The sequence below is a fragment of the Pseudomonas sp. Leaf59 genome (assembly GCF_920984685.1).
In the GTDB taxonomy this organism is placed as follows: Bacteria; Pseudomonadota; Gammaproteobacteria; order Pseudomonadales; family Pseudomonadaceae; genus Aquipseudomonas.
Map to the genome: position 1 here is coordinate 111136 of NZ_CAKLBR010000004.1, position 114411 is coordinate 225546.

Sequence of the window (114411 nt, forward strand, 5' to 3'; positions counted from 1 at the left end):
GAAGGTGCTGCGCTTTTCCGTCGGCTTCGGTATGCCGCTGGTGCGTTGGCACGACCGCCAGGGCACCGAATTCGTGATCGCAGCCATCCCGCTGGGTGGTTACGTCAAGATGCTCGATGAGCGCGAAGGCGAAGTGCCGGCTGATCAGTTGGACCAGTCCTTCAATCGCAAGACCGTTCGTCAGCGTATCGCCATTGTTGCCGCAGGCCCGATCGCCAACTTCCTGCTGGCCATGGTGTTCTTCTGGGTATTGGCCATGCTGGGCAGCCAGCAGGTGCGTCCGGTCATTGGCGCGGTCGAGGCGCAGAGCATCGCAGCCAAGGCCGGTCTGACGGCGGGGCAAGAGATAGTTTCCATTGATGGCGAGCCGACCACGGGTTGGGGCGCGGTCAATTTGCAGCTGGTGCGCCGCCTGGGTGAGAGCGGCACCGTCAATGTGGTGGTGCGCGAGCAGGATTCCAGCGCCGAAACCCCGCGTGCATTGGCGCTGGACCATTGGCTCAGGGGCGCTGACGAGCCTGATCCGATCAAATCCCTGGGTATCCGGCCGTGGCGTCCATCGTTGCCTCCGGTGCTCGCCGAGCTGGATCCGAAAGGCCCGGCCCAGGCCGCAGGTCTGAAAACCGGCGACCGCCTGCTGGCGCTCGATGGCCAGCCGCTGAATGACTGGCAGCAAGTGGTCGATCTGGTGCGTGTACGTCCTGACAGCAAAATTGTGCTGAAAGTCGAGCGTGATGCCGCGCAAATCGACGTCCCCGTGACCTTGTCGGTTCGTGGCGAAGCCAAGGCGGCCGGGGGTTACCTGGGTGCCGGAGTGAAAAGCCCGGAGTGGCCGCCGTCGATGGTGCGCGAGGTCAGCTTCGGGCCGTTGGATGCGATTGGCGAGGGCGCGAAACGCACCTGGACCATGAGTGTGCTGACCCTGGAGTCCCTCAAGAAAATGTTGTTCGGCGAGCTCTCGGTAAAAAACTTGAGTGGACCGATAACCATTGCTAAAGTGGCGGGCGCTTCTGCCCAGTCGGGTGTCGCGGATTTCCTGAATTTCCTGGCTTATCTGAGTATCAGCCTTGGAGTTCTGAATTTGTTGCCCATCCCTGTACTGGATGGGGGGCATCTGTTGTTTTATCTGGTCGAGTGGGTGCGTGGTCGCCCCTTGTCGGATCGGGTGCAGGGTTGGGGGATACAGATCGGTATCAGTTTGGTGGTCGGGGTGATGTTGTTAGCCCTGGTCAACGATCTGGGTCGTCTGTAACGCTTCGCTGAATTGCGAATCTGCCGCATTTTGCGGCAGTTTGTTTATTGCCAGTTGGAATAAGAAAGGACTTCATGAAACGTCTGCTGCTAACTGCGGTTCTCACCGTATTGATGATCGCCGAAGTTCACGCCGAGTCCTTCACTATCTCCGATATTCGCGTCAACGGCCTCCAGCGGGTTTCCGCAGGTAGCGTCTTTGGTGCCTTGCCGTTGAACGTCGGGGAACAGGCGGATGATCGTCGCCTGGTGGAATCCACTCGTGCGCTGTTCAAAACCGGTTTCTTTCAAGACATCCAACTGGGTCGCGAAGGTAACGTCCTGGTCATCACCGTCGTCGAGCGACCTTCCGTCGCCAGTATCGAGATCGAAGGCAACAAGGCGATCTCCACTGAAGACCTGATGAAGGGCCTCAAGCAATCGGGCCTGGCCGAGGGCGAGATCTTCCAGCGTGCCACGCTCGAAGGTGTGCGTAACGAACTGCAACGCCAGTACGTTGCCCAGGGTCGTTACTCGGCCACGGTCGAGACCGAAGTGGTGCCGCAGCCGCGTAACCGTGTGGGCCTCAAGGTCAACATCAACGAAGGCACCGTGGCCGCCATTCAGCACATCAACGTGGTGGGCAACACCAAGTTCGATGATGACGAACTGGTCGGCCTGTTCGAGCTCAAGACCACCAACTGGCTGTCGTTCTTCAAGAACGATGACAAGTACGCCCGTGAAAAACTCTCCGGTGACCTGGAACGCCTGCGTTCCTTCTACCTGGATCGTGGCTATATCAACATGGATATCGCTTCGACCCAGGTGTCCATCACCCCGGACAAGAAACATGTGTACATCACCGTCAACGTCAATGAAGGTGAGAAGTACAAGGTTCGTGACGTCAAGCTGAGCGGCGACCTGAAAGTCCCTGAAGACCAGGTCAAGTCCCTCTTGCTGGTGCAGAAAGACCAGGTGTTCTCGCGCAAGCTGATGACCACCACGTCCGAGCTGATCACTCGTCGTCTGGGCAACGAAGGCTACACCTTCGCCAACGTCAACGGTGTGCCGACTCCCCATGACGAAGACCACACCGTGGACATCACCTTCGTGGTCGATCCCGGCAAGCGTGCCTACGTCAACCGCATCAACTTCCGTGGCAACACCAAGTCCGCCGACGAAGTGCTGCGCCGCGAAATGCGCCAGATGGAAGGTGGCTGGGCGTCGACTTACCTCATCGACCAGTCCAAGACCCGTCTTGAGCGCCTGGGCTTCTTCAAGGAGGTCAACGTCGAGACCCCGGCCGTACCGGGTGTGGACGACCAGGTTGACGTGAACTACGCCGTTGAGGAGCAAGCGTCGGGTTCGATCACCGCCAGCGTCGGCTTTGCACAGAGTGCCGGCCTGATCCTCGGTGGCTCGATCACTCAGAACAACTTCCTCGGTACCGGTAACCGTGTGTCCATCGGCCTGACCCGAAGCGAATACCAGAGCCGCTATAACTTCGGTTATACCGACCCCTACTGGACGGCTGACGGTGTGAGCCTGGGCTACAACGCCTTCTACCGCACCACCGACTACAAAGACCTCGATGTCGACGTGGCAAGCTACGCGATCGACAGCCTGGGTGCTGGCGTCAACATCGGTTATCCGATCAGTGAGACCTCGCGTCTGACCTTCGGCCTCACCGCGCAGCAGGATGAGATCAAGACCGGTGTTTACACCGTGGATGAGATCTTTGACTTCACCCGTCGTGAAGGCGACAAGTTCCTGAACTTCAAGGCGTCTGCCGGCTGGTCCGAATCGACCCTGAACAAAGGTGTACTGGCGACCCGTGGCCATTCCCAAAGCCTGACTGCCGAAGTCACCACGCCGGGCAGCGACCTGTCGTTCTTCAAGCTCGATTACCGCGGCCAGTTGTTCCAGCCGTTGACCGATAACTACACCCTGCGCCTGCATACTGAGCTGGGCTATGGCGACGGTTACGGTTCAACCAATGGCCTGCCGTTCTATGAGAACTACTACGCAGGTGGTTTCAACTCGGTACGTGGCTTCAAGGACAGTACGTTGGGTCCTCGTGGTACGCCAAGCCGTGGTTTTGACAGGACCGGTAACGTAGGAACTCAACTGGACACTGACAACGACCCACTGCCGTTCGGTGGTAACGTGCTGATCCAGGGTGGCGCGGAAGTCCTGTTCCCACTGCCGTTCGTGAAAGACCAGCGGTCTCTGCGTACTTCGGTCTTCTGGGACGTGGGTAACGTGTTCGATTCCAAGTGTGACCAGATCACCAACCCGAGCGGCGTGAAGTCCAATACCCAGTGTAACGACGTGAGCCTCAGCAATCTGGCGAGCTCCGTGGGTGTGGGTGTGACCTGGGTGACCGCGCTGGGTCCGTTGAGCTTTGCTCTGGCCATGCCGATCAAGAAACCGGATAACGCTGAAACCCAGATTTTCCAATTCTCCCTCGGCCAGACGTTCTAAGCGTCTGACCCAAGATAACGACAACGGATTCTGTAGGAGTACATCGTGCGTAAGTTGACTCAATTGGTCCTGCTGGCCACCGTGCTGGTAACCACCCCGGCCTTCGCCGAAATGAAAATCGCCGTGCTGAACTATCAGATGGCTTTGCTCGAATCCGACGCGGCCAAGCGTTACGCCGTGGATGCCGAGAAGAAATTCGGTCCGCAACTGACCAAGCTCAAGACCCTGGAAAGCAGCGCCAAGGGCATTCAGGATCGTCTGGTCGCCGGTGGCGACAAGATGCAGCAGGGCGAGCGCGAGCGCCTGGAGCTTGAGTTCAAGCAAAAGGCCCGTGACTACCAGTTCCAGTCCAAGGAACTGAACGAAGCCAAGGCTGTTGCCGACCGCGAAATGCTCAAGCAGCTCAAGCCGAAACTGGACAGCGCTGTGGAAGAAGTCATCAAGAAAGGTGCCTTTGACCTGGTGTTCGAGCGCGGCGCCGTGATTGACGTCAAACCTCAATACGACATCACCCGTCAGGTGATCGAGCGCATGAACCAGCTGAAGTAAGCCATGACCGCGACTATCAGGCTCGGCGAGTTGGCCGAGTTCCTGGGCGCCACCTTGTGTGGCTCCCCGGAGAAAGAAATCACTGGGCTAGCCACCTTGCAGGAGGCTGGCCCAGCTCAGTTGAGCTTCCTCGCAAATCCCCAATACCGTAAATACCTGGTCGACTGTCAGGCCGCAGCCGTGTTGCTGAAGGCCGCAGATGCCGAGGGTTACGTCGGGGATGCGCTGGTGGTAGCCGACCCGTACCTGTCGTACGCCAAAGCCTCGCACCTGTTCGATCCAAAACCCAGGGCTGCCGGTGGCATTCACCCATCGGCCGTGATCGCCGAGGATGCCCAGGTTGATCCTGCCGCCAGCATCGGCGCCTTCGCCGTGATCGAGAGCGGTGCGCGTATTGCCGCGGGCGTTACCGTCGGCGCGCATTGCTTTATCGGTGCGCGCTGTGAAATAGGTGTCGATGGCTGGCTGGCGCCCCGTGTGACCCTGTACCACGATGTGCGTATCGGACAGCGCGTGGTGATCCAGTCGGGCGCGGTGATCGGTGGCGAAGGCTTCGGTTTTGCCAATGCCAAGGGTGTCTGGCACAAGATCGCCCAGGTCGGCGGCGTATTGATCGGCGACGACGTGGAGATCGGTGTCAACACCGCTGTGGATCGCGGCGCCCTGGCCGACACCGTGATCGGTAACGGCGTGAAGCTCGACAATCAGATTCAGATTGCCCACAACGTGCAGATTGGCGATCACACCGCCATGGCGGCATGCGTGGGCATTTCCGGCAGTACCAGAATCGGCAAGCATTGCATGCTCGCCGGTGGTGTTGGGCTGGTGGGGCATATCGATATCTGTGACAACGTGTTCATTACCGGCATGACCATGGTGACCCACTCGATTACCGAGCCGGGTGCCTATTCTTCCGGTACCGCTATGCAGCCCGCAGCTGAATGGCGCAAAAGTGCAGCACGCTTGCGGCAGCTCGACGACATGGCTCGACGTCTCAAACAGCTGGAAAAGCGTGTTGGGGACGTGACCCCTGACGGTAATGCTTCATCACAAGGCTGATACCATTTCCATATCAAGTGTGCACAGCCGCTAGACTGCCTCCTTGATTTGCCAGCGGGGCGTGCCTTTAGTCCGCCCGCCCCCAATTTTATTACAGGCTTCCCCACGAAATGATGGACATCAACGAGATTCGCGAATACCTGCCTCACCGTTACCCGTTCCTGCTGGTGGACCGCGTAGTGGACCTGAACATTGAGGAAAAGCGCATTCGTGCCTACAAGAATGTCAGCATCAACGAGCCGTTCTTCAACGGTCACTTTCCTGCGCATCCCATCATGCCAGGCGTGTTGATCATCGAAGCGATGGCCCAGGCTGCCGGTATCCTTGGTTTCAAAATGCTCGACCTCAAGCCTGCCGACGGCACGCTTTACTATTTCGTGGGTTCCGACAAGCTGCGTTTTCGCAACCCGGTCACCCCGGGTGACCAGTTGATCCTGGAAGCCAGGTTCATCAGCTGCAAGCGCCAGATCTGGAAGTTCGAGTGCCAGGCTTCGGTGGATGGCAAGGCGGTGTGCTCCGCCGAAATCATCTGTGCGGAACGCAAACTATGAGTTTGATTGACCCTCGCGCAATCATCGATCCGTCGGCCGTTCTGGCCGCAGGCGTAGAGGTTGGCCCCTGGTCGATCGTCGGCGCAGGTGTGGAAATCGGCGAGGGTACTGTCATCGGGCCGCACGTGATCCTCAAGGGGCCGACCCGTATTGGCAAACACAATCGCATCTACCAGTTTTCGTCGGTAGGTGAAGACACCCCGGACATGAAGTACAAGGGTGAGGAAACACGCCTGGTAATCGGTGATCACAACATCATTCGTGAAGGCGTGACCATTCACCGTGGCACCGTACAGGATCGTGCCGAAACCACGCTGGGTGATCACAACCTGGTGATGGCGTACGCGCATATCGGACACGACAGTGTCATCGGCAACCATTGCATCCTGGTCAACAACACCGCGTTGGCCGGCCATGTGCACGTTGACGATTGGGCGATCCTGTCGGGTTTCACGCTGGTGCATCAGTATTGCCATATTGGCGCCCACAGCTTTTCCGGCATGGGCACCGCCATCGGCAAGGATGTACCGGCATTTGTCACGGTCTTCGGCAACCCGGCCGAAGCCCGCAGCATGAATTTCGAAGGCATGCGCCGCCGTGGTTTCAGCGATGACGCCATCCACGCCTTGCGCCGCGCCTACAAGACGGTCTACCGCCAGGGCCTCACGGTTGAACAGGCGCTGACTGAATTGACCGAGCCGGCAACGCTGTTCCCGGAAGTCGCGGTGTTCCGTGACTCGATCCAGGCGTCGACTCGCGGCATCACCCGCTGATCATGGCCACTGTGCGTATCGCGCTGGTGGCCGGAGAAGCTTCCGGCGATATTCTTGGCGCAGGCCTGATGCGGGCGCTGAAGGCCCGCCACCCGGCAGTCGAATTCATCGGCGTCGGTGGGCCTCTCATGCAGGCCGAGGGCCTCACGTCCTACTTCCCCATGGAACGCTTGTCGGTCATGGGACTGGTTGAGGTACTGGGCCGTCTGCGTGAACTGCTGGCACGGCGCAAGCTGCTGATTCAGACCCTGATCGAAGAAAAGCCCGACGTCTTTATCGGCATCGACGCGCCGGATTTCACCCTTAATATCGAGCTCAAGCTGCGTCAGGCCGGGATCAAGACCGTGCATTACGTCAGCCCGTCCGTATGGGCGTGGCGGCAGAAGCGCGTGCTGAAAATCCGCGAAGGCTGCGACCTGATGCTCACCCTGCTGCCCTTCGAGGCCAGGTTTTACCAAGAGCAGGGCGTGCCGGTACGGTTTGTCGGCCATACGCTGGCCGATGCGATTCCCTTGCAGGCTGACCGCGCTGCGGCGCGTGCCGAGCTGGGATTGCCTGATGGCCCGTTGGTTGCGCTGATGCCGGGCAGCCGGGGTGGCGAAGTCGGGCGCTTGGGCGCATTGTTTTTTGACGCCGCCGAGCGCCTGCTGGCCATGAAGCCGGGTATTCGCTTCGTGCTGCCCTGCGCCAGCCCGCAACGGCGTGCGCAGATCGAGACGCTGCTCGACGGGCGCAACCTGCCGCTGACCTTGCTCGATGGCCAGTCGCACCTGGCCCTGGCTGCCTGCGACGCGGTGCTCATCGCCTCGGGCACCGCGACTCTGGAGGCCTTGCTGTACAAGCGCCCGATGGTCGTGGCCTATCGCCTGGCGCCGCTGACGTTCTGGATTCTCAAGCGCATGGTCAAGAGCCCCTACATCTCCCTGCCCAACCTGCTGGCCCAACGCCTGCTGGTGCCGGAGCTGTTGCAGGACGACGCAACGCCTGCCGCCCTCGCGCAAACCCTACTACCCTTGATCGACGGCGGCGAAGAGCAGACCCGTGGTTTCGACGACATCCACCGCACCCTGCGCCGGGATGCCTCGAACCAGGCGGCCGATGCCGTGTTGAACTTGATCGGTCATACACAGGAGGCCTTATGAGCAAGCAAATGGGCCTGGATTTCAGCCTGGTTGCGCACGCCGACGAGCTGGTGGCCGGTGTCGACGAAGTAGGGCGCGGCCCGCTGTGTGGCGCAGTCGTGACGGCCGCCGTGATTCTCGACCCGAACCGGCCGATCCTGGGCCTGAGTGACTCGAAAAAACTCACCGAAGCACGCCGTGAAAAGCTCTACGACGAGATCTGTGAAAAGGCGCTGAGCTGGCATATTGCCCGCGCCGAGGTCGAAGAAATCGACAGGTTGAACATTCTGCACGCCACCATGCTCGCCATGCAGCGCGCGGTGGAAGGCCTGCATATCACGCCGAAAATGGCGATGATCGACGGCAACCGTTGCCCCAGACTGGCGATGCCGTCCGAAGCGGTGGTCAAGGGCGACAGCAAGGTACCGGCGATTGCGGCGGCCTCGATCCTGGCCAAGGTCAGCCGTGATCGCGAGATGGCTGCGTTCGAGTTGATCTATCCCGGCTATGGCATGGGGGGGCATAAGGGCTACCCGACGCCCGTTCATCTGGAAGCGCTGGCCCGGCTGGGGCCCACCCCGATCCATCGACGCTCGTTCGCCCCGGTGCGCCAGGCCTATGAGCTGCGCGCGAGCCTGATCGAGGTTTAGTCCCAAAGCTGATGTTTTTGCCAAGGCCCGGTACAATCCCGGGCCTTGTTGTTTCCATGTTTGGACAGGATCACTATGCCGGCTTCATTCGTTCACCTGCGCCTGCACACTGAATACTCGCTGGTCGACGGCCTGGTACGCATCAAGCCGTTGGTCAAGACGCTGGTGGGCATGAACATGCCCGCAGTAGCGGTTACCGATCAGAACAACATGTGTTCCCTGGTCAAGTTCTACAAAAACGCCATGGGCGCCGGGATCAAGCCGATCTGCGGCGTCGACCTGTGGCTTTCCAACAAGGACCCGGATAACCCGCTGAGCCGCATCAGCCTGCTGGCGATGAACGGCGTGGGTTATCGCAACCTCACCGAACTGATTTCCCGTGGTTTTATCGACGGGCAGCGCAACGGTTCGATCATCATCGAGCGCGAATGGGTGGCGCAGGCCAGCGAGGGCGTGATCATGCTCTCGGCGGCTAAAGAGGGTGAGATTGGCATCGCGCTGCTGGGCGGCAATCCCCAGGAAGCCGAAGTGCTGGCGCGCGAATGGATGCAGGTTTTTCCTGATCGCTTCTACCTGGAAGTGCAGCGCACCAACCGCCCCAACGATGAAGAACACCTGCACGCCGCCGTGGCCCTCGCCGACAAGCTGGGCGCGCCGCTGGTGGCGACCAACGATGTACGCTTTATCAAGAAGGAAGATTTCGAAGCCCACGAAACCCGCGTGTGCATCGGTGAAGGCCGCGCGCTTGACGACCCGCGCCGCTCGAAAAACTACAGCGAAGAGCAATACCTCAAAAGCGCCGATGAGATGGCCGAGCTGTTCAGCGACCTCCCCGAGGCCCTGGAAAACTCCGTCGAGATCGCCAAGCGCTGCAATATCGAAGTGAAGCTGGGCAAGCACTTCCTGCCCAACTTCCCGATTCCCGATGGCATGACCATCGATGAGTATTTCCGCAAGGTGTCGTTCGATGGCCTGGAAGAGCGCCTTAGCGTGCTGCTGCCCAGGGACACCACCGAGGACTACGAGGCCAAGCGTCAGGTCTATGTGGATCGGCTGAATTTCGAGCTGGATATCATCATCCAGATGGGTTTCCCCGGTTACTTTCTGATCGTAATGGACTTTATCCAGTGGGCCAAAAGCAACGGCGTGCCGGTAGGCCCAGGCCGGGGGTCGGGTGCCGGTTCGCTGGTGGCTTATGTGCAGAAGATCACCGACCTCGACCCGCTGGAATATGACCTGCTGTTCGAACGCTTCCTGAACCCGGAACGGGTCTCCATGCCCGACTTCGACGTCGACTTCTGCATGGACGGTCGCGACCGCGTAATCGAATACGTGGCCGAAAAGTACGGCCGCAACGCGGTCAGCCAGATCATCACCTTTGGTTCCATGGCGGCGAAAGCGGTCATCCGTGACGTGGCGCGAGTGCAGGGAAAATCCTACGGCCTGGCCGATCGTCTGTCGAAGATGATCCCGTTCGAAGTCGGCATGACCCTGGAAAAAGCCTACGAGCAGGAAGAAATCCTGCGCGACTTCATCAAGGTCGATGAAGAAGCCGCCGAAATCTGGGACATGGCACGCAAGCTGGAAGGCGTGGTGCGTAACGTCGGTAAGCACGCCGGCGGTGTGGTGATCGCGCCTACGAAGCTCACTGACTTTTCGCCTATTTATTGCGACGAAGAAGGCGACGGCCTGGTAACCCAGTTCGACAAGGATGACGTAGAGGCGGCCGGCCTGGTGAAGTTCGACTTCCTCGGCCTGCGGACCCTGACGATCATCGACTGGGCGCTCAAGACCATCAACCGCGAGCGCGCCAAGGTCGACGAAGCACCGCTTGATATCGCGTTTATTCCGCTGGACGACAAGCCGACTTACCAGTTGCTGCAAAAAGCGGAAACCACCGCCGTGTTCCAGCTCGAGTCGCGCGGCATGAAGGAGCTGATCAAAAAGCTCAAGCCCGACTGCCTGGAAGACCTGATCGCACTGGTGGCCCTGTTCCGTCCGGGCCCGCTGCAATCGGGCATGGTTGATGACTTTATCAACCGCAAGCACGGCCGCGCCGAGCTGGCCTACCCGCACTCCGACTACCAGTACGAAGGCCTCAAGCCAGTATTGGCACCGACCTACGGCATCATCCTGTATCAGGAACAGGTGATGCAGATTGCCCAGGTCATGGCCGGCTACACCCTTGGCGGCGCGGACATGCTGCGTCGCGCCATGGGTAAAAAGAAACCCGAGGAAATGGCCAAGCAGCGCGGCGGTTTCATTGAGGGTTGCGCGACCAACAATATCGACGCAGACCTGGCCGGTAACATCTTCGACCTGGTGGAAAAATTCGCCGGTTACGGCTTCAACAAATCCCACTCCGCCGCCTACGGGCTGGTGTCGTACCAGACCGCCTGGCTCAAGGCTCACTACCCGGCGCCGTTCATGGCCGCCGTACTCTCGGCGGACATGCACAACACCGACAAGGTCGTGACCTTGATCGAGGAGGTGCGCACCATGAAGCTGCGCCTCGACGCGCCGGACGTGAACGCCTCGGAGTTCAAGTTCACGGTGAACGACGAAGGCCGCATCATCTATGGCCTGGGCGCGATCAAAGGGGTGGGCGAAGGCCCGGTTGAGGCGATCACCGAAGCACGCCAGGATGGGCCGTTCACCGACCTGTTCGATTTCTGCGCGCGTGTCGACCTCAAGCGCATCAACAAGCGCACCCTGGACGGCCTGATCCGCAGCGGCGCCCTCGACCGCCTGGGCCCTTACTTCCATGATGAGCCCAAGGCGTATCAGGCCAATATCGACCGTAACCGTGCGGTGCTGCTGACCGCCATGGAAGAGGCGATCAAGGCCGCCGAGCAGACCGCCCGCACCCATGACAGCGGCCACGCCGACCTGTTTGGCGGGCTGTTCGTCGAAGAAGATGCGGATGTATACGCCAACCACCGCAAGGCCAAGGATCTGACCCTCAAGGAACGCCTCAAGGGTGAAAAAGACACCCTGGGCCTGTACCTCACCGGTCACCCGATCGACGAATACGAAGGCGAGATCCGTCGTTTCGCCCGCCAGCGCATCATCGACCTGAAGCCGGCGCGCGACACCCAGACCGTGGCCGGCATGATCATCGCGCTGCGCGTGATGAAAAACAAAAAGGGCGACAAGATGGGCTTCATCACCCTCGACGACCGCTCGGGCCGGATCGAAGCGTCGCTGTTTGCCGACGCGTTCCACTCCGCCCAGTCGCTGTTGCAGACCGACGCCATGGTGGTGGTGGAAGGGGAGGTCAGCAACGACGACTTCTCCGGCGGCCTGCGCCTGCGCATCAAGCGGGTGATGAGCATGGAGGACGCGCGCACCAACCTGGCTGAAAGCCTGCGTTTGAAGGTGAAAACCGAAGCGCTCAAGGGCGACCAGCTACGCTGGCTGGGGGATCTGCTCAAACGCCACCGTGGCGCCTGTCCGGTGACCATGGAGTACACCGGCAATGACGCCAAGGCCATGCTGCAATTCGGCGAGACCTGGCGAATTGACCCTGCCGATGGCTTGATTCAAGCATTGCGTGACCAGTTCGGCCGTGACAACGTCTTCCTCCAATACCGTTGACGGCCAGGCAGTTTTCTTTTTCATCAAGAGAAACGCCTGAACTCGACGAAACATTTAATCTCGACCTGGACGCGCCTCTCCCTTAAGGTAGGGCGCGAACAGACAACCGGCTGGCCAGGCATGCCCTGGCCGTCGACCCAAGACGGACGCTTATGAACCCGAATTTTCTTGATTTCGAACAGCCGATCGCTGACCTGCAAGCCAAGATCGAAGAACTGCGCCTGGTCGGCAATGACAATTCGCTGAACATCGGCGATGAAATCGCTCGCCTGCAAGACAAGAGCAGCACGCTCACCGAAGACATCTTCGGCAAGCTGACCAGCTGGCAGATCGCGCGCCTGGCTCGCCACCCGCGACGTCCGTACACCCTGGATTACATCCAGCACATCTTCACCGAGTTCGACGAACTGCATGGCGACCGTCACTTCTCCGACGACGCCGCTATCGTGGGCGGCATTGCGCGCCTGGACGACCAGCCGGTGATGGTGATCGGTCACCAGAAAGGCCGTGAAGTGCGCGAGAAAGTGCGCCGCAACTTCGGCATGCCGCGTCCGGAAGGCTACCGCAAGGCCTGCCGCCTGATGGAAATGGCCGAACGCTTCAAAATGCCGATCCTGACCTTCATCGACACGCCGGGCGCTTACCCTGGCATCGACGCTGAAGAGCGCAACCAGAGCGAAGCGATTGCCTGGAACCTGCGCGTCATGTCCCGCCTGAAAACCCCGATCATCGCCACGGTGATTGGTGAAGGTGGCTCCGGCGGTGCACTGGCGATTGGCGTGTGCGACCAACTGAACATGCTGCAATATTCGACCTACGCGGTGATCTCGCCGGAAGGTTGCGCCTCGATCCTGTGGAAAACCGCCGAAAAGGCGCCGGACGCCGCGGAAGCCATGGGCATTACTGCCGATCGCCTCAAGGGCCTGGGTATCGTCGACAAGGTCATCGCCGAGCCATTGGGTGGCGCGCACCGCGACCCGGCTGCGGCCGCCGCGACCATCCGTGCTGAATTGGGTTCGCAACTGGCGATGCTCAAGAAGCTGGATAACGAAGCGCTGCTGGCTCGTCGTTATGAGCGTTTGATGAGCTACGGTCTCTGATCAAGCACTGATCCGGCAGACAATGCAGTACTAATGTGGGAGCGGGCTTGCTCGCGAACGCGGTATATCAGTCGACATGTTCATTGACTGACACACCGCCTTCGCGAGCAAGCCCGCTCCCACATTTGCTTTGTGTATGCTTGGCTACCGTACTCCAGTTCTGCGCCGGTATTTTTGATGAAGCCAACGCTACCCGCCAAGCTCCTGCAAACCCTGGCCCCCTGGCGCAACGCGCCGGTCTGGCATGTCGCTTTTTCCGGCGGGCTTGATTCCACCGTCCTGCTGCATCTCCTGGCCACTCTGGCAAACACTCCTCCCCTGCGTGCTGTGCATGTCCACCACGGCCTGCAAACGGCTGCCGACGCCTGGCCCGAGCATTGTCAGGCAGTGTGTGACGGCCTGGGCGTACCGTTGCGGGTGATGCGCGTGCAGGTCCTGCCAGGCGCAAGCCTTGAGCGCGCCGCCCGTGATGCGCGTTATCAAGCGTTTGCCGAGCTGGTCGGGGCAGGGGAGGTGATCCTGACAGGCCAGCATCGCGATGATCAGGCCGAAACCCTGTTGTTCCGCCTGCTGCGTGGGGCCGGGGTGCGCGGGTTGGCGGCAATGCCCGCCCGTCGCGCGTTGGCGAGTGGGCACTTGGTGCGGCCGTTGCTGGATGCTGCGCGTGTTGAATTGGAAGCCTACGCCCATGAGCACCAATTGAAGTGGATCGAAGACCCCTCGAACGCCGATCCTCGGTTCTCGCGCAATTACCTGCGCCATCGTGTGCTCCCGGCGTTGACTGAACGGTGGCCCCAGGCCGTAACAAGCCTGGCCCGCACCGCCGAGCACTTGAGCGAAGCCCAGGGCCTGCTCGACGAATTGGCCGTCTCGGACCTGCACGCCTGCGAACAGCCTTCGGCGTTTCCGTGGCTGCCGCTACCGTCATTGGCCATTGCGCCATTGCGCGAGCTTCCCGACGCCCGACAACGCAACGCTCTGCGCCACTGGCTGAACCCACTGACCCGTTTACCCGACAGCGACCACTGGGCCAGTTGGTATTCCCTGCGCGATGCCAAGGCCGACGCTCAGCCCATATGGCGCCTGGCGGACGGCGAATTGCACCGTTGCGGCGAGCGCATCTGGTGGTTGCCCGCCACGTGGTCGGAATTTTCCGATGCGTCGGTGAGCTGGCCCGATCCGCAAAACCCACTAGAGTTACCCGGCAATGGTCAGCTGAAATTTATCGGCAAAGCCCCTGACGGTCCGCTGGTGATCGGTTATCGCCAAGGCGGCGAAATCATCGAAGTGCCAGGTCGCGGGCGGCGCGACTTGAAGCGTCTGCTTAATGAAAGTGGGTTGCCGGGCTTCGTCCGTGGCAGATTGCCGCTGCTGTATCAGGGCGAGCGATTGTTGGCTGCCCCATGCCTTGCAGGGTTATGGGCCATGCCGCCGGGTGGCTGGCAATTGCATTGGGTGCCACAGAGCTGCGATCAAGGTTTGAGCTGATAGAGCCTTTCCGGTAGACTACGCTCCCTTCTTGATACAACTTCTGTGGATTCGCCTGAATCGCAGCAGTTGCCGATTACCAAGCAGTCTTTGCTGGGCGATTCCAAAAAATGTGTAGCGATCAACGTACCGGTGTTCCATTGCTGGTCTGTCACCACGCGGCGGTTTTTTTGAAAGGTGCACTGTGATTAATGCAGGTGATCGGGGGCTTCGGCCTTCCTTCGCTTTCCCCGGCGGCTCGGACCGCTTTAACGCAGACTTCTAGGGTTTTTCATGACGCGCTACATATTCGTCACGGGCGGTGTTGTTTCTTCATTGGGGAAAGGCATTGCCTCCGCTTCATTGGCGGCCATCCTGGAGGCGCGGGGACTTAAGGTCACCATGCTCAAGCTGGACCCGTACATCAACGTCGACCCGGGCACCATGAGCCCGTTCCAGCACGGTGAGGTGTTCGTCACTCACGACGGCGCCGAAACCGACCTGGACCTGGGCCACTACGAGCGGTTCATCCGCACGACCATGACCCAGAACAACAACTTCACCACCGGCCGCGTTTACGAGCACGTGCTGCGCAAAGAGCGCCGTGGTGATTACCTGGGTGCAACCATTCAGGTCATCCCGCACATCACCGACGAAATCAAGCGCCGCATCATCAAGGGTGCAGGCGATGCCGACGTGGCAATGGTCGAGATTGGTGGCACCGTAGGTGACATCGAATCCCAACCGTTCCTCGAAGCCATCCGTCAGCTGCGTTTCGAAATCGGCGCCAAGCGCGCGATGCTGATGCACCTTACCCTGGTGCCTTACATCGCCACCGCCGGCGAGACCAAAACCAAGCCGACCCAGCATTCCGTCAAGGAACTGCGTTCCATCGGCCTGCAGCCGGACGTACTGATCTGCCGCTCCGATCACCCGATCGACATCTCCTCGCGTCGCAAGATCGCGCAATTCACCAACGTTGAAGAACGTGCGGTGATTGGCCTGGAAGACGCCGACACCATCTACAAGATCCCGGGCATCCTGCATGCGCAAGGCCTGGATGATTTTGTCGTCGAGCGCTTCGGCCTGCAGTGCGGCAGCGCCGACCTCTCCGAATGGGAAGCGGTAGTCGACGCCAAGCTCAACCCTGAGCACGAAGTCACCATCGCCATGGTCGGCAAGTACATGGAACTGCTGGACGCGTACAAGTCGCTGATCGAAGCGATGAGCCACGCCGGTATCAGCAACCGTACCAAGGTCAACCTGCGCTACATCGACTCCGAAGACATCGAGAACCAGGGCACCGCGTTGCTCGAAGGTGTTGACGCGATCCTCGTACCCGGTGGTTTCGGCCTGCGTGGCGTGGAAGGCAAGATCACTGCCGTTCAATACGCCCGTGAAAACAAAGTGCCGTACCTGGGTATCTGCCTGGGCATGCAAGTGGCCGTTATCGAGTTCGCCCGTAACGTGCTGGGCTGGAAAGACGCCAACTCCACCGAGTTCGATCACACCAGCGGCCACCCGGTCGTAGGCTTGATCACCGAGTGGGAAGACGCCACCGGCGCCGTTGAAACCCGTACCGAAACCTCCGACCTGGGCGGCACCATGCGCCTTGGCGCACAGGACTGCCTGCTGGAGCCGGGTTCGCTGGTTCACGACTGCTACGGCAAGGACGTGATCGTCGAACGTCACCGTCACCGCTACGAAGTGAACAACAACCTGCTGCCGCAGATCAAAGAGGCCGGCCTGAAAATCTCCGGTCGTTCCGGTGACGGCAAGCTGGTCGAAGTGGTCGAGGCGCCGGATCATCCATGGTTCGTGGCATGCCAGTTCCACCCCGAGTTCACCTCGACACCGCGCGATGGTCATCCATTGTTCAGCGGTTTCGTCAAAGCCGCACTGACGCAACATCAGAAGAAGGCGTAACCCTGATGGCCCAGAAGATCATTCGCGTAGGCGATATCGAAATTGCCAACGACAAGCCCATGGTGCTGTTCGGCGGCATGAACGTGCTGGAAAGCCGCGACATGGCGATGCAGGTCTGTGAAGAGTACGTCAAGGTTACCCAGAAACTGGGTATCCCTTACGTGTTCAAGGCCAGCTTCGACAAGGCCAACCGCTCGTCCGTGACCTCCTATCGCGGCCCGGGCCTTGAAGAAGGCATGCGGATCTTCCAGGACATCAAGCAAGCCTTCGGCGTGCCGATCATCACCGACGTCCACGAGCCTGAACAGGCCGCCGTGGTCGCCGAGGTGTGCGACATCATCCAGTTGCCGGCTTTCCTGTCGCGCCAGACCGACCTGGTGGTGGCGATGGCCAGGACCGGCGCCGTGATCAATATCAAGAAAGCCCAGTTCCTCGCGCCCCAGGAAATGAAACACATCCTGAACAAATGCGTCGAAGCAGGTAACGACCAGTTGATTCTCTGCGAGCGCGGTTCGAGCTTCGGCTACAACAACCTCGTGGTGGACATGCTCGGTTTCGGCATCATGAAACAGTTCGAATACCCGGTGTTCTTCGACGTGACCCACGCGCTGCAAATGCCCGGCGGTCGCGCCGATTCCGCCGGTGGGCGCCGTGCCCAGGTGCTGGACCTGGCGAAGGCGGGCATCAGCCAGTCGCTGGCGGGCCTGTTTCTGGAAGCCCATCCGGACCCTGACAACGCCAAGTGCGACGGCCCCTGCGCCCTGCGCCTGGACAAGCTGGAGCCGTTCCTGGCTCAGCTCAAGCAACTGGACGAACTGGTCAAGGGATTTGCGACGGTAGAAACCGCGTAAGCGGCATTTCTCCGGTAGACTTTCCCACGCTTTATGCTCAGGCATGCGTGCTTGAGCCTTGTCGTCTGCAAGCCTGCCCTGTTGTTCCACCCTTGCGGTCGGTCAAAAGATTTCCTTCAGCTGCGTCGTTTTCGTCAACTTTGGAGTGTTCACAACAATGGCAAAAATCGTCGACATCAAAGGTCGTGAAGTTCTCGACTCCCGTGGCAACCCCACCGTCGAAGCCGACGTGCTTCTCGATAACGGCATCATCGGCAGCGCCTGTGCGCCGTCCGGTGCTTCTACCGGTTCGCGCGAAGCGCTGGAACTGCGTGATGGCGACAAGAGCCGTTACCTGGGCAAGGGTGTACTCAAGGCGGTAGCCAACATCAATGGCCCGATCCGTGACCTGCTGCTGGGCAAGGACCCGCTGGACCAGAAAGCCCTGGACCACGCGATGATCCAGCTCGACGGCACCGAGAACAAAGGCAGCCTGGGCGCCAACGCCATCCTCGCTGTATCCCTGGCCGCTGCCAAGGCTGCTGCCCAGGACCAGGACCTGCCGTTGTACGCCCACATCGCCAACCTGAACGGCACGCCGGGTGTGTACTCCATGCCGGTGCCGATGATGAACATCATCAACGGTGGCGAGCACGCCGATAACAACGTCGACATCCAGGAATTCATGGTGCAGCCGGTTGGCGCCAAGACCTTCTCTGAAGGCCTGCGCATGGGCACCGAAATTTTTCACCACCTCAAGGCTGTGCTCAAAGCCCGTGGCCTGAGCACCGCAGTGGGTGACGAAGGTGGTTTCGCGCCGAACCTGGCGTCCAACGAAGATGCACTCAAAGTGATCTCCGAAGCCGTGGCCAACGCCGGCTACACCCTGGGCACCGACGTGACCCTGGCCCTGGACTGCGCCGCCAGCGAATTCTATGAAGACGGCAAGTACAACCTGTCCGGTGAAGGCCAGGTGTTCAACTCCGAAGGTTTTGCTGAATACCTCAAGGGCCTGACCCAGCGCTACCCGATCATCTCGATCGAAGACGGCCTGGACGAGTCCGACTGGGACGGCTGGAAGATCCTCACCGACAAGATCGGCGAGAAAGTCCAACTGGTGGGCGACGATTTGTTCGTGACCAACACCAAGATCCTGAAAGAGGGCATCGACAAGAAGATCGCCAACTCGATCCTGATCAAGTTCAACCAGATCGGCACCCTGACCGAAACCCTGGAAGCCATCCAGATGGCCAAGGCTGCGGGCTACACCGCCGTGATCTCCCATCGCTCCGGCGAAACCGAAGATTCGACCATTGCCGACCTGGCAGTGGGCACCTCGGCAGGCCAGATCAAGACCGGCTCCCTGTGCCGTTCCGACCGTGTTTCCAAGTACAACCAATTGCTGCGTATCGAAGAGCAACTGGCGGGTAAAGCCAAGTACAACGGTCGTGGCGAGTTTCGCGGCTGACCGTTAACCGGTTAAAAATGTAAAAAAGTCGACGGACTGCGTCGGAAAACTCACGACAAAGTGAATTTCGACGTTAATCTGTTGGCCATCTAGCACAAGCCTGGTTTTTCCAGGCTTCGTGCTGTCAGTTGCTGCAAAAGTTTTGCATGGCGGTCTTTTTTCACTGGATACCCGATATTCGATGCGCAGTCCCAATTGGTTGTTCCTCGTCTTGCTCTTGTTGCTGGCTGGCCTGCAGTACCGCCTATGGGTGGGTAATGGCAGCTTTGCGCAGGTAAAAGACCTGACTGAGCAAATTGCTGCACAGCACGCCGAAAACGAAATCCTGCTGGAGCGCAATCGCGTCCTCGATGCCGAAGTGCTTGAGTTGAAAAAAGGCACGGAGACCGTTGAAGAACGGGCTCGTCATGAATTGGGCATGGTCAAGGAGGGCGAGACCCTCTACCAGTTGGCCCAATGACTCAGCGTTTGCCGGCCTTCTGGGCCGTGATTCCCGCCGCGGGCGTTGGTGCCCGTATGGCTGCGGACCGTCCCAAGCAATACTTGCAACTGGGCGGACGCACTATTCTCGAACACAGCCTCGGCTGTTTTCTCGATCACCCGATGCTCAAGGGCCTGGTGGTCAGTCTTGCTCCTGATGATCCTTACTGGCCTGGCCTGGCCTGTGCTGCCGACCCGCGTATTCAACGTGCGGACGGCGGCTCGGAGCGCTCGGGCTCGGTGCTCAACGCGTTGCTGCAGCTCAATGCCCTGGGGGCCGGCGATGAGGATTGGGTGCTGGTGCACGATGCGGCAAGGCCGAATTTGAGCCGCGACGACCTCGACACGCTATTGGCCGAACTGGCGGACGACCCGGTGGGCGGCCTGCTGGCGGTGCCGGCGCGCGACACGCTCAAGCGTGCAGACAAGCGCGGCCGTGTGGTTGAAACCGTTGATCGCAGCCTGATCTGGCAGGCGTACACACCGCAGATGTTCCGCCTGGGCGCTTTGCATCGTGCCCTGGCTGACAGTCTGGTGGCGGATGCGGTGATTACCGATGAAGCCTCGGCCATGGAATGGTCAGGGCAGGCGCCGCGATTGATTGAGGGGCGTTCGGACAATATCAAGGTGACTCGGCCCGAAGATCTGGAGTGGCTCAGGTTGCGGTGGGCCAATCGTAGATAGTCAGTTAAACCGAGGCGCCTTCATCGCAGGCAAGCCAGCTTCCACACTTGATCGCAGTCATTGCAGACACCTCGGTCAACTGTGGGAGGCTCCGCCACGTCTTCGACTTAGCGCTGTCGCGCAGCAACCTGGGGCCTCTGTGGCAAGCCCCAATGCCGTTCAGTTAAGCGCAGATTCCCTGTGGCGAGCAGGCTTGTCCTGCGTTGGGCTGCGCAGCAGCCCCAAAACCAGGCGCTGAGCCGTATCAGGTACACCGCGTTTTGCTTGATTGGGGGCGCTTCGCACCCCAACGCGGGGCAAGCCCGCTCGCCACAGGCGTGTGGCTGCCTGAAACTTCAGCTTTAAAATCAATACGTTATTTTGTGTTTGATAAGCGCTGGCTTGCCTGCGATGAGGCCGGTGTAGTCAACGCAGACTCACTGGCTGTACTCCGGCCTCCCCGCCAACCCCTCCTTCAAAAAATCCACCAGCTTGCGCACCTTGGGCGACAAATGCCGCTGCTGCGGATACAGCCCCCACACCGCCGTATTCGGCGGCTGATGCGCCTCAAGCAGCGACACCAGCGCGCCACTGTGCAAGTGCTCCAGCACGTAGTAATCCGGCAACTGGCACAACCCAACGCCCTGCAACGCTGCGTCCAGCACCGCCTGCCCACTGTTGCAGCGCCAGTTTCCCTGGACCCGTTGGGAAAATTCGCGCCCGTCCTGGGCCAGTTGCCAGATATCCGAACTGCCGATCAGGCAGTTATGCCGACTCAACTCCGACAAGCTGTGTGGCCGACCATACCGCGCGAGGTAGGACGGCGACGCGCACACATACATACGCCGTGGCGCCAGGCGGCTGGCGACCATCCGCGAGTCCTGCAAGCGGCCAAGGCGGATCGCCAGGTCCAGGCCTTCATGTACCAGGTCCAACTGCCGGTTGCTCAGTTCGATATCCACGCGTAACTGCGGATACAGCGCCATGAAGCGCGTCACCAGCGGCACGATAAACCGCTCGCCGTAGGCCACGGCGCAGGTCATGCGCAGCATGCCCTTGGGTTCGCTGGCCAGATCGCCGACCGCGCGCAGGGCTTCCTCGCGGCCGTCCTGCAGGCGCTGGCAATGCTGCAGGAAGGTCTGGCCGGCTTCAGTCAGCGTCACCTTGCGCGTACTGCGGTACAGCAACCGCGTTTGCAGGCGCTCTTCCAGGCGCGCCACTTGCCGGCTGATATGGGACGAGGACACCCCCAGCCGCTCGGCCGCCGCCGTGAACTGGCTGCACTCGGCCACCGCCACGAACTCATCGATGCCTTCCCAGCGGTTCTCCAGCATTTGATTATCCCTGTACAGCAATAAAGTTTTGCTTTTGTCCGGATTATTAATCAAAGGGCGCTGATTTACACTCACCGTCTCAGTTTTAAATTCCCTGGAGAAACCCGGATGATCAAGTCCCGCGCCGCCGTAGCCTTCGAAGCCAACAAGCCCCTGGAGATCGTTGAAGTGGATGTAGCCATGCCCAAGGCGGGTGAAGTGCTGTTGCGGGTGGTCGCCTCCGGCGTGTGCCACACCGACGCCTACACCTTGTCGGGCGCCGACCCGGAAGGCATCTTCCCGTCGATCCTCGGCCATGAAGGCGGTGCGGTGGTTGAAGCAATCGGCGAAGGCGTGACGTCGGTGGCCGTGGGCGATCACGTGATCCCGCTGTACACACCGGAATGCGGCCAGTGCAAATTCTGCAAGTCGGGCAAGACCAACCTGTGCCAGGCCATCCGCTCCACTCAGGGCAAAGGCCTGATGCCCGACGGCACCACACGTTTTTCCTACAAGGGTCAGCAGATTTTCCACTACATGGGCACGTCGACTTTTTCCGAGTACACCGTGCTGCCGGAAATCTCCGTCGCGAAAATTCCTAAAGAAGCGCCGCTGGAAAAAGTCTGCCTGCTGGGCTGCGGCGTCACCACCGGCATCGGTGCCGTGCTCAACACCGCCAAGGTCAAGCCAGGCGATACCGTGGCCATTTTCGGCCTGGGCGGCATTGGCTTGTCGGCAGTCATTGGCGCGGCCAAGGCCAAGGCCGGGCGCATCATTGCCATTGACATCAACCCGGCCAAGTTCGAAATCGCCAAGCAACTGGGTGCCACCGAGTGCGTCAATCCGAAGGACTATGATCGCCCGATCCAGGACGTGATTGTCGACTTGACCGATGGCGGCGTGGACTTCTCTTTCGAGTGCATCGGCAACGTACAGCTGATGCGCGCTGCCCTCGAGTGCTGCCACAAAGGCTGGGGCGAGTCGGTGATCATCGGTGTAGCGGGTGCGGGCCAGGAAATCGCCACGCGCCCCTTCCAACTGGTGACCGGTCGCGTCTGGCGCGGTTCGGCGTTCGGCGGCGTGCGCGGGCGCAGCGAATTGCCAAGCTATGTGGAAATGGCCCAGACCGGCGAAATCCCGCTGGACACCTTCATCACCCATACCATGGGCCTGGAAGACATCAACAAAGCGTTTGACCTGATGCATGAAGGCAAGAGCATTCGTACCGTCATTCATTTTTGAAGCAGCGGCAAGCTACAAGCTACAAGCTGCAAGTGGGTGTACGCCTGCTTGCCGCTTGAGACTTGCGGCTTGCAGTTGGGAGAACGCCCATGAGTCTGGAAAACCTGTCCTGCCAGAAAAGCTTCGGCGGCTGGCATAAACGCTACAAGCATCATTCGGCTGTGCTCGATTGCGACATGACTTTCGCCGTCTACCTGCCGCCACAGGCGGAGCAGGGTGGCAAGCTGCCGGTGCTGTACTGGCTGTCCGGCCTGACCTGCACCGACGAGAACTTCATGCAGAAGGCCGGCGCCCAGCGCATGGCTGCCGAGCTGGGCTTGATCATCGTGGCGCCCGACACCAGCCCGCGTGGGCCGGGTGTGCCGGACGACCCGGAGAATGCCTGGGATTTCGGCCTGGGCGCCGGTTTCTACCTGAATGCCACCCAGCAACCCTGGGCCACGCATTACCGGATGCATGACTACGTGGTGCAGGAGTTGCCGGCGTTGGTTGAAGCGCATTTCCCGGCTTCGGACAAACGCGGCATCAGCGGCCACTCCATGGGCGGCCACGGGGCGTTGGTGTGTGCACTGCGCAATCCCGGTCGCTACCTGTCGGTGTCGGCGTTTTCGCCGATCAACAACCCGATGGATTGCCCCTGGGGCCAGAAAGCCTTCTCCCGTTACCTGGGCGAAGAGCGCGCCAAGTGGCGCGAGTGGGATGCTTGCGTGCTGATCAGCGAGGCCTCGGAAAAGCTGCCGTTGTTGGTGGACCAGGGTGATCGCGACGATTTCCTCGCCGAGCAGCTCAAGCCCGAAGCCCTGCAGCAGGCGGCCAGGGCGGCCAACCATCCGCTGCAACTGCGCCTGCAACCGGGTTACGACCACAGCTACTTCTTTATTGCCAGTTTCATCGAAGATCATTTGCGCCATCACGGACGCGCTTTGCTCGGTTAATCTGCGGCAAAAGTAGGTAGAATCACGCCCTGAATTAAATCGGGGCGTTTTTTTATGCGTATTGGCCACGGCTACGATGTGCACCGTTTCGCCGAAGGCGAGTTCATCACCCTGGGCGGCGTGCGCATTGCACATCACCACGGGTTGCTGGCCCATTCCGACGGCGATGTTGTATTGCATGCCTTGAGCGATGCCTTGCTCGGCGCGGCGGCACTGGGCGATATCGGCAAGCACTTTCCGGATACCGACCCGACGTTCAAGGGCGCGGACAGTCGTGTGTTGCTGCGCCATGTGGTCGGACTCATCCACGCCAGGGGCTGGAAGGTCGGCAACGTCGATAACACTATCGTGGCCCAGGCACCGAAAATGGCGCCCTATATCGAATCGATGCGCGCGCTGATCGCCGCCGACCTGCAAATAGAACTGGATCAAGTGAACGTGAAAGCCACCACCACCGAAAAGCTCGGGTTTACCGGTCGTGAAGAGGGCATTGCGGTGCACTCTGTCGCCTTGTTGCTGCGCGCATGAATGAACTGCAATTGCTGGGCCCGCGGGCTTATGGCGAGGCGCTGGGCAGCGCGGTCCTGAAGGCGACCGCCGAGGACTTCCAGGTCGATGAGGTGCTGGACATTCCGCTGAGTGGCGACGGCGAACACCTGTGGTTGTGGGTGGAAAAACGCGGCCTTAATACCGAAGAGGCGGCCCGGCGCATCGCCAAGGCGGCGGGTGTGCCGCTGCGCACGGTCAGTTACGCCGGGCTCAAGGATCGCCAGGCATTGACCCGCCAATGGTTCAGCGTGCAGCTGCCCGGCAAGGCCGACCCGGACATGAGCGGTGCGCAAGACGACACCCTCAAAATCCTGGAAATGAAACGCCACAAGCGCAAATTGCAGCGCGGTGCTCATTCGGCCAATGGCTTTACCCTGCGCCTGACGCAACTGGCCGGTGATACCGCCGCCATCGACGCGCGCCTGCAGTTGATCGCCCGGCACGGTATTCCCAATTATTTCGGCACGCAGCGCTTTGGTCATAACGGCGGCAACGTCGTGGATGCCCGCGAATGGGCTGCGCGCAAAGCCTTGCCGGAGCAGCGCGCGGTGCGTTCGCGGTTGCTCTCCACTGCGCGCAGTTTCCTCTTCAATAAAGTGCTGGCCGCCCGCGTGGCGGACGGTTCCTGGCAGCGTGCACAGGTCGGCGACCTGCTGGCATTTACCGACAGCCGCAGTTTTTTCCCGGCGGGGGAGGCTGAATGCAACGACCCGCGCCTGGCGATCCTGGACCTGCACCCCACCGGCCCACAATGGGGCGAGGGCGACTCTCCGGCGAAAGGTCTTACCTTTGCGCTGGAGCAATCTGTCGCCGCCGGCGAAGCTGAGCTGCGTGATTGGCTGGTGAATGCCGGAATGAGCCAGGAACGTCGCATTCTGCGGCTGCCCATTGGCGGGTTGACGTGGCATTATCCCCGGCCTGACATTCTGCAATTGGAATTCGTCCTGCCGGCCGGATGCTTCGCCACTGTCTTGGTGCGCGAGCTTGTTGATCTGGTGCCGGTGGGGCAGACGGACAGCCCATGCGTATTCTGATATCAAACGATGACGGTGCCACCGCACCCGGCCTCGCCGCGCTTCATGCTGCGCTGGCGGATTACGCCGAGTGCGTGGTGGTTGCCCCCGACCAGGACAAAAGTGGTGCCAGCTGTTCGCTGACACTTGACCGTCCGCTGCACCCGCACGTCCTCGCCAATGGTTTCATCAGCGTGAACGGTACGCCCACCGATTGCGTGCACCTGGCGATCAACAGCCTGCTGCAGCCGCAGCCGGACCTGATCGTGTCGGGCATCAACCTCGGCGCGAACCTGGGTGACGACGTGCTGTATTCCGGCACTGTCGGCGCGGCGCTTGAAGGGCGTTTCCTCGGGCGAACCTCGTTCGCGTTCTCTCTGGCGTCGCGCCAGCTGGACAACCTGCCCACGGCCGCCCATTTCGCGCGCAAGCTGGTCGAGGCGCATGCTTCCCTCGATTTGCCGCCGCGCACAGTGCTCAACGTCAATATTCCCAACTTGCCCCTCGACCATATCCGCGGTATCCGGCTCACGCGTCTGGGCCATCGGGCCCGCGCAGCGGCACCGCTGAAGGTGGTTGATCCGCGTGGCAAGGAAGGCTACTGGATTGCCGCAGCCGGCGATGCCGAAGACGGTGGCGAAGGCACGGACTTTCATGCGGTGATGCAAGGTTATGTTTCGATTACCCCGTTGCAATTTGATCGCACCTTCAGTGATGCCTTCAGTCGTCTCGATGGCTGGCTGGAGGGGCTGCGCTGATGGCTCGTGAACAGGACGACCTGCTGCGTCGCGGCATCGGGATGACCTCCCAGCGCACCCGCGAGCGTTTGATCCAGCGCCTGTATGAAGAGGGCCTGTCCAACGCCCAGGTGCTGGAAGTGATTCGGCGCACGCCTCGCCATCTGTTTGTCGATGAAGCCCTGGCGCATCGCGCCTACGAAGACACCGCGTTGCCGATCGGCCATAACCAGACCATTTCCCAGCCTTACATGGTTGCGCGCATGAGCGAGCTGTTGCTGGCGGCGGGCCCACTGGACAAAGTGCTGGAGATCGGCACCGGTTCGGGCTACCAGACTGCCGTGCTGTCGCAGTTGGTGGAGCGGGTGTTCTCGGTGGAGCGCATCAAGGTGTTGCAGGACCGTGCCAAGGAGCGCCTGGTTGAGTTGAACCTGCGCAACGTGGTGTTTCGCTGGGGCGATGGCTGGGAAGGCTGGCCAGCATTGGCGCCGTATAACGGCATTATCGTTACGGCTGTGGCCACGGATGTCCCGCAGGCATTGCTTGATCAACTGGCCCCCGGTGGACGCCTGGTGATCCCGGTGGGGGCTGGTGAAGTGCAGCAATTGATGCTGATTATCCGTGAGGACGACGGCTTTTCCCGACATGTGCTTGGGGCGGTACGCTTCGTGCCGTTGCTCAATGGGCCGCTGGCCTGATCATTTATGGGCGGGCAGTGAATTCCGTTGCGTGGGATGTGTCTTACAGCGGGGTCTATCGAATCACGATGATCAAGCGTTGGTGGTCAACACGATGAGTCTTTCGTTTGCGCCGTGTACCGGTAAAAAGCCAATGCCCAGTTATACTTGCGGCATCTTTCAAGCCTGATACAGGCATTCATGTTCAGCCACCATCAAAGGGAGCGGCGGGTGAGTCTCACAGGTCTTGCGCAGCGTATGAGTAAAACTAGCTTTCAGCGACTGGTGCTTGGCCTTGTCTTGAGTTCGTTACTGGCAGCCTGCTCCAGCACGCCAAGCGGCGGCGCACGGGTCGTTGACCGTACCAAGGCGGTGCCGCAGAAACCTACGGTCACCACCGGGCAATATGTGGTGCGCAAGGGCGATACGATGTTCTCGATCGCCTTTCGTTATGGTTGGGACTACAAGGCACTCGCAGCTCGCAACAATATTCCCGTGCCCTATACCATCCATCCGGGACAGACGATTCGCTTCGACGGCCGTAGCGGTTCCGCGCCCGTGTCCGTGGTGACAAGCAGCGGCTCTTCGTCATCCTCCTCAAGCAAGACCACTATTACCACTCGGCCTGCCGGCACCGCGGCACCGACTGTCGCAAACAGGCCCGCACCCGCGCCGCTGCCCCCTGCGGGCCCTGCGCCGAAGGGCTGGGGATGGCCTTCAAACGGCGTGTTAATTGGAAAATTCTCTTCAAACGGCAGTTTGAATAAAGGCATTGATATCGCCGGGGATTTGGGACAGCCTGTTTTAGCTGCGTCTGATGGGACAGTGGTTTACGCCGGGAGTGGTTTACGGGGCTACGGCGAGCTGGTCATCATCAAGCACAGTGACACCTACGTCAGTGCTTACGGTCACAACCGCAGGCTGTTGGTTCGGGAGGGGCAGCAGGTCAAGGTCGGACAGACGATTGCTGAAATGGGGTCAACGGGGACAGACCGGGTGAAACTGCATTTTGAGATTCGCCGTCAAGGGAAGCCCGTCGATCCGCTGCAATTCCTACCCCGTCGTTGATGTGTTACCAGCCTGTTCCCTCACGTAGAAGGAACAGGCTCCAGCGTTGCCAAGGATAAAGGCGCCGCTTGAGCTTGAGGTCGAACTCACCAAAGGACTATAACAATGGCTCTCAGTAAAGAAGCGCCGGAGTTGGACATCGACGATGAGGTTCTCCTTATGGAGACCGATATCGCTATGGAATCGATGTCGAATGAGGGACCTGCAACACCTTCAGTTCGTACCAAATCCAAGAACGCTTCCGCATTAAAGCAACACAAATACATTGACTACACGCGGGCGCTTGATGCGACGCAGCTGTACCTCAATGAAATCGGTTTTTCCCCTCTGTTGACCCCCGAAGAAGAAGTCCATTTTGCGCGGTTGTCGCAAAAGGGTGATCCGGCCGGGCGCAAACGCATGATTGAAAGCAACCTGCGGCTGGTGGTGAAAATCGCCCGACGTTACGTCAATCGTGGGCTGTCCTTGCTGGACCTGATCGAGGAGGGCAACCTCGGCCTGATTCGCGCGGTGGAAAAGTTCGACCCTGAGCGGGGCTTTCGGTTTTCCACCTATGCCACCTGGTGGATCCGCCAGACCATCGAACGGGCGATCATGAATCAGACCCGTACAATCCGTCTGCCGATCCATGTGGTCAAAGAGCTCAACGTCTACCTGCGGGCGGCACGTGAGCTGACACAAAAACTCGATCATGAACCTTCGCCCGAAGAAATCGCCAACCTGCTGGAGAAGCCAGTCGCGGAGGTCAAGCGCATGCTGGGCCTTAACGAGCGGGTGTCTTCGGTCGATGTCTCGCTGGGGCCGGACTCGGATAAAACTCTGCTGGACACCCTGACCGATGATCGTCCGACAGACCCCTGCGAGCTGTTGCAGGATGATGACCTTTCGCAAAGCATTGACCAGTGGCTGTCCGAGCTTACGGACAAGCAGCGCGAGGTGGTGATTCGCCGCTTTGGCCTGCGTGGCCATGAGAGCAGCACCCTGGAAGACGTAGGCCTGGAGATCGGCCTGACGCGTGAGCGGGTGCGGCAGATCCAGGTGGAGGGTCTCAAGCGCTTGCGCGAGATCCTGGAGAAGAATGGCTTGTCGAGCGAGTCGTTGTTCCAGTAGTAACGCAGTACAAAATGTGGGAGGGAGCTTGCTCCCGATTGCAGTGAAACAGTCACCGATTGTAGCGACTGTGCCACCGCTATCGGGAGCAAGCCCCCTCCCACATTTTTTTGTGCGCGGCATTCCATGGCGAAGGCCAAATTCCGGGCATAAAAAAACCCCGCTTTTAAGGGCGGGGTCTTTTCGACTGAGTCAGTACAAGTTAGATAACTTGAACTTCTTCAGCTTGCATGCCTTTCTGACCGCGGGTAGCGATAAAAGAAACCTGTTGGCCTTCTTTCAGGCTTTTGAAGCCGTCGGATTGGATAGCTTTGAAGTGAACGAACAGGTCGTCACCGGATTGTGGAGTGATGAAGCCGAAGCCTTTTTCATCGTTGAACCACTTAACGGTACCAGTTTGGCGATTAGACATGGTGTAACTCCTTGAACAAAGTTAACTGCGACTCAGGAAAAGCCCTGGCCGAGACTGAGTGCAAAGAGCAGGAAAAATTCTTGGAGATGGTTGGATCGAAATTCAACATATCGTGTAGAGATTCTCAGTGACACAAGCAACACAGTGACGCCACCTTAACTGTTTTTCCGGGACGTGCCAATGGTATTTCCACAGGTTTCTATAAATTCGTGACTGGCGGCGGTATTTACAGCGCGCTCTTGCGGCAGTCAGAGCCCGCCCCCGCTGGCTGTGGCCTGCAGCCACGCGCGCAGCCGCGAAGAAATGCCCCGCGCCCTTTGAACCCCATCGCCGGCCCCGGTAAGATGCCCCACAGCCTTTTTTCTACCTCGCTATTCAGGACACCCGCCATGAGCATCAAATCGGACAAGTGGATTCGCCGCATGGCGCAAGAGCACGGCATGATCGAACCCTTCGTCGAGCGCCAGATCCGTGGCGAAGGCAATGACCGCGTGATCTCGTACGGTGTTTCCAGCTACGGCTACGACGTGCGTTGCGCCGACGAATTCAAGGTGTTCACCAACATCAATTCGGCCACTGTCGACCCAAAGAACTTCGACGAAAAGAGCTTCGTCGATATCAAGAGCGACGTGTGCATCATCCCGCCCAACTCTTTCGCGCTGGCGCGTACCGTGGAGTTCTTCCGTATCCCCCGCGATGTGTTGACCATCTGCCTGGGCAAAAGCACCTACGCGCGTTGCGGCATTATCGTCAACGTGACGCCGCTTGAGCCGGAGTGGGAAGGCCATGTGACCCTGGAGTTCTCCAACACCACCACGCTGCCGGCGAAAATCTACGCAAATGAAGGTGTCGCGCAGATGCTGTTCCTGCAGTCCGATGAGGCCTGTGAAGTGTCCTACAAGGACCGTGGCGGCAAGTACCAGGGCCAGCGTGGCGTCACTCTCCCACGCGCTTGATCGAAAGGTCTTACACGTTAAGGGAATTAGTCTGCAAGAAGTGACTCTATTGGGTGTACTGCCTCGGTGCGTGTAAAGCGCGCCGAGCCACGCTTGAGGAGTACCTTATGAAGATTGACCCGCGAATCAGCGCTGAACTTGCCCGGCTTGAACCCAACCAGATTGGTGTTTTAGCCTGGTCCCTGATGGCCAACCCTGCTCACGCGGGTGGCATTCCCGGCCAACCTGAACCGGATTATCCCCAGCCGACCGAGCCAGGCGAGCCTGTCCTCCCGGATGAGCCACCGCCCGCACCGGTCGCCTGATAGATGCGCGGCCAGTCAGTGCCTCACTGAACGGGCCATACCTCGTGATCGCCGATCACAAACAGTCGGCGATCAACGTCCTGCTCAACCGCATAGCCGCCAGTAAATGCGCCGAAGGCCGGCAGAAGGCTGACCTGCGTGCCTATCAGAAAGCACGGCAGGCGCAGGCTTTGCCGGCCCTTGCCGCGCAATCGATACACCGGATGCACATGCCCCGCCAGCACGTGGTGGCTGGGATGGGCGTCCGGTTCGTGTTGCAGAGCGAAGGGGCCCATCAGAAGCGGTTCGGTGACCACCTCAATACGTAGATCTGCAGGTGGATCGCCTGCACGTTTATCGTGATTGCCGCGAATCAGCGTCATGGCCAGATCAGGCGTGCGATCACGCCAGGCCCTTAAGGTGCCCAGTGTTCCGCTGGCGTGGGAGCCGGGGCCATGCAGAAAATCACCCAGAAAGATCACCTGTTCGCAGGCAAACCCGCTTAGCACACGGTCAAGCCTGTGCAGATTGGCCGTGGTGGTCCCTTGCGGCACCGGTTGCCCGAGGCTGCGGTAGGCCGATGCCTTGCCAAAATGCGCGTCGGCAATCAGCAGTGTACGGCGGGCGGGCCAGTACACGGCCTTGTCCGCCAGCAGCCAGAGTTCTTCCCCCTCAAGCGTGACTGAGCAATACATCAACGTTTCCCGTTATCCGCGACTTTTTCCAGGTCCTTGACCATCCGCGCAATGCGCTCCGACAGTTTTTCCGAACTCATGCTCTCGCGCATCCGTTCCACCAGCAGCGGAAAGGCGAGCGGGGTAGGCCGCTCAATCATATGCAGGTCGCGTTTGAGCGACGACAGATGCAGCAACGTCTCTTCCAGCCGTCGAATATCCAACTCATCACGCAGGACTTCTTCCCCGGCCTGGGTCAGCAGCAGGTTGTGCGGATCGTATTGCTTGAACACCTCGAAAAACAAACCGCTGGAGGCCTGCACCTGCCGGGTACTCTTCGGCGCTCCCGGGTATCCGGCAAACACCAGCCCGGCAATCCGCGCGATCTCGCGAAAGCGGCGCAGCGCCAGTTCCCCTGCATTCAGGCTTGCGGCGACGTCCGCCAGCAGATGCTCCGGGCTCAGCAGGGCCTCGTTCAATAGACGTGGCCAGTGCACCTCGGTGGCGCTCAGCAGCTCCAGCCCGTAATCGTTCACCGCAATCGAAAACGTCACCGGCTGTTGCTGGCTGACCCGCCATGCCAGCAGGCTTGCCAGTCCCAGGTGCACCTGACGGCCGGCGAAAGGGTAGAGAAACAGATGCCAGCCCTCGCGCGACTTCAGCGCTTCGGCCAGCAGGTGATCGTGGGTGGGCAGGCCCGACCAGCGCAATTGCGTTTGCAGCAACGGTTGCACCGCTTGCATCTCCGGGCCGTCGAAGCGCCCATGCGCCGCCGCGTCAAAGCGTTCGACCACCGCCTGCGCCAGCTCGTTGGAAAGCGGCATGCGCCCGCCATTCCAGCGCGGCACGGCGGCTTTTTTCGCGGTGCTGCGGCGCACGTAGGCGGTCATGTTCTCCACGCGCACCAGTTCCAGCAAGCGGCCGGCAAACAGAAACCCGTCCCCCGGCTTGAGCCGCGCAATAAAACCTTCCTCGACACTGCCCAGATTCTTGCCGCCGCCGCCCTTGCTCCAGTATTTGAGATGGATACTCGCATCGCTGACGATAGTGCCCACGCTCATGCGATGACGCCGCGCCAGGCGCGCATCGGGCACGCGCCAGATGCCATGTTCGTCCGGTTCCACGCGGCGGTAATCCGGGTAGGCGGTCAGCGACAGGCCGCCGTGGCGCACAAAGCCCAGCGCCCAGGCCCAGTCCTCCTCCGTGAGTTCGCGGTACGCCCAGGCAGCGCGAACTTCCGCCAGCAAGGCATCTGGCGTAAAGCCGCCGCCCAAGGCCATGCTCACCAGGTGTTGTACGAGTACATCCAATGGCTTGTGGGGCGATTCCCGCGCCTCGATGCGCCGTTCGGCGATTGCATCCTGCGCCGCCGCGGCCTCGACCAGCTCCAGGATATGGGTCGGTACCAGCGTCACCCGTGACGGCCGCCCCGGCGCATGGCCGGAGCGCCCGGCGCGTTGCATCAGGCGCGCCACGCCTTTGGCCGAGCCGATCTGCAGCACGCGCTCCACCGGTAAAAAGTCCACGCCCAGGTCCAGGCTCGACGTACACACCACGGCCTTGAGCTGCCCGTCTTTCAAGGCGCGCTCCACCCAGTCACGGGTTTCCCGCGACAGTGAGCCGTGGTGCAGGGCGATCAAACCGGCCCAGTCCGGCCGCGCGTCCAGCAAGGCCTGGTACCAGATCTCCGATTGCGCACGGGTATTGGTGAACACCAGGCAACTGCTGCTCGAGTCCACTTCGGCCACCACTTGCGGCAGCATTTTCAAGCCAATATGCCCGGCCCATGGGAAACGTTCGGTGACGGGCGGCAACAGCGTGTCAATGATCAATTGCTTGGCAGTCTGCCCCTGCACATTGATCCCATCGCCCTGTGGGACCAAAACCTCCAGCGCGTGGGCCTGATTGCCCAGGGTCGCGGAAATGCCCCACACCATCAATTCAGGGTGCCAGCGCCGCAAGCGGGCCAACGCCAATTGCAGCTGCACGCCGCGCTTGTTGCCGATCAATTCATGCCATTCATCCACGATCACCATGCGCAAGTGTCCCAGGCTGGCCTCGCTGTCGGCGCGGGCGAGCATCAGGGTCAGGCTTTCCGGGGTGGTGACCAGCGCAGTGGGCTGGCGGCGGGTCTGGCGGGCACGTTCGCTGTTGCTGGTATCGCCGGTGCGCAGGCCGACGCTCCAGGGAATCTGCAAGTCAGCAAGCGGTGCTTCGAGGGCGCGGGCGGTGTCGGCGGCCAGCGCACGCATGGGGGTGATCCACAGCACGCTCAATGGTTCGGCCGGCGGCTTGCGTTTACCGGTGGCCGGCGGACGGGTGATGGCCAGGCGGTTGAGCGCGGCAAACCACAAGGCGTAGGTCTTGCCGGCTCCAGTGCTGGCGTGCAACAGGCCGGACCGGCCCTGCTTGACCGCCGCCCACACGTCTTTCTGAAACGCGAAGGGCTTCCAACCCTTGGCGGCGAACCATTGCCTGGCGAAGTCGTGGGGTTTTGCCATGCGGCAGCTGACGTCCTGAAGGGTCTATTCCACAGACCCTTCGCGCGGCATAAAGGTTTACTTCAAGTTGCCACTCAAAAATTGCTGCAGACGCTCGCTCTGCGGATTGCCCAGCACCGCGTCCGGCGTGCCTTCCTCTTCCACTCGTCCCTGATGCAGGAACAGCACCTGGCTCGATACCTTGCGCGCAAAACTCATTTCGTGAGTCACCATGATCATGGTGCGGCCTTCCTCGGCCAGGCCCTGGATCACCTTGAGCACTTCGCCCACCAGTTCGGGGTCGAGGGCCGAGGTGGGTTCGTCGAACAGCATCACTTCCGGTTCCATGGCCAGGGCGCGGGCGATGGCCACTCGCTGTTGCTGGCCGCCGGAGAGGAAGGCCGGGTATTGATCGGCCACCCGCGCCGGCAGGCCGACCTTGTCCAGGTAGCGGCGGGCACGCTCTTCGGCGTCCTTTTTGCTGCAACCCAGCACCCGGCGCGGGGCCATGGTGATGTTTTCCAGCACGCTCATGTGGCTCCACAGGTTGAAGTGCTGAAACACCATCGCCAGCCGCGTGCGCAGGCGCTGCAACTCGGCGTCGTCGGCCACGCGCATGCCGTGGCGGTCACTGACCATGCGGATCGCCTTGCCATCCAGGGTCATGGCGCCGTCGTCGGGGGTTTCCAGAAAGTTGATGCAGCGCAAAAACGTGCTCTTGCCCGAGCCGCTGGCGCCGATCAGGCTGATCACGTCACCGGTATTGGCCTTGAGCGTGACGCCTTTGAGCACTTGATTGTCGCCATAGCTTTTATGCAGGCCTTCAACGGTCAGTTTGTACATGGGGCGTGCATCCTCAAGGCGAAAGTAGATAGCCGCTGCGGTAGGCCTGTGCGCCTGCGACATGGCCGATAACCATCCCGGCAGTGGCCATGCGGCGCAGCGAACGGGCGTAAAGCAGGCCTGCGTGCCGGCAGTGCACGGGCGTTACGCGGTCGGTAATGGGGTCGATGATCTCGGCGATCCGTTGCCCGGCGTGCAGGTATTCCCCCGGCAGGGCGCTGTACACCAGCAAGCCGCCCACTGGCGTGGCCACCGGCTCCACGCCCGCCAGCGGGGTGGCCGGGTAGGGCAGGTCGGGCAGCGGCGGCGCCTGGCCGGCAATTGCACCGAAGTGAATCAGGTAGTCGATGATCGCCTGGCAGTCGAGGCTGGCCAGGCCATGGTTGACGTCACCCTGGCCGCGCAGCTCGACGGTGACTGCAAAACTGCCCATGGGCAGCGGGAAGCGCTCGCCGAAGCGTTGCTGCAACTGCCACCACACCAGCGTGAAACACTCGTCGAAGGACTGCCCGCCCGAGTCGGTGGCCAGCAGGTTGGCTTCGCTGCCGATATAGCGTGCCAACGGCTCCACCTGCGGCCAGGCCTCGGGCGTGGTGTACAGGTGCGCCACGGCTTCGAAGTCGCAATGCAGGTCCAGCACCATGTCGGCATCGCAGGCCAGGCGTTGCAGCACCAAACGTTGGGACTGCAACTGAGTGTCGGCGGTTTGCTCGGCCAGGGCGCCTGACAGCGCGGTGCGCACCCGCTCCACATTGCGCCGGGGATCGTCGTCCAGCAGTGCCTCCACCTGGTCGCCGACCTGCGCACTGAGGTCGACAAAATGGCGATTGAAGTTCTGCCCGCTTTCCAGCTCGTAGCGTCCCAGCGGGGTGTCCATCAACACTTGTTCCAGGCCGACCGGATTGGCGATGGGCACCAGCACGATTTCGCTGCGCAGGCGCCCGGCTGCCGCCAGCTCGGCCAGGCGCTGTTTCAGATGCCAGGCCACCAGCATGCCCGGCAGCTCATCAGCGTGCAGCGACGACTGGATGTAGATTTTGCCGGCGGCCTGTTCCGGGCCGAAGTGAAAACTGTGAATCTGCCGCGCCGTGCCGGGCACCGGCGCGATCAGATCATGTACCTGATGACGCATGAACACTCCTTAGCGGCTCGGCCCGAGGAAGGCCAGCCAGCGACGCTCCGCCAGTCGAAACAGACCGACCAGGGCGAAGGTCACCGTCAGATAGATCAGCGCGGCGATGCCGAACGATTGAAAGGTCATGTAGGTGGCCGAGTTGGCGTCCCGTGCGACTTTGAGAATGTCCGGCACGGTTGCGGTAAACGCCACGGTGGTCGAGTGCAGCATCAAAATCACTTCGTTGCTGTAGTAAGGCAGCGAACGGCGCAGGGCCGACGGCATGATCACATAGGCATACAGCTTCCAGCCGCTTAGGCCATAGGCCTTGGCCGCCTCCACTTCACCGTGGGCCATGCTGCGAATGGCGCCGGCGAAAATCTCGGTGGTGTACGCGCAGGTGTTGAGGGCGAAGGCGAGGATGGTGCAGTTCATCGCATCGCGAAAGAACGCCCCCAGCAGCGGCTGCTCGCGTACCGCCGCGATGCTGTAGATACCGGTGTAGCAGATCAGCAACTGGATATAGAGCGGCGTGCCACGAAACAGATAGGTGTAGAACTGCACCGGCCAGCGCACCCGGCGTTTGGGCGACACCCGCGCGATGGACAGCGGGATCGACACGATAAACCCGATGACCAGCGCCGCGCTCAGCAGCCATAGGGTCATGGCCAGCCCGGTGATGTGCTGGCCGTCGCTATAAAGGAAGGGACGCCAGTATTCCTGCAGGAGCTCGATCATCGCACTGCCTCCCGTGAGCCTGCCGAGTAGCGCCGTTCAAGCCGGCGCAGGACGAAATTGGACGCGCTGGTGATCAGCAGGTAGATCAACGCGGCGATGACCAGAAAATAGAACAGTTGATACGTGCTCTTGCCGGCATCCTGGGCGGCCTTGACCAGGTCGGCCAGGCCGATGATCGACACCAGCGCCGTGGCCTTGAGCATCACCATCCAGTTATTGCCGATGCCCGGCAGGGCAAAACGCATCATCTGCGGGAAGGTCACGTAGCGAAAGCGTTGCCCGCGCTTGAGCCCGTAGGCGGTCGCGGCTTCCAGTTGGCCACGGGGCACGGCGAGGATCGCGCCGCGAAACGTCTCGGTGAAGTACGCACCGTAGATAAAGCCCAGGGTGATGACCCCGGCGCTGAATGGGTCGATCTCGATGTAGTCCCATTCCATGAAGTCTGTAAAACCGGTCAGCCAGATTTGCAGGCTGTAGAAAATCAGCAGCATCAGCACCAGGTCGGGCACGCCGCGAATCAGGGTGGTGTAAAGCTGGGCGGGAATGCGCAGCAGGCGCAGGCTGGACAATTTGGCACTGGCACCGAGCAGGCCCAGCAGGACGCTGACGGCCAGGGAAGCGACCGACAACTTGATGGTCATCCACGTACCTTGCAGCAACAGCGGGCCGAACCCTTTCAAGCTGAAGGCAGTCAGCCCCAGGGTGTTCAGAAGATCTTCAAACATGAATTCAGGACCTATGGCGATAAAAAAGCGCCCACCGCAAAGCGATGGGCGCCAGCGTGTTATTTACCGCTGTACAGGTTCAGGTCGCCGAAGTGTTTCTTCTGGATGGTGGCGTAGGTGCCATCATCGTGTAACGCTTTGATACCTTTATCGAGCAGGGCCTTGAGGTCTTTGTTACCTTTTTTGATACCGATCGCGGTTTTCGACGGCAGCAACGGGTCGTCGATGGCGGCGCTGACTTCGTAACCGGCGCCGGCCGGCGACTTCAGAAAGCCCAGTTCGGCTTGCAGCATGTCCTGCACCGAAGCGTCCAGACGACCGGAGGTCAGGTCGGCGTACACCTGGTCCTGGTTGGCGTAGGCCTTGGTGGTCACACCGGCCTTATCCAGTACGGCCTTGGCGTAGGCTTCCTGGATGGTGCCCTGCTCGTAGCCCACGGATTTGCCCTTGAGGGATTCCGGCGTAGAGAACCCTGCGCCTTTCTTGAACACCAGGGAGGTCGGGCCCGAGAACAGCTCATTGGAGAAGTCGATCGCCTTTTCACGGGCTGCAGTCACGGTCATCGACGAAATCACGCCATCGAACTTGTTGGCGTTGAGGCCCGGGATCATGCCGTCAAAATCGCTTTCGACCCATTTGCACTTGACCTTCAGTTCCGCGCAGATCGCGTTGCCCAGGTCGATATCAAAGCCCACCAGGCTGCCATCGGCGGCCTTGGATTCAAACGGCGCGTAGGAGGGATCCACACCAAAACGCAATTCCTTGTATTCCTTGGCCGTGGCTACACCGGCGGCCATGCACAGGGCCAGTGCAGAAAGGGTCAGCAATGCTTTTTTCATTAGGTAATCCCTGGAAACCAAGATAAGCGCTTGTGGCGCGTTTAGGACTGTTACTGAACGGTGTCAGACGGCTCTCAAGTAGCAATTTCTGCACCATAGTTCCGAATGAGCGTTTTAAAAGGCAAGGCGAGGGCGTTGGGAGTGTAGGCGATGCCCAAAAATGGGCATCGAAAATACCGTGCACTCATTCGGACCATTAACGAGCATCAAATTGTGGGAGGGGCTTGCTCCCACAGGGATTTGTATCAGGCGAGGAGGTCCTGCAGGGTGGCCAGGTTATCGGCTTCCTCCACCGCCTTGTCCTGGCGCCAGCGCAGCATCCGTGGAAATCTCACCGCAATCCCGCTCTTGTGCCGCTTGGACAGGGCAATACCTTCAAACCCCAACTCGAACACCATGCTCGGCGTCACGCTGCTGACCGGGCCGAATTTTTCCACGGTGGTCTTGCGCACGATGGCGTCGACCTTGCGCATTTCTTCGTCGGTCAGTCCCGAATAGGCCTTGGCAAACGGCACCAGCGTGCGCTCGGTGCCGGGCGGCCCGTCCCACACGGCGAAGGTGTAGTCGCTGTACAGACTGGCGCGGCGGCCGTGGCCGCGTTGGGCGTAGATCAAAACGGCATCGACGCTGAACGGATCGACTTTCCACTTCCACCACAGGCCCATGTCCTTGGTGCGGCCAACGCCGTAGAGGCCTTTGCGATCCTTGAGCATCATGCCTTCCACGCCAAGACTGCGCGAAGCTTCACGCTGTTCGGCCAGTGCTTCCCAGGTGTCGGCCTGCAACAACGGCGAGGGCAGCAGCACGGGCTGGTCGCACGCGCGGATGACCTGTTCGAGTTGCGCGCGGCGTTCGGCCTGGACATGGTTGCGCCAGTCTTCGCCCTGATATTCCAGCAGGTCGTAGGCGAGTACCGCGACCGGGGCATCCTCCAGGACTTTTTTGCTCAACGTCTTGCGACCAATGCGCTGCTGCAGCAGGGCAAAGGGTTGCACCGCGCCTTTCCACACCACAATCTCGCCGTCGATCACCGTGCCGTCCGGCAGGCCGCTGACCAGGCTGTGCAGCTCGGGAAAGCGCTCGGTCACCAGCTCCTCACCTCGCGACCAGATCCACAAACGGCCTTCGCGCTTGACCAGTTGTGCGCGGATGCCGTCCCACTTCCATTCCACTTGCCAGTCATTCGGCGAGCCGAGCAGCGTGTCGAATTGCTCGACCGGCTGCGACAGGCCATGGGCCAGAAAAAACGGATAGGGCTGCCCGCCGCGTTGCGCGTGTTCGTCGGATGATTCAGGCGCAATCAGCTTGAGGTAGCCTTCGGCCGTAGGACGATTGGACAAATCGGTGTAGCCCACCAGCCGCTGCGCCACGCGCTTGCTGTCCAGATCGGCCATGGCGGCAAGGGCACGGGTGACCAGTAGCTTGGACACGCCGACGCGAAAGCTGCCGGTGATCAGCTTGATGCACACCATCAGGCTGGGCTGGTCCAGCTGTGTCCACAGCGCGGGCAGGCGTTCGGCCAGGTCCATTGGCGACAGGCCGCGCAGGGGCAACAGTTTTTCTTCCAGCCAAACGGCCAGGCCATCCTGCGAGGTGTAGGTGGATTCGGGCAATAGCAGGGAAATGGTCTCGGCCAGGTCCCCGACCGATTGGTAGCTCTCTTCGAACAGCCAGGCTTCGATGCCTGACGCTTGCGTGGCCATGTCCCTTAAAAGGCGCGTCGGCACCAGTTGCCGGGGTCGGCCACCGGATAAAAAGTACACCGCCCAGGCGGCATCCTCTGGCGGCGCCTGCAGGAAGTACGCTTGCAATGCAGCCAGCTTGGCATTGCTGGAGGTGGTGGCGTCGAGGTTGGCGTACAGCTCGGCGAAGGCCTTCATGCGGTGGCCTCTTCTTCGTCGTCACCGTATTCGGTGGTGAAGCCCTGGGCGTCCAGGCCTTTTTCCCGCAGGTGGCGCACCAATACACCCACCGAGCCGTGGGTGACCATCACCCGTTCGGCGCCGGTTTGCTCGATGGCCCACAGCAAGCCCGGCCAATCGGCGTGGTCGGACAGCACAAACCCCCGGTCTACGCCGCGCCGCCGCCGTGTGCCGCGCAGGCGCATCCAGCCGCTGGCGAAGGCGTCGCTGTAGTCGCCAAAGCGCTTGATCCAGCTGCTGCCGCCAGCCGATGGCGGAGCAATGATCAGCGCCTTGCGCAACAGCGGGTCGGTTTTTTTGAAGTCACCTGCGTAAAGGGTTTCGGGAATGTAAATGCCGGCCTCGCGGTACACCCGGTTCAAGGGCTCGACGGCGCCATGGCTGAGGATCGGGCCGATGCTCGCGTCAATGCCGTGCAGAATGCGCTGGGCCTTGCCGAAGGAATAACAGAACAGCACGCTGGCCTTGCCGGCGGCGACGTTGGCCTGCCACCAGTCGTTGATGCCGGCGAAGATCTGCGCCTGGGGCTGCCAGCGGTAGATCGGCAGGCCGAAGGTGGATTCGGTGATGAACGTGTGGCAGCGCACCGGTTCGAACGGCGCGCAGGTGCCGTCGGGTTCGACCTTGTAATCGCCGGATGCGACCCAGACTTCACCCTGGTATTCGAGGCGCACCTGGGCCGAGCCGAGTACGTGCCCGGCCGGATGAAAACTCAGGGTGACGCCGTGGTGCACCAGCCGTTCGCCGTAGGCCAGGGTTTGCAGGTTGATGTCCTGGCCCAGGCGCGAGCGCAGAATGCCTTCGCCGGGCGCCGCAGCCAGGTAATGCTGGTTGCCGGTGCGGGCGTGGTCGCCATGGGCATGGGTGATGACGGAGCGTTCCACCGGGCGCCAGGGGTCGATGTAGAAATCTCCGGCGGGGCAGTAGAGGCCTTCGGGGCGGGCGATGACAAGGTCCATGGGGTGACCGGGGAGGTGGGCTTGTCTATTTTGAGGCGGGGGCGCGCGGGTAAGTTCTATCTGAATGCATGGGGTTCAACGGTGGGAGGGGGCTTGCTCCCGATAGCGGTGGATCAGTCAATAAATGCAGTGACTGACACTTTGCTATCGGGAGCAGGCCCCCTCCCACATGGTGACTCGGTTTCTTCAGTTTCCGGGTTACTTGCCAGGCGTCAGGGTGAGCCGGTTTTTGCCATACACCTTTTCGAAGTTCTGCGGCTGCATCGGGAAGCTCAGGTACTGCGCCTTGAGCGCCGGGTCGATGCCATTGGCATAGTCGGGGCTGGCCGGGTTGCCGGACTGGCCGCTGCCGCCCTGGCCCAGCATCGGTTCCACCTGACCGAAGTCGACAATCATGCGCAGTGCCGGCACCTGCGTGGTGTCGAAACTCTGGCCCCAGCTGTACGGCGCCGGGTTCAGGGTGTTGTGGTCGCCACCACTGGCAAACGGGCCACGGATGACCTGGCCACTGGTGCTCTTCCAGGTGGTGCTGTGCAGTTTGCCCCACTGCCAGGCCTTGTGATCAGTGCCCAGTTGGCTGTCGCCGGCGCTGATCGCGGCGGCGAGGCTGCGGGCAAGGATAGTGGGCTTGTCTTCTTTTTGCGCCGTGCGCACATCGTCCCAGAACGGACTGTCTTCGCGGCCCAGCAGGTGGTCGGCGTTGGCCGAGTAAGAGAGGTTGGCATTGCTGACAAAGGCTTTCCAACTGGCGCTGGTGTCCGGGCCGAGTTCGTCGAGGAAGATCTGCCGCGTACTCTCTTGCAGGAACAGCTCGTAGACCGCCGCGTCGGCGGAGGATGGCGCAAGGCGCCCATCGAACGCCATCAGGCGGCCCAGCGCTTCACGCGCCTTGGCCTGTTCGGCCGCAGGCAGCGCAGCAATCGCCTGTTTCAAGGGCTGGGCCATGCCTGGCGCCTGGAACATGGTCTTGAGCTTGGCGGCGAATGGGGTGGTCTGGTCGTACTGCATGGCGATCATGCTGCGGCTGTCATGCTTGCCGGCGTTGGCCAGTTGCGCCAGGCGCTCGCTGCGCTCCGGTGCGTCCCAGGAATTGGACAGTTGCATGCCATAGCCACGCGGCGCGGTGCGCTGGTTGGCGGTGCCGATCCAGCCCTGGACCGGGTCCTGGTCATAAGGGTGCAGCATCGCGTCGGCGTAGCCGTCCCAGTCAAAGCGCGTGTCCCAGCCCGGCGAGGGCAGCAGGCCTTCGCCTTCGCGGCGGTTGGGGAAGCGGCCGGTGACCTGCCAGCCAATGCTGCTGGCGTCGGCGAACACCATGTTCAGCGCAATCGCGCGGATTTCGCGGGTGGCGTCCGACGCCTTGCCGATGTTTTGTGCGCGGGACAGGTCGAAGAACGCATCCAGGCTCTTGTCGTCCTTGAGGTCGGCCGTTTGCAGGGCCAGGCCAAAACCACTGGTGAGTGCCTGGCTGCTGTTGAGCAGGGCTCCGTGGCGGGTTTCGTACACCACTTCACGAATCGAGCCACGGCCCTTGATGAAGAACGTTTCGTTACGCACGCCGGCCGGCAGCCACTTGCCGTTGTTCTCGTAGTACAACGCGCTGCCCTGGCGTTTGACCTTCTCCAGGAACAGGTCCTGAGTGTCGCCCTTGACCGTGCTCATGCTCCACGCCACTTTGCCGTTGAAACCGGACAACAGAGTCGGCAGGCCGGCAATCGAGGCGCCCGCGGCCTGGTATTTCGGCGCGCGGATCTGCACGTAGCTCCACGGCGACGGCGCTTGCGGCTGGGCCGCGAGGTCGTTGGCCAACAGGCTCTTGCCGCTGCGGCTGCGTTGCGGGCCGATTGCCCAGTTGCTCGAGGTGGTCACCGCCAGCGCATTGAGCGTGCTCAGTTGCTGGCTGACCGTGTCCAGCCCGGCGAGGCCGGTGATCTGGCTGAGGTTCACGCCCTTGAGCTTCTCTGCCTCGGCCAGCGGGATGGGTTCGTCCGGCGCGCTGGGGGTGAGCCAGGCGAGTTTGTCGACGCCGACTTTTTGCGCCAGCACCAGCGAGGATAGCTCCTCCTGCAGGTTGGCCGACTCGCTGAAATTGAGCAGGCAGAACAACAGTGCCGAATCTTCCGGCTTCCAGTATTCGGGCTTGTAGCCGGTCTGGGCCAGGTCCGGCGGCAGCTTGTCGCGGTAGCGGAACAGGTAGGCATTGACCCCGCGCGCATACACTTCGAAGAAGCGCTTGAGGCGTGGGCTCGATGCGTTATACAGCTCGCCGGCGCTTTTTTTCAGGTTGACGGCGCGCATCAAGCGGTCGACATCCAGCACGTCAGGGCCGGCCATTTCCGCCAGACGGCCCTGGGCCAGCAGGCGCAGGGTGACCATCTGGGTGATGCGGTCGCTGGCGTGCACATAGCCGAGGCTGAACAGCGCATCGTGGAAGGTATTGCTCTCGATCAGCGGCATGCCCTGGGCGTTGCGGCGTATCGACACATTCTGGGCCAGGCCTTTGAGCGGCTGCACGCCGGCAACGGGCGGCAGGGTGTCCTGGGTGCTCTGGAGCTGGCAACCGGCCAGGCTTAACGCACTGGCCACTGCCGCGGCAACGCCGAACCGGGGAAGAAAACGTAAGAGGGCTGGCGAGGCCATGGCAAAGCTCCTGCGGGGGTAGTTTTGGGTAAAACATCGCACATCAACGTGGGAGGGGGCTGGTGCCCGATGGCTGAGTACCAGTCGCTGCATCTGTTGACTGGTCCACCGCCATCGGGCGCAAGCCCCCTCCCACCTTTACAGCTTCAGGGTGACTTACACCCCGTGGCACTTCTTGAATTTTTTCTCGCTGCCGCAGGGGCAGGGATCGTTGCGGCCAACGTCCTTCAATGCATTGCGCACCGGCTCCTGATGAGCGTGGCCGCAATTGGGGCCGTGGACATGGCCGTGGTCGTGATCATGGTGCTCGTGATCGTGGTTGCAGTCAGGACCATGGACATGGGGTTGCTGAGTCATCGATGTCGCTCCGGAATAAAATCGCCGGGGATTATCTCGCCATTGTGGGCCACCTGCACGTCATTACCGATGAACAAGCCGGTTTTCAGCTCGCCCTCCAGGCGATAGGGCACGGGCCGGTCGGGGTTTTTGAGCATATGCACCACCTCGCGGATCTGCGGCCAGAGGTTGGTGCGCACCGACACCCTGAACACCGCATGGCTGCGCGGCGCCACGGTGAGCCATTCGTTGGACTCGCCTTCGGTCAACACGAAGTCGCCCAGGCTGACCTTGTAGATCAGGCCGCGCACGGTGAGGTCGGCGTCGTCGCGGTTGTCCACGCGAAAATACAGCCTGAATTTCTGCTCCAGCAACTTGGCGCGTACCACTTCGACCTTGACCAGCGAGACGTGAGGCGGCGGCGAATCGTCCTCGAACCACGAGGCGCAGCCGGTAAGACCCAGGGTCAACGCCAGCATCAAGCTGAATATACGAAGCATGGCGTGTCCCTGTTCTGGTGGTGTTAGAGGTAGCCTGCGCAACATTTCTTGAATTTTTGTCCGCTGCCGCACAGGCACGGATCATTGCGCCCGACCTTCACCTCAACGGTGGGATCGATGAAGTACCAACGCCCGTCATTCTGTACGAAAGAAGACTGTTCGCGGTGACTATGTTCACCCGTGCTGTCATGCCAGCGAGCGGTAAAGGTCACAAAGGCATGTTCCGGCTGGCCGCCGAGCACCTCGGAACGCTCCACCTCAAGCCCCAGCCAGGTGCTCTGCGCGCTCCAGGCAGCGATGGCGGCGCGGTCGAGGCCGGGTTGCTGGGCCGGCAGCGTGGTCGCCACCAGGTAATCGACCAGGCCCAGCACATAGGCGCTGTAGCGCGAGCGCATCAGCGCGCTGGCGCAGGGAGCCGGGTGGCCGTTGTGGTAATGGCCGCAGCAGGCATCCAGCAGGTTGCCACTGCCGCAGGGGCAAATGGGTGTGCTCATGGGTTACCACCAATACTTTCCGAAATTTTCCGGGTTGGCCCAGAAGCGGGCATTGAGCCAGTCCGGCACCTGTTTATAGTCAAGCAGATCGTAGGTGAACAGCGTCAGCACTTGTTCGTCGCGCTGGAAGCGCTCGCCGGCCTGCAGGGCCAAAGAGAAGAAGTCGGTGTCTCTCCAGCCGCAGGCATCGAGGTCTGCCAGCACTGCGATGCGACTGGCATTGAGGTTGCGGATGCCGCCGAGCAGCGTCAGGCCCTGTGGCTTGGAAAGGTGTTCCAGGCAATCGACCGCCAGCGCCAGGTCAAAGCGCTGCGCCGCCAGGTGCGCAGGCAGCGGACCGGGTTCGGCGACGGCGATAAACGTGTCGGGGTGCGCCTGTTTAAACGCCTCCAGCGCCGGAAACCGGCTGGCGCCCAACAGCAGCAGGCGTTTGGGCTGGTGCAGGTCGAGCAGGGCGGCCAAGGCTTGCTGGGGGGTATGGGCAGAAATACCGGCGGTCATCACAGATCCTCACATCAGAGCCGTAGAGACTAGCGCGGCTGCGCCCGCGGGCCTAGAGCCAGGGAGACAGAAAAAACGCTGCTGAAGTTTTTTGATGCTTCACTGGCAAATAGCCTGCAGAAGTCGTTACTGTGGCCCGGATAACAATTTGAAAAGAGTCAGGAGCCCCATGATGCGTAAGGTTTTTCTGTTGGCCCTGTTGGTCAGCCCCATTGCCCTGGCCCAGAGCGTCAGTGTCGAAACCAACTCATTGATGCGCCTGCCCAGCAGCACCAGCGTGTTGCAACTCGAGCGCCTGGACGTAGCGGATTACGGCACTTTGCTGATTCCGGCGACGATCAGCCAGGTGACGGTGGATGAACTGCACCTGGGCCGCGAAGCACGCATCGCCATCGTGCCGGGCAATAGCGCCCTGCAGTTGCAGGTGCGCCAGGCTCAGTTGGAACATGGCAGCCAGATCACCTCGCGCGGAGCCCCGGGCACCCATGAAAAACCAGCCAGGGCAGGGCGCGATCTCACGTTGCGGATCAATTCGCTGACGGCTGAAACGTTGTTGGTGGACGCCCGTGGCGGCGCCGGAGCCCAGGGTTATGCCGGGCTCGATGGCGCCAATGGTGAAGACCCGGGTTGCACCTGGGGTTCGGCCGGCCGCGGTTTCAACGGTGATAACGGCGGCGACGGTTTGCCGGGTGCAGCAGGGGCGACGGTGCGGGTTGAACTGCCGCAGGACTTCCCGGCCGAGAGCATCAAGGTCTGGGTCGATGGCGGGCCTGGTGGCTTGGCCGGTACTGCGGGTAAACCCGGCAAGGGCGGGCAATCGAAGGGATGCGTGGTGTACCGCGCCGATGGCGGCGACAAGGGCCGGCCTGGTTTGGAAGGGCAGCCGGGGCCGGCCGGGCCTGCGGGGTCTGTGACCCTCCAGCGGCTGTGAGTTGCCTGGCCTGATGCTATCGGGAGCAAGCTCCCTCCCACATGTTGAACTGTGAATACCTTCAAATGTGGGAGGGGGCTTGCCCCCGATAGCGGATTAAAGGCCGCCTCAGAACATCGGCCGAGCCGAAGCAATCGCCACCACCACCAACCCCACAATCAAATTGATCCCCACCAGCCTGCGAATCTGCCCCAGCGCAGCAGCGCCCGCCGGCCAGTCCTCGGCCGCCACCGCCGCGCGCAATTGCGGGAACTTCAACGCCTGGATGCGGATAAACAACGCCGTCATCACCAGATACAACCCCATCATGACCTGCACGTAACGCGGCGCCGTTTCAAAGCCGCTGAAGCGCAGTTGCAGCAGTCCCACACCGCTGATCGGCAAAACCAGCACCGCCATCCATACCCACACGAAAAAACGTTGAAACACATTCGCCCACAACCTGAGTCGGGCAGGGCCCTCAAGTGCCGCCACAGCGGCGGGGCGCAGGATCATCCAGGCGAAAAACATACCGCCAACCCATATCAGGGCGGCCAGTACATGCAGGGTGTAAGCGAGGCTGAAGACGGTCATTGTGGTACTCCGTTCTGCGCGGGATTAATTAGCGGGGTATGATAGCGGCCGATCCGAACCACTGAAAATTTATCCAGCGTTTTTTGCGCCCGACTATCCATGATCAGCACTGAACTCAAAACCACGATCCAGGGCGCCTACTCGCGTTTTCTCGAAGCCAAGAGCTTGAAACCGCGCTACGGCCAGCGCCTGATGATCGCCGAAGTGGCGAAAGTCCTCGGGGATATCGACACCGACGACGAAGGTCGCCGCGAGGGTGAGCCTGCGGTCGTGGCCGTTGAAGCCGGCACCGGTACCGGCAAGACCGTGGCCTACAGCCTGGCCGCGATTCCCACGGCCAAGGCCGCCGGCAAGCGCCTGGTGATCGCCACCGCCACCGTCGCCCTGCAGGAGCAGATCGTCTACAAGGACCTGCCCGACCTCATGCGCAACAGCGGCCTGAATTTCACCTTCGCCCTGGCCAAGGGGCGCGGCCGCTACATGTGCCTGTCCAAGCTCGACGTGCTGTTGCAGGAAGGTCATGCGCAAACCGCTACCGCCTCGCTGTTCGAAGAGGAAGGCTTCAAGATCGAAGTCGATGAGGTCAGCCAGAAACTGTTCACCAGCATGATCGAGAAACTGGCCGGCAATAAATGGGACGGTGACCGCGACAGCTGGCCCACCGCCCTTGAAGATGCCGACTGGGCGCGCCTGACCACCGACCACAGCCAGTGCACCAACCGACATTGCCCCAACTTCGGCCAGTGCGCCTTCTACAAGGCCCGCGAAGGCATGGGCAAGGTCGACGTGATCGTCACCAACCACGACATGGTGCTGGCCGACCTCGCCCTGGGCGGCGGCGCCGTGCTGCCGGACCCGCGCGACACCCTCTACGTATTCGACGAAGGCCACCACCTGCCGGACAAGGCTATCGGTCACTTCGCCCATTACACGCGCCTGCGTTCCACCGCCGACTGGCTGGAAACCACCGCCAAGAACCTTACCAAGTTGCTCGCCCAGCACCCGCTGCCGGGCGACCTGGGCAAGCTGATCGAACAGGTGCCGGAGCTGGCGCGCGAGATCAAGACCCAGCAGCAGTTCATGTTCAGCGCCTGCGAGCAGGTGGCCGATTTCAAGCCCGGCGAAGACGTGGAAGGCCGTGAGCGCCCGCGCCATCGCTTCGTTGGCGGGCTGATCCCCGAGCACATGCGCGAAATGGGGATTGAACTGAAGAAGGGCTTTTCGCGCCTGACCGATCTGTTCACGCGCCTCACCGATCTGCTCAAGGAAGGCATGGACGGCGAGGTCAACATCGGCATCGCCAGCAATCAGGCCGAGGAATGGTACCCGCTGTTCGGCAGCCTGCTGTCCCGTTCCCAGGGTAACTGGGAGCTGTGGACCGCCTTCACCGTTGAAGACCCGGAAGACAACCCGCCCATGGCCCGTTGGCTGACCCTGTCGGAAAGCGGCGCGTTGTTTGATATCGAGGTCAATGCCAGCCCGATCCTCGCCGCCGAAATGCTGCGCCGCAACCTGTGGAACGTGGCGTATGGCTGCCTGGTGACCTCGGCCACGCTGACCGCCCTGGGCACCTTCGACCGTTTCCGCATGCGTGCCGGCCTGCCGAAAAAGGCGGTCACGGCCGTGGTGCCGAGCCCCTTCCATCATGCCGACGCCGGCGTGCTGCGCGTGCCGGACCTCAAGGCTGACCCGCGTGATGCGCCGGCCCACACTGCCGCAATCATCCGTGATCTGCCGGGCCTGGTTGAAGGGTCGCGCGGTACTCTGGTGCTGTTCTCCTCGCGCAAACAGATGCAGGACGTGTTCGATGGTCTGGACCGTGACTGGCGCAAGCAAGTGTTCATCCAGGGCAACCTGTCCAAGCAGGAAACCCTGAACAAGCACAAGGCGCGGGTCGATGGCGGCGATTCCAGCGTGCTGTTCGGCCTCGCCAGCTTTGCCGAAGGCGTGGACTTGCCGGGAGCCTACTGCGAGCACGTAGTGATCGCGAAGATCCCGTTTTCGGTGCCGGATGACCCGGTCGAAGCGGCACTGGCCGAATGGATCGAGGCGCGCGGCGGCAATCCGTTCATGGAAATCTCGGTGCCGGATGCTTCACTCAAGCTCGTGCAGGCCTGCGGTCGCCTGCTGCGTACCGAGGAAGACCGGGGCACCATCACGCTGCTTGATCGGCGCTTGGTCACCCAGCGCTATGGCAAGGCTATTCTGAATGCCTTGCCGCCGTTCCGGCGTGAAATTTCCTAAGCCACTGTGGGCGAATTCGCCCACTTCGTGGTCTCTGTTATCGACGTATTTCATCAGGCCATTCATCGGCCGTCTGGAGAACCTTGCTCATATGATTCGCACGCTGCCCGCTCTTTTTGCCCTGCTGTTCGCCGCGCCCTTGATGGCCGCGCCGTCCGGGCAACAAACGCTGTTCAACTTCGTGCGCCCCGCCGATGTGGTCAAGGTGGCGACCCAGGACGCCAGCCTGCCGCAGTACAACGCCGAGCAAACGGCCGAAGGCGAGGTGCTGCGCCGCATCACCTTCAGCCCTGCGGACGAACCGAGCCTGGTGCTCAGCCCCCAGAGCGGCACCTGGGACTGGTCGCAGTCCGGCGCCATGAGCCTGCGTATACAGAGCGCCATGGACTGGGCGCTGACCCTCTACGTCAAGGTGCAGAGCAGCGACGGCAAGACCCTGGTCAGCCGCATCGACCTGCCGGCCGGCCCGGCGCAGACCTTGGTGGTCCCGCTGCAGGCCAATTCGCCCTTGAGCCAGGGCATGAAGGCCGGCCCGCCGATGCCGATCAGCCTCGACGGCCAGCGCGTGTTGCTCGCCGCCAGCAGTGGAGAAATCGACCGCAGCCAGGTGGTGTCGGTGACGTTGTCGATGCTCAAGCCCAATGTCGCCCAAAGCATTCTGCTGGAGCGCTTTGGCGTGCAGGATATCGAACCGGTCATCAAGGCGGCCTATGGCGAACTGGTCGACGCCTATGGGCAGTCCACCCGTGCGCGCTGGCCGGAAAAGGTCAGCAGTGACGAGCAACTCAAGGCCGCCGCTGCCCGGGAGCAACAACAGCTCAAGGGCTGGCTGGCTGAGCGCGACACGTCCTCACTGGACACATTCGGGGGCTGGAACAAGGGGCCGGCCTTCGAGGCCAGCGGTTTTTTCCGCACCGAGAAGCGCGACGGGCGCTGGTACCTGGTGACGCCGCAGGGCCATCCGTTCTACTCGCTGGGCGTCAACACCGTGGCTGCGGACAACAACCAGACCTACGTGGGCGGTCGCGAATGGATGTTCGCTGCGCTGCCCAAGGCTGGTGAACCCTTCGACAAATATTACGGCAGCAGCGACAACCGCACCGGCAACGGCTCGGGCGAAGGCCGCAACTTCGCCTCGGGGCGCTGGTACGATTTCTACGGCGCCAACCTGCAACGTACCTACGGCAGCGAACACTTTGACCACAAGCGTTGGGTCAACCACTCCCTCGACCGCCTGCAAGCCTGGGGTTTCAACACCATTGGTAATTGGAGCGACGAGGATCTGGCCGACGCCGAACGCGTGCCGTACACCTTGCCGCTGTCGATCGTCGGCGATTACGCCAGCATCAGCACCGGCACCGACTGGTGGGGTGGCATGCCCGATCCGTTCGACCCGCGCTTCGCCATGGCCACCGAGCGCGCCGTGGCCATTGCGGCCCGCGACCATCGCGACGACCCCTGGCTGATCGGCTATTTTGCCGACAACGAACTGGCCTGGGCCGGTCCCGGTGATGATCCCAAATCCCGCTATGCGCTCGCCTACGGCACCTTGCGCATGACCACCGACGTCCCGGCCAAGCGTGCGTTCCTCAAGCAACTGCGCGACAAATACCGCAACGAAGAAGGCCTCTCCAAAGCCTGGGGCATTCAACTGGCAGGCTGGGAATTGATGGAAGATCCGGGCTTTGAACCGCCGATGCCCAACCCTGAGCACCCGGAAATCGAAGCCGACTTCAAGTATTTCCAGAAGACCTTCGCCGATGCCTACTTCAAGACCATTTCCGATTCGCTGAAATGGCATGCGCCCAACCAGTTGCTGCTGGGCGGGCGCTATGCGGTGAGCACGCCCGAAGCCGTGGCCTCGTGTGCGCAGTATTGCGATGTGCTGAGTTTCAACATGTATACGCTCAAGCCTCAGGACGGCTACGACTTCGCCGCGTTGCGTGCGCTGGACAAGCCGGTGCTGATCACCGAATTCAACGTCGGCTCCGCCGACCGTGGCCCGTTCTGGGGCGGCGTGACGCAATTGGCCCGGGAAGAGGATCGTGGTGCGGCGTACGCCACCTTTCTCAAGCAGGCGATGGCCGAGCCGTCGATTGTTGGCGTGCACTGGTTTCAGTACCTGGACCAGCCGGTGACCGGTCGCTTGCTGGATGGCGAAAACGGACACTTTGGGCTGGTGGGTATAACCGATGTGCCGTTCCAGGGCTTTGTCGACAGCGCCCGCAAGAGCAACCTGGCGGCGGTCGAGCAACTGGGCAAGGCGGTCGGGCAAGCCAGGGCTGCCGGCGCGGTGCGTGAGCATGAAGGCGGCAAGGCCGGGCCGGCGGGCGAGGGCGCGGGTAAGGGGGCCGGGCATGCCGGTGGGCATTCCGGGAATGGCCATTGATTCGGTGCTGATGGGTTCACAAATCCTGCAAGGGCTGGAACAATGTCCGCCACTTTTAACGGCGTTTTCCGAGGGGGCTTCGGTGCAGGTTCAGGGTCATTACGCGCTCCAGTTTGAAGCCGTGCGCGAAGCGTTTGCCGCGTTGTTCGATGACCCGCAGGAGCGTGGTGCCGGGCTCTGCATCCAGATCGGTGGCGAAACGGTCGTCGACCTGTGGGCCGGCACCGCCGACAAGGACGGGGCCGAGGCCTGGCACAGCGACACCCTCGTCAACCTGTTCTCCTGCACCAAGACTTTTACGGCGGTTGCGGCCCTGCAACTGGTGGCCGAGGGCAAGCTGCGGCTGGATGCGCCAGTGGCCAACTACTGGCCTGAATTTGCCGCTGCCGGCAAGCAAGCCATCACCCTGCGCCAACTGCTCTGCCATCAGGCCGGGTTGCCGGCGATCCGCGAGATGCTGCCCGCCGAGGCGCTCTATGACTGGCAACTGATGGTCGATACCCTGGCGGCCGAGGCCCCGTGGTGGACGCCGGGCCAGGGCCATGGCTATGAGGCGATTACCTACGGCTGGCTGGTCGGTGAGCTGCTGCGTCGCGCCGATGGGCGTGGGCCGGGGGAGTCCATCGTGGCACGGGTTGCACGGCCATTGGGCCTGGACTTTCATATCGGCTTGGCAGATGAAGAGTTTTATCGTGTTGCCCATATAGCGCGCAGTAAAGGCACTATGGGCGACGCGGCCGCACAACGTTTATTGCAAGTAATGATGCGTGAACCGGCGGCCATGACGACACGCGCCTTTGCCAATCCTCCATCCATTCTGACCAGCACTAATAAACCCGAGTGGCGACGCATGCAGCAGCCGGCGGCTAATGGTCACGGTAATGCGCGCAGTCTGGCGGGTTTTTATAGTGGCTTGCTCGACGGTAGTTTGCTGGAAGCCGACATGCTCGAAGAATTGACCCGCGAACACAGTGTCGGGCCGGATAAAACATTATTGACCCAAACACGCTTCGGCCTGGGCTGCATGCTGGATCAGCCGCAACTGCCCAATGCCACTTTTGGCCTTGGCCCGCGTGCGTTCGGGCACCCTGGCGCGGGTGGTTCGGTGGGGTTTGCCGACCCGGAGCATGATGTTGCATTTGGTTTCGTGACTAATACATTAGGTCCCTACGTACTTATGGACCCGCGTGCACAGAAGTTGGTCGGAATATTGGCCGATTGTCTGTAAACCGCTTGCCGTTTCACAATTTTTTGTTACAAATGCGACTATAAGAAGACGCTGACGGAATAATGTAATTTCAATGTTCTGTACGCGTCTGTTTAACGGGTCAGCCTGACCCTTCGGTTTTTCTCATTGTGTGGATATCTCATGTTATCGAACAAGTCCTTGGCACTGGCGCTGTGCCTCACTATTACAGGTTGCGCGCAAACGCCACAAAATGATGCCGAAGGAGGGCACTGGTGGTCATTTGGATCCGACAAGGCTGCTACCAAGGACGCAGTGACCCAAACCGACGCCAAGCCGGACGCCAAGCCAGCTGCGGGCGCCAAGCCAGCCGCAGCGGCCGCTGCAGATGCCCCGGCACCTGCCACCGCTGCCGCTCCTGTGCCGGCGGCCAAAGCCGACAGCGGCTTCAACTGGTGGCCGTTCGGCGCCAAGAGCGCCGACGACAAGGCCGCTGCCGACAAGGCTGACCTGAAAGCCGACGTCAAAGCCGCCACCCCGGCATCGGACGCTGCGCCTGCCGTCGCCAAGACCGACACCGACACGCACTGGTGGTGGCCGTTCGAAAGCAAGCCCAAGCCATTGGCCAAGGTCGACGTCAGCAACGTACAGATGCCTGACCCGAAAATTACCCAGGCCTGGTTGGACGACTACGAGCCACGCCTGCGTGAAGCGATCAAGGACAGCAACCTGCAGCTGGAACGTCGCGACAATGTACTGGTGGTGATCGCCCCGGTTGACGGCTCCTACAACCCCAAGCGTCCGGCCATGCTGCTGCCGGTGACCCTGGGCCCGTTCACTCGGGTGGCCAAGGCCGTTGAAGCCGATCCCAAAACAGCCGTACTGGTGCTCGGTCACGTTGATGCCACCGGCACCGCCCCAGCGAGCCAGGCACTGACCAAGGAACGTGCACAGTCCATCGCTTCGATCTTCAGCCTCAGCGGCCTGAAGCAGGATCGTCTGATGCTGCGCGGCATGGGCGACCTGATGCCGCGTGCGGCCAACGACAGCAACCAGGGCCGTGCGCTGAACCGTCGCATGGAAATCATGTTCACGCAGCGTACAACCATGTTGGCGCTGCTGAGCAAGTACAACTCGGGCAAGACCCCGCCTGTGGCTGAAATGGTTGCCGTGCAGAATGTTCCTGCACCGGCGCCGGCTGCCAAACCTGCGGCCAAGGCTCCAGCGAAAAAGGCTGCCACCAAGAAAGCCGCTGCCAAGCCAGCCGCCAAAAAGGCCCCGGCCAAACCGGCTGCGAAGAAAACCGCTCCGGCCAAGGCCAAGGCCGATGCACCCGCTGCGGCTGATCAGGCGAAAAACTGAGTCGTTGAACCACAAGGATAAAGCCGCATGACCCAGGCACTGGCCGATATGCGCCGTGATTACACACGGGACGGTTTGAGCGAGGCCCACGCCCCGAGCGAGCCGTTTGCCTTGTTCCGCCAGTGGTTTGCCGATGCGGTGAGCACCGAGCAGGCCCCGGTCGAGGCCAATGCCATGACCCTGGCCACGGTCGACGAGGATGGTCGCCCGCACTGCCGCATCCTGTTGCTCAAGGGCCTGGATGCGCAGGGCTTTACCTTCTTTACCAACTATCAGAGCGCCAAGGGCGAGCAACTGGCGGCGCGTCCGTTCGCGGCCATGACCTTTTTCTGGCCGACCCTGGAGCGCCAGGTGCGCATCGAGGGGCGGGTGGTCAAGGTTTCGCACGAGGAGTCGGATGCTTATTATCAGGTCCGTCCCCTGGGCAGCCGGCTGGGGGCCTGGGCTTCTCCGCAGAGCAAGGTCATTCGTGACCGTGAAGAACTGCAGGCTCTGCTCAAGGCCACCGAAGAGCGCTTCAGCGATACGCAGCCCGACTGCCCCGAGCACTGGGGAGGCTATCGCTTGCTGCCGGAGCGTATCGAGTTCTGGCAAGGCCGCTCCAGCCGCCTGCATGATCGGCTGAACTACCGCCTGCAAGGCATCGACTGGACACGCGAGCGCCTGGCGCCCTGAGCGTCACCTTTCGTCACTCGACTTGAATGATGCCTGCTGCGCTGGGGTCTTGACTCAACAGATTCCGGGCGCTTTCGGCCGTGCGGCTACACTGGTGAAGAGCGTTGTTGCAGTGTTATCCGCAACGGGACGGAAAACCGTTCGTCGAGTTTTCGGGTGATGGCAGTCTGTACTCTGGCTGAATGAAAGCAATTTTCTGCCGCGCGTGTCGTGACAGGCGGCAAGTGGCAGCGTCTAATGAATACCTGTCCTTTGGAGTTGATGCTATGCGTAAGTCCGTTTTACTGGTTGCCTGCTTTACCACCCTGTCGTTGCTGCTGGGTGGCTGCGCCTCGAGTCTGACCGGCGACTCGTACTCCCGTGACGAAGCACGTCGTGTGCAGACCGTTCGCATGGGCACCATCGAATCCCTGCGTCCGGTGAAAATCGAAGGCACCAAGACCCCAATCGGCGGCGCTGCAGGCGCAGTCATCGGCGGCGTGGGCGGCAGCGCCATCGGCGGCGGCCGTGGCAGCATTGTTACCGCCGTCATCGGCGCCGTCGCCGGCGGCCTGCTGGGCTCGGCCACCGAAGAAGGCCTGACCCGCACTCAGGGTGTGGAAATTACCGTTCGCGAAGACGACGGCAGCACCCGCGCTTACGTGCAGGCCGTGCAGGAAAATGAAATTTTCCGCATCGGTGATCGCGTGCGCATCATGACGGTTGATGGCACCAGCCGCGTTACGCGCTAAACGTCGGTCGTGGAAACACAAAACCCCAACCGGGTGACTGGTTGGGGTTTTTTCGTTTCTGATGCTTTCCGCGGCGTTTATTTCCGGACGTCAGGTAAACATCTCTATGTCATCCATCGCATCATTCACGGATGCGGATAAGGCGGTGCCCCTTCTTCTTGCTTGTTCGAACGCAGGGATGATTTTCGTCATGTCTATCTCTCCGAATCGACGTGCGATGTGACCTATCGCTACGATAGCGGCTGATGCGATGTCATCGTCAGGGTGCCCGATAAACTGGAGGCACGTGTTTTGTGCCCACTCTCCGTCCATTTCATCCAGCCCAATTGAGATCAATGCCTCCGTTACCTTGCTTCTATCCGTCGTTGCTAAATAACGTACTGCTTCATCGTGATCCAATGATGGGTCGTGGTATCGCATAGTCATTTGGTATCTCCCAATATTTTCTCCAGAGAGACATACCCGGTCGGATGGTAGTAATCGATGGCGCGGTGCTTAACGAAATCCGGCGTAGAAGCCGGGTGCCGACGTTAAAGCAAGCCGAGGAGGGTGGATGTAGGAAGGAACTGCGAAAGAAGGAGGAATTGGATGAAGCAGGAGCCGGCTCACCGGCTCCTGCTAAAAGTCAGGCCTTCTTGCGACTCGCCATCGCCGTCACCCCATAACCAATACACGCCGCGAGTATCGACCCGGTGAGGATCCCCATTCGATCCTCCCCGGCAAACTCGCTGGCGCCTGGCACAAACGCCAGCGAGCCGACGAAGAGGCTCATGGTGAAACCGATTCCGCACAGGATCGCCACGCCGAATACCTGGCCCCAGTTGGCACCGGCGGGCAGGGCGGCGAGGCCGGTCTTGATGGCCAGCCAGGTGAGACCGAAGACGCCGACGGTCTTGCCGATCAGCAGGCCGGCTGCAATGCCCATGGGGACGTGGTGGGTGAAGCTGTCGAGGGTGACGCCAGTCAGGGAAACCCCGGCATTGGCGAAGGCGAACAGCGGCAGGATGGCATAGGCCACCCACGGGTGCAGCGCGTGCTCCAGGCTCAGCAGCGGTGAAGTTTCGGCATTTTTGGTGCGCAGCGGAATACAAAGCGCCAGCGTCACCCCGGCGAGGGTGGCGTGCACGCCGCTTTTGAGCACGCAGATCCACAGAATCAGACCGATGATCAGGTACGGCCCAAGCTTGACTACGCCCAGCCGATTCATCGCGATCAGGGCCACGAGGCAGGCGGCTGCACCGGCCAGCGCAGCACTGGACAGCTCGGCCGAATAGAACAACGCAATGACGATGATCGCCCCCAGGTCATCGATGATGGCCAACGTCATCAGGAACAGTTTCAGCGACACCGGCACGCGCTTGCCCAGCAGCGCCAGCACGCCCAATGCAAAGGCAATGTCGGTGGCCATGGGGATTGCCCAGCCGGCAAGCGCGGCGGGGTAGTCCTTGTTGATCGCCCAGTAGATCAGCGCCGGCACCACCATGCCGCCAATGGCGGCTGCGCCCGGCAGTACCACCTGGGACGGTTTGGACAGGTGGCCGTCAAGCAGTTCGCGCTTGACCTCCAGCCCGATCAGCAGGAAGAACAGGGCCATCAGGCCATCGTTGATCCACAACAGGGCCGGTTTGGCGATTTTCAGCGCGCCGATCTGCGCCACCACCGGCACATCGAGAAACGCGGCGTACAGGTGCGACAACGGTGAGTTGTTGATGATCAGCGCCAGGGCGGCGGCCGCGATCAGCAACAGGCCACTGGAGGCTTCCAGCTGGAAAAAACGGGTAAACGAGCTACGCAGAGGCAAGGGATGCTCTCCAATCCAGAGTCAATAGGCGGCTACCCTAACCCGTACCGTTAGTTGTTAAAACAAAAGTTATATTCTTATTTGTTATAAGAAAGGGACTGAGTCGGGGTCGCGCTTGAGCCTAGCAATTGTGTGTCCAATTGAGTCGTCACTGTATCTGTGTGATACGTAGGAAACCCCCTAATATCCTGGTTGAAATCCCTTGAGAACCTCCTGATGAGCGACCACCGTACCTGGGCCCGCGAAGCCATTCGCATCATTGAAGCGGACTTCCAGCGCAGCGCCGACACACACCTGATTCCTCTGCCATTACCGGGCCTGCCGGGCATCGAGTTGTACTTCAAGGATGAGTCCAGCCACCCCACCGGCAGCCTCAAGCACCGGCTGGCGCGGTCACTGTTTCTGTATGCGCTGTGCAACGGCTGGCTCAAACCCGGCGCACCGGTGATCGAGGCCTCCAGCGGTTCGACGGCAGTGTCGGAGGCTTATTTTGCACGCCTGCTCGGGCTGCCGTTCATTGCCGTGATGCCGAGCACTACGTCGCGGGAAAAGATTGCCCAGATTGCCTTCTATGGTGGCCAGAGCCATCTGGTCGATGACCCGATGCAGATCTATGCCGAGTCCGAACGGCTGGCGCAGGAAAGCGGCGGGCACTTCATGGACCAGTTCACCTTTGCCGAGCGCGCCACTGACTGGCGTGCCAACAACAACATCGCCGAATCGATCTTCCAGCAGATGCGCTTTGAGCAGCACCCGGAACCGAGCTGGCTGATCTCCAGCCCCGGCACCGGTGGCACCACCGCGACGCTGGGGCGTTACGTGCGTTATCGCCAGCATTGCACCCGCGTGTTGTGCGCCGATGCCGAGCGTTCGGTGTTCTTCGACTATTATTTGAGCGGCGATGCCGGATTGCGCCTGGACTGCGGTTCGCGGATCGAAGGCATTGGCCGGCCACGGGTCGAAGCGTCGTTTCTGCCCAAGGTGATTGATGCGATGGTCAAGGTGCCGGACGCGCTGTCGCTGGCGGCCATGCACTACCTGGCGGCGCGGCTTGGGCGCCGGGTGGGTGGGTCCAGCGGGACCAACCTGATTGGCGCACTGATGGCCGCGCAGCAGATGAAAGCGGCGGGGGAGTCGGGCTCGATCGTGGCTATTTTGTGTGATGGTGGGGAGCGTTATGCCACAACTTATTACGACGAGACCTGGCTGGCGACCCAGGGGTACGCACTGCAAGGTCTGATCGCGATTGTGGCAGCCAGTGTGGAACAGGGTGAGCCGTTACCGGACAGCGTCCGGCGCGCCAATATCTGACACCACCCACACTCTGCGCAGGCAACTGCATCCCTGTGGCAAGCGCGTTTGTTGTGGCAAGAAGGCTTGTTGTGGCGAGCAGGCTTGCCCTGCGTTGGGGTGCGCAGCAGCCCCAGAACCAGGCTCTGAGCAGTATCAGGTACACCGCGTTTTGCTCGATGGGGGGCGCTTCGCACCCCAACGCGGGGCAAGCCCGCTCGCCACAACAGGCCTGATTGCCACAACAAGCCTGCTCGCCACAACAGGCCTGATTGCTACAACAAGCGCGCTCGCCACAACACAATCAGGCCTCGATACCCAACATATCCCGTGCCAGCGCCTCGGCAATCCGAATCCCGTCAACGCCGGCCGACAGGATGCCACCGGCATAACCGGCACCTTCGCCGGCCGGGAACAGGCCTTTCACATTCATGCTTTGCAGCGAATCGTCACGGGTAATGCGCAGTGGCGACGAGGTGCGCGTTTCGATCCCGGTCAGCACGGCGTCGTGCAGCGAGTAGCCCTTGATCTGCTTTTCAAACGCCGGCAATGCTTCGCGAATAGCCTCGATGGCAAACTCAGGCAGCGCCAGCGCCAGGTCGCCCAGTGACACGCCGGGTTTGTAGGAGGGCTCCACGCTGCCGATGGCGGTGGACGGTCTGCCCGCGATGAAGTCGCCCACCAGTTGCGCCGGTGCTTCGTAGTTGCTGCCGCCGAGCACATAGGCATGCGACTCCAGGCGCTCCTGCAACTCGATGCCTGCCAGCGGACCGCCCGGGTAATCCACGTCCGGTGTGATACCGACCACGATGCCGGAGTTGGCATTGCGCTCGTTACGCGAGTATTGGCTCATGCCGTTGGTGACCACGCGATTGGGCTCGGAGGTCGCCGCAACCACCGTGCCCCCTGGGCACATGCAGAAGCTGTAAACCGAACGGCCATTTTTGGCGTGGTACACCAGCTTGTAGTCGGCGGCGCCGAGTTTCGGATGCCCGGCGTACTTGCCCAGGCGCGCGGCATCGATCAGCGATTGCGGGTGTTCGATTCGAAAGCCCACCGAGAACGGCTTGGCTTCCATGTACACGCCACGACCATGCAGCATACGGAAGGTGTCGCGGGCGCTGTGGCCCAGGGCGAGGATCACGTGCCGGGAGAGGACCTGCTCGCCGCCGTCGATGACCACGCCGTGCAACTGGCCGTCCTCGATCAGCACGTCGGTCACGCGCTGCTCGAAACGCACTTCACCGCCCAGCGCGATGATCTGCTGGCGCATGTTTTCCACCACGCCGGTCAGGCGAAAGGTACCGATGTGCGGTTTGCTGACATAGAGAATTTCTTCCGGCGCACCAGCCTTGACGAACTCGTGCAAAACCTTGCGGCCGAGGAATTTCGGGTCCTTGATCTGGCTGTAGAGCTTGCCGTCGGAAAAGGTCCCGGCACCGCCTTCGCCAAACTGCACGTTGGATTCAGGGTTGAGCACGTTTTTGCGCCACAGGCCCCAGGTGTCCTTGGTGCGCTGGCGCACTTCCTTGCCGCGTTCGAGGATGATCGGTTTGAAGCCCATCTGTGCCAGCAACAGCCCGGCAAAGATGCCGCACGGGCCAAAGCCGACCACCACCGGCCGCTCGGTCAAACCCTGCGGGGCCTGGCCCACCACCTTGTAGCTGATGTCCGGTGCCGGGTTGACGTTGCGGTCATCGGCAAACTTGAGCAGCAGGGCGGCTTCGCCCACCACGTTCAGGTCGATGGTGTAAATGAAGCACAGCTCCGAGGTTTTCTTGCGGGCGTCGTAGCTGCGCTTGAACAGGGTGAAATCGAGCAGGTCATCACTGGCGATCCCCAGGCGCTGCACGATGGCGGGCCGCAGGTCTTCTTCGGGATGGTCGATGGGCAGCTTGAGTTCGGTGATTCGTAACATGACAGGATCCGGTAGGCGGCGGGCAAACAGGCCGGCTGTTTTGCAAACCGGCGATTATAAGCCCCAACCACGGTTTCCCGTCATGCTAAAACAGCGCAGGCGCCCATCAGTCGTCCCGCGAACCACCGAAAGCGGCGCAGCCACGCTGGACTTGACCGTTGATCCGCAATTCGGCGGTCATGTGTTGCAGGCTGCCGCTGACCGGGTCGACGCAGCGTTGCGGGGCTACCCACAGTTCGATGTGCTGGTTATTGGCCTCGGTCATCAGGTTGAAACGGCCATCACCCAGTTGCTCTTCAACATAGGGCACCGGCAACGGCGGCTGGCCTTCGCGTTCCAGCACCATGCCCTTGGCAGTGACGTTGAGTGCCCAGGCCGGCTTGTGGCCGTTGGCGCGCAGGATCATGCGCTTGAAATCGGGGTCATCGCAGGCCGACGTCGAGCGCTCGACGCGGTAAAGCTGTTGCAGTTCGACTTCACCCTGGGTGCCGCTGGCCACCCCGGAAAACTTGCCGCGCAGGTCGGCAAACAGCGCGCCTTGCTGGCCGGCGAGCGACGCGGCCTCCTGCAGGATGCTGGTGCCGCCGGTGTCCTTGACCACGTAGTTACGCTGGTCGCGACATGGCTGGAACAACAGCTTGCCGCCCACTGCCGTGAGTTCGCCTTGCATGCGGGTCAGCCCGACGGTGGACGGTTTCGCAGGCTCCCGCTCGAACATCTGGCAGGCGGCGAACAGAGGGAGCAAGGCACACAGAGCAAGGGTACGGGCGGCACGCATTTTCGGGTCTCCTGACAAGTGCCGCCACGTTACGCAGACTGACTCTGCATCACAAGCCCGATGCCGAGCTTCAGGTGTTTCTTACAGACGTTGAATTCAACCTACGATAAACGTCTGCCCGGTCTGCAAGCCTTCAACACTCTTGGCGTAGGCCAGTCCTACATCGACCGCCGGGACCGGTTTGAAACCCCGGAAGTAGGGCGCATAGCTGTCCATGGCTTCTACCAATACCGTCGGGCTCACCGAGTTGACACGCAGGCCCCGTGGCAACTCGATCGCCGCTGCCTTCACAAACGCGTCGAGTGCACCGTTGACCAGTGCCGCCGAGGCGCCGGTGCGGATTGGGTCGCGGTTGAGGATGCCGCTGGTGAAGGTGAACGAGGCGCCATCGTTGGCGTACTCGCGACCGATCAGCAGCAGGTTGACCTGGCCCATCAATTTATCGCGCAGGCCCCGTTCAAAATCGCTGTCGCTCATGTCGCCCAGCGCGACAAAGTTCACGCTGCCGGCCGCGCAGACCAGTGCGTCGAACGTGCCGGTGTGTTCAAACAGTCGACGGATCGAGGCGCTGTCGCTGATATCGGCCTGGAAGTCGCCACTGTGGCGGCCGACGCTAATCACTTCGTGGCGTTGTGCCAACTCTGCCTTGACCGCCGAGCCGATGGTGCCGCCGGCGCCTATCAACAGGATTTTCATCGCGCTGTTCCTCTGGGTCGAAATAAATGTTGGGAGGCCCAGTCTAGGCTGGCTTTTGAAACGGATAAACGCGCTAATAGGCAACCTTTGGTTTTCAATTGGAAACAGTCCATGAGCGAGATGGATGACCTGGCGGCCTTTGCCGTGTTGATCGAAGCGGGCAGCTTTACCGTGGCGGCCGCGCGTCTGGGCTGCAGCAAGGGGCAGTTGTCCAAGCGCATCAGCCAGTTGGAAGCACAATTTGACGTGGTGCTGTTGCACCGCACCACGCGCAAGCTGAGCCTCACCGCTGCCGGCGTGGCCTTGTTGCCCCAGGCGCAGGCGTTGGTGGTGCAGATGGAGTGCGCGCGTCAGGCATTGGCGCGGCTCAAGGACGATGTGGTCGGGCCGGTGCGCATGACGGTTCCGGTTTCATTGGGTGAAACCTTCTTTGACGGCCTGTTGCTGGAGTTTTCCAGGCAATACCCGCAGGTGCAGGTCGAGTTGGAGCTCAACAACAGCTACCGCGATCTGGCGCGGGACGGATTTGACCTGGGGGTACGCGCGGGCGATATCGAAAATGAGCGGCTGGTGGCCAGGCCCTTGCTGGCCTGGCACGAGATGACCTGCGCCAGCCCCGCCTACCTCGAGCAGTACGGCGAACCGCAGACCCCGGCGGATCTTGCCGCCCACACCTGTTTGCTCAACAGCCACTACAGCGGCCGGGAGGAATGGCTGTACCACCAGCAGCACGAATTACTGCGGGTGCGCGTGAGCGGCACGTTTGCCTCCAACCACTACAACCTGCTGAAGAAAGCCGCGTTGGTCGGCGCCGGTATCGCCCGTCTGCCGTCCTACGCCTTGCCGGCGGAACTGGCTGACGGACGATTGCGCTGGCTCCTGCGTGATTACCAGACGCGGAGCATGCCGATGTACCTGGTTCATCCCTACCAGGGTGGCTTGCCGAGGCGCACTCAGGTATTAGCCGATTATCTGGTGGAGTGGTTCAGGCGCGGCGGCGAGGCGTTGAATCGCCTTTAACCGCAGCGACGGCCGATCAAGTGGTCGATGGACAGCCAGCCCGGGCCCTTGGCGACCAGCAGCAACAACAGTGCGATCCAGGTGCCATGTGTGGGGTAGGCGTCGGGGTAGACGAACAGTTGAATAGTCAGCGTCATGCCGATCAGCGCCAGGGCCGAAAAGCGCGTGGCGAACCCTATGAGGATCAGTGCCGGGAAGAGATGCTCGGCGAACGCCGCCATAGGGGCGGCCACTTCCGGCGACAGCAGAGGCACCGCATATTCACTGCGAAACAGCGGCACGGTCGATGCGGCAAGTGTGGGCGCGCCCAGTTCAAAGGTGCCGCTGATCAGGTCTATGGCAAAGCCTTCAACCTTGGTTTGCCCGGACTTCCAGAACACCGCCGCTATCGAGAAACGCGCGAGGAACGCGATCAGGCTGTAGGGGATGCGTTCGAACAGGGCAATGGCACGCTTTACCGGGCAGGGTGCTGATGTGTTCATGGCGATACCTTCTGTTGCAGATGCGTGATGGCGCCGTGGCTGATCAACAGCCCAAGGCATTGATGCAGGTCGAATTCGCTTGAGGCTTGGAGGGCATGCTCCACGGCCGTTTCAAGCGCCTTGCCTCGGCGCAGGCTGTTGATAAACGCCACCGAGCTGCTGTCGATACTGAAGACCTTGACCGCCAGCCCGTGGCGCAGCACGAGTGCACCTTGCGCCTGCCACGGGTTTGCGCTGGCGATGGCGCCCTCGGTCTGGTGGGCGGCCCATATCGTCACGGCTGCGTAGGGCGAGTGCAGCGTGGCGACGCACGGGTGCAGTTGCAGGCGCGACTGGCCGTTGAGTTGCTCAAGCATGCGCGGTTGATCCAGCGCCGGCATGTCTGCTGCGTGATAGGCGCGCACGCGCAGGCGCTCGAGTCTTGCGATGTCCGCCAGGTAAGGCACGCCTTTGGCCGGCTCAAATGCCTGGATAAAATCCGCCAGCGTGCCGCCGTACTCGCTGATCAAGGGGCTGCCGGGTGGGCATGTCTGCACGTAGAGGCCGGCCATGGCGCGGAAGAATTCATCGCCCACCAACTGCCGTGTCACTGGGTAACTGGTCGCCAGCGCATTGATCAACGAGCTGTGCACATTATTGCGATACACCGCAAAACGGCTGGCCGGGTCGGCGCCGTTACTGCTGAACACGCCCTCGGGGCAACCCGGTTCGTGGGCGAGCAGGGCGGCGCAAAACGCGTGCTGGGTACTCATGCCGTCACCTGCGATAAATGTCGTTCGGCCTGCTGCGCCTCGGCCTGCAGCACGTTGAAGGCCGGCACCTGATTATCGCGCTCGATCAACGTAGCGACCGGGCCCGTGCGCTCCAGCACCTGCTCGTATAACTGCCACACCGCGTTGTCGATGGGGGCGCCGTGATCATCGATCAGCAGCCGGTCGCCGAGGCTGTCGATGTCTTCGGCAAAACCGGCCAGATGAATCTCGCCCGCCGCCTGCAAGGGCAAAGCGTCGATATAGGCCAACGGATCGCGCTGGTGGTTGATGCAGGACACGTAGACATTGTTGACGTCCAGCAGCAGGCCGCAGCCGGTGCGGCGGATGACCTCGCTGATGAAGTCGGTCTCGTCCAGGGTAGAACGCTGGAACAACAGGTAGGTCGACGGGTTTTCCAGCAGCATCGGCCGTTTGAGCGTGCTTTGTACCTGATCGATATGTGCGCACACCCGGTTCAGGGTGGCGTTGTCGTAGGCCAGCGGCAGCAAGTCATTGAGGAACACCGGGCCATGGCTGGACCAGGCCAGGTGCTCGGAAAAAGACTGGGGTTGATAGCGTTCGATCAGCGTGGCCAGGCGCGCCAGGTGCGCGCAATTGAGCGGGCCTTCGCCGCCGATGGACAGGCCTACGCCATGCAACGACAGCGGATAGTGCTCGCGAATCAAGCCCAGGTAGTGATGAAAAGGCCCGCCGGCCACCATGAAGTTTTCGGCGTGCACTTCAAAAAAACCGATGTCAGGGCGGGTTTCGAGCACTTCAATGAAGTGCTCGCTTTTCAGTCCCAGCCCGGCCCGTAAAGGCAAGCCGGGCACCTGAGCCGGTGAGACCGTGTGGTGGGGTAAATGCGTCATCATCGGCACTCAGGTTGGCGGGAATCAGGACTTGGCGGTGAAGGCCTTTTCCTGGCCGAAGCCGGTCGGTGACGTGGTGCTGGGGAGTTGGCCGCAGGTGCCGGCCGGGACCAGTTTCCAGGCGTTGGCCTGGTCCTTGGTTTTGGCGGTGCCGGCGCAGGTTGTGCCGGCGCCCGCGCTGCAATCGTTCTTGCCGGCTTCTGCGACGCCGAAGCATTTCTGCATATTGTCGGCGGCAAAGGCAGGGGCGGTGAGGGCGGCCAGGCTCAGCGCCAGGACAAGGGAGGTGGCAGACAGTTTGGTGGTCATGGTGTGTCTCCAGCAGTGGGTTGAAGTAGCAGGCTCGATTGCCTGCCTGCACCACTAGAGGCGGTAGGACGATATTCATTACAAGGGCATTCAAAAAAACTGCCTGTCACCCAAAACCAATGTGGGAGGGAGCAAAGCCCCCTCCCACCGTTCAGAACCGGTTTCGCCAGCGAATGCGGGCTAGCCGCCCAGGTAGGCCTCACGCACTTTCGGATCGGTGAGCAACTGTTCCCCCGTGCCCTGCATCACCACCCGGCCGTTTTCCAGCACGTAGGCGCGGTCGGCGATTTTCAGCGCCTGGTTGGCGTTCTGCTCCACCAGAAACACCGTCACCCCGTCCTTGCGCAGTTGTTCGATGATGTCGAAGATCTGCTGGATGATGATCGGCGCCAGGCCCAGGGAAGGTTCGTCCAGCAGCAACAGCTTGGGTTTGCTCATCAGCGCGCGGCCGATGGCGAGCATTTGCTGCTCGCCGCCGGACATGGTGCCGCCGCGCTGGCTGAAGCGCTCCTTGAGCCTGGGGAACAGGTGCAGCACCTTGTCCATCTGTTCCTGGTAGTCGCCCTTGTCGGTGAAGAACCCGCCCATGGCCAGGTTCTCTTCCACGGTCAGGCGTGAGAACACACGACGGCCCTCGGGCACCACCGCGATGCTCTTGCGCATGATGTGCGACGATTCCTGACCCACCAGTTCTTCACCCAGGTAGCGGATGCTGCCGCTGTGGGCCTGGGGCGATCCGCACAGGGTCATCAGCAGGGTCGACTTGCCGGCGCCGTTGGCGCCGATCAGCGTGACGATTTCACCCTGACGTACTTCCACGTTGACGCTGTGCAGGGCCTGGATCTTGCCGTAGAAAGTGGAAACGTTTTCGAATTGCAGCATTTTACGCTTCCCCCAGATAGGCTTTGATCACTTCAGGATTGTCGCGGATCTGCTCCGGCGTGCCGTTGGCCAGGGGCGTGCCCTGGTTGATCACCACGATGTGGTCGGAAATGCTCATGACCAGTTTCATGTCGTGTTCGATCAACAGCACCGTGGCGTTGTGTTCTTCGCGCAGCACGCTGATCAGCGCCTTGAGGTCTTCGGTTTCCCTGGGGTTCAGGCCGGCGGCCGGTTCGTCGAGCATGAGGATCCGCGGACGGGTCATCATGCAGCGGGCGATTTCCAGGCGACGTTGCTGACCATAGGCGAGGGTGCCGGCGGGGCGGTTGGCGAATTCGGTCAGGTTGACCTTGTCCAGCCAGTACTCCGCGTATTCCATGGCCTCGCGCTCGCTTTTGCGGAACGCCGGGGTTTTGAACAGGCCGGCGAAGAAGTTGGTGTTCAAGTGACGATGCTGGGCGATCAGCAGGTTCTCGACCGCCGTCATGTCCTTGAACAAGCGCACGTTCTGGAAGGTGCGCACCACGCCCCTGCGGGCGATCTCGTGCCCGGCCAGGCCTTGGATCGGCTGGCCATCCAGCAGGATGTTGCCGCCGCTCGGCTTGTAGAAGCCGGTGAGGCAGTTGAACACCGTGGTCTTGCCGGCGCCGTTGGGGCCGATCAGCGCCACCACCTGTTTCTCTTTTACGGTCAGGGCCACGCCGTTGACCGCCAGCAAGCCGCCAAAGCGCATGCTCAGATTGTCGACTTTCAGGATCTCGCGGCTCATTTGCGCAGCTCCATGTGGGGACGTTGCATGGGCAGCAGGCCTTGCGGGCGCCAGATCATCATCAGCACCATCATGGCGCCGAACATCAACATGCGGTATTCGCTGAACTCACGCATCATTTCCGGCAGCAGGATCATCACGATGGCCGCAAGGATCACACCCAGTTGCGAGCCCATGCCACCCAGCACGACGATGGCGAGGATGATCGCCGACTCGATGAAGGTGAACGACTCCGGGGTCACCAGACCCTGGCGCGCGGCGAAGAAGCTGCCGGCAAAACCGGCAAATGCGGCGCCGAGGGTGAACGCGGAAAGCTTGATGATGGTCGGGTTCAGGCCCAGTGCGCGGCAGGCGATTTCATCTTCGCGCAAGGCTTCCCACGCGCGACCGATTGGCATGCGCAGCAGGCGGTTGATCACGAACAGTGCCGCCAGTGCCAGCAGTAGCGCCACCAGGTACAGGAACACCACTTTGCTTACCGGGTTGTAGGCGATCCCGAAGTACTCGTGGAAGGTCTGCATGCCTTCGGCAGCGGTGCGGTCGAACGACAGCCCGAAGAACGTCGGCTTGGGGATGCTGCTGATGCCGTTGGGGCCGCCGGTGATATCGGTAAGGTTACGCAGGAACAGGCGGATAATTTCGCCGAAGCCCAGGGTCACGATCGCCAAATAGTCACCGCGCAGGCGCAGCACCGGGAAACCCAGCAGAAAGCCGAACGTGGCCGCCGCCATGCCCGCCAGTGGCAGGCAGATCCAGAAGCCCCAGCCGAGGTAATGCGAGAGCAGCGCGTAGGTGTAGGCACCCACGGCGTAGAAGCCCACATAACCGAGGTCGAGCAGACCGGCCAGGCCCACCACGATGTTCAGGCCCAGGCCCAGCAGCACGTAGATCAGGATCAGGGTGGCGATATCGACCGCACCGCGCGAGCCGAAAAACGGCCAGATCAGCGCGGCCACGATCAGGCCGATGATGATGTAGCGCTGGGTGCGCGGCAGGGTCAGGAACTGGCTGACCTTGGGCGACACCAGCGGGCCACGGTTGCCCTTGAACAAGGCACCGACCTGCTGGGTGAACAGCACGCGCAGGAACATCAGCACCGAACACAGGGCGATGATGGTCAGCGTCACGGGCCCGGTACCATGCACCTCCAGGTTGATGCCCACAATGCTCAGCTTGAGACCCAACACCGGAAAGGCCACGGCCCATACCAGCAAGGCGCTGAAAAACGCCGATTTAAGATATCTGCTCATACTTTCTCAACCTCCGGACGGCCCAGAATGCCGGTCGGACGGAACAACAGCACCAGAACCAACAGGCCGAACGCGACGACGTCCTTGTACTGGTCGCCAAAGATGTCGGCGCCAAACGCTTCGGCCACACCCAGCACCAGCCCGCCGAGCATGGCGCCCGGAATACTGCCGATGCCGCCCAATACCGCTGCGGTAAAGGCCTTGAGGCCCACCAGGAAACCGGCATTGGGGTTGATCACGCCGTACTGCATGCTCAGCAGTACCGCCGCAACGGCCGCCAGCGCGGCGCCGATGACGAAGGTCAGGGCGATGATGTTGTTGGTGTTGATGCCCAACAGGTTGGCCATCTTGATGTCTTCTGCGCAGGCCCGGCAGGCGCGGCCCAGACGGGAGCGGGAGATGAACAGGGTCAGGCCCAGCATGGCCACCAGGGTGACGACGAAGACCAGGATCTGCATGTAGGAAATCAGCACTTCCTGTGCGCCACCCGGACCGAAGGAGAAGCTCCCCGGGATCAGGTTGGGGATGGATTTATCCTTGGAGTCCTGGGACAGCAATACGGTGTTCTGCAGGAAAATCGACATGCCGATGGCGGAAATCAGCGGGATCAGACGGTTGCTGCCACGCAGGGGGCGGTAGGCAACGCGCTCGATACTGTAGCCATAGGCACTGGTCACGATGATCGATGCGAGGAACGCAGCGGTCATCAGCAGCGGCAGTGAGTGGATGCCCATCATGGCCAGCCCGGCAAGGGCGATGAAGGCCACATAGGAACCAATCATGTACACCTCGCCATGGGCGAAGTTGATCATTCCAATGATGCCGTAAACCATGGTGTAACCAATGGCTATCAAGGCATAGGTGCTGCCAATGGTCAGGCCATTAACCAGCTGTTGGAAAAAATGATAGATCTCAGGCATTACAGCGCTCCTAAAAACCCGATACGCATTTCACTGGTGGAGTCATGTTCCGGCCTTGCGCTGTGTTCTGTGAGCACATTTGCACAAAGCGTTTGCCAGCGAACCGCTGGTGACGGTTTTAAGATTTTCAGGTGAGCCAGCGCCCGGATCGCGGGTGACAGGCCCATAAACCTCGTAAAACAAAGCCCACTGCTCTCACAGTGGGCTTGTTGGGGCAGTAACGCCTGGCTTACTGAGGGGAAACTTCGGTTTTTGGTTTGCCGAAGTGCCATTCGTAGACCACGAACTTGAAGTCCTTCAGGTCGCCCTTGGCATCAAAGCTCAGATCGCCGGTAGGGGTCTTGAAGGTGCCCGCGTGGATGGCTTCGGCCACTTTGGCGGTGTCTTCGCTCTTCGCGGCGGTGATACCGGCGGCGATCACTTCAACCGCCGAGTAGGCCGGGAACACGAACGGACCGGTCGGGTCCTGCTTGTTCTTGGCGAACTCTTCAACGATGGCCTTGTTGGCAGGGTCGGTGTCGAAGGATTTCGGCAGGGTGACCAGCAGGCCTTCGGAGGCGCCCTGGGCGATCTGCGAGATGGAGTCGTTGCCCACGCCTTCCGGACCCATGAACTTGGCGTTCAGGCCTTTCTCTTTGGATTGACGCAGGATCAGGCCCAGCTCCGGGTGGTAGCCGCCGTAGTAGACGAAGTCGACGTTGGCTTGCTTGAGCTTCTGGATGACCGAGGAGAAGTCCTTGTCGCCGGCGTTCAGGCCTTCGAAAACGGCCACTTTCACGCCTTTCTTCTCGAGGGTCTGCTTGACGGCGGTGGCGATGCCTTCACCGTACTGCTGCTTGTCGTGCAATACAGCGACGATTTTCGGTTTTACGTGATCGGCGATGTAGTTGCCGGCCGCCGGGCCCTGGGCGCTGTCCAGGCCGATGGTGCGGAAGATCAGCTTGTAGCCACGGGCGGTGATTTCCGGGCTGGTGGCGGCTGGGGTAATCATGATGACGCCTTCGTCTTCATAGATGTCCGATGCCGGCTGAGTGGAGCTGGAGCACAGGTGGCCCACCACGAACTTGACGCCGTCGTTGACCACTTTGTTGGCGACCGCCACGGCCTGTTTAGGGTCGCAGGCGTCGTCGTATTCCTTGGCTTCAAGCATTTTGCCATCGACGCCGCCCTTGGCGTTGATGTCGGCGATCGCCTGCTTGGCACCCATGAATTGCATGTCGCCGTACTGCGTCACAGGACCGGTCTTGGGACCGGCGATGCCGATCTTGATGGTGTCGGCTGCGAACGAATGGCCGGCAACCCCAGCCAGGACCATAGCGGCAAACAGTTTGGAAATCTGCTTAGTAGCCTTATTCATAGTGCTCCACTCATGCTGTTGTATTTTTTATAGTTCCAGCGGCCTTGTGGGCTGCAGAACCGGATCGGATATGCGGATATCCCCCCGGAGGTGCCCTGGCAACTGTACCGGTACAGTGTAGAGCGCCGGTTGATCGCTTGAAAAGCTGGGTGCTGGGGGCAAATCCAGGAGGTGTCGCTTAAATGAAAGTAAAAGACAGAATTGCGGCGGGGCAACGCCAGCGTTCCGTGCAATCCTTGGCTTTCCTGACACTTTCTTTCGATGACGCATTTGCAACTGGGTTTTTCTGACTGAAGCTCAACGTTATGATTGCGCCGATTTTTTCTTCAGGTGAACTCCCATGACGCAAGAACCTAGCACCCTCTATGCCAAGCTGCTCGGTGAAACCGCCGAAATATCCTGGAAGGAGCTCGAGCCGTTCTTCGCCAAGGGTGCCCTATTGTGGGTCGATGCCGGCCTGGATTTGATCGAGGCCGCTGAGGGAATGGCCGAGGATAACCGCGACAAAGTCGCCGCCTGGCTGGCCGCAGGCCACCTTGGCGAAGTGTCTGCGACGCGGGCGCTGGACCTGGTGGAGCGCGACCCGAGCCTGTGGGCGGTGGTGGTCTCGCCGTGGATTCTGATCCAGGAAAGGGCGGCGCAATAAATAGCCGCACAGAAAAGGTGCGTTATTTTTCGCGGGTGAAGTGTGTAGCGGAGTAACCGCTGCAGCGGTGATGGCACCTTGCCGTGGCAAAAGGTCACAGATAGGGTGACGTTAACGTCACGGGAACAGTTTTGAGCGGAAGCGCAGTCGGTAGAGATTGTTTCAGAATGTGGCAGAGCGATCATCATTGGTCGGCTGTCAGATTGTCTTCGCGAGCAAGCCCGTTCCCACACGTGATCGCATTCCTGAAGGATGAATGCGGTCAAATTGTGGGCGCGGGCTTGTCCGCGAAAATATAAACGGCGCCGCAGCCCTCATTGAATACCCGCAGCGTCACCGAATCGGCCTGACCAGGGCAGCAGGTCCCGGCTGGTTCGGCGCCGGCTCCTTGACCAGCGAAGCCTCGGGCGCCAGTGGATTACGCAGGTGAATCCCCTGAATCACCCCAATCACCTCGTTCGCGGGCACCGCCGGGCTCAACAGGTAGCCCTGGATAAAATCGCAACCATGCTTGTGCAATAAGTCGAACTGCGCCTGGGTTTCCACGCCCTCGGTCACCACGTTCAGATGCAGCGTGTGCGCCATCCCGATAATGGCCTGGACAATCTCGATGTCGGCGGCGGACTTGGGCAGGTCCTGGATAAACGAGCGGTCAATCTTCAACGTGTTGAGCGGTAGTCGCTTGAGGTACGCCAGGGACGAATAACCGGTGCCGAAGTCATCGATGGCCAGGGATACCCCCAGCGCACGAATGTGCCGCAGCAGTGCCAGCGTGCTGCTGATATTGCCCATCAACGCATTTTCCGTGACTTCCAGTTCCAGGCGGGTAGCGGCGATCCCGCTGAAACGCAGGGCGTCCTCGACTTCATCGGCCAACTCATCACGTGCCAGGTTCAGCGCCGAGCAGTTCACGGTCATGTTCAGGTCGCCATAGCCCTTGTCGGAAAAAACGCTCAAGTCGTGACAGGCCTGGCGCAACACCCAGTTATCCAGTTCGGCAATCAGCCCATTGCTTTCGGCGATGCCGATAAAACGGTCGGGTGCCAGCAGGCCGTGTTGCGGGTGCTGCCAGCGCACCAGTGCCTCCAGGCGGGTGACCTTGCCCAGTTTCATGTCGAAGATCGGTTGATAGAACAGCACCAGTCCCGTGCGCTCGCGCAAGGCTGCACGCAACTCTTCCTCCAGCTGCAGCTCGAGGAAGGCGCGGGTTTTCAGGTTGGCGCTGAAGAAATTCAGGCTGTTGCGCCCCGCATCCTTGGATTGGTAGAGCGCCAGGTCAGCGGTTTTCAGCAGTTCTTCGCAGGTTACGCCGTCATCGGGAAACAGGCTGATACCAATGCTGGTGGTCATCACCATGCGCCGCCCGGCCAGTTCGATGGGCTCTTTCATCTGCTGCATGATGCGTTGGGCCAGGTGCCGCGCTTCGTCACGGTGGTGGATGCTGATGAGGATGCAGAATTCATCGCCGCCAAAGCGCGCGACCACATCGGCATGGCTGCGCACCGAACTCTTGATATGGCTGGCCAGCACGGTCAGCAGCTGGTCGCCGGCGTCGTGTCCGAGGCTGTCGTTGATGCGCTTGAAGTGGTCAATATCGAGGAAGATCACCGCCATCATGCCACTGGCAGCGGTTTTCTCCGCGAGCTTCTCCGCGAAGATCTGGTTGAAGCCCCGGCGGTTGAGCAGGCTGGTGAGTGCGTCGTAATGGGCCACCTGCTGCAGTGAAGCCCGCGCCTGGTCCAGTTCGCTGAGCAGCGCGTTGACCCGCCGCAGGTCGCGCTCCTTGTGTTGCAATTTCTTGTCGGCCAGGGCGGCGCTGATGCTGCTGCCGATCACCAGCAGCGTGATCACTGCCACCGAGAGGCCCATTTGGATTGGATTATTGTCCGAAGGTGCGGACAGGTCGGCCCCGGCAGGCACCACCATCTGCATGGCCGCCATGCCGGTGAAATGCATGCTGATGATGCCGGCGCCAAGCACCAGGCTGGCGGCGTATTTGAGCAACTGGTGAAACACCCCCGCACCGTTGCGCAGGTAACTCGACAGCAACAGGGCCGCGAGGCTGGCGCCGATAGCAATGGCCACCGAGGCCATGAACAGCCCGGCGCCGAAATACACCTGGGCCTGGGAGCGCATGGCCGCCATGCCCACGTAGTGCATCAGCGCGATGCCCATGCCCATCCACAGCGACGCCAGCAGGTACTGATCAAAGCGCAGGGTCGCGTGGCTGAGGGTTTTCATGGCGAACAGCGACGCGACAAGGGCGATCAGCAGTGAGACGAACGTCGTGATCAGTTCATAGTGAATGGCGATCGGCACCTGAAAGGCCAGCATGCTGATGAAGTGGGTGGACCAGATGCCGCCCGCCAGGCACCCGGCACCCAGCCAGCGCCAGTGGCGACGCGCGGTGGGGTCTTCGACGTGGCCGACGCGCTCGGCCATGTCCAGCGTGCCGAAACCGGCCGCACAGGCGACGAGGTAGGCCAGCAGCACCAGAAAAGGGTTATGGCTGCAATTGAGTAATAAGTGACCGTTGTGCGGTAGGTCGGTGAAAAAGTGCAGACCCAGCCATTCCATAGCATGTCCCGTCATTGCGTAGTTGCGTCACGGCCTACGGCGATGACCTATGGAGACGAGTATAGAAGGCTCATGGAATTCGCAAGGCGTAATGGCACATTGCTGTCATTTGATTTTGGCATGCCGGGCATAACGTTTGGTGCTAAGCGCTGATGGGCAACGCCAGTTCGAAGGGGGGCGCTTCCAGTGGCAACAGGCCGAACGCCGCGCGGGCCGCATCGCAATCGACGTTCTGCTCGCCCTGGCTCCACGACGCGTCAAACTCGCGGCACGGGCTCGAGCGCAGTTCATAAATCGAACAGCTGGTGCCTTTGCCCACTTCACCCTCCAGGCTGCAGCAACGCGCGGGTTTCTGGTCGGTGCCGATCATCGCCACGCGGGTCGGGTTGATCTGTACCACCAGGTCATCGGGCACCGTGCCGCCGGATGAGGCGCACTCACCCCAGAAGAAAGACACACGAAAGTATGAACAGCAGGCACCGCAATTCAGACACGGACTGGCTTCGGACATGGGCGTCATCGATAAGAAAGGTAAGGGGGAGGTACAACGGGAAGGCTCGCCATTCTATCCGGGCCGTGGTCGTTGGGAAGAGGGGGACGCACTTATATTTTTTGTAGGAAAAGTCCCGGAATGCCGGTTCGCATCATGCCCTATCAGCTTTACGAATCATTACAGACAAGCGCCGCTTGCCTGACTATGTTGCAGTGACCTGAGCAGGATGCATCGGGCATCGCTGCGCTCATAACAATAAAAAGAGACGGACCCCATGCAGAACTCGACCCAAGCGGCGAATGCCTGGCGCATTCTGTTCCTGCTGTTCCTGGCCAACCTGTTCAACTTCTTCGATCGCACCATTCCGGCGATCATCATCGAGCCCATTCGTATGGAATGGCACCTCAGCGACTTCCAGCTCGGCATCATCGGCACCGCGTTCACCCTTGTGTATGCCATTGCCGGCCTGCCACTCGGACGCCTGGCCGACACCGGCTCACGCAGCAAACTGATGGGCTGGGGCCTGTTTGCCTGGAGCGGGCTGACCGCCGTCAACGGTCTGGTCGGCAGTTTCTGGACCTTCCTGCTGGTGCGCATGGGCATCGGGATCGGCGAAGCCAGTTATGCGCCGGCCGCCAACTCGCTGATTGGCGACCTGTTTCCGGCGCACCGGCGGGCGCGGGCCATGGGCATCTTCATGCTCGGCCTGCCGCTGGGCCTGTTGCTGGCGTTTTTTACCATCGGCTGGATGGTCAAGGCGTTCGACAGCTGGCGCGCGCCGTTCTTTATTGCGGCGGTACCGGGGATGATCCTTGCGGTGTTCATGTTTTACATCAAGGAACCCAAGCGCGGCGCGGCGGAAACCGTGCAAGTCTCTCAGGAACGTATCGACCGCCCGATTCGCCGCGTGCTGGCGGTGCCGACCTTCCTCTGGCTGGTGCTGGCCGGGCTGTGCTTTAACTTCGCCACCTATGCGTGCAACTCGTTTCTGGTGCCGATGCTGCAGCGCTATTTTCTGCTGCCGCTGCAGGAGGCTGCAGTGGCCACCGGTGTAATCGTCGGCCTGACGGGGCTGGTGGGTCTGACGCTGGGGGGCTGGGTGGCCGACAAGATTCACCAGCGGGTCGCCAACGGGCGGTTGTTGTTTGCGGCGTTCAGCCTGATCATTTCCACCGTCACCACCGCCTGGGCCTTGCACGCCGGGCGCATCGAGATTGGCGTGTTCGTGGCGCTGTTCAGTGTGGGCTGGCTGTTTGCGTATAACTTCTACACCTGCGTGTACACGGCGATCCAGGACGTGGTCGAACCGCGTTTGCGCGCTACGGCGATGGCGCTGTTTTTCGCCGGACTGTACCTGCTGGGCGGTGGGATGGGGCCGATTGTCGTGGGCGGGCTGTCCGATCACTTTGCGCATTCAGCGATGTATGCGGCGGGGGCGCAGCAGATGACCGAGGCTTACAAGGCAGTTGGGTTGCATGACGCCATGTACCTGATTCCGGTGGCGCTGTTTCTGACCATGCTGTTTCTGTTTCAGGCGTCGCGCAGCTTTGTGCGCGATGCCAGGAAGATGAAGGAGGGGCTGGGAGCTGTTGGGGTGCCGGATGCGGTGGTGGCTTGAGGCCGGGTTGACTCTATCGGGAGCAAGCCCCCTCCCACAGGTTGAGCGGTGAATACCTGCAAAAAATGTGGGAGGCGGCTTGCTCCCGATGCGGCCGTCAAAGTCCCTGATATTCCCAAGTGAATAAAAAAGGCCCGCACGGTGCGGGCCTTCCTGTCAGCAGGGCAGGGTGGCAATCAACCCGCCACCAGCACCCGGATCGCTTCGAGTCGCAGCGCGGCCTTGTCCAGCATCGCCAGGCCTTGCTCGCGCTGATTGCGCAGCGCCACCAGCTCGCTGTCCCGCACCGTCGGGTTGACCGCCTGCAGCGCGGTCAGGCGCCCCAGTTCTTCGTCGGTGTCCGCCGCCAGGCGGCGCTTGGCTTCGGCCACACGCTCGGCATGACGCGGGCTGATCTTCTCCTCGCCGGCGTTGATACGCGGGGTGAGTTGATCGCGCTGGGCCTGGATGAACTTGTTGGCGCTGGCCCGTGGCACGCTTTCGAGCTGGTCGTTGAGGGTCTCGAACGACACGCGCCCGGACAGGTCGTTGCCGTTGGGGTCCAGCAGGCAGCGCAGCGCCGCCGGCGGCAGGTAGCGACCCAGTTGCAGCGCACGCGGCGCGACCACTTCACTCACGTAGAGCAGTTCCAGCAGCACGGTGCCCGGCTTGAGTGCCTTGTTCTTGATCAGCGCCACCGCCGTGTTGCCCATGGAGCCCGACAGCACCAGGTCCATGCCGCCCTGCACCATCGGGTGTTCCCAGGTGATGAACTGCATGTCTTCGCGCGACAGTGCCTGGTTACGGTCGTAGGTGATGGTCACGCCTTCGTCGTCGCCCAGGGGGAAGCTGGCGTCGAGCATTTTCTCGCTGGGCTTGAGGATCAGCGCGTTTTCCGAATGGTCTTCGCTGTCGATGCCGAACGCGTCGAACAGGGTTTCCATGTAGATCGGCAGGGCGAACTGATCGTCCTGTTCCAGAATGTCCTCCACCAGCGCATCGCCTTCACCCGCGCCGCCGGAGTTGAGCTCCAGCAGGCGGTCGCGACCGGTGTGCAGTTCCTGCTCCAGACGCTCGCGCTCGGCACGGGCCTCGTCGATCAGGGCCTGCCATTCGCTGTCGTCGGCGCTCTCCAGCAGCGGCAGCAGGCGCGGGCCGAACTGATGCTGCAGGGCACTGCCGGTGGGGCAGGTGTTGAGGAAGGCGTTCAGCGCTTCGTGGTACCACTGGAACAGACGTTCCTGCGGGCTGGTTTCCAGGTACGGCACGTGCAGTTCGATGATGTGCTTCTGACCGATCCGGTCCAGACGGCCGATGCGCTGCTCCAGCAGGTCGGGGTGGGACGGCAGGTCGAACAGCACCAGGTGGTGAGCGAACTGGAAGTTGCGGCCTTCGCTGCCGATTTCCGAGCAGATCAGCACCTGCGCGCCGAATTCTTCATCGGCGAAGTAGGCAGCGGCGCGGTCGCGCTCGAGGATGTTCATGCCCTCGTGGAACACCGTGGCCGGAATGCCGGAGCGTACGCGCAGGGCGTCTTCCAGGTCCATGGCGGTTTCGGCGTGGGCGCAGATCACCAGGACCTTGGTGCGCTTGAGCATTTTGAGCTGGTCGATCAGCCACTCGACGCGCGGGTCGAAGCGCCACCAGCGGTGTTCTTCCTCGACGTCCGGCTGCGATTGGAAGCTGACTTCCGGATACAGCTCGGCGTGTTCGCCCAGCGGCAGCTCCATGTATTCGTCCGGGTTGGGCAGCGGGTAGGCGTGCAACTTGCGCTCCGGGAAACCCTGCACGGCGGCGCGGGTGTTGCGAAACAGCACGCGGCCGGTGCCGTGACGGTCGAGCAGCTCACGCACCAGGCGCGCACTGGCTTCGCTGTCGCCATCGTTGACGGCGGTCAGCAGCGCTTCGCCTTCGTTGCCGAGGAAACCCTGGATGGTCTTGTGCGCCTTGGGTGACAGACGACCCTTGTCCAGCAACTCCTGCACGGCCTCGGCCACCGGGCGATAGTTCTCGCTCTCGGCGCGGAAGGCGTGCAAGTCGTGGAAGCGGTTCGGGTCGAGCAGGCGCAGGCGCGCGAAGTGGCTGTCCTGGCCCAGTTGCTCCGGGGTGGCGGTGAGCAGCAGCACGCCCGGGATCACTTGCGCGAGTTGTTCGACCAGCGAATATTCCTGGCTGGCTTTTTCTTCGTGCCAGACCAGGTGGTGGGCTTCGTCGACCACCAGCAGGTCCCAGCCGGCGGCGAACAGCGCGTCCTGGGCCTTCTCGTCGTCCACCAGCCACTCCAGCGCCACCAGCGCGAGCTGGGTGTCTTCGAACGGGTTGGAGGCATCGCTTTCGATAAAGCGCTCTTCGTCGAACAGGGCCACCTGCAGGTTGAAGCGCCGGCGCATTTCCACCAGCCATTGGTGCTGCAGGTTTTCCGGTACCAGGATCAGCACGCGGCTGGCGCGGCCCGACAGCAACTGGCGATGGATGACGAGGCCCGCTTCGATAGTCTTGCCCAGGCCCACTTCGTCGGCCAGCAATACCCGTGGCGCGATGCGGTCGGCGACCTCACGCGCGATGTGCAACTGGTGCGCGATGGGTTGCGCACGCACGCCGCCCAGGCCCCACAGCGAGGACTGCAATTGGCGGCTGGTGTGTTCCAGGGTGTGGTAGCGCAGCGAGAACCAGGCCAGCGGGTCGATCTGGCCGGCGAACAGGCGGTCGCTGGCGAGGCGGAACTGAATGAAGTTCGACAGTTGGGTTTCCGGCAGGGTGACCTGCTCGTTCTGCCCATTGAGGCCGTGGTACACCAGCAGGCCGTCGACGTCGTCGACTTCCTGTACGGTCATTTTCCAGCCTTCGAAATGGGTGATGGAGTCCCCCGGCGAAAACCTCACGCGAGTGAGGGGCGCATTCCGTAGCGCATACTGGCGTGTGTCGCCAGTGGCCGGATAGAGCACGGTCAACAAGCGTCCGTCCTGTGCCAGAACGGTGCCTAACCCCAGCTCTGCTTCGCTGTCACTAATCCAGCGTTGCCCCGGTTGATACTGCTGCGACATGCTGCCTGACTCCCGCCGTGAAAAAGCCGACTATCTTAACGGAACAAGGTCCGACCCCCAAGGACTCTGACGAAAACTACTCCGTTTGAGTGGGCGCGCGTGCCTTCAATCGACGGGTGGCGGGCACTTGTGAGTGTCGACTGAGTCACAGGTTGGCGATGCTGCGCTCAAGTTGGTGCGCAGCGCGCCGACAGCCTGAAGATCAGGAGAGTAATTATTATGCTGCCACCCATGTTGCCCGTCAGCGTCGTACCGGTCACGTCGCAACTGGACCCGGTAAGGCCCAAGCCGGATATCCCGCCCGTGGTGCCGGTACAGCCGAGTTCCAACGAAAGCACCATCGACCTGAAAAAGGGCGACGCTGAGCAGTCGAATTTCCTCCTGCGTGAAGAACAACGCCGCCAGCAGGAACAGCAGAAGCGCCGCCGCGAAGCCGATGAAGATCCGGAACAGCATCTGGCGATTCCAGGCGATGTGCTCAACGCCGACAACACCGTTCCCGTCATCCCTCTGATCGAGGATGAGCCACGTCAGGGGCTGTGGGTGGACGTCGAGGTGTGAAGGTGTATTTGCGGTCACGCTGGGCAGGCCGCATTATTGCGCCATCCCCGCCACAACGTAAGCCAAGCCATGAGTGACGATGACAAGCTGATCGATCTGAATGCCGAACGTGCCAAGCGCGTGCATGACCTCAATGACAAGCGCTTGAATGAAGTGCGCCAGGCGTTTGAACAGGCAATGCCTTTGGCAAAGCCGAAGAAAAAACCGAAGGGCAAGCCGAAAAAGCGCTGAAACAATGTGCATCCATTGACCCCGGTCAATTCCTCGCTCCACCGTCTCCGTTAACGTGGCCCTATTGATGTTTATCCGCAAAGGTCTTTGCGGATTACAGGGCACGCAAGGCATTTTGGGCGACTTCGGTCGCCTTTTTTTTACCTGAAATTCAGCTGCCGAGTATTTGCGGGGTGACCCCATGCCTGTGGCAAGCCCTAATGCCGTTCAGTTAAGCCCGCGTGATGCTCGAAGCAACGAGCGGTGCGACTTTTCGGTGTACATATCTGTTTCTGCGGTAACGACGACTTAGGGTTCCGCCCTTACGGCGGCTCACTTTTGAAAAGCGCAAAAGTAAGCAAAACGCTCCTGCCCCAACACTCGGCACCTCGCCTAGGCTCGGTGTGCCCTCACGCAGGCTGTGGAGCGTGGGCCACGCTCCAAAACCTGCGTTCGGCCAGCGTCTTTGACGGGGCGCCTAAGATCAAGATCAAGGGCGCGCCGGCCTGAGAGCCGACCGGAATGGTCTGCCGAACGCTGTACAACATGTGGGAGGGGGCTTGCTCCCGATGGCGTCGGCCCAGCAAACATTGATGTTGAAGACCCACCGCTTTCGCGGGCAAGTCGAATCGTCGAAGCGCACATTCCCTGTGGCGAGCAGGCTTGTCCTGCGTTGGGCTGCGCAGCAGCCCCAAAGCCAGGCGCTGAGCCGTATCAGGTACACCGCGTTTTGCTCGATTAGGGGCGCTTCGCCCCCCAACGCGGGGCAAGCCCGCTCGCCACAATGAGTTCGCTCTGCACACAGGATTCGGTGCAGCCAATAAAAAAGGTGCGACCCTTGCGGATCGCACCTTTTTTTATTGCCGGCGGCTTATCAGCTGCCCAGCGCCTTGGACGCCAGCCAGAACAACCCGGCCGACAGGGCCACGGTTGCCGGCAGGGTCAATATCCAGGCCATCAGGATGGTCTTGACCGTGCCACCTTGCAGGCCGCTTTTATTGGCGACCATGGTGCCCGCCACGCCCGACGACAATACGTGGGTGGTCGACACCGGCAAGGCGAAGATGTTGGCGAAGCCGATCATGGTGGCGGTGGTGATCTGCGCCGACATGCCCTGGGCGTAGGTCATGCCCTGTTTGCCGATCTTTTCGCCGATGGTCAGCACCACCCGCTTCCAGCCCACCATGGTGCCCAGGCCCAGGGCCAGGGCGACTGCCAGAATCACCCAGAACGGCGCGTATTCGGTGGTGGCGGTCAGGTCTTTGCGCAGCTTGTCGAGGTCGGACTTCTCACGCGCATCCAGGCCAGGCAACTTGCCGACTTTCTTCGCGGTGTCGTCCAGGCAGAGCAGGTAGCGACGCACTTCGATGCGGTGGTCGGCACTCAGCGAATGATAGTCGGACACGCCTTTCAAGGTGTCGACCAGCGCATTGATGGTCGGCTCGGTCTGCTGCGGGTTGCATTGGAACTTGCCCGGCAGGTCGCCCTTCACGCTTTTGCCCAGTGCCAGGAACTCGCCAAGGGTGGCGTTGTTGCGCTGGTAGAACTGGCTCAAATGCACGGTGGCATCGCGGGTGCGTTCGATCTGGTAGGTGGTGCTGCCCAGGTCGAGAACGAACTGCGCCGGCACGATGCCGATCAGTACCAGCATGATCAGGCCGATACCTTTCTGACCATCGTTGGAGCCATGCACGAAGCTCACGGCCATGGCCGAGATCACCAGCACCAGGCGGTTCCAGAATGGCGGGTGTTTCTTGTCGTCGAGCTTGCGGCGCTGGTCCGGGGTTTTGTGCATCTTTGACAGCGGACGCCACCACTTCAGGCCGATCAGCACCAGGGCTGCGACGATGAAACCGGCCATCGGCGAGAACACCAGCGAGGCGCCGATATCGACTGCCTTCTGCCAGTTCACACCGTCCGCCAGCGGAATATCGTTGATCAGGGCGTTGGCCAGGCCGACGCCGAGGATCGAGCCGATCAGCGTGTGGGAGCTGGAAGCCGGAATACCGAAGTACCAGGTGCCCAGGTTCCAGGTGATCGCCGCTGCCAATAAGGAGAAGACCATGGCCAGACCGTGGCCGGTGTTCACATTGATCAGCAACTCCACCGGCAGCAGATGCACGATGGCGTAGGCGACACCCACACCTCCGAGCAGCACGCCGAGGAAGTTGAACACCCCGGAGAAGAACACGGCCAGGTGTGGCGGCATGGCTTTGGTATAGATGACTGTGGCCACCGCGTTAGCAGTGTCATGAAAGCCGTTGATGAACTCGAAGGCGAGGACAAAGGCCAGGGCGAGCAACAGGCTCACTAGCACCCACGCATCCAGTCCGCTGAATAAATCGATCATGAAGGTTTTCTGACCCGGTCGTAAGGGGGCGCGATTATGCCAGAAAACCTCGGTAATCGATGCACTAGCTGCTCATCGGTAGCAATCTTCCCGGAAAAAATCTGTGGGAAACGCGCGCATCCCAGCGTTTCCGGGGCTTTGACAAGTCGTTGATTTATAACGCGCGGGGCTGTAATGACGCGGGTTTGTCACAAAATCGTCACTTCTGAAATATTTGTATGAAATTTCCCAGAGGTCCGTAGGCCGCTAACTGAAATGCAGGAAAAGACAGGTGCTCTCAGCCGACGCTCGACCGGCAAAGACTGCAACACCCTAGACGCCCACACCGAAGGACTTATGACTCTTCGGCCTTGAGTTCCTGTTCAATCTTCTCGATTTCCTGAGTAAATGCCTGATCGAGCAAGCTGGCACGCTTGCGCCAAGGCTTGCGCTCCGGCTCAGGCTGCGCGGCGTAGGTGGTGACTTCCCCGCCGTAAACGTCCTTGTAACGTTGTTCCTGGCGCTCAAGTTCCGCGCGCAGTTCGTCTTTCGTCACAGTTGTTACCTAATTGAGTTGAGTTTAATTAATGTGCAGCGATAAGGCAGAAACTCGCGATCGAGGGTTCGAATTGAACAGTTGAACCGTTCAAGTGGAACATTAATGCCCGAGAGGACTTCGTTTAACACCTTGCGTGTAACCGACGAAGCACTCAACGGGCGCCGTCAGGCGAGCTCCAAAGCCGATACTGATACCGGGCTGACCTCTGCACAGCCTGCATTATAGCGGCGCATTTGAATAACACTACCGGCATAAAGTTAAAAAGCCCTAACTTCGTGTGAGGGATTTGTTACACAGGAGTCAGTATTGGCTGAAAAAGCTGACGTCATCACTAGTTGTTTTCATCGCCGATGAAGACAGATTAATTCAAGGCGTTATAGCGGGACAAATTGCGATAATCGACTGCTCGTCCGATAATCGCCCAATGACGCCGGCCTCGTCTTGTCTGCCGGGTCGGTGCGGTTTGTAATGGCGAGCAGCCCTCCCTGCGCTTGCAGAACAAGAAAAAAGGACCCCAAATGAACGACCAATTGCGTAACGCCTTCGCATCGGTGGCGCCGCCAATCGTGGCTTCACCGGCCAAGCGCATCCAGGCGTTCACCGGCGATCCGGACTTCATGACCTCCCTGGCCCGCGGTCTGGCCGTGGTGCAGGCGTTCCAGGAGCGCAAGCGCCACCTGACCATCGCCCAGATCAGCCATCGCACCGAAATCCCCCGCGCCGCCGTGCGCCGTTGTCTGCACACGCTGATCAAGCTCGGCTACGCCACCACCGATGGGCGCACCTATTCGCTGTTGCCCAAAGTCCTGACCCTGGGCCACGCCTACCTGTCGTCGACCCCGTTGGCCGTGTCCGCCCAGCCGTACCTGGACCGCATGAGCGAGCAACTGCACGAAGCCTGCAACATGGCCACGCTCGAAGGCGACGACATTCTCTACATTGCCCGTTCCGCCACCACGCAACGCCTGATTTCGATAGACCTGTCGGTGGGCGGGCGCCTGCCGGCCTACTGCACCTCCATGGGCCGCATCCTCCTGGCGGCGCTGGACGACGCTTCGCTGCAGGATTACCTCGACCATGCCGACCTGCCCACCAAGACCAGTCGCACCCTGACCACTCCTCAAGCGCTGTTCGAATGCCTGCAACAGGTGCGCCAGCAAGGCTGGTGCATCGTCGATCAGGAACTCGAGCAGGGCCTGCGTTCCATCGCCGTGCCGGTGTACGACGCCTCCGGCCAGGTATTGGCCGCGCTCAATGTCAGCACCCATGCCGGGCGGGTCAGTCGCAGCGAGCTGGAGCAGCGTTTCCTGCCGAGCATGCTCAGTGCCAGTCGCGAGCTGAGTACCCAACTGTTTGCCTAAGCTGTTCGGTGACCGCACAGATCCGGGCGCGATGAATTGACGGTCTTTGCCCGCGCTTATTAAGGTGCGGCAGCGCTCCCGGGCGCACCCAATAATAATGACGACCTCAGGTCGTTGGCCCGCCATCGGTGTGGAATAACAATAATGACGCAATCTTCTGTTGGCTCCACCCTGGACGTCCAGTCCTTCATCAATGCCCAGCCACTGTCACGCTACCAGTGGCGTGTGGTGATCCTGTGTTTCCTGATTGTCTTCCTTGATGGCCTCGACACTGCCGCCATGGGCTTTATCGCTCCGGCGCTGTCCCAGGATTGGGGTATTGATCGCGCCAGCCTCGGCCCGGTGATGAGCGCCGCGTTGATCGGCATGGTGTTCGGCGCCCTCGGCTCCGGGCCGCTGGCGGATCGCTTCGGACGCAAGGTTGTGCTGGTGGGGGCGGTGCTGGTGTTCGGCGCCTTCAGCCTGGCGTCGGCTTACAGCTCGAATGTCGACCAACTGCTGGTGCTGCGCTTTCTGACCGGGCTGGGCCTGGGCGCCGGCATGCCGAATGCCACCACCCTGCTGTCCGAATACACCCCCGAGCGCCACAAGTCTTTGCTGGTGACCAGCATGTTCTGCGGCTTCAACCTGGGCATGGCCGGTGGCGGGTTTATCTCGGCCAAGCTGATTCCGGCGTTCGGCTGGCACGCCTTGTTGATGATCGGCGGCATCCTGCCGTTGGTCCTGGTGGTGGCGCTGATACTGTGGCTGCCCGAATCGGCGCGCTACCTGGTGGTGCGCAATCGCGGCACCGACAAGGTGCGCGAAGCGCTGTCCCCCATCGAGCCCACGGTGGTCGCCCAGGCCAGCGCCTTCAGTGTGCCCGAGCAAAAAACCGTCAAGGCACGCAACGTGTTCGCGGTGATCTTCTCCGGCACCTACAGCGCCGGCACCTTGTTGCTGTGGCTTACCTATTTCATGGGCCTGGTGATTGTGTACCTGCTCACCAGCTGGCTGCCGACCCTGATGCGCGACAGCGGCGCCAGCATGGAGCAGGCCGCCTTCATCGGCGCGCTGTTCCAGTTCGGCGGCGTGTTGAGTGCGGTCGGTGTGGGCTGGGCGATGGACCGCTTCAATCCGCACAAGGTCATCGGCACGTTTTACCTGCTGGCGGGGGTCTTCGCCTACGCAGTAGGGCAGAGCCTGGGCAATATCACCCTGCTGGCGACGTTGGTGCTGATTGCCGGGATGTGCGTCAACGGCGCGCAATCGGCGATGCCGTCTCTGGCCGCGCGTTTCTACCCGACGCAGGGCCGCGCCACGGGGGTGTCGTGGATGCTCGGAATCGGCAGGTTTGGCGCGATCCTCGGTGCATGGATGGGCGCCACGCTGCTGGGCCTGGGCTGGAACTTCGAGCAGGTGCTGACTGCGCTGGTGATCCCGGCCGCGCTGGCCACTGCGGCCGTGATCATCAAGGGCATGGTCAGCCATGCGGATGCCACCTGAGGGGTGGTGGCGTTTAAAAATGTGGGAGGGGGCTTGCTCCCGATAGCGGTGTATCAGTCAGCACATCCTGGGCTGACACAATCCTATCGGGAGCAAGCTCCCTCCCACATTGGACAAGAGTTAGCTCGCTAACAAATGTTCGATTATCGAACGTTTAGTCGATTATCGGATTGTTTGGCGCCATGCCCTCGGCTTAATCTTCAGGCACTTCGGCGCCACCTCAGCGCCTTTTTCGATCCACACCGGGAGCCCCACCCCATGGCTGACATTCTCACCCTGCGTGATGCGGTCAAGCGCTTCGTGAACGACGGCGACACCGTCGCTCTCGAAGGCTTCACCCACCTGATCCCTACGGCCGCAGGCCATGAAATCATTCGTCAGGGCAAGAAAGACCTGACGCTGGTGCGCATGACGCCCGACCTGATCTACGATCAGTTGATCGGTGCCGGCTGTGTGCGCAAGCTGATTTTCTCGTGGGGCGGCAATCCGGGTGTGGGCTCTCTGCATCGCTTGCGTGACGCGGTGGAAAAACAGTGGCCGCAGCCGCTGGAGATCGAAGAACACAGCCATGCAGACCTCGCCAACGCCTACGTTGCAGGAGCCTCCGGGCTGCCCTTCGCGGTGCTGCGCGGCTACGCCGGTTCCGACCTGCCCAAGGTCAACCCGCTGATCAAGACCGTGACCTGTCCATTTACCGGCGAAGTGCTGGCGGCGGTGCCGTCGGTGCGCCCGGACATCACGGTGATTCATGCGCAGAAAGCCGACCGCAAGGGCAACGTGCTGCTCTGGGGCATTCTCGGTGTGCAGAAGGAAGCGGCCCTGGCAGCCAAGCGCTGCATCGTTACCGTCGAGGAAATCGTCGACGACCTGAATGCGCCGATGAACAGCTGCGTGCTGCCGACCTGGGCCCTGACCGCCGTGTGCCATGTACCTGGCGGCGCACATCCGTCCTACGCCCACGGCTACAACGAGCGCGACAACCGTTTCTATCAGGCGTGGGACCCGATTGCCCGCGACCGTGGGACCTTTACCGCCTGGATCGACGAATACATCCACGGCACTGCCGATTTCAGTGAATTCCAGGCCAAGCTGGCCACCGCGCAGGAGGCCAAGTAATGGCTTACTCGACCAACGAAATGATGACCGTCGCCGCCGCGCGCCGCCTCAAGAACGGCTCGGTATGCTTTGTCGGCATCGGCCTGCCGTCCAAGGCCGCCAACCTGGCGCGCCTGACCTCATCGCCCGATGTGGTGCTGATCTACGAGTCCGGCCCGATTGGCGCCAAGCCTTCCGTGTTGCCGCTGTCCATCGGCGATGGCGAACTGGCGGAAACCGCTGACACCGTGGTGCCCACCGGCGAGATCTTCCGCTACTGGCTGCAAGGCGGACGCATCGACGTCGGCTTTCTCGGTGCGGCCCAGGTCGACCGTTTCGGCAACATCAACACCACCGTGGTCGGTGACTATCACCAGCCCAAAGTACGCCTGCCGGGTGCCGGTGGCGCGCCGGAAATCGCCGGCTCCGCCAAAAGCGTGCTGATCATCCTCAAGCAGTCGGCGCGCTCGTTTGTCGACAAGCTGGACTTCATCACTTCGGTCGGTCACGGCGAAGGCGGTGATTCACGCAAGCGCCTGGGCCTGCCGGGTGCCGGACCTGTGGGCATTATTACCGACCTGTGCATCATGGAACCGGAAGAGGGCACCCATGAGTTCGTGGTCACCGCGCTGCACCCCGGGGTCACCCGCGAGCAAGTAATGGCCGCCACCGGTTGGGCGATTCGCTTTGCCGATCAGGTCGACACCAGTGCCGCACCGACAGAGGTCGAACTGACCGCCCTGCGTGACCTTGAAGCCCGCACGGCCGCCGCCCACGGCCAAGCGCCTGGAGAAGCCTGATGCGCGACGTATTTATCTGTGATGCCATTCGCACCCCCATCGGCCGCTTTGGCGGTGGCCTGTCCACGGTGCGCGCCGATGACCTGGCCGCGCTGCCGATCAAGGCGCTGATGGAGCGCAACCCGTCGGTGGACTGGAACGCGGTGGACGAGGTGTTCCTCGGCTGCGCCAACCAGGCCGGCGAAGACAACCGCAACGTCGCGCGCATGGCGCTGTTGCTGGCCGGCCTGCCGCAGAGCATTCCCGGCGTAACCCTCAACCGCTTGTGCGCCTCGGGCATGGACGCCATCGGCACTGCCTTTCGCGCCATCGCCAGCGGCGAAATGGAGCTGACGATTGCCGGCGGCGTCGAGTCGATGTCCCGTGCACCGTTCGTGATGGGCAAGGCCGACGCCGCGTTTTCGCGCAACATGAAGCTTGAAGACACTACCATCGGCTGGCGCTTTATCAACCCCTTGATGAAAGCCCAGTACGGCGTGGACGCGATGCCGCAGACCGCCGACAACGTTGCCGATGACTACAACGTGTCCCGCGCCGATCAGGACGCCTTTGCCCTGCGCAGCCAGCAACGCACGGCCGCTGCCCAGGCTGCCGGCTTCTTTGCCGAAGAAATCGTGCCGGTGCGGGTCGCCCATAAAAAAGGCGAAACCCTGGTGGAGCACGATGAGCATCCACGCGACACCACCCTTGAAGCGCTGACCAAACTCAAGCCGGTCAACGGCCCTGACAAGACCGTCACCGCCGGCAACGCGTCAGGCGTGAACGACGGTGCGGCGGCGCTGATTCTGGCGTCCGCCGACGCGGTGAAAAAACACGGCCTCACGGCCCGCGCCCGGGTATTGGGCATGGCCAGCGCCGGTGTTGCGCCGCGTGTGATGGGCATCGGCCCGGTGCCGGCGGTGCGCAAGCTGGTGGAGCGCCTGGGCCTGGCCGTCAGCGATTTCGATGTGATCGAACTCAATGAAGCCTTTGCCAGCCAGGGCCTGGCGGTACTGCGTGAGCTGGGGATTGCCGACGACGCGCCGCAGGTCAACCCGAACGGCGGCGCCATTGCGCTTGGCCATCCGTTGGGCATGAGCGGTGCGCGGTTGGTACTGACAGCCCTGCATCAGTTGGAAAAAACCGGAGGCCATAAAGGCCTGGCGACCATGTGCGTGGGCGTCGGCCAAGGTTTGGCCCTGGCGATTGAACGCGTCTAATAAAAGAGGATGGCTCCATGAGTGACAAGCCCGGTTACCGGCGCCCGCAAGCGGGCACTCAACCTGATTACCTGCACCCGGCCTACCAGTCGACGAACCTGCGTTCGCCGTCCCGGCCGCTGGTGTTCCTGCCCCATTCCCTGTCGGAAATCACCGGCCCGAGCATCGGCGCCGAGCGGGTCAATGAGACCGACAACGACCTCACCGCCCAGCATGACGGCGAGCCGCAAGGCGAACGCATCATCATCCATGGCCGTGTGCTGGACGAAAACGGTTTGCCGGTGCCGGGCATTCTGGTGGAAATCTGGCAGGCCAACGCCGCCGGCCGCTACAACCACCCGCGCGACCTGCACGATGCGCCGCTGGACCCCAACTTTACCGGCACCGGCCGCACCGTCACCGACGCCGATGGCTGGTACCAGTTCCAGACCATCAAGCCCGGTGCCTACCCGTGGGGCAATCACCACAACGCATGGCGCCCGGCGCATATCCACTTTTCGCTGTTCGGCCCCAGCGTGCTGACCCGGTTGGTGACGCAGATGTACTTCCCCGGCGACCCGCTGCTGGAATACGACCCGATCTACAACTGCGTGCCGGACACCTCGGCCAAGCAGCGCCTGATCGCCAGCTTCGACCTGGAAAAAACCATTCCTTCCTATGCCCTCGGCTACCGCTGGGACATCGTCCTGCGCGGCCGCGACGCCACGCCGATGGAGAAATGAGATGAGCCTGTATGCAACCACGTCCCACACGGTGGGGCCTTACTACCACATCGGCCTGACCTGGCTGAACCGCGAGGACTTGACCGTCGCCGCCACGCTGGGCGACCGCGTGGCGATCAGCGGGCAAGTGGTGGACGGCAACGGCGATGTCGTCAACGACGCCATGCTGGAGGTCTGGCAGGCCAACGCCGCCGGCAAGTACGACCACCCGGAGGATGAGCAGGCCAAACCCGTCGACCCGAACTTCGAAGGCTTCGGCCGCGTGCCGGTGGATGCCGAAGGGCGGTTCCGCTTTACCACGATCAAGCCGGGCAGCGTTCCCGGGCTCAAGGGTACGACCCAGGCGCCGCACCTGGTGGTGCTGGTATTCGCACGGGGCCTGGTGAAGCACTTGCTTACACGGATTTATTTTGCCGGCGAGGCGTTGAATGGGGATGACCCGTTGCTGGCCTGTGTGCCGGCCGAGCGGCGCGCGACGTTGATTGCCGAGCAGGATGGGGCCGGTGTGTATCAGTGGAATGTGATTTTGCAGGGCACCGACAGGGAAACAGTGTTTTTCGATTACTGAGTTGGCCTGAAATCCAATCGGGAGCAAGCCCCCTCCCACATTTTGATTGGTGAATACATTCAGAAATGTGGGAGGGGGCTTGCTCCCGATGAGACCCTTTGAGTCAGAACCTCCTCAAACTCTTCTTGCAAGACATGGTTGTTGCAAAGTATGTCTAGGCTATACCCGTCCCACTGAGTAAAAAACCATGACAACAACAACGATTCACTACACCGGGGAAGAACGCCGCAAACGTATTTTTGCAATCGTCGGCGCGTCCTCCGGCAACCTTGTCGAATGGTTCGACTTCTATGTCTACGCCTTCTGCGCCATCTACTTTGCCCCGGCGTTTTTCCCCTCGGACGAACCCACGGTGCAGTTGCTCAACACCGCCGGTGTGTTCGCCGCCGGGTTCCTGATGCGGCCCATCGGCGGCTGGCTGTTTGGCCGGGTGGCCGACAAGCACGGGCGCAAGAACTCGATGATGATTTCGGTGCTGATGATGTGCGCCGGCTCACTGGTTATCGCCTTTCTGCCCACCTACAAGGACATCGGCGTCTGGGCGCCGGTGCTGCTGCTGATGGCGCGGCTGTTCCAGGGCTTGTCGGTGGGGGGCGAATACGGCACCACCGCCACCTACATGAGTGAAGTCGCCCTCAAGGGCCAGCGCGGTTTCTTCGCTTCGTTCCAGTACGTGACCCTGATCGGCGGGCAACTGCTGGCGGTGCTGGTGCTGGTGATCCTGCAACAGATTCTCAGCGACGAAGAGTTGCATGCCTGGGGCTGGCGCATTCCGTTCGTAATCGGCGCCATTGCAGCAGTCATCTCCCTGTTGCTGCGTCGCACCCTTAAGGAAACCGCCAGCACGCAAGTGCGCCAGGACAAGGACGCCGGCAGCATAGCCGCGTTGTTCCGCGATCACCGAGGGGCATTCATCACCGTGCTCGGCTACACCGCCGGCGGCTCGCTGATTTTCTACACCTTTACCACCTACATGCAGAAATACCTGGTGAACACCGCCGGCATGCACGCCAAGACCGCCAGCTACATCATGACCGGCGCGCTGTTTGTGTATATGTGCATGCAGCCGCTGTTCGGCATGCTCTCGGACCGGATCGGCCGGCGCACTTCGATGCTCTGGTTCGGCGCCGTTGGCACCCTGTGCACGGTGCCGATCCTGATGACCCTGAAAACCGTGACAAACCCGTTCCTGGCGTTTGTGCTGATCTCCCTGGCGCTTGCTATCGTCAGCTTCTATACCTCGATCAGCGGGCTGGTCAAAGCCGAGATGTTCCCGCCCCACGTACGCGCCCTTGGCGTAGGCTTCGCTTACGCCGTGGCCAACGCGATCTTCGGCGGTTCGGCGGAGTACGTGGCGCTGGGCCTCAAGTCCCTGGGCATGGAAAACACCTTTTACTGGTACGTCACCGGCATGATGGCCGTGGCGTTCCTGTTCAGCCTGCGCCTGCCGAAACAGGCAGAGTACCTGCACCACGATTTGTAAGGGATCCGTTATGACGCTGCGCACGAGCAACCAATTGTTCGACGCCTACTTCTCCACCGACAGCATGGCCGAGGTGTTCTGCGACCAGGGCCGCTTGCAGGGCATGCTGGATTTCGAGGCGGCGCTGGCCCGCGCGCAGGCCCGGGTCGGGTTGATTCCGCAGGCCGCCGTCGCGCCGATTGCCCAGGCGTGCCTGGCCTCGCTGTACGACGTCGACGCCCTGAGCGTGGCGATTGCCACCTCGGGGAATTCGGCCATCCCGCTGGTCAAGGCACTGGGCAAGTTGATTGCCAGCGAGGACGCCGGGGCCGAGCGCTATGTGCATTTGGGCGCAACCAGCCAGGACGTGATGGACACCGGCCTGGTTCTCCAGGTGCGCCAGGCACTGGCATTGATCGACGCGGACCTGGCGCGCCTGGGGGACGTTCTCGCTGCCCAGGCCCAGCGCTACGCAGCGGTGCCACTGGCCGGGCGCACCTGGCTGCAGCACGCCACGCCGGTCACCCTGGGGATGAAAATCGCCGGTTGGCTGGGAGCGGTGACTCGCAGTCGCCAGCGCCTGGCGCAGTTGAAGCCACGCGTGCTGGTGCTGCAGTTTGGCGGTGCGTCCGGCACCCTGGCGGCGCTGGGTGAGCAGGCCATGCCGGTGGCCGAGGCGCTGGCGACGGAGTTGCAATTGAGCCTGCCCGAACAACCCTGGCACACCCAGCGTGACCGTCTGGTGGAGTTCGCTGCGGCACTTGGCCTGATCGCCGGCAGCCTCGGCAAGCTGGGCCGCGACATCAGCTTGCTGATGCAGACCGAAGCCGCTGAAGTCTTCGAGCCGTCGGCGCCGGGCAAGGGCGGTTCATCCACCATGCCGCACAAGCGTAATCCGGTGGGCGCCGCCGTGCTGATCAGCGCCGCCACCCGCGTGCCGGGGCTGGTGGCGACCCTGTTCAGCGCCATGCCCCAGGAGCACGAACGCAGCCTGGGCTTGTGGCATGCCGAATGGGAAACCCTGCCGGACATCTGCCGGCTGGTGTCCGGTGCGCTGAAGCAGGCGCTACTGATGAGTGAAGGCCTGGAGGTCGACGCTGAACGCATGGCGCGCAATCTCGACCTCACCCAGGGCCTGGTGCTCGCCGAAGCAGTCAGCATCGTGCTCGCCCAACGCCTGGGCCGCGAAACCGCGCATCATCTGCTGGAGCAATGCTGCCAGCGTGCGGTCGCCGAGGGTCGGCATTTGCGCGCAGTGCTGGCCGATGAAGCGCAGATCACCGCCGAGCTGTCAGCCACCGAACTGGACCGCCTGCTCGATCCGGCGCACTACCTGGGCCAGGCACACACCTGGGTCAGCCGCGCCGTCACCGAACATTTTGCCTTGAACGCCTGAGGAGGCTGCCGTGCCCTTTGTCCAACTCGCCGACGGCGAACTGCATTACCAACTCGACGGGCCTGCCGATGCCCCCGTGCTGGTGCTGTCCAACTCCCTGGGCACCGACCTGCATATGTGGGATATCCAGATGCCAGCGTTTACCCGGCATTTTCGTGTGCTGCGCTGCGACACCCGTGGTCATGGCAAGTCACTGGTCACGCCGGGGCCTTACAGCATCGAGCAACTGGGCCGCGACGTGCTGGCGCTGCTGGATGGGCTGGGTATCCAGCGCGCACATTTCTGCGGGCTGTCCATGGGCGGGCTGATCGGCCAATGGCTGGGCATCAACGCCGGCACACGCCTGCAGCGCCTGGTGGTGTGCAATACCGCTGCGAAGATCGGCACCCCCGAGGTGTGGGACCCGCGCATCGAGACCGTGCTGCGGGACGGCGCGGCGGCAATGGTGGCGCTGCGCGATGCGTCGATTGCCCGCTGGTTCACCGCTGACTTTGCGGCGGCGAATCCGCATCAGGCGCAACAGATCACCGACATGCTCGCCAATACCTCGCCCGAGGGCTACGCCGCCAACTGTGCCGCCGTGCGCGACGCGGATTTGCGCGCGCAACTGGTCTCGATCAAGGTGCCGACGCTGGTGATCGCCGGCACTGAAGATGCCGTGACACCGCCGGCCGGCGGCCACTTTATCCAGAACCATGTGCAGGGCGCCGAGTACGTCGAGTTCTATGCGGCGCACCTGTCCAACGTTCAAGCGGGCGCCGCGTTCAGCGACCGCGTTATCGAATTTCTGCTGGCCCACTGACCCAGTGATGGCTGGTCTTGCAATGGCGAGCGGTGTGGCTGTGGCGAGCGGGCTCGCCACAAAAAATCCGTTCGCCACATTTCCTGTTCAGAGGAGCTTTTTGTGGACGAGAAACAACGTTATGCCGAGGGACTCAAGGTGCGCCGCGAAGTGCTCGGCGATGCCCATGTCGATCGCAGCCTCAACGCCCTGACCGAGTTCAACGGCGAGTTCCAGGAGATGATCACCCGTCACGCCTGGGGCGATATCTGGACCCGCCCGGGCTTGCCTCGGCATACCCGCAGCCTGATCACCATCGCCATGCTGATCGGCATGAACCGCAGTGAAGAGTTGAAACTGCACCTGCGCGCCGCCGCGAGCAATGGCGTGACCCGTGCCGAGATCAAGGAAGTGCTGATGCAGAGCGCGATCTACTGCGGGATTCCAGCGGCGAACGCCACGTTCCACCTGGCCGAATCGGTGTGGGATGAGTTGGGGGTTGAGTCTCGCCAACAAGATCCGACGTGAAATACGCTCAGAAAGGTGGGAGCAAGCCCCCTCCCGCAGGGGATCCTCACAGGCTCAACACATCAGTGTGAATCGGCATCCCACACCCAATTCCACACCCCCGGCAGGTGCACCGGCGCATTCACATCCTTGACCGTGCGTGCCAGCGCCGCGCGTTGCAGGGCGGCGGTGTCGGTGTAGAACGGCTCGGCGGCGGTCCTCATGCCATTGATTCGCGCGCTGTCCAGCAGGATCTGCAGATACTCCTGCAGATGCCGCGCGGTATAGCGGTTGATATCGTGGAAGGTCACCACCACTGGAATCACCCCGTCCACCGTCGGCAGCTCACCCAGGGCAATGTGTTCGCGCACCACCGACAACTGCCGGTACAGGTTGGCGCGCCGCCGGGGGCTGGCGTTGAAGCCCCAGATCTTGCCGTCGTTGGCGCTCAGGTCGGTGAGCAACACGGCCATGCCATGGCGCTGGTAGGCGGCGAAGGTGCGCTTGTCGTAATTCCAGAACGGCGGACGTACCAGCACGGGCGGTGCGCCGGTGATCCCGGCAATGTCCGCTGCGCCCAGGCTGAGGGTGCGCGCCAGTTCGGCATCGCTCAACCAGCGGTGGTTGGTATGAAACGCGGTGGCGGTGTGGAACCCCAGCACATGCCCGGCGGCGAATTCACGCACCAGGGTCTTGCGCCCGCGCGGACTGCCGCCGGAACGCGCCCCTTCGGTCTGCACGAAAAACACCGCCTTGATACCCGGCAAAATCGGGTTGTGCGCCAGGTCACCCAACACCGAACGGCTCGGGTTGTTGTAGCCCGAGGCGCTGGGGCCGTCATCGAAGGTGATGAGAAAACGGATCGGCGCCTGGGCCTGCAAACGCTGCGCGGTCTGCGGCGTGAGGGCGATGGGTTGGCCGATACAGCCGCTGAGCAGAACCGACAAAAGGACAATGAGGTATTTCATGGCGGCCTTGGCGAAGAGGTAGGCGTCCGTGTCGTTGAGGTTCCTTTACCGTGTGATGGCGCGTGCACGATACAGCATGCACACGCCGCGATCACCGGTATAAATGGCCGCCTGGCCAGGCGAGTCTGATTCAGGCGTAGCGGGTTCGCAGCGCCAGGCCCATTTCTGCGTTTAGCGTGTTTTCGGTAAACGGGGCTGGGTTGGTTGAGGTGGGAGGGGTGGAGGCGTTGTTGTCGAAGTCGAAAGGCGGCGCGTTGCTCACCAGGCCGACGGCTTGCAGTTCGCTGTTGGGTGGGCCCGGGCGCTCGGGTTGATCGCTGGTCGGCGCGCTCGCACCTGGCAGGAAGGTGCCGTTGGCGCCATTCCAGGCGTGCGCCATTTCATGGAAAAGCTGGTTGAGCGGCAAGAACAGCGGGTCCGTCCCGTAAATAGTGGCCGGGTTGTAGAAAATCGTGCCTTTGTCGGCCCGTGACCCCGGTACCCCGTCCTGTATGTAACCCCACTTTGGGTCAGTGCGTTCAGTGGGAACCTGATTGTCCTGAGCCAGGTGTTGCAGCTCGGTGCTCCAGAAACGGTAGGAGTTACCGCGATCACTGGGCACGATGAGAACCGGACCGCCATTTTTTACGGCCATCTCATCCAGCGCTTTCAGCATCTTTTGCCCTTGTGGCGATGCGCGAAGCAAGGTCAGATCGTCTTCGACTCGCGCAACGAAGTCAGGTGGCCCCTGGATACTGAAGGCTTGTCGGCCTGCGTCGGTAGGTGTCACACGGGTGACCGTTGAGCCTTGTGTTTTCATCAGGCGATCTGTCGCTTGTGCATGGATGCGCGCCTTGATCGCAGTCGCGCGCAAGGTGTTGCGCCCTGGCCCTGAGTAAAATGTGGTGTTGCCGTGGCCCACCAGCAGGTCGTCACCCAGGCCACCGTTGAGCACCGTGTGCCCGTTGCCTGCGTACAGGTGGTCGTTGCCTGTACCGCCATCAAGGTGGCTCTGTTTATCGGCCGGCCCGCTGCCGGCGTACAGGCGATCATTGCCGGCATTGCCGTACATTACCGTGTGGCCCCGGCCACCTTTGAGTATGTCGTTGCCCTCATTGCCTTCGGCGTAGCCGGTGTGGCTGCCGAGGGTAATATCGTCATCGCCACGCCCGCCATACACGCAGGTTTTGCCGCCGCCCGCCTGGACCACATCATTGCCGTCTCCGGCGTCGATCTCGACACGTACGTTGACGTTGGGGGCGATGGTAATACGGTCGTCGCCCGCGGCAGACTTGATGTGGAGCAGGGTTGGAATGTTCGAGCGCCCGTCTGGGGTATCGAGTACGTAATCACGACCGTTCACCTGAGCGTACAACTGGCCATCAGGGCGTTGGCTGATATGAATCCGGTCGGCGCGTTCACCTGTTTCGAGGAACAGAACATTCGCCAGCGTCTCTGGACGCTCAGGGTTTTTCAGGCCCAGGGTGAGTGCCTGACCGGCGCGCAGATTTCCATCATCCACCAACACCCTTCTGTGGGTCTGAACAGGCGGTGGGCCGGACGGTGTGTTGGCCGACGGTCGTTCGGGCGCCATGGCGTGGTTGTGATGGGAAGTGACTGTGGTCATGGCCTGTACCTGTGTGTCGGATAAGGTGATGTGTAGCGCCGTCTTACAGCGCATGCCCTTCAGTCGTGCCATGGCAGGGAAACGTTCATGCGGTAAATGAGGCAATTTGCTACAAAAACAGCCACGACCCATCAGATCGTGGCTGTTGCGGGGTTACAGCAGGCTGATGGGGTAGCTGACAATCAAGCGGTTTTCATCGAACTCATTGTTGCTGTAGTCACGCCGCATGCTGGAATTGCGCCAGCGCATCGTCAGGTTTTTCAGGCTGCCGCTTTGCACGGTGTAGCCCAATTCGCTTTCGCGGCCCCATTCCTTGCCGTCCGTCACGCTGCCGGTGTGCACGTTGCTGCCGCTGATGTAGCGGTTCATCAAGGTCAGCCCTGGCACGCCGAGGGCGGCAAAGTTGTAGTCATGGCGCACCTGCCAGGATTTTTCCTCGGCGTTGTCGTAGCTCGAGTTGTAGCTGTCATTGGCCAGGGTGCCGCCGCTGGTGCCGTTGACGCGCATCCATTGGCTGTCGCCGCTGAGTTTTTGCAGGCCCACATAGAAGGTGTTGCCGCCGTAGCGTGCGGAGAACAGGCCGGACCAGGTCTTGTTGTCCAGCTTGCCGGCGCGGGCGCTGCCGTCGTCGGTGCCGTAGAAAAACCCGAGGTTGGCGCCCAGGGTCCAGGCGCCCAGGGGCTGACTGTGGATCAGGTTGATGAACTGCTGGCTGTAGATGTCCTTGAGCTGGGCATTCCACAGGCCGATCTGGGTGCGCTTGTCGTTGAACGCGTATTCGCCGCCCTGGAAGTTGAAGCGGTCGGAGGTGAACGCGGTTCTGCCGACCATCGACAGGTCAGTCATGCTGCTGTCGTCACGCGGGCTGTTGGCGCGGAACTGGCCGCCATAGAGGGTCAGGCCGTCGATTTCCTTCGCGGTGATCTGTCCGCCGCGCAACGTCTGCGGCAGGGAGCGGCCATCGTCGGCGCGCAGGATCGGCAGCACCGGCATCCATTCGCCGACCTTCAGTTCGGTTTTGGAAATGCGCGCCTTGAACGCCACGCCCAGGCGCCCGAAGTCGTCCGCCGGACGGCCATCACGGTCCAGCGGCAGCAACTGGGTGCCGCCAGTGCCGCGCCCGCCATCGAGCTTGAGCGAGTACAGGCCCAGCACATCCACGCCAAAGCCGACCGTGCCCTGGGTGAAGCCGGAGCGGGCATCGAGGATGAAACTCTGCGTCCACTCCTGCGCGCCGCCCTGGGCTCTGGTCGGGTTGGTGAAATTGCGGTTGAAGAAGAAATTGCGCAAGTTGAGGTTGGCGCTGGCGTCTTCGAGAAAGCCGTGTTCCTCGGCGCAGACGGGCAGGGCAAGGCTTGCGACAGCGGTTGCCAGCAATAGCTGGCGCGGGCGAAACGTGCTCATGGCGTAGGACCTGTTGTTATTGGGGTTATGCAGGTGCGCGCATGGTGCGGGGCGGTGCGGGAGCGATGAAAGTGGGGCAGGGCGGGTTTTGGGCGATGATCGAACGCAAGTTGGCGCGGTTAAAAGAGAGGCATAAAAAAACCGCTTCCGATGACGGAAGCGGTTTTTGATTACACCCGGGCGGTCAGAACAACTTCAACGTCGGGGCTTCTTCTTTCACGGGCTCGTTCTGCGCGGTCTGCGCGTTCCAGCCACCGCCGAGGGCCTTGTACAGGTTGACCTCGCTGGTGAGCTGCGCCAGGCGGTCGGTGATCAGCGACTGCTGGGCACTGAACAGTTGGCGCTGGGCGTCGAGGAAGGTCAGGTTGCTGTCCACGCCAATGCGGTAGCGACGTTCGGCCAGGCGGTAGTAATCCTGGTTGGCCGCGACGAAGCCGCGCTGGGCGTCCAGTTGCTGCTTGTAGGTCTCACGCGCGGCGAGGCCGTCGGACACTTCCTGGAAGCCGGTCTGGATGGCCTTCTCGTAGTTGGCCACGTTGATTTCTTTCTGGATCTTCGAGTAGTCCAGGCTGGCGCGCAGGCTGCCGGCATTGAAGATCGGGATGTTGATCTGCGGGGCAAACGACCAGGTACCCGAGCCGCCCTTGAACAGGCCGCCCAGGTCCGGGCTCAGGGTGCCGGCGTTGGCCGTCAGGCTGATGCTCGGGAAGAACGCCGCGCGGGCTGCGCCGATATTCGCGTTGGCCGCCTTGAGGTTGTACTCGGCCTGCACGATGTCGGGACGTCGTTGCAGCAGGTCCGAGGGCAACCCGGCCGGCACTTCGGCGAGCAGGTTATCGGACAGTGGCTTGCTGGCGATATTCGCCGGCAGCCCGGTGCCCAACAGCAGGGTCAGGCTGTTTTCGTCCTGAGCCACCTGGCGCGTGTAGCGTGCCAGTTGCACCCGGGCGTTTTCCACCGAGGTGCGTGCCTGGCTGAGGTCGAGGGCCGAGGCCACGCCGACTTCGCTGCTGCGCGAGGTGAGCTTGAAGCTCTGTTCGAACGCGCCCAGGGTGTCCTGAGTGAGCTTGAGCAGTTCCTTGTCGGCCTGCCAGGTCAGGTAGGCGTTGGCCACGCTGGCCACCAGGCTGATCTGCGTGCTGCGCCGTGCTTCTTCGGTGGCGAAGTATTTTTGCAGGGCCTCTTCACTCAGGCTGCGCACACGGCCGAACAGGTCCAGCTCGTATGAGCTGATCCCGAGTGTGGCCGAGTACTGGCTGGTGATGCCCGATTGACCGGTCTGCGACATACGTGCCGGGGTGCGCTGGCGGCTGCCGGCACCGTTGGCCGACACGGCGGGGAACAGGTCGGCACGCTGGATGCGGTACTGCGCGGCATACGCGTCGATGTTCAGCGCCGCGACGCGCAGGTCGCGGTTGTTCACCAGGGCGGTCTGGATCAGTTGCTGCAGGGCAGGATCGTGGAAAAACTGCTTCCAGCCCTGTTCGGCAGCCGCCTGGCCCGGCGCCTGGGCCGACGAATACGCCTGCCCCTGCGGGTACTGCGCGGCCACCGGCGCTTCGGGGCGCTGATAGTCAGGTATCAGCGAGCAGCCACTGAGCACGAAGGCGGTGACGGCTAGGGAAAGTAGCGACTTGCTCATTGGCCAGCCTCGTTAGGGGTTTGCGTGGTTTCAGTCTTTTTGCGCTTGCCGATGGCCGACACGGTTGCGAAGAACAGTGGCACCCAGAAGATCGCCAGCACGGTTGCGGTGATCATACCGCCGATCACGCCGGTACCGATGGCATGTTGGCTGCCTGAACCTGCGCCCGAGGAGATCGCCAGCGGCAGTACGCCGAGGATGAACGCCATGGAGGTCATGATGATCGGGCGCAGACGCATGCGGGAGGCCTCGATGGCCGCCTCGACGATGCCCTTGCCCTGTTCGTGGAGTTCCTTGGCGAACTCCACGATCAGGATGGCGTTTTTCGCCGCCAGGCCTACCGTCACCAGCAAGCCTACCTGGAAGAACACGTCGTTGGACAAGCCGCGCATGCTGGTGGCGATCAACGCCCCCACCACACCCAGCGGCACCACGAGGACCACCGCTATCGGGATCGACCAGCTTTCGTACAGTGCCGCCAGGCACAGGAACACCACCAGCAGCGACAGCGCGTACAGCGCAGGCGCCTGCGAGCCGGACAGGCGTTCTTCGTACGACAGGCCGGTCCATGCGTAGCCGATACCGGCCGGCAATTGCTTGGCGATGCGTTCGACCTCGGCCATCGCGTCACCGGTGCTGTAGCCCGGTGCCGGGGTGCCGAGGATTTCCATCGCCGCCACGCCGTTATAGCGCGACAGTTTCGGCGAGCCGTAGATCCACTTGCCCGAGGCGATGGCCGACAACGGCACCATCTTCCCGGAGTCGCTGCGCACGTACCATTTGTTCAGGTCTTCAGGCGACATGCGGCTGGCCGCTTCACCTTGTACGTACACCTTCTTCACACGGCCACGGTCGATGAAGTCGTTGACGTAGCTGCCACCCAGGGCAATCGCCAGGGTCTGGTTGATGTTCGACAGCGTGATCCCCTGGGCACTGGCCTTCTCGTCGTCGACGGTGAGCTCGTACTGCGGCTCATCGTTCACACCGTTGGGGCGTACACCGGCGAGAATCTTGCTCTGGGCGGCCATGCCGAGGAACTGGTTGCGTGCCGCCATCAATTTCTCATGGCCGACACCACCCTGGTCCTGCAGGAACACGTCGAAACCGGTGGCGTTACCCAGCTCCAGTACCGACGGCGGCACGATGGCAAACACCATGGCGTCCTGGAACGTCTGCATGAAGTAACCCTGGGCGCGCTTGGCGATCTCGAACACCGAGGTGGAATCGTCACGCTCATCCCACGGTTTGAGCATCACGAAGGCCAGGCCCGAGCTCTGGCCGCGACCGGCGAAGTTGAAGCCGTTCACGGTAAATACCGATTTCACGCCCTTGCCTTCGCCCGGCTCGCCTTCCTTGTCGTTGAGCAGGTAGATACGCATGTCGTCGATGACTTTTTGCGTGCGTTCAGCCGTGGAGCCGACCGGGGTCTGCACCTGGGCAAAGATCACGCCCTGGTCTTCGTCGGGCAGGAACGCGGCCGGGATACGCATGAACAGCCAGATCATGCCGGCGAAGATCAGCAGGTACACCAGGAACGCCGGGATCTTGTGCTTGATCATGTTGCCCACGCCGCGCTCGTAGCTCAGTACGCCACGGTCGAAGGTGCGGTTGAACCAGCCGAAGAAACCGCGCTTGGGTTGGCCGTGTTTTTCCGGATCGATCGGCTTGAGCATGGTGGCGCACAGCGCCGGGGTGAAGATCAGCGCAACCAGTACCGACAGCGCCATGGCCGAAACGATGGTGATGGAGAACTGTTTGTAGATCACACCGGTGGAGCCGCCGAAGAACGCCATCGGCAACAGTACCGCCGAGAGCACCAGGGCAATACCCACCAGGGCGCCCTGGATCTGGCCCATGGATTTGACCGTCGCCTCCTTGGGCGACAGGTGCTCCTCGGCCATCACCCGCTCGACGTTTTCCACCACCACGATAGCGTCGTCCACCAGCAGGCCGATGGCGAGGATCATGCCGAACATGGTCAGGGTGTTGATGGTGAAACCGAACGCCGCGAGGATACCGAAGGTGCCCAGCAATACCACCGGTACGGTCATGGTGGTGATGATGGTGGCGCGGAAGTTCTGCAGGAACAGGAACATCACCAGGAACACCAGCACGATCGCTTCGATCAGGGTGTGTACGACACCGGAGATCGATTCGGTGACCACTGGCGTGGTGTCATACGGCACCACTGCCTTCATGCCTGGCGGGAAGAACGGTTCCAGCGACGCCACCGTGGCGCGGATGGCCTTGGCGGTGTCCAGGGCGTTGGCGCCCGAGGCGAGCTTGATCGCCATACCGGATGCCGGGTTGCCGTTGAACTGCGCGCTGATGCTGTAGTTCTGGCCGCCCAGTTCGATGCGGGCCACGTCATGCAGGCGCACCTGGGAGCCGTCGGCATTTACCTTCATCAGGATATTGCCGAACTGCTCGGCGTTTTGCAGACGGGTCTTGCCGATGATCGTCGCGTTCAGCTGGGTGCCGGGCAGGGCAGGCAGGCCGCCCAGTTGGCCGGTGGCCACCTGCACGTTCTGCGCGGCGATGGCGTTGCTGACGTCAACCGGGGTGAGCTGGAAGTTGTTCAGCTTGGCCGGGTCCAGCCAGATGCGCATCGCGTACTGCGAGCCGAACACCTGGAAGTCACCGACGCCCGAAGTACGCGAAATCGGGTCCTGGATGTTGGACACGATGTAGTTGGAGAGGTCGTCCTTGGTCATGCTGCCGTCTTCGGACACCAGACCGATTACCATCAGGAAGTTCTTCACCGACTTGGTCACGCGGATACCCTGCTGCTGCACTTCCTGCGGCAGCAATGGGGTCGCCAGGTTCAGCTTGTTCTGCACCTGCACCTGGGCGATGTCCGGGTTGGTCCCCTGGTTGAACGTCGCGGTGATGGTCATGCTGCCGTCGGAGTTACTGTCCGAGGCCACATAGCGCAGGTTGTCGATACCGTTGAGCTGTTGCTCGATCACCTGCACCACGGTGTCCTGCACGGTTTGTGCGGACGCGCCCGGGTAGGTCACCTGGATGTCGATGGCGGTTGGCGCGATGGCCGGGTACTGATTGATGGGCAGCTTCAGGATCGAGAGTGCGCCGACCAACATGATCACCAGGGCGATCACCCAGGCGAAAATGGGACGGTCGATAAAAAATTTCGACATGGATTACTCCCCTTTGCCGGCTGCGGCAGCAGGAGCGGCAGCGCCGGCAGGCTTGGCGTTGTCAGCCTCCTTGACCTTCACCTCGGCACCCGGCTTGACGTACTGCAGGCCTTCGGTGATCACACGGTCACCGGCGTCGAGGCCTTTTTCCACCAGCCAGTAGGCACCGGCGGTGCGGTTGGCGACCAGGGTGCGTTGCTCGACCTTGTTGTCCTTGTTCACGATCAGCGCGGTCGGGATGCCCTTGAGGTCACGGGTCACGCCTTGCTGCGGTGCGAGGATGGCCTTGCTGTTCACACCGGCCTGCAACTGGGCGTGCACGAACATGCCGGGCAGCAGGGTGTGGTCAGGGTTGGGGAAGACTGCGCGCAGGGTGACCGAACCGGTGGTCTGGTCAACCGACACTTCGGAGAATTCCAGCTTGCCGTCATGGCCGTAGTCGCTGCCGTCTTCGAGGGTCAGCTTGACCTTGGCGGCGTTGGCGCCGGCTTTTTCCAGCTGGCCGCTTTCCAGGTCGCGGCGCAGTTTCAGCATTTCGGCCGAAGACTGGGTGACGTCGACGTAGATCGGGTCCAGTTGCTGGATCACCGCCATGGCATCGGCCTGGCCGTTGCTGACCAGTGCGCCTTCGGTGACTGCGGAACGGCCAATGCGCCCGGAGATCGGCGCCAGCACCTTGGTGTAGCGCACGTTGATCTGCGCGGTTTGCATATCGGCTTCTGCGGTCATGCGGTTGGCCAGGGCGGTGTCGTATTCCTGGCGGCTGACGGCTTGCTCATCGACCAGCTGCTTGTAGCGGTCGGTGATCGACTTGGTCTGGGTCAGCTTGGCCTGGGCGCTTTTCAGCGTGGCCTCATACACCGACGGGTCGATCTGATAAAGCTGCTGGCCTTCCTTCACGTCTGCGCCTTCCTTGAACAGGCGCTTGAGAATGATGCCGTTGACCTGTGGCCGAACTTCCGCAATGCGGTAGGCCGTGGTGCGGCCTGGCAGTTCGGTGGTCAAGGTGAAGGCTTGCGGTTGAATAGTGACTACGCCGACCTGAGGGGTTTGAGCGGGCGGTGCCGCTTCTTCCTTTTTACATCCGCTGAGCAGCGATGCCAGGGCGACGGCAGTGACCAGAGCGGTAACAGCTGGCTTAAGTTGCATGAAGATCCTCGGGTCAGGCGCGCTGAGTGCGCACAAGAAGTGTGGAAGGGTGGAAAACAAGTGAGTGGATAAGTAGCTTGCTACGCAATATACTTACGTTCATGGTTGTTTGTAAACTCTTGACAGGCTTCGTGGAATGTTGACAAAGCAACGTGCGAAGCCTCGATTTCATTACGTTCGGTGCCCATGACGGTGTCGTCCCAAAAATATACGGATGATCGTTAGCGTCTATTAACTGCGCGTTAACGATAGTCTGAAGTGCCCTGATTGAGGTTTTACTGCCATGGTTCGTCGCACCAAAGAGGAAGCTCAGGAAACGCGCAGCCAGATTCTCGACGCCGCCGAGCACGCTTTTTACGAGCGCGGCGTGGCGCGCACCACGCTGGCGGATATCGCCTCGCTGGCGGGTGTCACGCGGGGCGCCATCTACTGGCATTTCAGCAATAAGTCCGATCTGCTGCAGGCGCTGCTCGACACGTTGCACGAACCCCTGGATGACTTGGCCCGGGCCAGTGAAAGCGAGGATGAACTTGACCCATTGGGCTGCATGCGCAAGTTGCTGATTCGTCTTTATCATCAAGTGGCTCTGGACCCGAAAACCCGGCGTATCAACGAGATCCTGTTTCATAAGTGCGAGTTCACCGATGAGATGTGCGACATGCGCCGCCAGCGCCAGACGCACACGCTCGAATGCAACCTGCGCATCGGGCTCACCTTGCGTAATGCGGTGCATCGCGGGCAACTCCCGGAAAACCTCGACACAGCGCGCGGCGCGGTGTGTATCCACGCCTACATTCACGGCTTGATCGGTCAATGGTTGCTGGTGCCCGACAGTTTTCAACTGCATCAGGACGCCGAGCGTTGGGTCGATGCAGGGCTGGACATGCTGCGCCTGAGCCCGAGCCTGCGCAATTGAGACAAAATGCGTAATTGCATCAGGTTGTGTCAACAGTAAAGCGCAGGGGCGGTCAATCGTCCCTCTGCCTATTCGTGGGATGACTTTATATACGGGCTGGCGCGCAGTTGATAGGTAGCCGGCTAAGTATTTTGTAGCGTTATTGTTTCGGTTCTGTGAAGCAATGTTTCCAAAGGGACACATCAGGTTTAAAAAATGTGGAGGGGGCTTGCTCCCGATGGTGGTATACCCGTCAGTAAATCAGCTGACTGGCACACGGCTATCGCAAGCAAGCCCCCTCCTATTTGGTTACAGCGCCAGGGTTGGGTAATCGATATAGCCGACCGGGCCCTTGGCATAGAAGGTTTCCGGGTGCGCCTCGTTCAGCGGTGCGTCGGTTTTCAGACGCGCCGGCAGGTCCGGGTTGGCGATGAACGGAACGCCGAACGCCACCGCGTCTGCCTTGCCCGACGCCAGCCAGGCATTGGCGCTCTCTTTAGTGAAGCGTTCGTTGGCGATGTACACACCGCCGAAGGCTTCCTTCAGGCGCGGGCCGAGGCTGTCGCCGGCTTCCTTTTCGCGGGAGCAGATGAACGCGATGCCACGCTTGCCCAATTCGCGGGCCACATAGGTGAAGGTCTCGGCAGGGTTGTCGTCGCCCATGTCGTGGGCGTCGGCGCGCGGTGCCAGGTGCACGCCGACGCGGCCGGCGCCCCACACGTCGATGGCCGCGTCGGTCACTTCCAGCAGCAGGCGCGCGCGGTTTTCCAGGGAGCCGCCGTACTGGTCGGTGCGCTGGTTGGTGCTGCTCTGCAGGAACTGGTCGAGCAGGTAGCCGTTGGCGCCGTGGATCTCGACGCCGTCAAAGCCTGCGGCCTTGGCGTTTTCGGCGCCGGTGCGGTAGGCGTCGACGATGTCGGCGATTTCAGCGGTTTCCAGGGCCCGCGGAGTTGGGTAGTCGGCCAGCGGACGCACCAGGCTGACGTGGCCCGCCGCCTGCACGGCGCTCGGCGCCACCGGGGCTTCGCCGTTCAGGTAGGACGGGTGGGAGATGCGGCCGACGTGCCACAGTTGCAGGAAAATCTTGCCGCCCGCGCCGTGAATCGCTTTGGTCACATTGGCCCAGCCGCGTACCTGGTCGTTGGACCAGATGCCTGGCGTGTCCGGGTAACCCACGCCCATCGGTGCCACGGACGTCGCTTCGCTGAGGATCAGCCCGGCGGAGGCGCGTTGCACGTAGTACTCGGCCATCATCGCATTGGGCACACGGCCTTCATCGGCGCGGCAGCGGGTCAGCGGCGCCATGATGATGCGGTTCGACAGTTCCAGGTCGCCCAGTTTGATCGGATCGAAAATAGTCGTCATCGAGAAAATACCTTTCTGTTTAGGTGGATCAGTCTGTTCAAGTGGATCAATGCGTCGCAGGGGCCAGGTCGGCATCGCCGCTCTGACGGAACGTCAGCAGGGTCACCAGCAGTGCGAGGATCGCCAGGGCTGCGGCCGCGAGCGGCACGCTGGTGAGGCCGAAGCCGTGGGCGATCACGCTGCCGCCGACCCAGGCGCCGAGGGCGTTGCCAATGTTGAAAGCGCCGATGTTGAGGGTGGACACCAGGTTTGGCGCCGCCTTGCCGAACGTCACCACGTTGATCTGCAGCGCGGGTACCGCGGCAAATGAGGCGGTGGCCCACAGGAACAGGGTGATTTCGGTGGGGATCAGCGCGACGCTGGTCCAGGTCAGCGCCGTGGAGATCACCGCCATGCTGATGAACACGCCGATCAGGGTGGCCGCCAGACGCTTGTCCGCCAGCTTGCCGCCGATGATGTTGCCCAGGGTCAGGCCCAGGCCGATCAGCAGCAGGGTCCAGGTTACGCCGTGGGGCGAGACGCCGGTGACGTCGCCGAGCAGCGGGGCAACGTAGGTAAAGAGGGTGAACATGGAGGCGGCGAACAGCGCGGTCATGCTCAGCGACAACCAGATGCCGGCGCCCTTTAGGGCGGCCAGTTCGGCACGCATGTCGAGTTTTTCTTCGTCACGCTTGGCTGGCAGAAAGCGGATGAGGCCGATCAGCGCCACCACACCAATCACCGTCACCGCCCAGAAGGTCGAGCGCCAGCCGGCCTGCTGGCCCAGCGCCGTGCCCAGCGGCACGCCGAGCACGTTGGCCAGGGTCAGGCCGGTAAACATCAGGGCCACCGCCGAAGCGCGCTTGTTGGCCGGCACCAGATTGGCCGCCACCACCGAACCAATGCCGAAGAACGCGCCGTGGCACAGCGCCGTGACCACCCGGGCGAACATCAGCACGTTGTAGTCGCTGGCCAGGGCGCAGAGCAGGTTGCCGACGATGAAAATGCCCATCAACGCCACCAGCGCTGCCTTGCGTGGCAGTTTGGCGGTGGCCAGCGCCATGAACGGTGCGCCGATGGCCACGCCGAGGGCGTAGCCGGTTACCAACCAGCCGGCGCCCGGGATCGATACGCCAAGGTCCGCCGCCACATCGGGCAGCAGGCCCATGATGACGAATTCGGTGGTGCCGATGGCGAAGGCGCTCAGGGCCAGTATGAGTAGCGAGAGGGGCATTGGGGTGTCCTGGGTTAGTGCGCTGCGCTGAGTTCAGCGATGAGCGCCGCGAGGAAAGCCTGGATCACTTCCTCGTTGCGTTTGAAAAAGTGCCACTGCCCGGCCTTCTGGCTGCTGATCAAACCCGCCCGTTGCAAGGTGGCCAGGTGGGCCGACACGGTCGACTGGGACAAGCCGCAGCGCTGGTCGATCTGCCCGGCACAGATGCCGTATTCGTGGTTGTGCAGTTGCTCGGGGAACTGCACTTTCGGGTCTTTGAGCCAGGTGAGGATGTCTCGTCGTACTGGGTGCGCCAGGGCTTTTATTATTTCGTCGAGGTCGATGGACATGGCAGGTGCTCGGTGTCGTGTAGCGTTATATCGCGATGAGGCGAACCTTAAATCGTTATAACCCGATATACCAATATGATTTTGCTCTGAGGTCAGCTCAAATCGGTATATCGGGTTATAACGATACGTTGACGGCAGTGCTAGACTGCGCGCCATGAATTATCTCGCACATCTGCACCTGGGCGGCCAACTTCCCGCGCAACTGCTGGGCAGCCTCTATGGCGACTTTGTCAAAGGCCGCCTGCAGGGCCAGTACAGCCCGCCAATCGAAGCGGCGATCCAGCTGCATCGTTCCATCGACCGTTTCACCGACAGCCATCCGTTGATAGGGGAGGCGTTGTCGCGCTTCAGCCTCACGCGTCGACGTTATGCCGGGATCGTCCTCGATGTGTTTTTCGATCACTGCCTGGCGCGGGATTGGGCGCTGTATGCCGACCAGCCGCTGGAGCATTTCACCGCCCAGGTGTACCGCGTGCTGGCGGCTGAACCGCAACTGCCGGGGCGGCTGGCGCAGATTGCGCCCTGGATGGCAGCGGATGACTGGTTGGGTTCGTACCGCGAGTTTGCGGTGATGGACCAGGTATTGCGCGGGATTTCGCGGCGGCTGACGCAGCCCGAAGAGCTGAGCCATGCCATGCAGGAGTTGCGCACGTTATACGAACCGTTGAGTGACGACTTCCGGCGTTTCTACCCTGAATTGCAGGTGTTCGCGCAGTCTCAACTGACAACACAAGACTAACTGTGGGAGGGGGCTTGCCCCCGATAGCAAGGGTTCAGCCAGCACATGCAGTGACTGACACGCCGCCATCGGGGGCAAGCCCCCTCCCACATGTTTGACCGTGCCCGTTTCAGGCAGCATAAGCAGGTCGCGCCGCCACGTGCTCAGCCTCCGGCAACGGCCCGAACAACGCCTTCTGCACCGCCTGCTGCGCCTGGAATGCCAGTGCCGCGCGTTCCTGCCCAGCGCAGGCGATCGGCTTGAGCACATGAATTTCTACATCGCCCTGATCATTGGCAAACAGGCGCATCAGGTGCGACAGCAAATCATCATCGCCAATAAACGGTGCCAGCGGGTCGACCTGGCCGTTGCGCAGGTAACGAATCGCCACCGGTTGCAGCGACACGTCGGCATCGATCGCACTGGCCAGCAGGCGCCCGTGGAACGTGCGCAGGCTGCGCCCGTCGGTGGTGGTGCCTTCTGGGAACATCAGCAGCGGGTGCTGTTGCTCGAGATGACGGGTCATCTGCTTGCGAATCAACTGACTGTCGCCCGAGCCCCGACGAATAAACAGGCTGCCGGCCTTGGCTGCCAGCCAGCCCGCCACCGGCCAGGTGCGCACCTCGGCTTTGGACAGAAACGACAGTGGCGTGACCATGCCCAGCAGCGGAATGTCGGTCCAGGACACGTGGTTGCTCACCCACAGCATCGGCGTGCGCGGCAGCTCGCCATGCACCGTCACGCGAAAGGGCAGGGCATTGCTCAAGCGTGCCATGAAGAAGCGCGACCAACGCTGGCGCCGCACCATCGAGTTGGCCACGCCCAGGCGCTCGAACAGGCCAAACACACTGGCCATGCTCAAGCCCAGCGCCACCACCAGCAGCACCCGGGCAATGCGCCCGTACACCCGCAGGCGGCCCATTACACAGCCGCCTTGAAGTGGCGCGCGTAACGCGGGCAGAGGTTGTCGCGCTTGAGCAGGATGAACACGTCGGCCACCTGGAAGTCTTCATCCCAGCACGGCTCGCCGCAGATTTTTGCGCCCAGGCGCATGTAGGCCTTGAGCAGCGGCGGCATTTCGGCGATGACGTTGGACGGCAGGTCCAGCGCCGGCAACGGTTTTTTCGGTTCGGCGCGCAGGTGTTCGTTGCACAGGTAGCGTTCGCGCAGGCGCTGCATGATGGCGTGGGCCTGGATGCCGCCGTCGTGCATCGGAATACTCGCGCAGCCCATCAGGTAGCTGTAGCCGCCCTGGTTGAGCACTTCGGCCAACTCGCCCCAGAGCACGGCGATGGTGCCGCCGTTGCGGTAGGCCGGGTCGACGCAGGTACGGCCGATTTCCAGGATCGGACCTTGCAGGTGCAGCAGGCCATGCAGGCTGAATTCTTCTTCACTGTAGAATCGGCCCAGGGTGCTGGCGGCCTGGTGATCGAGCAGGCGGGTGGTGGCGACCAGTCGACCACTGTTCAAATCCCGCACGCCGATGTGGCTGCAGTGAACATCATAGTCATCCATGTCCAGGCCCAGTTCCGCGCCTTTCAGCTTGGCGTTGAATTCGCCGCTGAACACGTTGAACCGCAGGGCCTGTGCTTCCTGCAAAGCCTGTGCGCCAACCAGGCGTTCGGCTTGCAGACGGCGTTCATTGCCGGTGTCGCTGATGCGGGCGATCTGAGTCATGGCGAATCTCCGAGTGCCAGCCACGTTTCGGCCGGTCGACTTGTTTGTCCAAACTCAGGCTATGTAGGCTCGGTGTCATCTCCATGAAGCTACGGTGACGGTTGGGTGACACGCCCTGTGTCGCCAAACTGTCATGGGCCTGGGCTAGCCTCGCGGGCTTGAATGCCCCCTTGAGTCTGCGTCCATGGTCAGAGGCCTGTTGTGTGTTGCCCTGCTGTTAGTCACCGCTGCCGCCCACGCAGAAACCTGGCCCGGCAAGGAGTGGGCCAGAGGTGAGCCACTGGCCGGGCCCGCCGTCGAGGCACTGGATGCCTACGCGTTTCCCGCGCGCGACGACGCGACCCGTCAGGGCGTTCGCACCGACGCGCTGCTGGTGATCCGCGATGGCCAGATCGTCTATGAACGCTACGCCACGCCCACCAGCGCCAGCACGCCACACCTGACCTGGTCCATCAGCAAGAGCCTGATGGCCACGGTGCTCGGCGTGGCCTACGGGCAAAATCGCTTCAAGCTGAGCGACCCGGCCGCACGTTTTTACCCGCCGATGAAACAGCACCCCAAGGTGACCATGGCCGATTTGCTGCACTGGGCCTCGGGCCTGGACTGGCAGGAAGACTACGAATACGCGCCGCTGAAGTCCTCGGTGGTGGCGATGCTCTACACCCGTGGCCATGGCGACATGGCCGAGTTCGCCGCCGACACCGACGCCGCCGTGGCGCCCGGCAAGGCCTTTCGTTACTCCAGCGGCGACAGCAATATCCTCTCTGCCGCGCTGAGGGGCATGCTCGGCCACAAGGCGTACGTGAGTTACCCCTGGGATGCGCTGTTCGAGCCGCTGGGCATCCGCTCGGCCACCTGGGAAACCGACGCCGACGAAACCTTCGTTGCCTCCTCCTATGCCTACCTCACCGCCCGCGATCTGGCGCGGGTCGGCCTGCTGATGGCGCGCGAGGGACGTTGGGGCGATGAACAACTGCTGCCCAAGGACTGGGTGGCTTTCAACCGCAAGCCGTTCGACGGCTATAAGGCCGGCCAGGATGAAGCCGTACCGGGCGGTCAATGGTGGCTCAACCAGGGCACGCCACGCCCCTGGCCCGACGCCCCCGCCGACACCTTCGCCGCACTGGGCCATTGGGGCCAGGCGCTGTTCGTCCTGCCCGACGAACACTTGGTGATCGTGCGCTATGGCGACGACCGCGACGGCACTTACGGCCATAACGAACTGCTCAAACGCGTGCTCGCGGCGGTGCAGCCATGATCCGTCGTCATCCGATTCTCAGCCTCTTTGCCGTGCTGCTGCTCGTCCTGCTCGGCTGGGTGTGGCATGAGCGCGTCAATCTGCAAGCCTTCCCCGACATCATTGCGGCCTACACTGCCAAGGAATATTGCTCGTGCCGCTATGTGGCGAATAATCCTGCGGAGTATTGCCGGGGCTACGTGAAACAATACGTGCCCACCAGTGCGTTTCGTGACAACCCGGAGCGCAGTGAGGTGACGGCGAGTGGGTTGGGCCGCACGCACAGTGCACGCTGGTTGGGCGAACGCCAGGGCTGTCGCCTGACTCCCTGAGACAATGGATTTGCGCGGGCCGTGACATTGCGCTTAAGGTTCGTGCAGGTTTTTTGCCCCATGAGTCGCTATGTTCTCTGTCAAACCCCTGGCCTTTGCGCTGCTGGCCTGCGCCGCCTTGCCGGCCCACGCTGCCTGGTACCTCGATAACGAATCCTCGCGCCTGTCGTTCGTCACCACCAAAAACACCGAGATCGCCGAAGTGCAGCGCTTTCTGGTGCTGCATGGCAAGGTCGACGGCAAGGGCGCGGCGCAGTTGCAAGTGGAGCTGGAGTCGGTCAACAGCGCCATCCCGCTGCGTGATGAGCGCATGCGCAACGAGCTGTTCGAGATCAAGACGTTCCCTGAAGCGCTGATCAATGCGCAGATCAATCTGCAGCCGATCAACGATCTGGCGCCGGGGGCACAAATCGAGCTGCGCCTGCCGATAAGCGTCACCCTGCATGGCAAGACCCAGACCTACAGCGCCGAGCTGCTGGCCACGCGCCTGGATGATCGGCGCTTTCAGGTGGTGACGCTGGAGCCGGTGGTGCTGCATGCCGAGGATTTTGACCTGATGCCGGGCGTGGCCGCGCTGCGCAAGGCGGCGGGGCTCAAGTCGATCAGTTTGTCGGTGCCGGTGGGTGCGGTGCTGATTTTCACGGCGCGCTGACGTGAGTGGCGCGGTGTTCCCGTGGCGCAGCGCCAACCGTTTCGAGTTGTTGATCGACGGCCCGCAGTTTTTTCCGCAGATGCTGGTGGGCATCGCCCGGGCCGAGCAACAGGTGGACCTGGAGCTGTACCTGGTGGAGGCGGGGGCGTGTGCCGAAGCGATGGTGCAGGCGCTGGTGCACGCTGCCGAACGCGGCGTGCGGGTGCGCTGCCTGTTCGACGATTACGGCAGCCTGGCGTTCACCTTTGGGCTGCGCAAGCGCTTGACCGACGCGGGAGTGCAGCTGCGGTTCTACAATCGCCTGAGCTGGCGCCGTTGGATGCGCAACCTGTACCGCGATCATCGCAAGCTGCTGCTGATCGACCAGGCAACCGCCGTGGTCGGCGGCACGGGCGTCACCGATGAATTCTGGACGCCAGGGCAGGACACCGCCGACTGGCACGAAGTGATGGTGCAGATCAGCGGGCCGCTGGTGCTGGACTGGCAGGCGCTGTTCGACCGCCAATGGCACGCCAACGCAGCGCGTCGGGCGTGGAAGCCGGCGACCCATTTCGGTTTGCCACGCCTGCCCAAGGTGCCGCCGACCGGCGCGGGCCTTGGCCGCGTCGCCTATGCCGACGCCCGTCAGCATCGCGATATCCTGCAGTCGCTGATCCGCGCCTTGAACAGCAGCCAGCGACGTATCTGGCTGGCCACGCCGTATTTTCTGCCGACCTGGAGCGTGCGCCGAGCCTTGCGCCGCGCAGCCGGGCGCGGGGTGGATGTGCGCCTGTTGCTCACCGGCCCGCGCACCGATCATCCCTCGGTACGTTATGCCGGGCATCGCTACTACCCGCGTCTGTTGCGCGCAGGCGTACAGATTTTTGAATACCAGCCGTGCTTCCTGCACTTGAAAATGGTGCTGGTGGACGATTGGGTGAGCATTGGCTCATGCAATTTCGATCACTGGAATTTGCGCTTCAACCTGGAAGCCAACCTGGAAGCGCTGGACCCGGCACTGACGCTGGCCGTGGCGAGCAGTTTCGAACGCGATTTTACCCAGAGTCAGGCGGTCAGTCTGGAGGCCTGGAAAGCGCGGCCGTTATGGCGGCGGGTGAAGCAGCGGGTGTGGGGCTGGATCGACCGGCTGGTGGTCAATCTGTTGGATCGGCGAGGGTAAGCCCCCGCCTGAACCCGCTTAAAACTGCAGCGAATATTGCGCCGTGATGCTCTGGTCCCGCGAGCGTTCACCGCGTTGCTGGTTGAAGCTCAGGTCGAGGGCACTGTCACGGCTCAGGCGCGCGGTGGCGCCCACTTCCAGCCGGGTGCTCTGGCGGTCCAGCGGTGCACCGCTGACACTCATCACCCGCCCGCCATCCCAGGCCGCCCTGGCAGTGGGTTGCAGGTCGCCGCTGGCGCGGGTGTAGGCCAGGCCGCCGCGCAAGCTCAGCCACGACGGGCCGATCTGCGCCTTGCCCAGGTCGAGGTTGACCCGCACACCGCCGGTGGCCAGATTGACGCTGTCTTTCGAGGCTTTACCGCGCAGTGCCGCGATGCCGCCGCGCTCGTTGAAGCCATCGCTGCGCTGTTGCACATTGGCCAGTTGCACGTACGGCTGCCAATCCCAGACGTCATGGCTGAATCGGTAGTTGGCTTCGGCAAAGGTCTGCAGGGTGCGGCTGGCGTACTGGGTGGACAGGCGACTTTCTACGCCGGGGAAGCTCACGCGGCGTCTGGTCTCGATCTCATGCCGGGCGTAAGCGATGCCGCCATACAGGCCGAACGCTTCCCAGGTGTGGCCGGCGTACAGGCCCAACTGGTAGCTGTCGACACTGGCCTTGCCCCTCGAGCCAGCCTTTACGTCGGTGCTGCTGCTGCCTGCCACCACGCCCAGGCGGGTGCCCTGTTCCAACTGATGATCGAAGCCGACCAGCAGGCCCGTGGTGCTGTGGGCTGCACGCGAGGTGCCGCTGTCGCCACCAAGCTGGCCGGACTGGCGAGGCATTTGCACCCACACACCGCGTTGGGTCGCGTTCGGCCCGGCTGAGCGATGGTCTGGCGCGAGGCGCTGACGGTCGAACACTGCCTGGCGCAGTACGCGGCTGTTTTCGATCAGCACCGCCTGGGTGCTGGCATGCAGTTCGCCGCTCAACTGGTCCAGGGCTGAGGGGGCCTGGTCGGGGAACAGCGCGGTCAGGCGTTGTGCCAGTGGCGAGGTCAGTGCGTCGCTGTCGGCGGTCTTGGCGACGGCCTGCTGGTTGGGCGTTTCGGCTGCCGAAGCCAGTGAGCGGCCACGTCCGAATTCCACCAGCAGGGCGTTGGCTTGCTTGACCTGGGACACGCTGAGGAACGGCGAAAACTCACGGCGGTCAATCGCGGCAAACTCGCCGCTCAAGGCGGCGTTGGCCTGCAGGATACTGTAGCGCTGGCCGAGGTAATAGCTGTTGGGTTGGGCGCTCAGGTACAGCGTGCCGCCGTTGATCGATACCTGATTGCTCA

The 114411-nt window shown here is 61.7% G+C and carries 104 protein-coding genes (2 of these 104 cut by a window edge); 56 read left to right on the forward strand and 48 right to left on the reverse strand.

What is annotated here, in order from left to right; genetic code table 11:
- The 16 genes from rseP to ispD all read left to right on the forward strand — a co-directional run.
- A protein-coding gene (rseP, locus tag LUB09_RS05775) for a sigma E protease regulator RseP (protein WP_209989540.1) crosses the window boundary here: on the forward strand, positions 1-1252 show its 3' portion. Its footprint begins 101 nt before the window's first position; the window shows 1252 of its 1353 coding nt (coding positions 102-1353); its start codon lies off the left edge, out of view; the stop codon is at positions 1250-1252.
- A 74-nt stretch (positions 1253-1326) separates the two neighbouring features.
- On the forward strand, positions 1327-3714 hold the full coding sequence (gene bamA / locus LUB09_RS05780) for an outer membrane protein assembly factor BamA (protein WP_231421989.1): 2388 nt from the start codon (positions 1327-1329) through the stop codon (positions 3712-3714).
- Positions 3715-3759: 45 nt separating this feature from the next.
- Positions 3760-4263, forward strand: coding sequence for an OmpH family outer membrane protein (locus LUB09_RS05785; RefSeq protein ID WP_003189173.1), 504 nt, complete (start codon positions 3760-3762; stop codon positions 4261-4263).
- Positions 4264-4266: 3 nt separating this feature from the next.
- The gene (gene lpxD / locus LUB09_RS05790) at positions 4267-5322 is read left to right on the forward strand and encodes a UDP-3-O-(3-hydroxymyristoyl)glucosamine N-acyltransferase (protein ID WP_231421991.1); all 1056 of its coding nucleotides are present in this window, start codon (positions 4267-4269) and stop codon (positions 5320-5322) included.
- 110 nt (positions 5323-5432) lie between these two features.
- Positions 5433-5873 (forward strand): 3-hydroxyacyl-ACP dehydratase FabZ, encoded by a 441-nt coding sequence (gene fabZ / locus LUB09_RS05795; protein WP_057007789.1) that lies wholly within the window; start codon positions 5433-5435, stop codon positions 5871-5873.
- Positions 5870-6646: an acyl-ACP--UDP-N-acetylglucosamine O-acyltransferase gene (lpxA, locus tag LUB09_RS05800; protein ID WP_209989550.1), complete on the forward strand. Its 777-nt coding sequence runs from the start codon at positions 5870-5872 to the stop codon at positions 6644-6646. Before fabZ ends, lpxA begins: the two co-directional genes overlap by 4 nt.
- A 2-nt stretch (positions 6647-6648) precedes the next feature.
- Positions 6649-7788, forward strand: a complete 1140-nt coding sequence (lpxB, locus tag LUB09_RS05805; RefSeq protein WP_231421993.1) for a lipid-A-disaccharide synthase — start codon at positions 6649-6651, stop codon at positions 7786-7788.
- Complete coding sequence (gene rnhB, locus LUB09_RS05810) at positions 7785-8417, forward strand: ribonuclease HII (protein ID WP_231421994.1); 633 nt, start codon at positions 7785-7787, stop codon at positions 8415-8417. The genes lpxB and rnhB overlap by 4 nt, the downstream gene beginning before the upstream one ends.
- Before the next feature lie 75 nt (positions 8418-8492).
- Positions 8493-12014, forward strand: coding sequence for a DNA polymerase III subunit alpha (gene dnaE / locus LUB09_RS05815; protein WP_209989559.1), 3522 nt, complete (start codon positions 8493-8495; stop codon positions 12012-12014).
- A gap of 152 nt (positions 12015-12166) precedes the next feature.
- The gene (locus LUB09_RS05820; protein ID WP_003172288.1) at positions 12167-13114 is read left to right on the forward strand and encodes an acetyl-CoA carboxylase carboxyltransferase subunit alpha; all 948 of its coding nucleotides are present in this window, start codon (positions 12167-12169) and stop codon (positions 13112-13114) included.
- Positions 13115-13291: 177 nt separating this feature from the next.
- Positions 13292-14602 carry a tRNA lysidine(34) synthetase TilS gene (tilS, locus tag LUB09_RS05825; protein ID WP_231421995.1) on the forward strand — a complete coding sequence of 437 codons (1311 nt, stop codon included), beginning with the start codon at positions 13292-13294 and terminating at the stop codon, positions 14600-14602.
- A gap of 273 nt (positions 14603-14875) precedes the next feature.
- The gene (locus LUB09_RS05830) at positions 14876-16507 is read left to right on the forward strand and encodes a CTP synthase (RefSeq protein WP_056857526.1); all 1632 of its coding nucleotides are present in this window, start codon (positions 14876-14878) and stop codon (positions 16505-16507) included.
- Between the two features lie 5 nt (positions 16508-16512).
- Entirely contained in the window at positions 16513-17358 is an 846-nt protein-coding gene (gene kdsA, locus LUB09_RS05835) for a 3-deoxy-8-phosphooctulonate synthase (protein ID WP_057007795.1), read from the forward strand.
- Positions 17359-17515: 157 nt separating this feature from the next.
- Positions 17516-18805 (forward strand): phosphopyruvate hydratase, encoded by a 1290-nt coding sequence (eno, locus tag LUB09_RS05840; protein ID WP_057007796.1) that lies wholly within the window; start codon positions 17516-17518, stop codon positions 18803-18805.
- 181 nt (positions 18806-18986) lie between these two features.
- Positions 18987-19265 (forward strand): cell division protein FtsB, encoded by a 279-nt coding sequence (ftsB, locus tag LUB09_RS05845; RefSeq protein ID WP_003231201.1) that lies wholly within the window; start codon positions 18987-18989, stop codon positions 19263-19265.
- Complete coding sequence (gene ispD / locus LUB09_RS05850) at positions 19262-19969, forward strand: 2-C-methyl-D-erythritol 4-phosphate cytidylyltransferase (protein WP_209989565.1); 708 nt, start codon at positions 19262-19264, stop codon at positions 19967-19969. Before ftsB ends, ispD begins: the two co-directional genes overlap by 4 nt.
- A gap of 416 nt (positions 19970-20385) precedes the next feature.
- Here the strand turns inward: ispD and LUB09_RS05855 are convergent, their stop codons facing one another.
- On the reverse strand, positions 20386-21282 hold the full coding sequence (locus tag LUB09_RS05855) for a LysR substrate-binding domain-containing protein (RefSeq protein WP_209989569.1): 897 nt from the start codon (positions 21280-21282) through the stop codon (positions 20386-20388).
- Between the two features lie 108 nt (positions 21283-21390).
- On the opposite strand from LUB09_RS05855, the gene LUB09_RS05860 reads away from it, so the two are divergent.
- From LUB09_RS05860 to rpoS, 8 genes are all read left to right on the forward strand, one after another.
- Entirely contained in the window at positions 21391-22503 is a 1113-nt protein-coding gene (locus LUB09_RS05860; RefSeq protein WP_209989574.1) for an S-(hydroxymethyl)glutathione dehydrogenase/class III alcohol dehydrogenase, read from the forward strand.
- Between the two features lie 89 nt (positions 22504-22592).
- Entirely contained in the window at positions 22593-23438 is an 846-nt protein-coding gene (gene fghA, locus LUB09_RS05865; protein WP_209989577.1) for an S-formylglutathione hydrolase, read from the forward strand.
- A 54-nt stretch (positions 23439-23492) separates the two neighbouring features.
- Positions 23493-23966: a 2-C-methyl-D-erythritol 2,4-cyclodiphosphate synthase gene (gene ispF / locus LUB09_RS05870; protein ID WP_231421996.1), complete on the forward strand. Its 474-nt coding sequence runs from the start codon at positions 23493-23495 to the stop codon at positions 23964-23966.
- Positions 23963-25021: a tRNA pseudouridine(13) synthase TruD gene (gene truD / locus LUB09_RS05875; RefSeq protein ID WP_231421997.1), complete on the forward strand. Its 1059-nt coding sequence runs from the start codon at positions 23963-23965 to the stop codon at positions 25019-25021. Before ispF ends, truD begins: the two co-directional genes overlap by 4 nt.
- The gene (gene surE / locus LUB09_RS05880; protein ID WP_057007803.1) at positions 25009-25758 is read left to right on the forward strand and encodes a 5'/3'-nucleotidase SurE; all 750 of its coding nucleotides are present in this window, start codon (positions 25009-25011) and stop codon (positions 25756-25758) included. The genes truD and surE overlap by 13 nt, the downstream gene beginning before the upstream one ends.
- Positions 25759-25799: 41 nt before the next feature.
- Positions 25800-26435 (forward strand): protein-L-isoaspartate(D-aspartate) O-methyltransferase, encoded by a 636-nt coding sequence (locus LUB09_RS05885; RefSeq protein ID WP_173670290.1) that lies wholly within the window; start codon positions 25800-25802, stop codon positions 26433-26435.
- Positions 26436-26645: 210 nt separating this feature from the next.
- Positions 26646-27482 carry a peptidoglycan DD-metalloendopeptidase family protein gene (locus LUB09_RS05890; RefSeq protein WP_209989587.1) on the forward strand — a complete coding sequence of 279 codons (837 nt, stop codon included), beginning with the start codon at positions 26646-26648 and terminating at the stop codon, positions 27480-27482.
- 105 nt (positions 27483-27587) lie between these two features.
- A complete protein-coding gene (gene rpoS, locus LUB09_RS05895) occupies positions 27588-28592 on the forward strand; it encodes an RNA polymerase sigma factor RpoS (protein WP_209989590.1) in 1005 nt (334 codons plus the stop codon).
- Positions 28593-28794: 202 nt separating this feature from the next.
- Here the strand turns inward: rpoS and LUB09_RS05900 are convergent, their stop codons facing one another.
- On the reverse strand, positions 28795-29004 hold the full coding sequence (locus LUB09_RS05900) for a cold-shock protein (protein ID WP_002554837.1): 210 nt from the start codon (positions 29002-29004) through the stop codon (positions 28795-28797).
- Between the two features lie 389 nt (positions 29005-29393).
- Here LUB09_RS05900 and dcd point away from each other — a divergent pair, with 389 nt between their 5' ends.
- Entirely contained in the window at positions 29394-29960 is a 567-nt protein-coding gene (dcd, locus tag LUB09_RS05905) for a dCTP deaminase (RefSeq protein WP_003231181.1), read from the forward strand.
- Positions 29961-30067: 107 nt separating this feature from the next.
- Positions 30068-30265 (forward strand): hypothetical protein, encoded by a 198-nt coding sequence (locus tag LUB09_RS05910; RefSeq protein ID WP_003231179.1) that lies wholly within the window; start codon positions 30068-30070, stop codon positions 30263-30265.
- 23 nt (positions 30266-30288) lie between these two features.
- Here the strand turns inward: LUB09_RS05910 and pdeM are convergent, their stop codons facing one another.
- The 14 genes from pdeM to LUB09_RS05980 form a co-directional block, all read right to left on the reverse strand.
- A complete protein-coding gene (pdeM, locus tag LUB09_RS05915; protein ID WP_231421998.1) occupies positions 30289-30939 on the reverse strand; it encodes a ligase-associated DNA damage response endonuclease PdeM in 651 nt (216 codons plus the stop codon).
- Positions 30939-33419 (reverse strand): ligase-associated DNA damage response DEXH box helicase, encoded by a 2481-nt coding sequence (locus LUB09_RS05920; protein ID WP_231421999.1) that lies wholly within the window; start codon positions 33417-33419, stop codon positions 30939-30941. The genes pdeM and LUB09_RS05920 overlap by 1 nt, the downstream gene beginning before the upstream one ends.
- Before the next feature lie 57 nt (positions 33420-33476).
- Positions 33477-34241: an ABC transporter ATP-binding protein gene (locus LUB09_RS05925; RefSeq protein WP_209989600.1), complete on the reverse strand. Its 765-nt coding sequence runs from the start codon at positions 34239-34241 to the stop codon at positions 33477-33479.
- 13 nt (positions 34242-34254) lie between these two features.
- Complete coding sequence (locus LUB09_RS05930; protein WP_231422000.1) at positions 34255-35373, reverse strand: succinylglutamate desuccinylase/aspartoacylase family protein; 1119 nt, start codon at positions 35371-35373, stop codon at positions 34255-34257.
- A gap of 9 nt (positions 35374-35382) precedes the next feature.
- Positions 35383-36093, reverse strand: a complete 711-nt coding sequence (locus tag LUB09_RS05935) for an ABC transporter permease (RefSeq protein WP_057007810.1) — start codon at positions 36091-36093, stop codon at positions 35383-35385.
- Entirely contained in the window at positions 36090-36818 is a 729-nt protein-coding gene (locus LUB09_RS05940; protein ID WP_231422001.1) for an ABC transporter permease, read from the reverse strand. Before LUB09_RS05940 ends, LUB09_RS05935 begins: the two co-directional genes overlap by 4 nt.
- Positions 36819-36877: 59 nt before the next feature.
- Positions 36878-37657 carry a transporter substrate-binding domain-containing protein gene (locus LUB09_RS05945; protein ID WP_003231167.1) on the reverse strand — a complete coding sequence of 260 codons (780 nt, stop codon included), beginning with the start codon at positions 37655-37657 and terminating at the stop codon, positions 36878-36880.
- Positions 37658-37902: 245 nt separating this feature from the next.
- Entirely contained in the window at positions 37903-39537 is a 1635-nt protein-coding gene (locus LUB09_RS05950; RefSeq protein WP_231422002.1) for an ATP-dependent DNA ligase, read from the reverse strand.
- On the reverse strand, positions 39534-40538 hold the full coding sequence (locus tag LUB09_RS05955; protein ID WP_057007813.1) for a ligase-associated DNA damage response exonuclease: 1005 nt from the start codon (positions 40536-40538) through the stop codon (positions 39534-39536). Before LUB09_RS05955 ends, LUB09_RS05950 begins: the two co-directional genes overlap by 4 nt.
- A 198-nt stretch (positions 40539-40736) precedes the next feature.
- Positions 40737-43178 carry a penicillin acylase family protein gene (locus LUB09_RS05960; RefSeq protein ID WP_231422004.1) on the reverse strand — a complete coding sequence of 814 codons (2442 nt, stop codon included), beginning with the start codon at positions 43176-43178 and terminating at the stop codon, positions 40737-40739.
- 156 nt (positions 43179-43334) lie between these two features.
- Positions 43335-43535 carry an SEC-C metal-binding domain-containing protein gene (locus tag LUB09_RS05965; RefSeq protein WP_003231158.1) on the reverse strand — a complete coding sequence of 67 codons (201 nt, stop codon included), beginning with the start codon at positions 43533-43535 and terminating at the stop codon, positions 43335-43337.
- On the reverse strand, positions 43532-44014 hold the full coding sequence (locus LUB09_RS05970; RefSeq protein WP_057007815.1) for an LEA type 2 family protein: 483 nt from the start codon (positions 44012-44014) through the stop codon (positions 43532-43534). Before LUB09_RS05970 ends, LUB09_RS05965 begins: the two co-directional genes overlap by 4 nt.
- Before the next feature lie 23 nt (positions 44015-44037).
- Positions 44038-44508: a YchJ family protein gene (locus tag LUB09_RS05975; RefSeq protein WP_209989615.1), complete on the reverse strand. Its 471-nt coding sequence runs from the start codon at positions 44506-44508 to the stop codon at positions 44038-44040.
- 3 nt (positions 44509-44511) lie between these two features.
- Positions 44512-45009 (reverse strand): DUF6231 family protein, encoded by a 498-nt coding sequence (locus tag LUB09_RS05980; RefSeq protein ID WP_209989618.1) that lies wholly within the window; start codon positions 45007-45009, stop codon positions 44512-44514.
- Positions 45010-45181: 172 nt separating this feature from the next.
- Here LUB09_RS05980 and LUB09_RS05985 point away from each other — a divergent pair, with 172 nt between their 5' ends.
- Complete coding sequence (locus LUB09_RS05985) at positions 45182-45940, forward strand: collagen-like protein (RefSeq protein ID WP_209989621.1); 759 nt, start codon at positions 45182-45184, stop codon at positions 45938-45940.
- Positions 45941-46048: 108 nt separating this feature from the next.
- Here the strand turns inward: LUB09_RS05985 and LUB09_RS05990 are convergent, their stop codons facing one another.
- Positions 46049-46513 carry a CopD family protein gene (locus tag LUB09_RS05990; protein WP_231422005.1) on the reverse strand — a complete coding sequence of 155 codons (465 nt, stop codon included), beginning with the start codon at positions 46511-46513 and terminating at the stop codon, positions 46049-46051.
- Between the two features lie 99 nt (positions 46514-46612).
- Here LUB09_RS05990 and dinG point away from each other — a divergent pair, with 99 nt between their 5' ends.
- From dinG to LUB09_RS06020, 6 genes are all read left to right on the forward strand, one after another.
- Complete coding sequence (dinG, locus tag LUB09_RS05995) at positions 46613-48757, forward strand: ATP-dependent DNA helicase DinG (protein WP_012722636.1); 2145 nt, start codon at positions 46613-46615, stop codon at positions 48755-48757.
- 91 nt (positions 48758-48848) lie between these two features.
- Entirely contained in the window at positions 48849-51146 is a 2298-nt protein-coding gene (locus tag LUB09_RS06000; RefSeq protein WP_231422007.1) for a beta-galactosidase, read from the forward strand.
- Between the two features lie 82 nt (positions 51147-51228).
- Positions 51229-52374, forward strand: a complete 1146-nt coding sequence (locus tag LUB09_RS06005; RefSeq protein WP_231422146.1) for a serine hydrolase domain-containing protein — start codon at positions 51229-51231, stop codon at positions 52372-52374.
- 141 nt (positions 52375-52515) lie between these two features.
- Positions 52516-53694, forward strand: coding sequence for an OmpA family protein (locus tag LUB09_RS06010; RefSeq protein WP_231422009.1), 1179 nt, complete (start codon positions 52516-52518; stop codon positions 53692-53694).
- A 27-nt stretch (positions 53695-53721) separates the two neighbouring features.
- Positions 53722-54369 (forward strand): pyridoxamine 5'-phosphate oxidase, encoded by a 648-nt coding sequence (pdxH, locus tag LUB09_RS06015; protein WP_209989636.1) that lies wholly within the window; start codon positions 53722-53724, stop codon positions 54367-54369.
- A 266-nt stretch (positions 54370-54635) separates the two neighbouring features.
- The gene (locus LUB09_RS06020) at positions 54636-55100 is read left to right on the forward strand and encodes a glycine zipper 2TM domain-containing protein (protein WP_003231137.1); all 465 of its coding nucleotides are present in this window, start codon (positions 54636-54638) and stop codon (positions 55098-55100) included.
- Between the two features lie 90 nt (positions 55101-55190).
- Here LUB09_RS06020 and LUB09_RS06025 read toward each other — a convergent pair whose 3' ends face one another.
- Both LUB09_RS06025 and nhaA read right to left on the reverse strand, forming a co-directional pair.
- A complete protein-coding gene (locus LUB09_RS06025; protein ID WP_209989639.1) occupies positions 55191-55526 on the reverse strand; it encodes a hypothetical protein in 336 nt (111 codons plus the stop codon).
- A gap of 199 nt (positions 55527-55725) precedes the next feature.
- On the reverse strand, positions 55726-56901 hold the full coding sequence (gene nhaA / locus LUB09_RS06030) for a Na+/H+ antiporter NhaA (RefSeq protein ID WP_231422011.1): 1176 nt from the start codon (positions 56899-56901) through the stop codon (positions 55726-55728).
- Positions 56902-57114: 213 nt separating this feature from the next.
- Between nhaA and LUB09_RS06035 the strand changes: the two genes are divergently transcribed.
- On the forward strand, positions 57115-58212 hold the full coding sequence (locus tag LUB09_RS06035) for a PLP-dependent cysteine synthase family protein (protein WP_209990718.1): 1098 nt from the start codon (positions 57115-57117) through the stop codon (positions 58210-58212).
- Between the two features lie 283 nt (positions 58213-58495).
- Here the strand turns inward: LUB09_RS06035 and LUB09_RS06040 are convergent, their stop codons facing one another.
- The 3 genes from LUB09_RS06040 to LUB09_RS06050 form a co-directional block, all read right to left on the reverse strand.
- A complete protein-coding gene (locus tag LUB09_RS06040; RefSeq protein WP_209989645.1) occupies positions 58496-60109 on the reverse strand; it encodes an NAD(P)/FAD-dependent oxidoreductase in 1614 nt (537 codons plus the stop codon).
- A gap of 106 nt (positions 60110-60215) precedes the next feature.
- Positions 60216-60887, reverse strand: a complete 672-nt coding sequence (locus LUB09_RS06045) for a COG3650 family protein (protein WP_209989648.1) — start codon at positions 60885-60887, stop codon at positions 60216-60218.
- Positions 60888-60983: 96 nt separating this feature from the next.
- On the reverse strand, positions 60984-61583 hold the full coding sequence (locus tag LUB09_RS06050) for a short chain dehydrogenase (protein WP_209989651.1): 600 nt from the start codon (positions 61581-61583) through the stop codon (positions 60984-60986).
- A 111-nt stretch (positions 61584-61694) separates the two neighbouring features.
- On the opposite strand from LUB09_RS06050, the gene LUB09_RS06055 reads away from it, so the two are divergent.
- Positions 61695-62603 carry a LysR family transcriptional regulator gene (locus LUB09_RS06055; protein WP_231422013.1) on the forward strand — a complete coding sequence of 303 codons (909 nt, stop codon included), beginning with the start codon at positions 61695-61697 and terminating at the stop codon, positions 62601-62603.
- Here the strand turns inward: LUB09_RS06055 and LUB09_RS06060 are convergent.
- From LUB09_RS06060 to LUB09_RS06100, 9 genes are all read right to left on the reverse strand, one after another.
- Positions 62600-63085, reverse strand: coding sequence for a DoxX family protein (locus LUB09_RS06060; RefSeq protein ID WP_209989657.1), 486 nt, complete (start codon positions 63083-63085; stop codon positions 62600-62602). The genes LUB09_RS06055 and LUB09_RS06060 overlap by 4 nt on opposite strands.
- Positions 63082-63837, reverse strand: coding sequence for an HvfC/BufC N-terminal domain-containing protein (locus LUB09_RS06065; RefSeq protein WP_231422015.1), 756 nt, complete (start codon positions 63835-63837; stop codon positions 63082-63084). Before LUB09_RS06065 ends, LUB09_RS06060 begins: the two co-directional genes overlap by 4 nt.
- Positions 63834-64712 (reverse strand): MNIO family bufferin maturase, encoded by an 879-nt coding sequence (gene bufB / locus LUB09_RS06070; protein ID WP_231422017.1) that lies wholly within the window; start codon positions 64710-64712, stop codon positions 63834-63836. Before bufB ends, LUB09_RS06065 begins: the two co-directional genes overlap by 4 nt.
- A 21-nt stretch (positions 64713-64733) precedes the next feature.
- Entirely contained in the window at positions 64734-65018 is a 285-nt protein-coding gene (locus LUB09_RS06075) for a BufA1 family periplasmic bufferin-type metallophore (RefSeq protein ID WP_209989667.1), read from the reverse strand.
- 180 nt (positions 65019-65198) lie between these two features.
- Positions 65199-65900 carry an ABC transporter ATP-binding protein gene (locus LUB09_RS06080; protein ID WP_003231107.1) on the reverse strand — a complete coding sequence of 234 codons (702 nt, stop codon included), beginning with the start codon at positions 65898-65900 and terminating at the stop codon, positions 65199-65201.
- Position 65901: 1 nt separating this feature from the next.
- Positions 65902-66669, reverse strand: coding sequence for a high-affinity branched-chain amino acid ABC transporter ATP-binding protein LivG (gene livG / locus LUB09_RS06085; protein ID WP_209989673.1), 768 nt, complete (start codon positions 66667-66669; stop codon positions 65902-65904).
- The gene (locus LUB09_RS06090) at positions 66666-67919 is read right to left on the reverse strand and encodes a high-affinity branched-chain amino acid ABC transporter permease LivM (RefSeq protein WP_209989676.1); all 1254 of its coding nucleotides are present in this window, start codon (positions 67917-67919) and stop codon (positions 66666-66668) included. Before LUB09_RS06090 ends, livG begins: the two co-directional genes overlap by 4 nt.
- Positions 67916-68839 (reverse strand): high-affinity branched-chain amino acid ABC transporter permease LivH, encoded by a 924-nt coding sequence (livH, locus tag LUB09_RS06095; protein WP_209989679.1) that lies wholly within the window; start codon positions 68837-68839, stop codon positions 67916-67918. The genes LUB09_RS06090 and livH overlap by 4 nt, the downstream gene beginning before the upstream one ends.
- 229 nt (positions 68840-69068) lie before the next feature.
- Entirely contained in the window at positions 69069-70196 is a 1128-nt protein-coding gene (locus LUB09_RS06100; protein WP_209989684.1) for a branched-chain amino acid ABC transporter substrate-binding protein, read from the reverse strand.
- A gap of 340 nt (positions 70197-70536) precedes the next feature.
- Between LUB09_RS06100 and LUB09_RS06105 the strand changes: the two genes are divergently transcribed.
- The gene (locus LUB09_RS06105) at positions 70537-70842 is read left to right on the forward strand and encodes a DUF2288 domain-containing protein (protein ID WP_057007837.1); all 306 of its coding nucleotides are present in this window, start codon (positions 70537-70539) and stop codon (positions 70840-70842) included.
- 333 nt (positions 70843-71175) lie between these two features.
- Here LUB09_RS06105 and LUB09_RS06110 read toward each other — a convergent pair whose 3' ends face one another.
- Positions 71176-73419 (reverse strand): putative bifunctional diguanylate cyclase/phosphodiesterase, encoded by a 2244-nt coding sequence (locus LUB09_RS06110; protein WP_231422018.1) that lies wholly within the window; start codon positions 73417-73419, stop codon positions 71176-71178.
- A gap of 142 nt (positions 73420-73561) precedes the next feature.
- Positions 73562-73930, reverse strand: coding sequence for a YkgJ family cysteine cluster protein (locus LUB09_RS06115; RefSeq protein ID WP_209989689.1), 369 nt, complete (start codon positions 73928-73930; stop codon positions 73562-73564).
- Between the two features lie 256 nt (positions 73931-74186).
- On the opposite strand from LUB09_RS06115, the gene LUB09_RS06120 reads away from it, so the two are divergent.
- Positions 74187-75530, forward strand: a complete 1344-nt coding sequence (locus LUB09_RS06120) for a spinster family MFS transporter (protein ID WP_231422020.1) — start codon at positions 74187-74189, stop codon at positions 75528-75530.
- A 176-nt stretch (positions 75531-75706) separates the two neighbouring features.
- Here the strand turns inward: LUB09_RS06120 and rapA are convergent, their stop codons facing one another.
- A complete protein-coding gene (rapA, locus tag LUB09_RS06125) occupies positions 75707-78553 on the reverse strand; it encodes an RNA polymerase-associated protein RapA (protein WP_231422021.1) in 2847 nt (948 codons plus the stop codon).
- Between the two features lie 219 nt (positions 78554-78772).
- On the opposite strand from rapA, the gene LUB09_RS06130 reads away from it, so the two are divergent.
- Both LUB09_RS06130 and LUB09_RS06135 read left to right on the forward strand, forming a co-directional pair.
- Complete coding sequence (locus LUB09_RS06130) at positions 78773-79114, forward strand: aspartate-semialdehyde dehydrogenase (RefSeq protein WP_209989700.1); 342 nt, start codon at positions 78773-78775, stop codon at positions 79112-79114.
- Between the two features lie 69 nt (positions 79115-79183).
- Complete coding sequence (locus tag LUB09_RS06135) at positions 79184-79345, forward strand: hypothetical protein (protein WP_209989703.1); 162 nt, start codon at positions 79184-79186, stop codon at positions 79343-79345.
- 853 nt (positions 79346-80198) lie between these two features.
- Here the strand turns inward: LUB09_RS06135 and LUB09_RS06140 are convergent.
- A complete protein-coding gene (locus LUB09_RS06140; protein WP_209989706.1) occupies positions 80199-81674 on the reverse strand; it encodes an inorganic phosphate transporter in 1476 nt (491 codons plus the stop codon).
- Between the two features lie 334 nt (positions 81675-82008).
- On the reverse strand, positions 82009-82209 hold the full coding sequence (locus tag LUB09_RS06145; protein WP_231422023.1) for a hypothetical protein: 201 nt from the start codon (positions 82207-82209) through the stop codon (positions 82009-82011).
- 521 nt (positions 82210-82730) lie between these two features.
- Between LUB09_RS06145 and pcaR the strand changes: the two genes are divergently transcribed.
- From pcaR to pcaC, 11 genes are all read left to right on the forward strand, one after another.
- Positions 82731-83573, forward strand: coding sequence for a pca regulon transcriptional regulator PcaR (gene pcaR / locus LUB09_RS06150; RefSeq protein ID WP_209989709.1), 843 nt, complete (start codon positions 82731-82733; stop codon positions 83571-83573).
- A gap of 144 nt (positions 83574-83717) precedes the next feature.
- Positions 83718-85058 carry an MFS transporter gene (locus LUB09_RS06155; RefSeq protein ID WP_231422025.1) on the forward strand — a complete coding sequence of 447 codons (1341 nt, stop codon included), beginning with the start codon at positions 83718-83720 and terminating at the stop codon, positions 85056-85058.
- A 258-nt stretch (positions 85059-85316) separates the two neighbouring features.
- On the forward strand, positions 85317-86174 hold the full coding sequence (locus LUB09_RS06160) for a CoA transferase subunit A (protein ID WP_231422026.1): 858 nt from the start codon (positions 85317-85319) through the stop codon (positions 86172-86174).
- Entirely contained in the window at positions 86174-86953 is a 780-nt protein-coding gene (locus LUB09_RS06165) for a CoA-transferase subunit beta (protein WP_209989718.1), read from the forward strand. The genes LUB09_RS06160 and LUB09_RS06165 overlap by 1 nt, the downstream gene beginning before the upstream one ends.
- Positions 86950-88152 (forward strand): 3-oxoadipyl-CoA thiolase, encoded by a 1203-nt coding sequence (gene pcaF, locus LUB09_RS06170; RefSeq protein ID WP_209990721.1) that lies wholly within the window; start codon positions 86950-86952, stop codon positions 88150-88152. The genes LUB09_RS06165 and pcaF overlap by 4 nt, the downstream gene beginning before the upstream one ends.
- A gap of 17 nt (positions 88153-88169) precedes the next feature.
- The gene (gene pcaH / locus LUB09_RS06175) at positions 88170-88874 is read left to right on the forward strand and encodes a protocatechuate 3,4-dioxygenase subunit beta (protein ID WP_209989722.1); all 705 of its coding nucleotides are present in this window, start codon (positions 88170-88172) and stop codon (positions 88872-88874) included.
- Position 88875: 1 nt separating this feature from the next.
- Positions 88876-89442, forward strand: coding sequence for a protocatechuate 3,4-dioxygenase subunit alpha (gene pcaG, locus LUB09_RS06180; RefSeq protein WP_209989725.1), 567 nt, complete (start codon positions 88876-88878; stop codon positions 89440-89442).
- Between the two features lie 187 nt (positions 89443-89629).
- A complete protein-coding gene (locus tag LUB09_RS06185) occupies positions 89630-90925 on the forward strand; it encodes an MFS family transporter (RefSeq protein ID WP_231422028.1) in 1296 nt (431 codons plus the stop codon).
- Positions 90926-90935: 10 nt separating this feature from the next.
- Positions 90936-92300, forward strand: coding sequence for a 3-carboxy-cis,cis-muconate cycloisomerase (locus LUB09_RS06190; RefSeq protein WP_231422030.1), 1365 nt, complete (start codon positions 90936-90938; stop codon positions 92298-92300).
- Between the two features lie 10 nt (positions 92301-92310).
- Positions 92311-93102 carry a 3-oxoadipate enol-lactonase gene (gene pcaD, locus LUB09_RS06195; RefSeq protein ID WP_231422032.1) on the forward strand — a complete coding sequence of 264 codons (792 nt, stop codon included), beginning with the start codon at positions 92311-92313 and terminating at the stop codon, positions 93100-93102.
- A gap of 102 nt (positions 93103-93204) precedes the next feature.
- A complete protein-coding gene (gene pcaC / locus LUB09_RS06200) occupies positions 93205-93609 on the forward strand; it encodes a 4-carboxymuconolactone decarboxylase (RefSeq protein ID WP_057007855.1) in 405 nt (134 codons plus the stop codon).
- A gap of 62 nt (positions 93610-93671) precedes the next feature.
- Here pcaC and LUB09_RS06205 read toward each other — a convergent pair whose 3' ends face one another.
- The 6 genes from LUB09_RS06205 to LUB09_RS06230 all read right to left on the reverse strand — a co-directional run bounded on the left by LUB09_RS06205 (position 93672) and on the right by LUB09_RS06230 (position 103515).
- Positions 93672-94556: a polysaccharide deacetylase family protein gene (locus LUB09_RS06205; RefSeq protein WP_231422034.1), complete on the reverse strand. Its 885-nt coding sequence runs from the start codon at positions 94554-94556 to the stop codon at positions 93672-93674.
- 130 nt (positions 94557-94686) lie between these two features.
- Positions 94687-96162, reverse strand: coding sequence for a M91 family zinc metallopeptidase (locus tag LUB09_RS06210; RefSeq protein ID WP_231422035.1), 1476 nt, complete (start codon positions 96160-96162; stop codon positions 94687-94689).
- 153 nt (positions 96163-96315) lie between these two features.
- Entirely contained in the window at positions 96316-97566 is a 1251-nt protein-coding gene (locus tag LUB09_RS06215; protein ID WP_231422037.1) for an OprD family porin, read from the reverse strand.
- Positions 97567-97750: 184 nt separating this feature from the next.
- On the reverse strand, positions 97751-99208 hold the full coding sequence (gene adeC / locus LUB09_RS06220; protein ID WP_231422039.1) for an AdeC/AdeK/OprM family multidrug efflux complex outer membrane factor: 1458 nt from the start codon (positions 99206-99208) through the stop codon (positions 97751-97753).
- The gene (locus LUB09_RS06225) at positions 99205-102366 is read right to left on the reverse strand and encodes an efflux RND transporter permease subunit (protein WP_231422040.1); all 3162 of its coding nucleotides are present in this window, start codon (positions 102364-102366) and stop codon (positions 99205-99207) included. Before LUB09_RS06225 ends, adeC begins: the two co-directional genes overlap by 4 nt.
- A gap of 3 nt (positions 102367-102369) precedes the next feature.
- The gene (locus LUB09_RS06230) at positions 102370-103515 is read right to left on the reverse strand and encodes an efflux RND transporter periplasmic adaptor subunit (RefSeq protein ID WP_231422042.1); all 1146 of its coding nucleotides are present in this window, start codon (positions 103513-103515) and stop codon (positions 102370-102372) included.
- A gap of 283 nt (positions 103516-103798) precedes the next feature.
- On the opposite strand from LUB09_RS06230, the gene LUB09_RS06235 reads away from it, so the two are divergent.
- Positions 103799-104431, forward strand: a complete 633-nt coding sequence (locus tag LUB09_RS06235; protein ID WP_057007860.1) for a TetR family transcriptional regulator — start codon at positions 103799-103801, stop codon at positions 104429-104431.
- Positions 104432-104719: 288 nt separating this feature from the next.
- Here LUB09_RS06235 and LUB09_RS06240 read toward each other — a convergent pair whose 3' ends face one another.
- From LUB09_RS06240 to LUB09_RS06250, 3 genes are read right to left on the reverse strand one after another with little or no spacing between them, the layout of a single operon-like run.
- Positions 104720-105775, reverse strand: a complete 1056-nt coding sequence (locus tag LUB09_RS06240; RefSeq protein WP_057007861.1) for an alkene reductase — start codon at positions 105773-105775, stop codon at positions 104720-104722.
- A gap of 46 nt (positions 105776-105821) precedes the next feature.
- On the reverse strand, positions 105822-106988 hold the full coding sequence (locus LUB09_RS06245) for an MFS transporter (RefSeq protein WP_231422044.1): 1167 nt from the start codon (positions 106986-106988) through the stop codon (positions 105822-105824).
- Positions 106989-107002: 14 nt separating this feature from the next.
- Positions 107003-107317, reverse strand: coding sequence for an ArsR/SmtB family transcription factor (locus LUB09_RS06250; RefSeq protein ID WP_209989754.1), 315 nt, complete (start codon positions 107315-107317; stop codon positions 107003-107005).
- Positions 107318-107471: 154 nt separating this feature from the next.
- Here LUB09_RS06250 and LUB09_RS06255 point away from each other — a divergent pair, with 154 nt between their 5' ends.
- Positions 107472-108056, forward strand: coding sequence for an acyl carrier protein phosphodiesterase (locus tag LUB09_RS06255; RefSeq protein WP_209989757.1), 585 nt, complete (start codon positions 107472-107474; stop codon positions 108054-108056).
- Between the two features lie 109 nt (positions 108057-108165).
- Here the strand turns inward: LUB09_RS06255 and LUB09_RS06260 are convergent, their stop codons facing one another.
- Both LUB09_RS06260 and olsB read right to left on the reverse strand, forming a co-directional pair.
- Complete coding sequence (locus LUB09_RS06260; protein WP_209989760.1) at positions 108166-108957, reverse strand: lysophospholipid acyltransferase family protein; 792 nt, start codon at positions 108955-108957, stop codon at positions 108166-108168.
- Complete coding sequence (gene olsB / locus LUB09_RS06265) at positions 108957-109712, reverse strand: L-ornithine N(alpha)-acyltransferase (RefSeq protein ID WP_003233840.1); 756 nt, start codon at positions 109710-109712, stop codon at positions 108957-108959. Before olsB ends, LUB09_RS06260 begins: the two co-directional genes overlap by 1 nt.
- A 184-nt stretch (positions 109713-109896) precedes the next feature.
- Here olsB and LUB09_RS06270 point away from each other — a divergent pair, with 184 nt between their 5' ends.
- The 4 genes from LUB09_RS06270 (at position 109897) to LUB09_RS06285 (ending at position 113092) form a co-directional block, all read left to right on the forward strand.
- Positions 109897-110970, forward strand: coding sequence for a serine hydrolase domain-containing protein (locus tag LUB09_RS06270; RefSeq protein WP_231422046.1), 1074 nt, complete (start codon positions 109897-109899; stop codon positions 110968-110970).
- Entirely contained in the window at positions 110967-111281 is a 315-nt protein-coding gene (locus LUB09_RS06275) for an amidase (RefSeq protein ID WP_209989766.1), read from the forward strand. Before LUB09_RS06270 ends, LUB09_RS06275 begins: the two co-directional genes overlap by 4 nt.
- 70 nt (positions 111282-111351) lie before the next feature.
- A complete protein-coding gene (locus LUB09_RS06280) occupies positions 111352-111933 on the forward strand; it encodes a YceI family protein (RefSeq protein ID WP_231422048.1) in 582 nt (193 codons plus the stop codon).
- A 1-nt stretch (position 111934) separates the two neighbouring features.
- Positions 111935-113092, forward strand: coding sequence for a phospholipase D-like domain-containing protein (locus LUB09_RS06285; RefSeq protein ID WP_209989772.1), 1158 nt, complete (start codon positions 111935-111937; stop codon positions 113090-113092).
- 18 nt (positions 113093-113110) lie between these two features.
- On the opposite strand, the gene LUB09_RS06290 is transcribed toward LUB09_RS06285, so the two are convergent.
- Positions 113111-114411, reverse strand: partial view of an autotransporter outer membrane beta-barrel domain-containing protein gene (locus LUB09_RS06290; protein WP_231422050.1) — the end only. Its footprint extends 1753 nt past the window's final position; only the last 1301 of its 3054 coding nucleotides appear in the window; the start codon falls outside the window, past its right edge; it ends in the stop codon at positions 113111-113113.

What these genes read in the sequence shown, in the direction of transcription:
- bamA (WP_231421989.1), top strand. Translation starts at nt 1,327, where the DNA reads ATGAAACGTCTGCTGCTAACTGCGGTTCTCACCGTATTGATGATCGCC.
- lpxD (WP_231421991.1), top strand. Translation starts at nt 4,267, where the DNA reads ATGACCGCGACTATCAGGCTCGGCGAGTTGGCCGAGTTCCTGGGCGCC.
- fabZ (WP_057007789.1), top strand. Translation starts at nt 5,433, where the DNA reads ATGATGGACATCAACGAGATTCGCGAATACCTGCCTCACCGTTACCCG.
- lpxA (WP_209989550.1), top strand. Translation starts at nt 5,870, where the DNA reads ATGAGTTTGATTGACCCTCGCGCAATCATCGATCCGTCGGCCGTTCTG.
- lpxB (WP_231421993.1), top strand. Translation starts at nt 6,649, where the DNA reads ATGGCCACTGTGCGTATCGCGCTGGTGGCCGGAGAAGCTTCCGGCGAT.
- rnhB (WP_231421994.1), top strand. Translation starts at nt 7,785, where the DNA reads ATGAGCAAGCAAATGGGCCTGGATTTCAGCCTGGTTGCGCACGCCGAC.
- dnaE (WP_209989559.1), top strand. Translation starts at nt 8,493, where the DNA reads ATGCCGGCTTCATTCGTTCACCTGCGCCTGCACACTGAATACTCGCTG.
- LUB09_RS05820 (WP_003172288.1), top strand. Translation starts at nt 12,167, where the DNA reads ATGAACCCGAATTTTCTTGATTTCGAACAGCCGATCGCTGACCTGCAA.
- tilS (WP_231421995.1), top strand. Translation starts at nt 13,292, where the DNA reads ATGAAGCCAACGCTACCCGCCAAGCTCCTGCAAACCCTGGCCCCCTGG.
- LUB09_RS05830 (WP_056857526.1), top strand. Translation starts at nt 14,876, where the DNA reads ATGACGCGCTACATATTCGTCACGGGCGGTGTTGTTTCTTCATTGGGG.
- kdsA (WP_057007795.1), top strand. Translation starts at nt 16,513, where the DNA reads ATGGCCCAGAAGATCATTCGCGTAGGCGATATCGAAATTGCCAACGAC.
- eno (WP_057007796.1), top strand. Translation starts at nt 17,516, where the DNA reads ATGGCAAAAATCGTCGACATCAAAGGTCGTGAAGTTCTCGACTCCCGT.
- ftsB (WP_003231201.1), top strand. Translation starts at nt 18,987, where the DNA reads ATGCGCAGTCCCAATTGGTTGTTCCTCGTCTTGCTCTTGTTGCTGGCT.
- ispD (WP_209989565.1), top strand. Translation starts at nt 19,262, where the DNA reads ATGACTCAGCGTTTGCCGGCCTTCTGGGCCGTGATTCCCGCCGCGGGC.
- LUB09_RS05855 (WP_209989569.1), bottom strand. Translation starts at nt 21,282, where the DNA reads ATGCTGGAGAACCGCTGGGAAGGCATCGATGAGTTCGTGGCGGTGGCC.
- LUB09_RS05860 (WP_209989574.1), top strand. Translation starts at nt 21,391, where the DNA reads ATGATCAAGTCCCGCGCCGCCGTAGCCTTCGAAGCCAACAAGCCCCTG.
- fghA (WP_209989577.1), top strand. Translation starts at nt 22,593, where the DNA reads ATGAGTCTGGAAAACCTGTCCTGCCAGAAAAGCTTCGGCGGCTGGCAT.
- ispF (WP_231421996.1), top strand. Translation starts at nt 23,493, where the DNA reads ATGCGTATTGGCCACGGCTACGATGTGCACCGTTTCGCCGAAGGCGAG.
- truD (WP_231421997.1), top strand. Translation starts at nt 23,963, where the DNA reads ATGAATGAACTGCAATTGCTGGGCCCGCGGGCTTATGGCGAGGCGCTG.
- surE (WP_057007803.1), top strand. Translation starts at nt 25,009, where the DNA reads ATGCGTATTCTGATATCAAACGATGACGGTGCCACCGCACCCGGCCTC.
- LUB09_RS05885 (WP_173670290.1), top strand. Translation starts at nt 25,800, where the DNA reads ATGACCTCCCAGCGCACCCGCGAGCGTTTGATCCAGCGCCTGTATGAA.
- rpoS (WP_209989590.1), top strand. Translation starts at nt 27,588, where the DNA reads ATGGCTCTCAGTAAAGAAGCGCCGGAGTTGGACATCGACGATGAGGTT.
- LUB09_RS05900 (WP_002554837.1), bottom strand. Translation starts at nt 29,004, where the DNA reads ATGTCTAATCGCCAAACTGGTACCGTTAAGTGGTTCAACGATGAAAAA.
- dcd (WP_003231181.1), top strand. Translation starts at nt 29,394, where the DNA reads ATGAGCATCAAATCGGACAAGTGGATTCGCCGCATGGCGCAAGAGCAC.
- LUB09_RS05910 (WP_003231179.1), top strand. Translation starts at nt 30,068, where the DNA reads ATGAAGATTGACCCGCGAATCAGCGCTGAACTTGCCCGGCTTGAACCC.
- pdeM (WP_231421998.1), bottom strand. Translation starts at nt 30,939, where the DNA reads ATGTATTGCTCAGTCACGCTTGAGGGGGAAGAACTCTGGCTGCTGGCG.
- LUB09_RS05920 (WP_231421999.1), bottom strand. Translation starts at nt 33,419, where the DNA reads ATGGCAAAACCCCACGACTTCGCCAGGCAATGGTTCGCCGCCAAGGGT.
- LUB09_RS05925 (WP_209989600.1), bottom strand. Translation starts at nt 34,241, where the DNA reads ATGTACAAACTGACCGTTGAAGGCCTGCATAAAAGCTATGGCGACAAT.
- LUB09_RS05930 (WP_231422000.1), bottom strand. Translation starts at nt 35,373, where the DNA reads ATGCGTCATCAGGTACATGATCTGATCGCGCCGGTGCCCGGCACGGCG.
- LUB09_RS05935 (WP_057007810.1), bottom strand. Translation starts at nt 36,093, where the DNA reads ATGATCGAGCTCCTGCAGGAATACTGGCGTCCCTTCCTTTATAGCGAC.
- LUB09_RS05940 (WP_231422001.1), bottom strand. Translation starts at nt 36,818, where the DNA reads ATGTTTGAAGATCTTCTGAACACCCTGGGGCTGACTGCCTTCAGCTTG.
- LUB09_RS05945 (WP_003231167.1), bottom strand. Translation starts at nt 37,657, where the DNA reads ATGAAAAAAGCATTGCTGACCCTTTCTGCACTGGCCCTGTGCATGGCC.
- LUB09_RS05950 (WP_231422002.1), bottom strand. Translation starts at nt 39,537, where the DNA reads ATGAAGGCCTTCGCCGAGCTGTACGCCAACCTCGACGCCACCACCTCC.
- LUB09_RS05955 (WP_057007813.1), bottom strand. Translation starts at nt 40,538, where the DNA reads ATGGACCTTGTCATCGCCCGCCCCGAAGGCCTCTACTGCCCCGCCGGA.
- LUB09_RS05960 (WP_231422004.1), bottom strand. Translation starts at nt 43,178, where the DNA reads ATGGCCTCGCCAGCCCTCTTACGTTTTCTTCCCCGGTTCGGCGTTGCC.
- LUB09_RS05965 (WP_003231158.1), bottom strand. Translation starts at nt 43,535, where the DNA reads ATGACTCAGCAACCCCATGTCCATGGTCCTGACTGCAACCACGATCAC.
- LUB09_RS05970 (WP_057007815.1), bottom strand. Translation starts at nt 44,014, where the DNA reads ATGCTTCGTATATTCAGCTTGATGCTGGCGTTGACCCTGGGTCTTACC.
- LUB09_RS05975 (WP_209989615.1), bottom strand. Translation starts at nt 44,508, where the DNA reads ATGAGCACACCCATTTGCCCCTGCGGCAGTGGCAACCTGCTGGATGCC.
- LUB09_RS05980 (WP_209989618.1), bottom strand. Translation starts at nt 45,009, where the DNA reads ATGACCGCCGGTATTTCTGCCCATACCCCCCAGCAAGCCTTGGCCGCC.
- LUB09_RS05985 (WP_209989621.1), top strand. Translation starts at nt 45,182, where the DNA reads ATGCGTAAGGTTTTTCTGTTGGCCCTGTTGGTCAGCCCCATTGCCCTG.
- LUB09_RS05990 (WP_231422005.1), bottom strand. Translation starts at nt 46,513, where the DNA reads ATGACCGTCTTCAGCCTCGCTTACACCCTGCATGTACTGGCCGCCCTG.
- dinG (WP_012722636.1), top strand. Translation starts at nt 46,613, where the DNA reads ATGATCAGCACTGAACTCAAAACCACGATCCAGGGCGCCTACTCGCGT.
- LUB09_RS06000 (WP_231422007.1), top strand. Translation starts at nt 48,849, where the DNA reads ATGATTCGCACGCTGCCCGCTCTTTTTGCCCTGCTGTTCGCCGCGCCC.
- LUB09_RS06010 (WP_231422009.1), top strand. Translation starts at nt 52,516, where the DNA reads ATGTTATCGAACAAGTCCTTGGCACTGGCGCTGTGCCTCACTATTACA.
- pdxH (WP_209989636.1), top strand. Translation starts at nt 53,722, where the DNA reads ATGACCCAGGCACTGGCCGATATGCGCCGTGATTACACACGGGACGGT.
- LUB09_RS06020 (WP_003231137.1), top strand. Translation starts at nt 54,636, where the DNA reads ATGCGTAAGTCCGTTTTACTGGTTGCCTGCTTTACCACCCTGTCGTTG.
- LUB09_RS06025 (WP_209989639.1), bottom strand. Translation starts at nt 55,526, where the DNA reads ATGACTATGCGATACCACGACCCATCATTGGATCACGATGAAGCAGTA.
- LUB09_RS06040 (WP_209989645.1), bottom strand. Translation starts at nt 60,109, where the DNA reads ATGTTACGAATCACCGAACTCAAGCTGCCCATCGACCATCCCGAAGAA.
- LUB09_RS06045 (WP_209989648.1), bottom strand. Translation starts at nt 60,887, where the DNA reads ATGCGTGCCGCCCGTACCCTTGCTCTGTGTGCCTTGCTCCCTCTGTTC.
- LUB09_RS06050 (WP_209989651.1), bottom strand. Translation starts at nt 61,583, where the DNA reads ATGAAAATCCTGTTGATAGGCGCCGGCGGCACCATCGGCTCGGCGGTC.
- LUB09_RS06055 (WP_231422013.1), top strand. Translation starts at nt 61,695, where the DNA reads ATGAGCGAGATGGATGACCTGGCGGCCTTTGCCGTGTTGATCGAAGCG.
- LUB09_RS06060 (WP_209989657.1), bottom strand. Translation starts at nt 63,085, where the DNA reads ATGAACACATCAGCACCCTGCCCGGTAAAGCGTGCCATTGCCCTGTTC.
- LUB09_RS06065 (WP_231422015.1), bottom strand. Translation starts at nt 63,837, where the DNA reads ATGAGTACCCAGCACGCGTTTTGCGCCGCCCTGCTCGCCCACGAACCG.
- bufB (WP_231422017.1), bottom strand. Translation starts at nt 64,712, where the DNA reads ATGATGACGCATTTACCCCACCACACGGTCTCACCGGCTCAGGTGCCC.
- LUB09_RS06075 (WP_209989667.1), bottom strand. Translation starts at nt 65,018, where the DNA reads ATGACCACCAAACTGTCTGCCACCTCCCTTGTCCTGGCGCTGAGCCTG.
- LUB09_RS06080 (WP_003231107.1), bottom strand. Translation starts at nt 65,900, where the DNA reads ATGCTGCAATTCGAAAACGTTTCCACTTTCTACGGCAAGATCCAGGCC.
- livG (WP_209989673.1), bottom strand. Translation starts at nt 66,669, where the DNA reads ATGAGCCGCGAGATCCTGAAAGTCGACAATCTGAGCATGCGCTTTGGC.
- LUB09_RS06090 (WP_209989676.1), bottom strand. Translation starts at nt 67,919, where the DNA reads ATGAGCAGATATCTTAAATCGGCGTTTTTCAGCGCCTTGCTGGTATGG.
- livH (WP_209989679.1), bottom strand. Translation starts at nt 68,839, where the DNA reads ATGCCTGAGATCTATCATTTTTTCCAACAGCTGGTTAATGGCCTGACC.
- LUB09_RS06100 (WP_209989684.1), bottom strand. Translation starts at nt 70,196, where the DNA reads ATGAATAAGGCTACTAAGCAGATTTCCAAACTGTTTGCCGCTATGGTC.
- LUB09_RS06105 (WP_057007837.1), top strand. Translation starts at nt 70,537, where the DNA reads ATGACGCAAGAACCTAGCACCCTCTATGCCAAGCTGCTCGGTGAAACC.
- LUB09_RS06110 (WP_231422018.1), bottom strand. Translation starts at nt 73,419, where the DNA reads ATGGAATGGCTGGGTCTGCACTTTTTCACCGACCTACCGCACAACGGT.
- LUB09_RS06115 (WP_209989689.1), bottom strand. Translation starts at nt 73,930, where the DNA reads ATGTCCGAAGCCAGTCCGTGTCTGAATTGCGGTGCCTGCTGTTCATAC.
- LUB09_RS06120 (WP_231422020.1), top strand. Translation starts at nt 74,187, where the DNA reads ATGCAGAACTCGACCCAAGCGGCGAATGCCTGGCGCATTCTGTTCCTG.
- rapA (WP_231422021.1), bottom strand. Translation starts at nt 78,553, where the DNA reads ATGTCGCAGCAGTATCAACCGGGGCAACGCTGGATTAGTGACAGCGAA.
- LUB09_RS06130 (WP_209989700.1), top strand. Translation starts at nt 78,773, where the DNA reads ATGCTGCCACCCATGTTGCCCGTCAGCGTCGTACCGGTCACGTCGCAA.
- LUB09_RS06135 (WP_209989703.1), top strand. Translation starts at nt 79,184, where the DNA reads ATGAGTGACGATGACAAGCTGATCGATCTGAATGCCGAACGTGCCAAG.
- LUB09_RS06140 (WP_209989706.1), bottom strand. Translation starts at nt 81,674, where the DNA reads ATGATCGATTTATTCAGCGGACTGGATGCGTGGGTGCTAGTGAGCCTG.
- pcaR (WP_209989709.1), top strand. Translation starts at nt 82,731, where the DNA reads ATGAACGACCAATTGCGTAACGCCTTCGCATCGGTGGCGCCGCCAATC.
- LUB09_RS06155 (WP_231422025.1), top strand. Translation starts at nt 83,718, where the DNA reads ATGACGCAATCTTCTGTTGGCTCCACCCTGGACGTCCAGTCCTTCATC.
- LUB09_RS06160 (WP_231422026.1), top strand. Translation starts at nt 85,317, where the DNA reads ATGGCTGACATTCTCACCCTGCGTGATGCGGTCAAGCGCTTCGTGAAC.
- LUB09_RS06165 (WP_209989718.1), top strand. Translation starts at nt 86,174, where the DNA reads ATGGCTTACTCGACCAACGAAATGATGACCGTCGCCGCCGCGCGCCGC.
- pcaH (WP_209989722.1), top strand. Translation starts at nt 88,170, where the DNA reads ATGAGTGACAAGCCCGGTTACCGGCGCCCGCAAGCGGGCACTCAACCT.
- pcaG (WP_209989725.1), top strand. Translation starts at nt 88,876, where the DNA reads ATGAGCCTGTATGCAACCACGTCCCACACGGTGGGGCCTTACTACCAC.
- LUB09_RS06185 (WP_231422028.1), top strand. Translation starts at nt 89,630, where the DNA reads ATGACAACAACAACGATTCACTACACCGGGGAAGAACGCCGCAAACGT.
- LUB09_RS06190 (WP_231422030.1), top strand. Translation starts at nt 90,936, where the DNA reads ATGACGCTGCGCACGAGCAACCAATTGTTCGACGCCTACTTCTCCACC.
- LUB09_RS06205 (WP_231422034.1), bottom strand. Translation starts at nt 94,556, where the DNA reads ATGAAATACCTCATTGTCCTTTTGTCGGTTCTGCTCAGCGGCTGTATC.
- LUB09_RS06210 (WP_231422035.1), bottom strand. Translation starts at nt 96,162, where the DNA reads ATGACCACAGTCACTTCCCATCACAACCACGCCATGGCGCCCGAACGA.
- LUB09_RS06215 (WP_231422037.1), bottom strand. Translation starts at nt 97,566, where the DNA reads ATGAGCACGTTTCGCCCGCGCCAGCTATTGCTGGCAACCGCTGTCGCA.
- adeC (WP_231422039.1), bottom strand. Translation starts at nt 99,208, where the DNA reads ATGAGCAAGTCGCTACTTTCCCTAGCCGTCACCGCCTTCGTGCTCAGT.
- LUB09_RS06225 (WP_231422040.1), bottom strand. Translation starts at nt 102,366, where the DNA reads ATGTCGAAATTTTTTATCGACCGTCCCATTTTCGCCTGGGTGATCGCC.
- LUB09_RS06230 (WP_231422042.1), bottom strand. Translation starts at nt 103,515, where the DNA reads ATGCAACTTAAGCCAGCTGTTACCGCTCTGGTCACTGCCGTCGCCCTG.
- LUB09_RS06235 (WP_057007860.1), top strand. Translation starts at nt 103,799, where the DNA reads ATGGTTCGTCGCACCAAAGAGGAAGCTCAGGAAACGCGCAGCCAGATT.
- LUB09_RS06240 (WP_057007861.1), bottom strand. Translation starts at nt 105,775, where the DNA reads ATGACGACTATTTTCGATCCGATCAAACTGGGCGACCTGGAACTGTCG.
- LUB09_RS06245 (WP_231422044.1), bottom strand. Translation starts at nt 106,988, where the DNA reads ATGCCCCTCTCGCTACTCATACTGGCCCTGAGCGCCTTCGCCATCGGC.
- LUB09_RS06250 (WP_209989754.1), bottom strand. Translation starts at nt 107,317, where the DNA reads ATGTCCATCGACCTCGACGAAATAATAAAAGCCCTGGCGCACCCAGTA.
- LUB09_RS06255 (WP_209989757.1), top strand. Translation starts at nt 107,472, where the DNA reads ATGAATTATCTCGCACATCTGCACCTGGGCGGCCAACTTCCCGCGCAA.
- LUB09_RS06260 (WP_209989760.1), bottom strand. Translation starts at nt 108,957, where the DNA reads ATGGGCCGCCTGCGGGTGTACGGGCGCATTGCCCGGGTGCTGCTGGTG.
- olsB (WP_003233840.1), bottom strand. Translation starts at nt 109,712, where the DNA reads ATGACTCAGATCGCCCGCATCAGCGACACCGGCAATGAACGCCGTCTG.
- LUB09_RS06270 (WP_231422046.1), top strand. Translation starts at nt 109,897, where the DNA reads ATGGTCAGAGGCCTGTTGTGTGTTGCCCTGCTGTTAGTCACCGCTGCC.
- LUB09_RS06275 (WP_209989766.1), top strand. Translation starts at nt 110,967, where the DNA reads ATGATCCGTCGTCATCCGATTCTCAGCCTCTTTGCCGTGCTGCTGCTC.
- LUB09_RS06280 (WP_231422048.1), top strand. Translation starts at nt 111,352, where the DNA reads ATGTTCTCTGTCAAACCCCTGGCCTTTGCGCTGCTGGCCTGCGCCGCC.